This is a genomic window from Telluria sp. ZB2R32 (assembly GCF_059685715.1).
On sequence record NZ_JCASIG010000004.1, the window covers coordinates 456,639 to 570,955 of the forward strand.

The window sequence follows — 114,317 nt, forward strand, 5'->3', positions numbered from 1 at the left end:
GCCTGCGCAGCGCCGCACGCTGACGCCGGCGCACGCTGTGCCTCAGGGGGGCAGGATGTTCTGGTTGCTGCGCAGCAGATTGTCCGGATCGTACCTGGTCTTGATTTCCCTGAGGCGGCGGTGGTTGGGGCCGTAGGCGTCGGCGATGCGGTCGACTTCGTCCTCGTTAAGGAAATTGATGTACACGCCGCCGGCCGCATGCGGCGCCGCCGCCTTGAAAAATTCGCGCGCCCAGGCCAGGCAGGCGGCATCCTCGGCCGCGTTTTCCCAGCGTGTGTGCACGTTCATCGCATACAGCGCGGCGCGGTGCGGATAAGCCATCTCGCCTGGCGCACGGGCATTCGCCGCGCCGCCGAGCAGGCCAAGAAAAATCTCGCTCTGCGCCGACGGCAACCGGCCGGCGTAGTCGATCACCACGTCGATGGCAGCGTCGCTGAGTCTATTGAAATTGTGCGACTTCCAGTAATTGCGCGCCGGCGGTACCAGCAGCGGATCGAAGGCTTGCTGCCATGCCGTGTACGGCACCGCGCCGGCGTGTTCGCCAATGGGCTGGCGGAACCCGCGCACAGCGGCAAGCGCCGCGTCCACTTCGGTGACGGGCAGGGGTGAAAAGAAGGCGAGCGCGACGATGCCGGTGCCGTGCACCGAGGCGGGCAGGAAGGGCAGCGGCGGCGCACCGCGCAGGACCGCCCAGACCGACATCGACATAGTCGCGGTAATTCCTCAGCACCGAGGGCGCCTGCGCGAACGGAAACACGATCAGGCCGGCCGTGACCATCGGCCCGACCGGGTGCAAGGCGAATTCGAAGGTGGTGACGACGCCGAAATTGCCGCCGCCGCCACGCAGTGCCCAGAACAGGTCGGGATCATGGCCGGCGTCGACGTGCAGGCGCTCGCCGTTCGCCGTGACGACGTCAGCCGCGACCAGGCTGTCCACCGCAAGGCCGTGCCTGCGCGTGAGCCAGTCGAAGCCGCCGCCCAGCGTCAGGCCGCCGACGCCGGTGGTGGAATTGATGCCGAGCGGCGTCGCCAGCCCGTAGGCCTGCGTTTCGTGGTCGACGTCGCGCAGCAACGCGCCGCCGTCGACCCAGGCGCGCCTCGTATGCGGCGCCACCTGCACCGAGCGCATCATGGACAGGTCGATCACCAGCCCGTCGTCGACGAGGGCGCTGCCGTCGATGTTGTGGCCGCCGCCGCGCACCGCCAATGATAAACCCTGGTTGCGCGCGAAGTTCACGGCAACGCGCACCTCGGCGGCGCCGGCGCAACGCACGATCATGGCCGGCTTCTTGTCGATCGTCGCGTTCCTGATGGTGCGGGCTTCATCGTTGTGCGGTTTGCCCGGCAGGAGCAGGCTGCCCCTGAGACTGCCTTGCAACTGGTCGATCTCGTTGACACCGACGGTGTCCATCGCACACTTCCGCATTGGTTCGTTGTCAACCTTCAGGATAGGAAGACGGCAGCGATATACAAGCGGGGTCGGCTTCCCGGGGACTTGCTTTGCCTGCTATTGCGCCGGTGAATGCGCAAGCGCCGCGGAAGCGGTGCCGACCGCTTCCGGGTGCGCAGGATATACACTGTATTTTTTATTGCGGAACAGCGGTAGTTCGGCCGTATTCGTCAGGCGCTGTTTGGCGGTATTAACCACAATATAGTCGGCGCCAAAATCACCTGCGATTTTTCGCAGGCCAGGCAAATCATGCGAGCGGAAGCCTGATACTGCCTGGTCGAGCGAACGTACCGGCTTGCCTGCGATTGCGTTAATGCGGCTGTACCATTCAATCAGCTCGTCGGGCTTGACTGGCGTCGACTTCCAATCGACCACGACAGGCCGTCCAGCCAGCAGCCGAAAATCGCCGAATTCGACCGGCACCAGAAATACGGATGTTTTGTCGGTCCGATCGACCCATGCATTCAGGCCGTCCGAATGATCGTGCAGCAATGTTGAATTTGCGAACACGCCCGGTATGTTGAACGCAGTGAGTACCAGCGCAACCGTGATTGCCGCACATCCAGCGATAGCTGCAGCGCGCTGTCCTGAGGTCCCGCGCGATTTCCGGCGCATGAACCAGGCAACAAGATAAATTCCAATCAACACCGCGGTGATAGCAACCTGGATAGAGAAGCTGTTGACGTACACGACCCAGCGCAAGATCATGAGTACGCCAATCAGTGCCCCAATGGCAAGCAGGCGGCGATGCCGGTATTCGAATGCATCCGCCGATAGCTGGCGTATCAAGAAAATTGCCACCGTTATCTGAGAAAGGATGAGCAGAAAGGGGGCAAGACGCCACACGTAGAGTTGCGATATCTGCGGTACGAATACCACGGTGGTCAATAAGGTTGCGCCGGCCAGGGAAATACCGAAGGCCAGGAATAATGCCAGCAAGGCGCGCTGCAGGGGGAAACCGGGCAGGGCGAACAATGCGCTCAGGGCACACAGGAACCAGCCGCCCAAATAAAAGAACTCGGTGCGGTAGCTCAAAGGAACATAATGATGGGGAGAGCGGATCAGCAAAAAGATATCGCGGGCCTGGCTGGCGCCCTCACCGCTGGCCGCAGCCAGGATGAGCGGCAAAGAAAATCCCAGCATCAGCAGGCTGGGCACCAGCTGGACGAGCATGCGTTTCGCCAGGTGCTTCTCTTTCAAAAAAAGATGGGCAAGCGCAAATAGCCCGATACCCAGCACCAGGAAATTGGTATGGAAAAGGCCGCCCAGTGCGAGCAGTAATCCCGAAGCCACATATTGTTGGCGTAAAAATGCCCAGATCGCGATGAGCCAGGCCGTCGTCGCCAACGTCGACGGTTGCAGACCGTCCGAAAACAGGAAGGATGCGCCAACCGAACCGGTGCGATCGAGAACAATGCACACAGCGACCAGCGCCATGGCCCACAGCGCATCTTCGCGGGCGAGCGTGACAACGATCTGATAAATGGTAAATATACTGGCAGCGAGCAGAACGACGTTCAATATGGCGGCGCCCCAGGCTACCGATCCCAGCCCGGCCAATCCGACGATCACCCAGCGAAAACTTGCATGGTAGACGGTCGTTTCCTGCACCAGCCAATCATTGCCAAGGAATTCCGGATAGATATGGTTAAGCGCATGCGGGAAATACGTTGCTTGATTTCCCACGTTTCCGAAGGAAAACCCAAACGATAACGCGATCAGGACAGCAATCGATAATACGAGACTTTGAACCAGTCGGCCGTTCGTCATGATGATTTGAATACCCATTTCCGAAGTATGATGAAATTGGCCACTGTAATGACTGCCATGACCGCTACCCAGATGAATTCAGGCCGCGCTTTTACAAAATGCGAGGCGGTTGCGATGGATGCGGCACTGACCATCATCAATCCCAACTGTGACACGATGAAACCGGGGACGGCGCCGGTGGGCTGGCGCTTGCCACGGAAAACCCAGAAATTATTCAGTAAGTAACTGAAGACCATGCCACTGGCATACGATACGATTTGACTAAGGGCTACCATCACCGGAACGGACGGCAACACGTGTGTCATTGCGCTGAAAACAGCCAACGATACGCAAGTATTGCTTACACCCACCAAAAGAAACTTAAAAAGTTGCAACATTGGCTTTGTCGCGGTGTAAGGCTGTCGTACGATCCTGCATTTCGGGTTCTTTGTCTGTACCGAGTACGTATTGCGGACGTTGTTGCAACATAATATAAATCCGGCCAAGATACGTGCCGACAATGCCGAGCATGATAAACAGGATCCCAAACAATAAAGAGAGGAGACCGAGGGTAGATGCCCAGCCTTGTACTGTGTTGCCGCTGAAGTATTGTATGATGATGTAAATGAGATAAGAAAATGACAGTGCGCTGGTCATTAGCCCGATCATGATCCCGACTTGTAATGGTTTTGTAGAAAAAGCCAGAATACCGCCACGCGCAAAGCGCAGCATCTTGCTGAGTGAATACTTGCTTTGACCGTGCAGTCGATCTTCTGCCACGAATGGAATAGTTACCTCAGGATAATTCAGCCAACTCACCGCACCGCGCAGGAAAATATCGCTCTGGCGAATGGACAGCAACTGATCCAAGGCACTCCGATCAAGTAGTCTGAAATCGGAATGGCCTGACTTCATGGGGACTTCGGACAGGAAGGAAAAAACGCGATAATATAAAGAAGAACTGGCTTTCTTGAAAAAGCTAGTGCGTTCATTATAGGTGCGGACAGTCGATACGACGGCGGCACCCTGCTGCCAGGCCTTCAGCATCTCGGGAATCAGTTCGGGCGGGTGCTGCATGTCGCCATCCATGCTGACGATCGCCAGGCCCTTTGCCTGGTGCAAGCCTGCCAGCAAGGCGGCTTGATGACCGAAATTACGCGCCAATCGAACGCCACGAACGGTGTCAAACAACTGTTCGGCAATCTGGATTTCCCGCCAAGTCGCATCCTTACTGCCATCGTCAACCAGCAAAATTTCGTACTCGAGTGCAAGCGCATCGACGACTTTCATCACGCGCTTTACAAAATGCTTGACGTTCTCTTCCTCGTTATACATCGGCACGACGATGCTGAGCATTAAGGGCTTGGATTTTTGGCGTTCGGTCGGCATATCCATCTACTTATATAATATTGTGTGGAACAACGGGGGCAACGGAACAATAATCATTCGGGTAATCAAGCGACCGATTAAATTCATGGATTTATTTACCCGAACTTGCACTGGCGTTGCGCTGGCATCGCGCCGACATCGGCAGCAATATGCGAAACCTGGTCTAAACGCGACGCAACACGGCGCCCAATCCTTTTTTCAGCATATGGCCGATGTCGGTGAAGAAGGGCTTTGGGTCGCGCATATCGAACACATAGTAACGGCTGCTCGGGCGCAGGAAATCGATGCAGAACCCTGCCAGCGTCGGCAAGCGCCGGAAAACGAGTGTTTTGTCCGCAATGTGCCGTTGGCCAAACAGGACGCGTAACAGACGTTTTATTTCCGGCACCATGAAACGGCAGCGCATGCCACTACGATAAGGCGTGACAGTCAGCGGTTCGCCGAGGCCTAGCAATTGATAGGACAGGGTCGGGAAGTGCGCGCCGGCATGGTAAGCGAGGGGAAGACTGCCCCAGAAGCGGCCATTCACTTCCATCAGGGCAGATTCACCGCTGGCAGGGTCGTGGCGGTATTCGACCATCGCCACTCCTTCCCATGCCAACTCGCGCAACAGGGCGATCGACTTCTCCATCAAGCCGGTATGCTCAGCCTTCGATACCGATTCGCACATGCTGGAAAATCCCCCTTCCGGCGGCCACTCGTGCAGGCGTTTGTGCTGGAAGGTATAGTAGACTTCGCCATCTTTCATCAGGATGAATTGCCCGAGCCCGTAACCGGCACAGTATTCCTGGATCAGGGGATACAGACCAAGTGTCTCGAAACGCTGCATCGAGGCGAGCAGCTGCGCCGGTGTATCGCAATAAACGGTTTTTTCGAGTACCAGGCCGGCGGCGCGCAATTCGCGCCCGACCAGTACTGGATTGGCCCATTTCAGCACCACTGGAAAGCGCAATGAGCCACTCAATGCCTGTACTTCCGCGATGCTGCTGACCTGCTCGGTGCGTGGTGTGCGAATCCCGACGCGCGCTGCTGCCTCATAGGTGCGGTCCTTATTCAGAACGCTGTCCATGCGCTCTTTATCCGCAAACATAATCTTGTAACAGCCGAGCCGCGCGCGGTGGCGGTTCAACAGATTGATATCCCCTTCGGAAATGGCGAACAGGCAGGCATTGCCAAGCCGTTTCCCTAACGCGAGGAGTTGGGCAATCACGCCCTCTTCGTCCTTCGCGCGTATCAGGCTGGTCGTCAGATAACGCGAAGCCAGGCCCACCGCCTGCGTCGAGTGCGCTATTCCATGGACTTCGATACCGTGGCGACCGAGATCGCGTATGATGGTCAAGCCGATTGGCGTATCGATGCCGAATACGACGGCAGGTAGTTTGTTTTTTTTCGTGTATTGCATTTTTATTTCTTGTCTGCGCCATAGCGGCGGGCCAGCATCCAGTGACCGAAACGATCATATGTCACCTGCGTTGCCATACGGGGCAGCGTATGGTGCAATGCGCCTTTCAGCAAAACATTTGCAGGCGCAGGTGTCGGTGCGACTGCCTGGGCAGCGGCCACCAGGCCGCAGGCTTCGAAGCGGTCGCTGTTTTGCTGCAGGAATTGGCATAACCTGGCCAACCGCCCCTGTGTCAATGCATTGCGCCGGGTCTGCCGGAAGGCCAGGTCATGACTCTGCACAAATTCGAACGGATGGGTCAGCACGACCACGAGCGGGATGCCCTCGTTGCGCGCCTTTTCAATTAGATGCTTTGTTTCGGCAAAGCTCGATCCGGCGATGGTCAAGGATTTGATATTCTGTTTCGCTCCGACTTTCCAATCCGAAAATGACAATACTGGAAACTCGCGCACGCCATGGCGCTCATGCTGGCCGCTATACAGCCTGTAATTCGGGTCGCCGCTATCGTAAATGGCGATGCCGATGTTCGAACTGTAGGGAATGCCGGCTTTCGACAGTGCTAGGTACAAGTTGTCGCCGTGATGAAGATTGCCGCTTCGGAAAGCCAATGGACGGGGAAGCCCCCATTCCTGGAATGTGTCGATGCCCTGATTGATCAGTTCAACAGCTTCGTCGACAGTGCGTTTGCTGATGTCGTCGCGGCTTTTTCGGGCCTGGACCGTATTACGCCAGTCAGGATCCTGAAACAGCGCCCAACAAGGATGGGTATGGAGCTGCACCTCATGGCCGTCGGCGTGTATTTTTTGCGCGATGGCGCGCATCGGGTCATGCTTGAAATAGTGGCGCTGCTGTGTTTCCACAAAAAACGTGGCCTGCGTATCGTAGCGGCGGAAGGTGTCCAGCATGAACCCAAGTCCTTCCGAACGGTCGTCAACATTGCACCAGACGTTTGGCTCGGCAACGGGTTGTTTTGTTGTATCCGAGAAAGCACCGCCAATGCTGAATTCCGTATCGACCGTGATACAGATACGAGTACGTACTTCTGTTTTTTTCATATTGTCGTCATAACCATGCTACCTGACCGGCAACAAATGTGAGTGGATATCAAGCTGCCGCGGTCTAGTGCCGACCAATGTTTTCCCAGCAATAACGCGACGATACGTGGTAGGGAAGCGTGCGGTGATGTGGCAGGCAGTGCCGACACCCGGGATCGCGATGATCAGCCGAGGTATCGGAACCATGGAGCGATCGGGCCTAATCTGAAATATTTCTTATTTGTTCATTGTAATTCATCGCAGCTACAGAATTTGCGCTCCTTGTTGTTGTAAACATACGCTTCATCATATATATAGTTGCCTTAGTAGCTAGAACGTCAACGGGACAAGAAGCGCGTCAACATGCCTGACTTACCAACCGCGCAGCCAGTCGCACGTCCAGTCCGACACTTGATCCTGCCAGGGTCGGCGCGAAAAGGTGTGGTCGGCCTTGTCGATCTGGCGGCGCGTAAACCGCGTGGAGCCCAGCAGGCGCTGCCAGGTGGGGTTGCTGCCGGAGAGGTCGGCGAATTCCTGGGCGGTGAGGTCGGCGCCGCTCAGCACGACGAGGACGCGTCCGCCGAACGAGGCCAGTGCGCCCTGCATGCGCTGCGGCAGCGGCGCCAGACTGTCCGAAGCTGCACTCGCGGCGCCTGGTCTGGAACCAAAGGCCTTGCCGACATTGCCCCACAGCGAACGCACCGAATCTTTTACGTCGAACTGGCCGCTGCCGATCTTTTTCCAGAGGGCGGCGTCGAACAGGCGATCTTTATAGTAGTGCTTGATGGTGGCGCGCGCGGCACCTTCCTCGGTGCGCACCCACGGATTCAACAGCACCAGGCCGGCCACGCGCGCATCCTGCGCCGCGTACATGGCTGCGGCCGAGGCGCCGTCGCACAGGCCCCACAGTACGACTTCGCTCAGGCCAGGCACCTCTATCGTAAAACGGTCGATCGCCGCGCGCAGGTCGTCCTCGACGTTTTCGAAGTCCTGTATATCTCCCTCGCTGTCGCCCATGCCGCGGTAATCGAACCGCAGCGCCGGAATGCCGGCGGCAGCCAGGTCGCGCGCGAGCAGGGTGAACTGGCGGTGGCTGCCGGCGCGGTATTGCGGGCCGCCGACGACGATCACCACGCCGCGCCGGGGCGTGGCGCCGGCTGCCGGCAGGCTCAGGATGCCGTACAGCCAGGCGCCGCGACAGGCGAAGGAGATAGCGCGTTCTTCAGGCATCGAGGTTCTCCAGGCAGGCCAGGGTAGCGCCCAGCAGCGCCGGGCAATCGACGGTTTCGGGGGCGCTCCAGAATTGCGGCCCTGCGACCTGGTGCACGTCGACCCGGCTGCCCTGCAGGCGCCAGGTATCGGCCACGCGCACCGCGGCCGGCGGCAGCGCTCGCCCGTCGGCCGCCATCACTTCGAACCAGTGGATCGGACAGCGCGGCCCGAGCGCGCGCGCATCGGCCGCGTCCAGCCCGGCGGCGAGTTGCGGATTGAGCGCATAGCCGGCGATCTCGAGCGATTCGCCGGCGAGTAGCGCCTCGCGCAGGGCGTCGGTACCGCCGCTGTCGCTGCCGCCGGCGAGCAATTCTCCGGCCAGGCGCAGGCGCAGGAAGCCGTTTAGGTAGCCGGAACCGTTGGTGACCGGCTGCCACAGCAGCAGGCGCTCGGGTGCGACGGGCGCCGTTTGCGCATGGGCGACTGCCAGCAGGGCGCCTACGCGCACGCCCCACAGGCCGGCGGTGCGGCCGAGGCGCTCCTCGATCCAGGCGCGCGCGCAGGCGATGTCGCGCAGCCAGCCATCCCAGGTGGCGTCACCGAAATCGCCGCCGCTGTCGCCGCAGCCGTGCAGGTCGAGCAGCAGTACGCCATACCCTTGCGTGGCCAGCACGCGTGCGCCCAGCGCGGCCATGCGCCGCGAGCGGTTCATCTCTTCGGCAAACGGGTGCACGTACACCAGCGCGCCGCGGCAGGCGCCGCGCGGCGCGTGGTACAGGCAAAAGCGCGGTCCGTCCGGGGTGTCGAGAAAGAACGCGTCCGCGCTCGGGTGGGCGGGCGGCGTCATTTAGTCGGCGCGCGCGGCCACGAATCCGGCCAGGCTGCCCAGGGTGGCGAAAGTGCTGGCGCTGATGTCGTCGTCGTCGACCATGATGCCGAAATGCTCTTCCAGTGCGCCGATCAGGGTGACCACGGCCATCGAGTCGAGTTCGGGCAGGCTGCCCAGCAGCGGCGAATCGGCCGTGAGGTGTTCGCCGGCGGGGCCGAGATTGAGCACGTCGATCAGGAGGGTCTTGACTTCTTGAAGGTACTTCATAGGCTTGTCGTCGTAGTGTGAGCAGGCTGGGCGCGCAGCGTGGCGCGTGCTTCCAGCAAGGTGTGCAGGCGGCCGATGCCCGGCCAGCGATAATAGTTAACATGGTACATAGTGCGTACCTCTTCCGTCCAGCGCGTATGCCACTCCATCACGCGGCCGTAGAATTCGAGCCGTTCGAAACGTCCCGCATCGAACAGGCTGCGGCAGGCTTCCTCGCGCATCAGCAGCGTCGGCGACAGGTTCGACGGCACGCTTTCGTCGTAGGCCGTTTTCAGCACCACGATACTCTCGCCATCTTCCACGCACAGGTCCATGGCCACCAGCTGTTCGCCGAAATAATAGCGGTACACGCTGGCGGCGCCGCGCGCGGCCATTCCTTCCAGCATGGCGCGGTAGTAGCGGCCCTGGGCACTATCAACGCTCACGGCCGTCCCCTCGCTGCCCTTCCAGCCGGTCGTCTCCAGGCGGCCGTAGTCGGCCACCGCCTGCGCCATCTGCGCCGGCAGGCGCTCGACGGCCATGCGCGTCGCGATGCCCTCGCGTTCCAGGCGCGCGCGCTGCTTTTTCAGGTTGCCGCGCAGGTTCTTGCCGCGCGCATTCCAGTAAGCTTCGAAACCGCCGGCCAGGGTCACGCGCGCCGTGTCGATGTAGTCGAGGCTGCGGGTGCAGGCGCCCGTGGCCGGGCGCGGGTGCAGCAGCGGGTCCATCTGCGTCAGCGCCAGCATCAGCGGGAAGCGGGGCAGGGCGCGCAGCAGGCTGCGCGCCAACTCCCCGGTGTCGAGCTCCGGCGCCTGCAGCCAGAGTCCGAGTGGCGCCTGCGCCGGCTGGAAGGTGCTCCAGGCGCCGCGCCGGCTGGGGCGCACGATCGCCATCGCCCGCACGCTATCTCCCTGGCGCAGGCAGGCGAGCAGCTCGTCGCCGCGGCCAAACTGTTTCACCAGCGGCGCGACGAATTCCAGCGCCAGCAGGCTCGATGCCTGAATAGGGGGAAGCGACGCATGCAGTTGCGCCCAGTCGCCGCCATGGCGCGCAGGATCGTCCGCAAGCGCACTTGCCGGACTCAGTTGCCAGCGCATCTGCGCGCTCACGCCGTCACCGCCGCGCGCAAGGTTTGCGCCAGCCAGGCGATTTCATCTTCGCGCAACTCCTGATGGCAGGGCAGGGCCAGTACGTGGCGTGCCAGCATTGCGCTGTTGGCGCAGGTGGCAGCGTCGACGCCTTGCCATTGCGGCGTGCCGAAGCGCGTCAGCGGCACACCCAGCGCTTGTAGGCGCGCAAACAAGGACTCGGGGTCGTCGACCAGCAGCGGGAATACCCAGGGGCAGGCGCCTTCCGGCAGGCGCGGGTGCAGCGGGCGCACGCCCGGCAAACCCTGCACCGCCGCCGCCAGGCGCGCGTAGTGGCTGCGGCGCAGTTGCTGGATGCGCCCGGGCGCCGCCAGTTTCAGCATGGCGCGCGCGAACAGCGACGAACGTTTATTCACCCAGGCGGGATCGAAATTGAAACTGCTATCGGAAGAGTCGGGGGCCAGCGCCGCGGCCGGGCCGCTTCTCTTTTTCTTGAGCAGTCCCCACAAGGCCTCTTTGGCGCGCAGCGGCAGCAACAAGGCGGCGCGCACGGCCGGCAGGCGGCCGTAGGCAAAACCCCGTTCCAGCGAATTCAATGCCACCTTGGCTTCGAAGCCGGCGCCGGCCGAGCGCAAGGCGACATTGTTTAAATTGTGGCGCGCCGATACCAGCGCGCCGCCTTCGTAGATCGGCAGGAATTTCATGCTGCTGGCGATGGCGTAATCTCCCCAGGCGCCGACCGGGCGTCCGCCCTGCTCGCCAATAAAACAGTGGGCGCAATCCTCGATCAGGGCAATGCCGCGCGCGTCGCACAGGGCGCGGATCGGCGCCATGTCTTGCGGGAAGCCGAAATAATGGGTGACCATGACGGCGCGCGTCGTTGAGCCGATCTGCGCCGCCAGGTCGGCAAGATCGACCGAGGCGTCGGCGCGCACCCGGTAGAACGCGGATGCGGCGCCGCGCCACAGTACCGGCGGCACCATCGAGGCACTGTGGTAGGCGGGTACCAGCACTTCATCGCCTGGCCCCACGCCGATCTCGCGCAGCGCCAGCGCGATGGCGACGCGCCCGCTGGTGACCAGGCGGTAGTTGCCGGCATCGAGCACGGTGTGGACACGGGCGCCGGAAGCACGCCGGAACGACGACGCCGACAGGATCGGCGCCAGCGGAATCAGGGGCCGGCCAGGGAGCGGGTTCGCGAGCATCCATCCAGTATAAACCGGGTGTTGAAAAATTTACCATAGGACATGCCCGATTGCCACGCAACAGCGCGATCGGCGCGGCCAGGAAGCTGCAAGCTGTTAAGATTGCGGGCTGCGCAGGTGGCGTCGCGCCCGTCTACCACTGACCTCATTCATTCCCGCACCGATCCGACCATGGCTGACCTGATTCACGCTGACTTGATTCACGCTGACTTAATTCATGATTTCCTGTTCGATTCCGCGCGCCGCACGCCGCAGGCCGAAGCGCTCGTGTACGGCGCGAGCCGCCTCGACTACGCCGCGCTGGCCGCGGCCGTCGCGGGAGCGGCCGGGGCCCTGATCGGCGCCGGCGTGCAGCCGCGCGAGCGCGTCGCCGTGTTCCTGGAAAAGCGCATCGAGAACGTGGCGGCGATGTTCGGCGCCGCGCTGGCCGGCGCCGTGTTCGTGCCGGTCAACCCGCAACTCAAACCGGAGCAGGTGGCCCACATCCTGGCCGACTGTAACGTGCGTGTACTGGTCACCTCGAATGAACGGCTGGCGCAATTGCAGGGCGTATTGGCCGGCTGCCCGGACCTGCGCACGGTGTTCGTCACCGGTACGCCCCAGCAGAATGCGGCTGCATTCCAGGTGCAAGGCTGGGAGGCGGCGCAGATGCAAGCACCAGCGGCCGTGCTGGCGGCGCGCCGCGCAATCGACGCCGACATGGCGGCGATCCTGTACACCTCGGGTAGTACCGGCAAGCCGAAGGGCGTGGTGCTGTCGCACCGAAACATGGTGGCCGGCGCGCGCAGCGTGGCGAGTTACCTGGCGCTGACGCCGCAAGACCGCCTGCTCGCCGTGCTGCCGCTCAGCTTCGATTACGGCTTGAGCCAGCTGACCTGCGCCTTTTTAACTGGCGCCACCGCCGTGCTGATCAACCACCTGTTCGCCAAGGATATTGTAAAAGCCGTGGCCGCGGAGCGGATCACCGGCCTGGCCGCGGTGCCGCTGCTGTGGCTGCAGCTGGCGCCGCTGACGTGGCCAGCCGATTGTTCGCTGCGCTATCTGACCAATTCCGGCGGTGCGCTGCCGACGGCCACCGTCGCCGCCTTGCGCGCGGCCTTGCCGAACGCCGCGCTGTTTTTGATGTATGGCTTGACCGAAGCGTTCCGCTCGACCTATCTGCCGCCGGCCGAACTCGAGCGCCGCCCCGATTCGATGGGCCGCGCGATTCCGAATGCCCAGGTGCTGGTGGTGCGTCCCGACGGTACGCCCTGCGCGCCGAACGAACCGGGAGAGCTGGTGCACCGCGGCGCGCTGGTGTCGCTCGGCTACTGGAACGATCCCGCCAAAACCGCCGAGCGTTTCAAACCCGCCCCGGGCCAGGATCCGGCCCTGCCGCTGGTCGAGATGGCCGTCTGGTCAGGCGATACGGTGCGCATGGACGCCGAAGGGTATCTGTATTTTATTGGCCGCAGCGACGATATGATCAAGGTCTCCGGCTACCGCGTCAGCCCGCTCGAAGTCGAGGAAGTCGTGTATGCGACCGGTCACGTGATCGAAACGGTCGCCTTTGGCGTGCCGCACCCGCAGCTGGGCCAGGCCATCGTGCTGCTGGCGCTGCCGCAGGACGCCAACCTGGCCGGCGCAGCCTTGCTGAAAGAATGCCAGCGCCGCTTGCCGGCCTGGATGGTGCCGGCCCACGTCGGGCTGCGCCATGAACCGTTTCCGCGCAACCCGAACGGCAAGATCGACCGCAAGCTGCTGCAGCAATCCTTCATGACGATGTTTGAAAGTACCGAATGAACGCGAAACCCGTCCACGCTGCCCAGACCGGGTTCCCGGTCGCAGACGACTGCCTGCAAGTGGGCGGCGTGCCGCTCACGCGCCTGGCGCAGCGCGTCGGCAGTACGCCCTTCTATGCCTATGACCGCCGCCTGTTGTCGGAACGCGTGGCGCAGGTGCGCGCGCACCTGCCGCCAACGGTCGAACTGCATTTTTCGATGAAGGCCAATCCGATGCCGGCGCTGGTGCAGCACATGGCGGCGCTGGTCGACGGCATCGACGTCGCTTCCGCCGGCGAACTGAAGGTCGCACTCGACACCGGCATCGACCCGGGCCGCATCAGCTTTGCCGGCCCCGGTAAATCGGACGCCGAGCTGGCGCGCGCGGTCGCCGCGGGCGCCGTGGTGCACGCCGAATCGGAACGCGAACTGCGCGCGCTGGCGCGCATCGGGGACGAACTCGGCATCGCGCCGTTGCTGGTCTTGCGCATCAATCCCGACTACGAGCTGAAAGGCTCGGGCATGCGCATGGGTGGCGGCGCCAAGCAGTTCGGCATCGACGCCGAAGACGCGCCGCGCGTGATCGGCTTGTGCGCCGAGCTCGGCCTGACGATCCTCGGTTTTCATATTTTCAGCGGCTCGCAAAGTTTAAAAGCCGAGGCGATCATCGAGGCACAAGCGCAGACCTTCGCGCTGGCGCAGCAGCTGGCCGCGCACATGCGCGACCCGCTACGGATCCTGAACATCGGCGGCGGCTTCGGCATTCCCTATTTTCCGGGCGAAGCGGCGCTCGACCTGGCGCCGATTGGGGACGCGCTGGCGGCTGCCTTGCCGCAGGTAGCGGCGGCGCTGCCCGAGGCGCAAGTCTCGATCGAACTCGGGCGCTACCTGGTCGGCGAGGCCGGCGTCTACGTGGCGCGCGTGGTCGATCGTAAAATCTCGCGCGGCCAGGTGTTTCTCGTTACCGACGGCGGCCTGCACCACCACCTGGCCGCCTCCGGCAATTTCGGCCAGGTGATCCGTAAAAACTATCCGGTCGCGATCGGCAACCGCATGAGCGCCGCGAGTACGCGCGAAACAGCGTCGGTCGTCGGCCCCTTGTGCACGCCGCTCGACCTGCTGGCCGAGCGCATGGAACTGCCGCAAGCCGAGGTCGGCGACCTGGTGGTCGTGTTCCAGTCGGGCGCGTATGGGCGATCGGCCAGTCCGCAAGGGTTTCTCAGCCATCCGGAAGTGCCTGAAGTGCTGGTATGACGGCATGCGATGCTGCCTGTGGTGTGGACAGGAAAGCACAACTACGGTATCTTGAAAGTTGCGAACTTATCAACTAATTACAGCCGGCATCACTGTCTTCTTTATCAGGCATGACTTCAAACCCATCCATACCAGCGGCGCTGGCTGACCAGGCCCGCGCCCGCCTCGCTGCGGCACTCGTTCTTCTGCACGGACTCGGCGTGCCCGAGGCCGACTCCCGCGTAAAACGTTTCGTCGATGCGTTTGCTGCGTTGCCGGCGACTTCCCGTTACAAGGACGTGCCGGCGGATGCGCGCGCGCTGGTCAATGAGACACAAGCGCAGGCTGGGCAGCCGGGGGCGCAGGCACTCCTGCTGGCAGCGCTGTTCCATGGCGTCTGCGCCAGCCTCGCGGGTACGCGCCTGGTGCTGTTGCCGCCGCGCGTGCTTGCACATCAATTGCGCCAATTTGCCCGCATTATCGCGCACGACGATGCGTTTGCCGCCGAATGCGAACTGGCCAGCGACGTTTACATGAAGGAATTGGGTCTGGCCAGGCTGCGCTTGTATGCCGGCGCCTCGAATCTCATCGATCCGCAGGCGGGCGTGGCCCGCTCGCTGCTGTGGAAGGGGGGCCTGCTGCAAGCGGTACCACGCGCGCTGTTATTTGCGCGTATTGGCGGATTCAAGCCCTTCTTTGAAATTCACGCGCACAAGCTGTATATGGAAGAGTTCAACGCTGCAGGCCGGCGTGAGTGCTACCGCTGCTGTGCCGACCTGTATGCGTTGCATCCTGAGCTGCTGGGAATGTATGCCGGCAGCTGGTTTTACGACCCCGCCATCGCGCGCCTGAGCCCGCATCTGGCGCATTTGCGCGAGGATGCAGTCGCAGGGGGCGCGGCATGCCTCTTCGTTTCTCACAACCAGCAAGCGGTCGGCTATTCCACTTCCAGATCGGCCACGCGCCGGGCGGCGCATGCGGCGGGCACTTATCGGCCTGCGACCTATGCGCTGGTCTGGCCACGCCGCGCCCAGATTGCCTGGTCGCTGCGTCAATCTCAACGTTCTTCATAGACGATTTATCGATGTCGCTCAAGAAAGCTCTCCTCGTGGCGGCCAGATCTGCCGGACTGTTCGCATTGATGCGTACGCTGACGCGCAACCGCGCGCGTATTCTCTGTTACCACGGTGGCAACCTGGGTGATGAATGCGAATACAATCCAAAGCTGTTCTGCAGCGCGCAGCAACTGCGCCAGCGCCTTGACTGGTTGCGCCGCCATGGTTTCGTGCCGGCGACGCTCGACGAACTGTTGCAACCTGCCGTAAAGAACGGTATCCCGGTCGCGGTAACCCTCGATGATGGCTGGTATTCTTCATACCACGACCTGCTGCCGGTGCTTGCCGAGTACGGCTATCGTCCAGTGCTCTATCTGCACAGCGAGACTTATGAATTGGGCGTGCCGGTGACCGGCGTGGCGCTGCGTTACCTGATCTGGAAAGCGCCGCGCCGCGCCGCGTGCATCGGCGGACTGGCGGCCGAGCTCGATGGTAACTACGATTTGGGGCAGGAAGACGACCGCCGCACGCTGACCAAACGCGCCGAGCAGTGGCTGGGCGCGATGGCGCCGGACACGCTGACCGTGGCATTGGAACGCTTGAGCGAGGCGATTGGCGTACCGGCCGCGACGCTCGACATGGCGTCGCGCCGGTTCCACTACATGACGCGCGCCGAACTCCTGCAAGCGTCGGCAAATGGCTGTGCGATCGAGCTGCATGGGCACGTACATCGTTACGTACGCGGCGAAGTCGAGGTCAACCGCGCCAACATCGCACGCTGCCGCGAGTCGATCGTGGCAGCCGGCCTGCCGGCGCCGGTGCATTACTGCTATCCCAGCGGGCGCTTCGATCCCGGCGCGCCCGCCGTAATGCGCGCAGCCGGCGTCCGTACAGCCACGACCTGCAAAGCGGGCCTCGTCAAGCTCACCCGGCCCGACGACGTCTTTTTCCTGCCGCGCTTCCTCGATGGCGGCGATGTGGCGATGATCGAGTTCGAGGCAGAGATGAGCGGCGTACTGGCATTGGGGCGCGCATTGGCCCGTATGTTGCGCCTGTAATTAGCAGCGCCTGCACTTTGATCGCGGCGGCGGCATGTCTGCCGCCGCCGCAGCTTTACTCCGAGCCCGCCGGGATGGTTCAGGCCACCAGCCGGAGCCGGATACCGGCTTTGCCCAATACCCCCTGGATACGACGGAACACGAATTCCTCGGGCCCCTCGGGCCTTCCGGCAACAGACCACAGAACGTACATCGCCAGCACATACACGAGTGCACCGCTGACCACACATAACAGCAAACCCAGCACATAGTCGAGTGTCACCTGGCGCAGCACCAGCTGGCTCTTGATCGCTACCACAACGGCCATCATCAACAAGGACGCAAGTAATGGCCGTATCAGCTGGCGGCAGAAGCGCGTAGCCGACAGGTTCAGGCATTGCGCCACCAGATACTGGTTAACCGGGATCAGGATGATCGAGGTTCCCAGGTAGGACCAGGCGGCCCCCTTGATGCCATACAAATAAACTGCCGGAATCAACGCGGTGGTCTGCATGATGACCTGGGCCGTCAGGATCATCGTGATCCGCCGGGTCATGCCTAGCACCAGGTAGATGTACGAAATATTGGTTTGCAGCGCCTTGATGATGCCGTAGAACGCCAGGATCTGGATAATCGGGACCGCCGCAAGCCATTTCCAGCCAAGCACCGCCGGAACCAGGAGCTCGGCTACTGACACAATGCCGATACTGGCTGGAATGGCAATCAGCGCGATAGAGGCGATCACCTTCAGGAAACTGTCGCGCAGCGCATCCATGTTTTGCGCAGCCTTGGCATAGCCGGGAAAGGCGGCGCGGTTAATGGGTGACACCAGCTCGTTCGACGGAAGCAGCGAAATCTCGGCCGAGAGCGAATACACGCCGACCCATTGGGCACCGGCCAGACGCGCGATGACAAAGGAAGGTGCGCGGTTGTGGATAAACATGATGAAGTTGTTTACCAGTAGCCATTTTGACGTGTTGAACATGTCGCCCCTGGCCGCAATCGAAAAGCGCGGGCGGTAGCTGCTGACGACATACGACATCACGAGCGACAAGATCGTACCGGTCACCTGGCCCATCACCAGCGCCCAGTAATTGCGCAAATACAGTGCCAGCGGAATGGTCACCAGCAGGGTGGCCATGCGTTTACTGAGCAGGAACTTGAACTCACGGTCAAAGCGCATTTCACGGCGGAACTTGACGGTGCCGATATTTGACAGGCCCTGCAAGACGAAACCGAATGCGAGCACGTAGATAATGGTCTCGAGCCGGGGCTCGCGGTAGAAATTCGCCGCCGGCACGGCAAGCAACGCCAATACCAGGCCGCAACCGGTCGCGAACATGACGTTGAAGGTCCAGGCTGTATCGAAATGTTCGCGGGTCGCGTCGGGATTCTGAATCAGCTGAACATCGAAACCGAACGACATCAACAGCGTCATGGCCGATAACAGCACCATGCACATCGTCACCAGTCCAAAGTCTTCCGGCGCCAGCATGCGCGCCAGCACCAGCGTGCTGATCAAGCCAAGAACGTTGTCCACCATCTTGAATGCAACCATCCAGACCGCGCCCTTGGCGATCTGTTTGTTGACGCTGTTCTTACTCATTTGCTCGCCTCATCAAACAGTTGTGCCAATTGAACGGCTTTGTGCGCGCGTGATGATTTCGCCACCAGCTCTTCGCTGGCGCGGTGTGCGCTGCCGGCACGGACATTCGCAACGAAGTCGGTGACAGCCGAGGCCAGCCTGGCAATGTCGTCGATCGGAGCAATGTCGTTAAAACCGGCGCCGCGCAGCACGCCGGCCGTTTCGCCAGCGTCGTCGACCAGTCCGAGGATCGGTTTGCGCGCGCGGAAGTATTCGTAAATCTTGGCCGGGATCTGGTTATTGTAGGGGCTGCCCTGGAAGATCAGCAGACCGTCGGCGGCCAGCATTTCGTGCAGGGCATCGCGGTATGGCACTGGCGGCAGGACGTCGACGATGTCTTCGACGCCATGCCGGCGAACCTTGTCGATCGTGGCGGGAACGTCGCCGGGCGCACGCAGCACGACACGCAGACTGGTGTCGATACTGCCTGCGGCTTTCAGTTGCGCCAGCGCCGCCAGGAACTGCTCCGGATTGCGGCCGGCATCGTACAGGATGCCGCTGTGGAGCAAGGTTGTGCGGGTATTGACGACCGCTTTGGCGTCCTTGCTCGACGCTGCGAAGTCGTCCTCGTCGTAACCGTTTTCGATGACACGGAACTTGTTCGCGTCGACGTGCGGAAAACGGGCGCGGTAGGCGTTCATCGCCTTTTCCGTGGTAAAGACGGCGAAGCGGCAGCGCTGCAGGGTTTGCTGTTCCAGCCAACCATAAATCCGGCGCTGGCGGTCCGAGGCCGGGTGCGCGGGCTGCAGCATCGGGTCGCGAAAGTCGGCGATCCAGGGCAGTTTGGTGAGCCGGTGCAAGGTCAGGGCGATCAAATGCGCCGTCGCGATCGGAAACGTCGACCACAGCACGGTCGGCTTGTGACGCCGTATCAGGCGCAGACCCGCAACAACGCCGTGGGCCCACCAGCTGATCCAGCGATCCGGCAAGGCCATCAGTTCGCTATAGCGCCCGCCCAGGCCCAGGTGGCGCTTGGTGTCGAGCGCAAAGGCACGGCAGACGATCAGGTCGGCCGGCAGGCTGGTAAGCTGCGCAGGGTTGTGCGTAGCGTAAGCACGTGGATTGGCTGAGAGCACCAGGGGGTGCCAGGCATGCGCTTGCAATCGTTTCGAAAAGCTCAGGGTGCGCTGGACGCCACTGCTGCCTGTCTGTGGCGGAAAGTGGAAAGCCACCATCAGCGCGTGTTTATTTTTCATGCTTGTTTCAGTTAAGTTGAGTGTTACTCACGCCGCCAGCCAGCGCAACAGGCGCAGGCCGAACATCAGCGGTGTCTTGTCCCAGGGGCGGCTGCGCGCCAGCTGGAACCGGTCATGGCCACGGGTAATCGGGCCGGGCAGGGTGGTGAAGGCGGCGTCGAACCCCGCCTCGCGCACCATCGCCGCGTGGCGGTCATCGAAATCCATGCCGGGTTTGCCGTTCGGGTAGGCGAACAGACGTACTGGCTGGCCGATGATTTCTTCGAGGTCGGCCTTGCCGGCAACGATCTCGAGGCGCGCCGTCTCATTGTCGAGGCTGGTGAGGATCGGGTGCGTCACCGTATGGGCGCCGATGTCGATCCCGCTACGGCGCAGGTTGAGGATCATCGCCGGCGTGAGCATCAGGCCGCTCGCCAGGTCGTCGCCGACCATCGCCTCCAGGCGTTCGACCAGCGCCTGGCGCGCCGGCGGCGGCAGGTATTTCGAGCGTTCGGTGAGGTGGCCCAGGGTCAGCTTGCGTGCTTCCAGGGTATCGAGCGCATAGCTGCCGAGGCCGTGGTCGGACAGGTCGAGCGTATGGCTCTTCAGGTTTTGCACCGCTTCGATGATGCGGTCGTTCCACATATTGCCTTCGCCGATGAAGCCGCTGGTGACGAACACCGTGGCCGGCAGGCCGAATTCGCGCAGCACCGGCAGCGCCAGGTCGTGCACCGAGCGGTAGCCGTCGTCGAAGGTGATGCAGATGGCGCGCGGCGGCAGCTTGCCGGCGTCGAGCGCGGCCAGGGCGGACGACAGCGGCAGCACGTTGAAGCAGCGCGCCAGCAGGGCCATTTGCCAGCGGAAGGCCACGACGTCCGGCTCCGATTCGAGCATCGGGTCGGGGCCTGCCAGGATGCGGTGATAGTTGACCACGCACAGCCGGTTGCCGCGCCCGGACAGCGCCACGGTGTTGCCGGCAGCGCGCAGCAGGCGCTCGGTCAGGTAGGAATGTCGCTTTGGTGTCATGGGGCCGCTGCTATGCATGGCGAACGACAAGGGGCCGCTCGGCGGCGACCGCCACCGGCGCTTTGGCGAGCGCGGCGCGCTCGCGCGGCAGGATGCGCAGTTCGAGGACGATCAACAGCCCGATGATCGCGTAGAACAGTTCGAAGTACGCGAAGCTGAGGGCGGCGCCGCCGAGCGCGTACGAAAAAATACTGAGCTGGAGCATGGTCGCCAGGGTCCGCGCCCAAGGCGGGCCGCCATGCACCTTGACGCTGCGCGCGATGCGCCCGGCCGTCAGGAAAGCGCCGATCAGGAAGCTCAGGTAGATCACCAGTCCCACGAAACCGTGCTCGCCCATTACCTGGAAGTACACGCTGTGGGCGGCGCGGGCCACCTTGGTGTTCGGCAGTGCGGTGCCGGTGTAGAACCAGTCGTAACTGAAGAACTGGCGCGACAGGTCGGTCCAGACCCCGAAGGTTTCGAGCGATTTGAAACCACCGCCGAAGAAGGGATGCTCCACAGCCATGATGAAACTGAGCTTCCAGGACACGACCCGGGTCATGAAGGAAGAGTCGGTGTCGGCCGATTCGATGGTATTCATCCGCGTCGTCCATTCGTGCGACACCAGGGTCGACAGGCCGATCACCAATACCACCATCAGGATGGCAAGGGGAACCTTGCGCTCGCTCTTGAGGAACAGGTAACCGCCCAGGCCTGCAAGGGCGACGAAGCCGCCGCGCGACTGGGTGCCGATGACGGCCGTCACCAGCAGCACCATGGTGCCCAACAGGGCGAGCCAGATCAGGCGCGAGCGCTGGCCATACTGGCCCAGCAGGTAATAACAGATCGGCAGCGTCATCACGAACGCCAGCGACAGTTCATTGCGATCGCCCAGCACGTGGCCGCCTAATCCCTCGATTTTGTGGCCGCCACCGCTGGCAATGAATTTCAGGCCCTCGAGGTCGGCATAAAAGCCCACCGACAGCACGACGCACCACAACAGGAAGTCGATGTGCAGTTTTTTTTCAATGACCAGCAGGACGAACACGAACAGTGCGATCACCTTGGCAAAACGACTCCAGATATCCCAGGAGCGGTCGGGCGGCGCCATTGTAAGGATCGTCGATAGCGTCGTCCAAAAGAAAAATAACAAGACGATGGCGCCCAATGTCCCGAGCACGAACTTCGGCTTGTTTTTCATGATCACGTATGCCACAACGGCCACGGCTGTAAACAGCAGGTTGTAGCGGATGCTGCCGGCAATGCCATATACCCATGCGTTGGGGAAGAACAGTGCGGTCCAGATCCACATGCCGGTACCGATGAACGGGCGCTTGGCCATGAAATACAGCATGAACGGCAAAACGCTTAAAAGTATCAGGTCGCGCATGATCAGTTCTGTTCCAGTTTCTTTTGCTGCTTCGTGGCTTTGGTCTCGGCTTCGTCGGCGCGCAGCGCCCAGCGGCACACGAAGACGACGACCAGCAGGTCGAGGGTCCAGAGTATCGATTCCATCTTTCGCTCCAGGTTAGGGCGCCCGGCAAGCCAGGGCCGCGGACGGTTGGCGCTGGCGCCGGTTGAGCAGTTCTTCGAACACGCGCAGTTGTCCTGCGGTCGTGTCGTCCCAGCTGAAGCCTTCGGCATAGCGGCGCGTCGCGGCGCGCTCGGGATAGTGCGCGCGCAGGGCGTTGACGGCGTCGGCCACGCCCTGCGGCGTGCGCTCGGCCATCAGCACGCCGGCTTCCGGCGCGGCCACCACTTCCGGGGTGCCGTAGACGCGGCTGGCGACGACCGGGGTACCGCAGGCCATCGATTCGAGCAGCACGTTGGCCCAGCCTTCGCGCGACGAAGCCAGCACCAGGGCGTCGGCTGCGCCGTAATGGCTGCGCAGCTGGGCTTGCGGCACGGCGCCGAGGAATTGCACGCGGTCCGATACGTTCGAGGTGCGCGCCAGTTCTTCCAGCATCTGCCGGTTGGGACCGTCGCCGGCCACCACCAGGCGCACGCCCGGCAACAGCGGCAGCGCAGCGACGATCAACTCCTGCGCCTTAACCGGCACCAGGTGGCCGACGGTGAGCAGGGTAAACACGTCTTGCGTGGCGGCGCGCTCGACCGGACGGAACAGCTGCAGGTCGACGCCGTTGCGCAGCGAGGTGACGCGTTCGCCGTCGACGCCGAGCGCGATGACTTCGTCGCGCAGCGCGTTGCAGACCGTGATGACGGCGTCGGCGCGGCGCGCGGCCCAGCGGATCATGCGCCGCGGCAGCGAGTGCTGCGGAATCAGGGTGATGTCGGAGCCGCGCGCGGTGATCACCAGCGGTTTATTAAAATGGCGCGCCAGCATGGCGGCGGCCACGCCGTCCGGATAAAAGTAATGGGCGTCGATCAGGTCGAAATCGTAGCCTTCGTCGAGCAGGCGCGCGATCGTTGGCTTGACCGCCTGCGCCAGCAGCATGGGCGCGACGTTCATGCCGATCTTGGGGATGGTCGGGTAACGGGGATGCAGCACCGCGATGCCGTGGCGCTGTTCCCGGCGCGGCACGCGCGCCTGTTTCGCATAGTCGCCGAAGCGCGGGTTGGCCGACGGGAACCAGGGCACCGGCGCCACCACGCGCGCCTCGACCTGGCCGCTGGCGACCAGGTGGCGCAGGCGCGTTTCGACGAAAATCCCGTGGCCGGGCTTTTCGCTGTTCGGGAACAGGGTGCTGAAGGTCAGGATCTTCATGCGGCGCGCAGCCTCGTCAGGCGGCCATAGATCTCCTGGTAGCGCGCCACGCTGACCGGCCAGTTGCGCTCGGTTTCGACGTAATGGCGGCCGTTGGCGCGCAGCGCCGGCCATTGCTCCTGCGCCGCGAGCAGGGCGCCGACCTTGTCGGCCAGGGAGGCCGGGTCGCCGGCCTTGAACAGCACGCCGGTCTTGCCGTCGGCGATCAATTCGAGGTGGCCGCCGACGTCCGACGCCGCCAGGATGCGGCCCTGCGCCATCGCTTCCAGCGGTTTCAATGGCGTCACCAGTTCGGTCAGGCGCATCGGCAGGCGCGGGTAGACCAGCACGTCGAGCAGGTCGTAATACATGTTGACCTGGTCGTGCGGCACGCGTCCGGTGAACACCACCTTGTCGGCGATGTTCAGTTCCTGCGCCAGCTGGCGCAATTGGGCGTCTTGCGGGCCGCCGCCGACCAGCAGCACGCGCAAGTCGGGGTGGCGGGCCGTCAGGGCGGGCACGGCGCGCAGCAGCACGTCCAGGCCTTCGTAGGCGTAGAACGAGCCAATAAAACCGATCAGGCGCGCGCCGGCCAGGCCGAGGCGGGTTTTGAGGTCCTGGTCGGCCGTGCCGCCGACGGCGAACTTGTCGATGTCGACCGCGTTCGGAATGACGGTGACCTTGGCGGCCGGGATGCCGCGCGCGACGATGTCGCGGCGCAGGCCTTCGCAGATGGTGGTGACGGCGTCGGCCTGGCGCAGCGCCCAGGTTTCCAGCGCACGGGTGGCGCGGTAGCGCAGGCCGTTCTCGGCGCTGGTGCCGTGATCGACCGCGGCGTCTTCCCAGAAGGCGCGCACTTCATACACGACCGGAATACCGAAGCGCTTGCCGGCACGCAGGGCGGCGATCGCGTTCAGGCTGGGCGAATGCGCATGCAGCACGTCGGGTTTTATTACCGGGATGATTTCGGCCAGGCGCCGCGCCAGGCCGTCGATGACTTCCTTCTGGTTCAGCACGGGCAGGCGCGCCAGCGCCCCGGTCGACTTCGGGGTGCGGTAGAAATGCAGGCCATCCACGGTTTCTTCGAGCGCGTCGTCGGAGTTCTGCTTGGAACCGGTCACGTGGTAGGTTTCCCAGCCGAGCGCGCGCTGCTCGCGCAGGATCGAGCGGGTGCGGAAGGTGTAGCCGCTGTGCAGCGGGATCGAATGGTCGAGGACGTGCAGGACGCGCATCAGTTGCTCCTAGGGGCGGTGGCGTTGGTGATAGTGGCTGCGCCAGCGCCGTTCTTGCGCAGGAAGGCTTCGAACATCAGGACCGACCACAGGGCCGTGCTGTGGTCCTTGGTCGCCCCCTGGTGTTCGTCGACCATCTGCCTGAGGGTGTTCGGATTGAAAATGCCGGTGTCGAGCAGGGCTGGATTGAGCACCGCCGCCTTCATGGCCCCGGCCAGCGGGCCGCGCAGCCAGCTCGCCAGCGGAATCGAAAAGCCCATCTTCTTGCGGTACAGGATGTCGTCGCCCAGGTAGGGTTTCAAGGCTTTCTTAAAAATGTACTTGCCTTCGCCGTTGCGCAGCTTGCAGCTTGACGGCAGGCCGGACACCCATTCGACGAACTGGTGGTCCAGCAGCGGCACCCGCACCTCCAATGCGTGCGCCATCGAGGCGCGGTCGACCTTGGTCAGGATGTCGCCCGGCAGGTAGGTCTTCATGTCGATGTACTGGATCAGCGACAGCGGATCGTCGGTCGGCGCGTTATTGGCGTAGCCGCGCATGACTTCCACGGCGCGGTAACCCTGCAGTTTGCTTTTGAAACCATCCGAAAACATGCCGCCGCGCACGCGGTCGTTGTTGATCGAGACGCCGTGAAAATATCCTTCGGTGAGGTCGCGCGCCAGCGCCTCGAAAGTGGTCTTGGCGCGGAACACGCGCGGCGCCCAGTCGGCCTTCGGATAGGCCTTGCCCAACAGGCCGAACACCGGTTTGCGCAGCGCCAGCGGCAGCATCGAGCGCACCCGCTCTTCGCCCATCGCCATGCGGTGACGGCGGTAGCCGGCGAAGTTCTCGTCGCCGCCGTCGCCCGACAGCGCCACGGTGACGTTCTTGCGCGCCAGTTCGCAGACGCGGTAGGTCGGGATGGCCGAACTGTCGGCATACGGCTCGTCGTACAGGCCGGCCAGCAAGTCGAGCAGGCCGTAATCGTCCTTGTCGACGATTTCTTTCCGGTGGTTTGTCTTGTAGCGTTCGGCCACCTGCTGCGCGTAGGTCGATTCGTCGAAGTCGGCCTCGTCGAAGCCGATCGAGCAAGTGTTCACTGGCCGATCCGACAGGCCGGCCATCATCGCCACGATCGCGCTCGAATCGACGCCGCCGGAGAGGAAAGCGCCGAGCGGCACGTCCGCTTCCATGTGGCTCTCGACCGCTTCGCGCAGGCGGTGGATGGTTTCGCCTTCGATGTCGCCATCGGTCATGCCGACGTGCGGGGTAAACGGCACGTCCCAGTACTGTTTCGAGGCCGGCAGTGCGGTCATGCCGGGTTTCAGGGTCAGCGTATGCCCCGGCAGCAGCTTGTGGGCGCCCGTAAAAATCGTGCGCGGCTCGGGCACGTAGCCGTAAGCAAAATACTCCTCGACCGCGCAGGGGTCGATGTCGCGCACCAGGTTCGGCAGCGTCAGCAGCGATTTGAGTTCCGAACCGAAGGCGAACATCCCGTCCGGCAGCAGCGCATAGTGGAAGGGCTTGATGCCGAGGCGGTCGCGCGCCATGAACAGGACCTGTTGATTACGGTCCCAGATCGCGAAGCCGAACATGCCGCGCAGGCGCTGCACGCATTGTTCTCCCCATTCTTCCCAGGCGTGGACGATGACTTCGGTGTCGCAGCGGGTACGGAAGGTGTGGCCGAGTTCCTTGAGTTCGGCCATCAGGGCGCGGAAATTGTAGATCTCGCCGTTGAATACGATGACCACGCTGTGGTCTTCGTTGAACATCGGCTGCAGGCCGGCGGCCAGGTCCATGACCGAGAGGCGGCGATGGCCGAATGCCAGGCCCGCTTCCAGGTGCAGGTCGCCCTCGGACGGGCCGCGGTGGAATTGCGAGTCGTTCATCCGCTGCAGCAGGGCCGGGTCGATGGGACGGCCGCCGCGCAGGTCAAAAATGCCAGTTATTCCGCACATGGTGTGATTGCTTGGTGAAGTGTTGTCTTGCTCTTGCAGAGGCGGTCGTAGAGGCCGAGGTAGGCGCCCAGCATGGCCGCCATGCTGTACTGTTGTTCGATGCGCGCGCGCGCCGCGCGGCCGTGGGCGGCGGCGCGCTGCGGATCGCGCACGTAGGCGGCCAGCGCCTGCGCCAGCGCTTCCGGGTCGCCGGCCGCCACCAGGGTGCCGTTCACGCCATGGTCGACCACTTCCGGAATGCCGCCGACCTTGCTGGCCACGACCGGGAGTTCGCTCGCCATCGCTTCCAGCAGCGTGACCGGCGTGCCTTCGGCGATCGAGGGCAGCGCGAACAGCGAAAAGCCACCCAGCACCGCCGCCACGTTCGCGTGGGCGCCGGCGAACACGATGTCGGCGCCGGAGCCGCTGGCGGCCGCCTGCGCTTCGAGCTGCGCGCGCAGCGGGCCGTCGCCGACCAGCACCAGGCGCAGCCGTCGATCCGGCACGCGCGCGCGCAGGCGCGCAAAGGCGTCGATCAGGCCGGCGTGGTTTTTCACGTCCTGCAGGCGCCCGACCGCGCCGATGACGAAGGCACCGTCGGCGCGCCAGGCGGCAGCGGCGGGGTCAATTGCGGCGCCGACCTTAAAACGCTCGGTATCGACGCCGTTGATGATGGTCTCCACCTTGCGCGCGGGCAGGCCGACGACGGTGTCGAGCCAGCGCGCCAGGTCGTGCGAGACCGGCACGTAGCGGTCGATCACCCGCGCCAGCAGGCGCCGCAGCAGGTTGTGCTTGCGGTTCAAGCCTTGCGGATCGGAGGCGTCGCGCCCGTGCTCGGCGTGGATGCGTACCGGCACCCCGGCCAGCAGGGCGACTGCCTGGTATTCGATCGTGCCCAGGTTATAGGTATGCAGGATCGCCGGGCGCAGGCGCCGCAGCAGTTTGAACAGGCGCAGGTGCGAGGCCAGGCCCAGGCCGGGCGCCTTGTCGAGCGCGTACAGTTCGACGCCGGGGCGTTCGATGCGGCCGGCAAACTCGGTGTAGCCGGTCAGGCACACCACCGCGTGCCGGTAACGCTCGGGCGGCATGCGGTTGATGCTGTCGACCAGCAGCGTTTCCAGCCCGCCGATGTCGAGGCGGTAGATCAGGTGCACCACCAGCGGGGTGGTGCGGTCATGCGTTACCGCCATCTCAGCGTCCCCGTGCCTGCATCAGCGAGGCTTCGAGCGCGTCGCCGCCGCGCGCCAGGAAGGCACGCAGCGCGGCGCGTGCCGCTTCCGGATCGTCGTTGACCGGCGCCGCCAGCACGACCAGCGCGCCGTCGTCGCCATGGAACAGCAGTTTACCCTGCGCCTGGCGCAGCTTGCCGACGACGCCGCTGGTGGTCGTGTGGCCGTCGACCCACATCCAGTCCCACACCAGCAGCGGGCCACCGGGGCCGGTCAGGGTCGATTCGCGCACGGTCAACTGGCGCGTGCCGACTTGCTCGGTGCGGCTCTTGCTGTTGGTGGCATGCCATGCATCCCGGAAGCCGGCCAGGCGGTTGAGCGAACTGATCAGGTTCTTCGACTTGTCCTGGTTGCGGTAGTACAGCACCTGCAGTTTTACGGGACGCATGCCGCCCTCGTACACGCCGGCGATACGGGCGTCGGGCGCCATGTAGTTCGGCTCCCAGCCGGGGAAGGCGGCGCCCGGCGCCAGACCTGGCAGTTGCGGCAGTGCCAATTGCACCGGCTGCGGATTGTGGTTGGCGCGCTCGTTGTAGGCGGCGAAGGCCGGCCAGACGGCGGCCACCGCGACGATCGCCAGCGCCATTGGCAGCAGCGACGGCGCCACGGCGGCAGTGCCGGTCGCGACCGGGGCGACTGGCGCCGGCGCTTCGTCTTCTCGCCAGTAGCTGCCGATCCAGAACATCAGGAACATCACCAGGCCGAAGAACAGCCAGCCGTAGATCAGGTGGTCGACACCGGTCGCCAGTTCCATGCCGGAGAGGTGGCCGATCATGACGATCATGTAGGCGCGCAAGCCGTTGGCGATGATCGGCACGACCATCGACAGGCCGATGAACAGCGCGCGGCGTACGTTCGAGCGGTAAGTGAGGTAGGCGTACAGGCAGCCCAGGGTGATCGAGGAAATCAGGTAGCGCACGCCGCTGCAGGCTTCCACCACCGACCAGCTGCCGGTAGGGAGCTCGAAGCGGGTGCCGTTGCGCAGCACCGGGATGCCGGTGACCTGCACCGCCCATACGGTGAAGTCGGCCGTGATGTGGATCAGCGGGTCGACGAAGACTTCGCCGAACGGCACCGCGAACAGCAGGAACAGCAGGGGGAACGCGAGCGAGCCGGCCAGGCGCCGCCCCAGGAGGGCGAACGCGGCCAATGGGAACATGGCGACGAAGGCATACTGCATCACGACCTGCACACCGCCGACGCGCGCGGCCAGCCAGCCCGCGCCGGCCAGCGCCAGCAGCGCCAGTGCCGGCCAGGCAGGCGTCGCGGGGATCAGCGAGAAATTGGCGCGCCGGCGCCAGATCAGCCACAGGCTGATCGGCACGATGGCGTAGCCATGGGCGAAGGTGTCGGAGCTGTCCCAGATACTGACGATCGAGCGCGCGGTATCGAAGTAGAGCGCCAGCGGCGCGAGCAGCGCCAGCACGATCAGGATCATGTTGGCGCGGGTCAGGGGCTGGGCGCTATGCTCGACCAGGCCGGGCGGAGGTTTCAGGAACATTCGAGGCGTTCTCCGATGCAGGCCAGGTTGCTCGGCCAGCTGTATTGACGTTCGACGCGCTGACGGGCGGCGCGTCCCATCGCGCCCTGCGGCGCGTGCAGCATGGCGGCGACGGCGTCGACGAATGCGTCGGCGCCATCGGCCAGTACCAGGTCCAGCCCCGGTTCGGCATCGATGCCTTCCAGGGCCTGCGGCGACACCACCACCGGCGTCGCCATCGCCATCGCCTCCAGCACCTTGTTCTGGATGCCGCGCGCGATGCGCAGCGGCGCCACCGCCGCCTGGGCGTGGGCGATATACGGGCGCACGTCGGGCACGGTGCCGGTGACGGTCACGGCGGGCAGTTGTTCGAGGTCGCGCACGGCCTGGGTCGGACGGGCGCCGACGATGTAGAAACGCAGGTCCGCAAAGCGCGTGCGCAACTGCGGCAGCACCTCGTGGGCAAACCAGGTCACCGCATCCACGTTCGGCCAGTAATCCATGGCGCCGGTGAACACCACGGCGCGCTCGCCGGCCGGATAGGGATTGGCATAGCCGCCGTCGGGCGTGAAATAGTCGGTGTCGACGCCGTTATTAAAAAAGCCGATGCGCGCGCTGCTCTCCGGCGCCAGGTCGCGAAACAGCGCCGCTTCCGGCGCCGAGACGAACAAGGAGGCATCGTAGTCGCGCGCCACCCGGCGCTCGTAGGACAGCAGCTGGCGCGCCTCGTGCCGGTACAGCCAGCTCATCGGCCAGGATTTCTGCTCGGCGTACTGGCGCCATTTGTCGGAGTCGACGTCGCAGAAGTCGACCACGCGCCGCGCTTGCGGATATTTGTCGGCGTACTGCGCCATCGCCGACGAAAACACCAGCACGCGCTTGATGCCATGTTGGGCGACGGTGGCGTCGACCCAGCGTTCCAGGCCGGCGTCGCGGTAATAGTCGAGCGAGAGCGAGCGGTTGCGGACCAGGGCGCCGAGGCTGCGCACGCGCGCCAGGGTCGGATTGAGCGGCGCGAAATGGCTGCTCGCGCACATGGCCTCGACCTTCGGCACGTGCTGCCAGTCGTCGGCGTCGTCGACGAAGGTGGCCAGGTGCACCCGGTACTGCTGCGCCAAGTGTTTCAGCAGGTGATAAGAACGGATCTTGTCACCCTTGTTCGGCGGATAAGGGATCCGGTGGATCAGGAGCAGCAGGTCTTGCACGGATTACCCCAGGTTGCGGACGATGTAGGGCCCGACCAGGTTTGCCAGCGGAATCGGCAATTTCTTCCACATCTTGATGAAGAGCTGGTATTTCGGGTTCAGCGGGTTATTATCAGGCAACGCGTCGGCCCCGTACAGCTTGTATTCATACGGCAGCGGCTGCGCCGTGAAGCCCCAGTTCTTCTTGAAATCGTAGGCGCCGGTGCCGAGCTTGCTGCGGCCGAAGTCGAACAGGCGGCAACCGCGCGCGGCGGCGGCCTGCATCAGGTTCCAGTACATGAAATCGTTGCCGGCCACTTCACGCGCCAGGTCCATGCCGCCGCCGTAATACGGCACCACTTCGTTGCGCCAGTAAAAGCTCAGCACCGAGCCGACCAGGCGGTTGTCCTCGGTGACGATGGTGCGCACTTCGCACTCGGCGCCGAATTCCTGCTGCAGCAGCGCAAAATACTTTTTTGGGAACACCGGGGTGCCGAGGCGGTGCACGCTGTGCGAATAGGCCGTGAACAGGCGCTCGACGTTGTCGTCGACCTCGCCGCGCAGGCCCAATTTGATGCCCTTGCGGACCATGGCGCGCTGCTTGCGCGGGATCGCGTTCAGGTTTTCCTCGTCGTCGCCGGAGATCTCCTTGCGGAAGGTGACGTACAGTTCCTTGGTCAGCCAGGACGCGTCGTCCGGGTGCGCGCGTTCCATGCCGCGGTATTCGAGGTGGCCGACGCCGAGTTCGCGCGCCAGCTTGTCGGCGGCGGCGTCGAGCATGGCGCGGGCGCCGGCGTCGATCGCGGCCACGCCGCCATACACGCAGAACGGCATCGCGCCCAGCGAGTGGCCGAACAGGCGGCTCTTGATTTGCGCCAGCGGTAGCACGCCCTGGATCTGGCCGTCCTGCTCGACATAATACAACCAGGTCTTGATGCCGAAGGAACGCTCGATGACGTTCTGCCAGCCGGACAGGTGGAAGAAGGTGGCGTCCGGGCAGCTGCGCACAAAGGCGTCCCAGCGTGGGCGTTCGGCCGGCGTCAGCAGGTGCAGCGTGGGCGCACCCACGGCGCCGCCTGCGCGCCGCGCATGGGCGTTTTCAATGATCGAATTCATGGCTTGTTCAGGAAAATGCGGTCCATCCGGTCCCACGCGAAATCGCGGGCGAGGGCGGCAATGCGCCCTTCCATGCGCTCGATGTTGATGTAGTGGCGAAAGCGCGCCTTGGCGCCGAGACCGGCGGGACGCGGCTGGCCCGGGTCGACTTCCCACGGGTGGAAATAGAACAGCGCCGGTTCGTTGTCCATCTCGTTGACGCGTTTCACCATCCAGCGCGACAGCGCGTAGGGCAGCAAACGGAAATAGCCGCCGCCGCCGGCCGGCAGTTTTTTACCGCCCAGCATGGCGGTGGTGATCGGCACTTCCAGCAGGCCGTCGGGGCCGTTCGGATAAAAGGCGAAGCGCGGCGCGTCGGGCATGCCGTAATGGTCGTGCGCGATCGGGTAGATGCTCGAGCTGTAGCGGTAGCCCGCTTCGGTCAAGGCATCGAGTGCCCACAGGTTGCCTTCTCCGATCGAAAAGCTGGGGGCGCGGTAGCCGAGCACCTGCTGGCCGCCGATGTCTTCCAGCAGGGCTTTCGCTGAGCGAATATCGTTGTCGAATTCGGCGCGGCTCTGGTCCGAAGCGCGCAGGTGGCCATAACCGTGGCTGGCCAGTTCGTGGCCGGCAGCGACGATGCGGCGCACCATCTGCGGGTAGCGTTCGGCGATCCAGCCGAGCGTGAAGAACGTGCCTTTGACGTCGTGGCGTTCGAACAGGGCCAGGATGCGCTCGACGTTGGCCTCGACGCGGCATTCGCGCGCCGGCCAGCTGTCGCGGCTGATGTAGGGGGCAAAGGCCGAGACCTGGAAATAATCCTCGACGTCGCAGGTCATCGCATTGCGGATACGCTCGCCCGGCTGGCGCTGCGGCCGGGCGGCGGGAGTCTGCATCTTCATTCGGGAGTATCCACGTGTTGGGTCGTTGGCACGCCATTGGGCGGATTGGCGACGATTTTCTTCAGGATCGACAGCACCGAGACGATCGATTTTTCGAGGCGCATCATGCGCTCGTCGAGCACTTCGATGCTGTCGCGGCGGTCGGCGGCGTCAGCCAGCGATGTGCTACCGGCGGGGGCGCCGGCCGGTGCGCCCAGCACCTCGGGCAGCTGGAATTCCTCGCTGACGTCGGCGATCACGGTCTGGATGTGTTCTTCCGTGAACGCATGCAGCTCTTCCAGGTAGCCCATCAGCAGTACGCGGTCGAGCAGGGTATTGGTCTTGCGCGGGATGCCGCCGGTGTAGGCGAAGATCGCCGCGTGGGCGGCGTCATCAAAAGCGGGATCGCCCTTCCAGCCGACCGTGTGCAGGCGGTGTTCGATGTAGGCGCGCGTTTCCGGCGCGTCCATCGGACCGAGGTGGTAGCTGGCGATGACGCGCTGGCGCAACTGCTGCATGCTCGGGCTGTGCAGGGTGCCGCGGAACTCCGGCTGGCCCAGCAGGAAGGTTTGCAGCAGCGACTTGTCGTCGGTCTGGAAGTTCGACAGCATGCGCAGCTCTTCGACCGTCTTCGGGTTCAGGTTCTGCGCTTCGTCGATGACGAGCAGGGCGCGCTTGCCCTGGCGGTCGACGCTGTGCAGGAACTGCTCCAGGCGCGTGAGCAGGTCGGTCTTGGTGGCGCCTTCGTGCGCCAGGCCGAAGCCGGAGGCGACCATGCGCAGCGTGTCGTCCGGGTCGAGGTGGGTGTTGACGATGTGGGCGGCCACGATCTGCTGCGAGGGCAGCTTGTTGAACAGGTTGCGCACCAGCGTGGTCTTGCCGGCACCGACTTCACCGGTCACGACAATGAAACCCTCGCCTTGCGACAGGCCATATTCGAGATAGGCCATGGCGCGCTTGTGCCCCTTGCTGCCGAAGAAGAAGTGCGGGTCGGGGCGCAGCTGGAAAGGCTTGGCGGTCAATCCATAATATGATTCGTACATCTTGTCACTCCGCTTAAAGCTGGGCCGTTATGGTGGCCTTGATCGAATTGGCGTGATAGCCGGCGCCGTTGATGCCGCGCTCGCCGCGGGCATGGCGCAGCTCGACGTTGCCGAACAGCTTGCGGCTGAAGCGGCGCGTCATGCCCATGCTGAGCGTCTGCTGGTCGCGTTCGAAATCGGTGGTCAGCGAACGGTTACGGGTCAGCCTCAGTGCGGCCGTGGCGCTGGTCGCGGCGTCCAGGCGGTAGCTGTGGGCGAGGCTGGTACCAATCTGGCGTACGTTGTCGTTCAGCGCGAACAGCGCGCTGCCGAGCAGGTCGGAATCGGCTTGACCGGTCGACAGCGCAGTGCGCTCGCTGGCGAAGGCGGACAGCACAGTGCTGTGCCGGCGCATGTTGTAGGCGAACGAGGCGAGCGCCTGCTTCTGGCGGAAATAGCGGTTGGTCAGATAGTTCACGCTCTCTGCCGTCGTCAAGGGCAGGCCGGTGGCCAGCAGGTACTCCAGCACCGCCTGGCGCCGCGCCACCGGATCGGGGATCGTCACGGCAAACAGGGAATCGATCAGCGCCGCGGTATCGACGCCCTGCACGCCGCTGAACTGCTGACGGGTGCTGGTAACCTGGTCGGAATAGCTCAGCCGCGTGACCGTGTGGCGGCTGCGGTGTGAGGCCAGCAGGGAACCGGTATTGCCGAGGAAGTGGCGCCCGCCCGCTACCTCGAGGACCGTGCGCGAGGACGGGTTCCAGCCAAAGCCGACCGACCAGCTGGCCCCGGCCGTGCGGTTGCCCGGCATGGCTTCATAGTCGAAGCTGTCGTAGCCGCCGCTGGCGGTCAGGCGCAACGTGCGGCTCAAGCGGTAGTTAAGCGACAGCAGGGCGTTTTCGGACGCGGTATCCGGGAAGCGCTCGTTGTGGATGTCCTGGCGCGCATACTGCAGGTTCCAGCCCAGGTCTTGCCAGGAACGGCCGCTGGTGAGATTGACCGAGCCGCCGCGGGCAGTACTGCTGCCGTAGCGCGAGTAATCGGCATCGACGCTGTTGAGGGTGTAGCGCAGCGTGGCCACGGCAAAGTTGCCGAAGCGCTGGGTGATGAACGGACTGACGCTCCAGGTGCTGACGTCGGTGCTGTTCTCGTTGCTGTAACGGCTTTCGTCTTCGAGCAGGCCAAAGGCCGAGATGTTGCGTGTGGACGAACTGGCACTCGCATCGACGTACATGAATTCGTCGACCACCTTCAGGCGGCCGTCGGCGCCGTACTGGGCGCGGTTGCGGCGGTTGCCGGACGAGCGGCCGCCGCCCGTGTAGGCGAACAGGGAGGCGCTGGCGTTGGCGTTGAGTTGCACATACTCGTTCTGGCCGTTCACGGTCACGCCGGGCGTGAGTTCGCTGACCAGGGCGCTTTCGCGGCGCGTGCTTCCACGGTTGACGTTATCGGTCAGGGTTTCGGTAATCGACAGCGAGGGAGTGACACGCCACTGGGCCTGGGCCGGCAAGGCCACCAGCAGTGCCGCCGCCAGCGGCGCCAGCCGCGGCAGGCGGGCGGCGAGGCCTTTTTTAGCCGTAGTGATAGTCATACGTTTCTTCAATTCCCGGAATACCCCGCGCCTTGTTGTAGATGAGGTTAACGTTGCTGCAGCCCTCGAGCTGGCGCAGCGCTTCGGTCACCGCGTGCTGGGTCGTGGTCTGGGCCTCGACCACCATCACGATCTGGCCCATGTGGCTGGCCAGCACGCGCGATTCGCTCGTCAGCAGCAGCGGCGGCGAATCGAAAATGATGACGCGGTCGGGATAGCGGTTGGCGATCTCGTTGACCAGGTTGCTCATGGTCGAACTGGCCAGCAGTTCGGTGGCGCGCGGCGTGCTGGTGCCGGCCGGCAGGATGCTCAGCGTATCGACGTTGGTGCGCAACATCACGTCGGCGACGTCGAGGCTGTCGTCGACCAGGATGTCCATCAGGCCGCGCTGGGCCGGCAGGCCGAGCGTGCGCAGCACCGAAGGACGGGCGACGTCGGCGTCGACCAGCAGCACCGTGTGGTCGAGTTCCATGGCGATGCTCATGGCGAGATTGATGGCGCAATAGGTCTTGCCTTCGCCCGGCAACGAACTGGTGATCATGATCAGGTTGTTCGGACGCCCCTTCGTGCCTTCGCTGAAGGCTTGCTTGAGCAGCGGGCGCTTGATCACGCGGAAATCCTCGAGCAGGCTGGTGCGGCCGCTGGCGGCGGTAACCATGCCGGCGCTGCGCATGTGCGCCAGGTCGAGGTCGACCTTGCGCGCGCCCGGTTTCGGCGCGGTCTTGCGTGGGGCGTCCAGCTTGGCGACGCCCGGCGTGGCGACGCCCGGCGTAGGCGTAGCGACGCCCGGCGTCTCCATACGCGCCGCGGGCACCGTTGCAACGACTGGAACGGCCGCAACCTCGGCCAGCGGTGCGTGCTGCTCGAGCACGATGGTTTGTCCGTCGTACTCGACGACGGCAGGGGCAGGGGCCGCTGTGCGGGTATGGTCGATTCGGCTTGCCGCTTTTTCAATAATGCTCACGTTCGCTCCTAATATTGTCCGTTATGGCTTCAGGCGCTGAGGCGCACCATCATGGCGGCCATCCCTGCGGCATAGGCGCCGAACAGCACCAGCACCGCGGCGCCGACACCGATCAGGCGGCGCTTGCGCAGCACTTTCTGGCTATCGGTCCAGTGCATGTTGATCGATCCCAGCACCGGGAAGCCGCTGACTTCGCGCAGCGTCGCGTGGCTGAGGAAGGTCGGGCGAACCTGGCTCATCAGGACAGCAACGATCAGGCCGGCCACCAGGGCCAGTGCGAACACGCCCGAGAACAGCAGCGGGCGATTCGGGCCGCTAGCCTTGTTGGCGACCAGGGGCGGCTCGACCACGCGGAAGGTCAGCATGTCGGTGGCCGAGGACAGGTCGCCGGACAGTTTGGCCTGTTCGCGGCGCTCGACCAGCTTCTGGTAGTTGTCGCGGTTGATCTGGTAGTCGCGGTTCAGCTGGACCAGCTGGGCTTCGACTTCCGGCGCCGTCACGCTCTGGGTGCGCAGGGTCGTCACACGGTTCGCATACTCGTTGACGCGGGCACGCAGGGCCGCGACACGCGATTCGGCGTCCGACAGCGACACGTTCAGCTGTTGCATCATCGGGCTGGCGGCGAAGCCGGGATCGGTACGGCCCTTCTTCGACTCTTCCTGCTTGCGCTCCTGCAGCTGGGCGATCAGGCGTTTGGTGCCGATGATGTCCGGATGTTCCTCGGTGTACTGCAGGCGCAGGGAATCGAGCGTCTTCTGGGCGGCGGCGATGCGGCTTTCGAGTTCCGGATCGACGATCACGCCGCCTTCCTTGCCGCTGCCGCCGGTCATGCGGCGGCGGATCGCATTGCGCGATTGCTCCGCTTCGGCCAGTTCGAGGCGGGCCTGGCTCAGGGCGTCGTTGGCGGACGCCATGCGGCCGGTGAAATCGCCGCCTTCGCGTGGCAGCATGCCCATGTTCTTGATCTTGAATTCCTTCAGCTTGTTTTCGCCGGCGGCCAGTTTTTCTTCCGTCGCGCGGATCTGGTCGTCGATGAACTGGATCGCCTTGTCGGAATCCTGTTTCTTGCCGCCGAAACTGCCTTCCACGAAGATCGTCAGTAGCGACTGCACCACGTCCTTGGCCAGCTTCGGATCGGTCGAGGTATAGCTGATGGTGTAGATGTCGTCGCGGCCCGTACCGGCGATCTTGATGTTGGACATCAGGTCGCTGATCATCTTTTCTTTGGCCTTGCTGTCGGTAGCCTTGACGTCGAGGTCGGTGTCGCGCATGACTTTTTCGACGTTCGGGCGGCTGATCAGGGTCTGGCGCATGAACAGGACTTGCTGGTTCAGGTTGGGCAAGGTGGTCATGCCCGACAGCAGCGGTTTCAGGATGCTTTGGGTATCGACATATACCTTGGCCGAGGTCTCATAGGTACTCGGCATGCGGAGCACGAATGCCCAGCCGATCAGTGCCACCAGCCAGGCGATGGTCACCGCGTGCCAACGGTATTTACCGAGGGCTTTGAGGAAATTCAGGATTAGGGCTGTTATTTCTGCCATCTCGTAGTCTCGCCAAGAGCGCCCGGCGCGTGGCCAGGCAGGGGAACAATCACAAAAAGAACACGCATCATCGCTTGTAGTTTGTGCAATTGCAATTGCGTGTTAGAAAAATTGTGGTAATAAATACCCCGGTTAGTACCCGATACAACACAAATTCCAGAGTGCAATATCGAAAATCACTGCTGTAAGGCAACTTCGGCGTTATTATTGCCGGTCGACAAGTGAAAGCAGTGAAAAATGTTGCACTCCATCAATGATGAGGTGAGTGAGCAAACCGTTGCCAGCAGGATGGAACAGCGTCTTTGCGGTACATCAAGCTGTTGTATTGTAATGTTTTATTTGCAAAAAGGTCTGCACGATTGATTCCTATTCGAAATAATGAATGCAGCATGGCTAAGACATCGCGGCGCCGCCGCGTGCTGGCCGCGTTTGCCGCGTTGGCCGCCTCCTGCGCCGCCGCGCCGCTGCATGCCGACACCCTGGGACACACCATTGCCAGCGTTAAACCATCGATCGTCGGCGTCGGCAGTTTTCTCAAGACACGCAGTCCGTCGGTGACCTTTTCGGGCACCGGCTTTGCCGTCGGCGATGGCCTGAGCATCATCACCAACGCACATGTCGTGCCGATGACACTCGATACCGCGAAGATGGAAACGCTGGGCGTGGTGGTCGGCGCCGGCCAGGATTTCCGCTTCCGTCCGGCGCGCCTGGTCGCACTCGACCGCGCCCATGACCTGGCCCACCTGCGCCTGCTCGACGGCCCGCCACTGCCGTCCATGGCGCTGGGCGACTCGAATGGCGCCGTCGAAGGGCAGGCGCTGGCGTTCACCGGCTTTCCATTAGGGATGGTGCTGGGGTTGAATCACGTCACCCACCGCGCCATGCTGTCGGCGATCACGCCGATCGTGATGCCCTCGCTCAGTTCGCGCCGCCTCGACGCGCGCGCGATCACCCAGCTGCAGCGTGACCCGCTTAAAATTTTCCAGCTCGACGGCACGGCTTATCCCGGCAACAGCGGCAGTCCGGTCTACGACCCCGACAGCGGCACCGTGCTCGGCATTATTAATATGGTGTTCGTCAAGGGACTGAAGGAAACGGCGATCACTAGCCCGAGCGGGATCACCTACGCGATTCCGGCGCGCTACGCACAAGAACTGTTGCAGCAAAAGTGAAAAGAAAGTATTTCAATCGTGCATAGCTTTCACGGAGGCATGATTGAGATACAATATGCCGGTTTTGATGGCTAAATAACAATTTTTGATTTGCTAGAACAACAGCCTGGCCTTGCCTGTCGCTGCTGTCGTGAAGGGGAATGACGTGAGCAAGATCTCGACGAATCTGACGAAACTGGCCCTGGCAAGCGCCTGCGCCCTGGCCTTGTCCGGCTGTGCACTGTGGAACAAGCCGCCGGCACCGTCGGCAGCCGCACTGGCCGGCGCCGCGCCCGCCGATTACCTGATCGGCCCTGGCGACGCCGTCAACATCATCGTCTGGCGCAATCCGGAAGTGTCGATGTCGGTCCCGGTCCGTCCGGACGGCAAGATCACGACCCCGCTGGTCGAAGACTTGCCGGCCGCCGGCAAAACCTCGACCGAACTGGCGCGCGACATCGAGAAGGCACTGGCCAAGTTCATCCAGCAGCCGGTCGTCACCGTCGTCGTCACCGGTTTCGTCGGCAACTACGGCGAGCAGATCCGCGTGATCGGACAGGCCGCCCGCCCGCAAGCCTTGGCTTACCGCCGCGACATGTCGCTGATGGATGTCCTGATTGCCGTCGGCGGCGTGACCGAGTTCGCTTCGGGTAACCGCGCCAGCATCATCCGCACCATCGAGGGCAAGCAGCATAAACTGAACGTGCGCCTCGACGACCTGATCAAGGATGGTGACATCTCGGCCAACATGCCGATGCGCCCGGGCGACATCCTGGTGATCCCGGAAAGTTTTTTCTGACCTGACTCCGGGTTTTAGAACGACAACGGCGCCTGCGGGCGCCGTTGTCGTTTGTGGGTGCGAGTATGTGTCCAGCATCATACAACCGATCCTGCAACCCATTTTGTCATCAAGAAATGTTAAATAAATAGAAGAAACATGTCTAAAAAGCATTAAAATTCCAACAAGAATTTTTTGTGAAGTTATGCTGTCGGGATTATTTACACATGACTTAACGAAGGTCTATTGTAGAGATACAAGTCTTTGATTTAAAACAAAATATATCGCCTGGCACGGCGCTTGCTAATAGGAGGATGTGTTTGCCCAACATTCAACTAAGCGAGGAACTGAATTATGAAATTTCTGAAGAAACTGGCCTGTGCCGCTGCTGTCGCAATGTCCGTCGCCGGTGGCGCCAATGCTGCTACCGTGCTGAACGACTGGCACTTCAACCCAACTGGCGGCGGCTTTGCTGGTTCTCAGCAAATCAACGAATACCTGGACGTGAACGGCAATGCCTTCATCCAGATCACGCCAAACGGCGGCAACAGCTTCACGTTCAACGAGCACGCCGTGTTCAACATCGGCCAGGCTGACAGCAACGGTCAGTTCTTCCCGATCAACTATGCTGGCGGCAACATCACCGCAATCTTCGAAGCCACCGGTAGCGGTAACTTCAGCGGCAACTTCACCTTCAGCAGCGGCACCATCCGCATGTTCCAGAACCCAACCGGCGGCCAGTACGCAAGCACCACCGGCATCTACGGCGCCAACCTGGGCAACGAAATCGCTGTCTTCAACGTGATGGCCGGTGGCGGCGGCACGGTCGATGCAAGCGGCTCGCCAGTCAACAACGGTCAAGTCACCGTGCTGGCGCGCGCGCAGCAAGGTTCGCTGGACGCAGGCTACTTCTTCCGTGAAAACGGCGACGACCTGTCGATGGAATCGATCATGGCCTTCGCATTCACCAACGCCAACACCATCGCCGATCCAACCGCTACCCTGGTGAGCGAAGTTGCTTGCGAATTCGCTGGTTTCACCGGCAACGGTTGCAACGGCAATGCCTACGCCAACACCCCGACCAACTTCTTCGTTGGCAACAACGGTCAGTTCAAGCTGGCTGAAGTGCCAGAGCCAGGCTCGCTGGCCCTGTTCGGTATCGCCATGCTGGGCGCCGGCGTCGTCAGCCGCAAGCGCGCAAAGAAGGCTTAATTGCCCTCTGAGCCGTACCTGATGTAGGAAAAGAGCGGGCTGGCCCGCTCTTTTTCATGAAGTGGCAAATTGTTGTAAATAAATAAAGACGCGAGTTGCTGGGCAAGCGCTGGCGATCAAAAAAACAAGATTTACCAGGTTAGGGAAATGAAAGCAAAGAGCGGCGCTGACTCATCGAAGTCAGCGCCGCTTTTTTATTGCGCCGGGACGGGCGCGACGGTCAGGATTTCATCAGCTCGGCCAACGGGCGTCGTACCGAGCGCGCCGCGGGGGCCGGGCCGTAACCGAGGCGGCCCATGTAGACCGGGAACAGGCTGTCGTCGAAGATCAGCGCCTCGGTTTCGCGCTGCAGCGCGCGCGCCGCGCCTTCGAGCTTCGGCTGCGTCGTAAAGCGCGTGCCTTCGCGCGCATATTTCGAGAAAATCAGCGGCGTCATTTCCGGCTGCATGTACAGGCCGAGCGTCGTCATCGTCAGCCAGAAACGCTGAAGTGCGCGCCCGGCGGCCACGTAATCGTCGATCGATTGCGGCGCCGCATGGGCTTTCAGTACGAAGTGGGCGGCGCACGCCATCCCCGGCGCTAGGTCCATCTGCAGGCGCGGCGCCCAGGTGCCCATCAGGGTGTTGACGGTGGACATGCGGCGCCAGCTGACCATCGCCCATTTCATCAGGTGCAGAGTCATGGCGTCGACGCCGAGCGCGCCGGCCGGAACCTTGTCCGGGCTGTGGGTGCGATTCTTCCAGTCGATGATGCTGCGGTGGGTCTCGAACGCTTCCGGCATCGTCAGGCGCAGCCGGGCATTGTTGAACATCAGCCTGGCCGCCTGCCATTTCTGCGCACGGCTCTCGAGCCAGGTGAGCGAATAACCGGGCGCGACGGTGGCGGCGAGGATGCGCTTGTGTTCGGCGCTAAGCGGGGTGGTGCGCATCGGCCGGCGCTGCACGGTGCGCTTGTCGATCATGTCGATGAGCGGGCTGCGCACGACCGCAGGGTCGGCTATGAAACGCACGTCGAATACCGGGTGCGTGGCGCGGGCATCAAGACGGCGCGTGACGTCGGCGCGCAGGCCGTGGCCGCTGGCGGCAATCGCAATCGTCTCGAGCAGGGTGCCGAAGGCGATCTGGCTCGGATGGCCGTCGAGGTCGTAGACGCAATGGTCGCGCGTATCGTAGGCGTGCACGGCGAGCTGGTCCGGTGCCACGATCTCGAAGCGCCAGGTCTGCATGTTGTCGCCGCTGGGCGCCCAGCGCGCCAGTTCGAGGATCTGTTCGATCGTGTTCGTGCTCATGTTGTCGCTCCCGTCGCTCCCGCCGCGGCGAGGTCCTTGGCCAGTTGTTTCTTGCCGATTTTAATCATCAGGCGGTGCAGCGGATTCTTGTTGCCGCCCGGACGCCAGGTACGTACCAGCTTGTTGCGATAGGCATCGAACTGGATGCCCCAGGGCGCCGCCAGTACCCGCCCGCGCCCGAGCAGGATTTTAAGGGCTTCGGTACCCATCACACCGGCGCACAGCTGGCAAGCCATGATGGTCGAGGGACCGCGGCGCTCGACAAAGTTGACCGCCTCCGGCACCACCAGGTAGGGGCGGTGCAGCCCGGCCGGCGCCAGGCCGACGACGAAGTGGACGGCCTTGTCCGTGTCCGCCAAATCGCCCCACTGGAAATATTCCTCGAAGGTCATCTGGCCGGGTAAAAAATTCAGCAGCGCCGCGCCCATGCCCAGTGGCGCCACCGTGCTGGCGGGAATGCCGAGGCGGGCGCACAAGGCGAAGGTTTTTTGGCGGATATCGAAGGCGAAAAAGTCGAGCGCATCGACGTACATGTCGGCGCCTTCGAGGAAGGCGTTCAGGTTGGCGTCGTTGATGCCCTGCTCAAACACTTCGACTTCGCACTCGGGATTAATGTCGAGCAGCATGCGGCGGATGACCTCGACCTTGGGCTGGTCCAGCGTCGAGACCATGGCGCCGACCTGGCGATTAAAGTTGGGCACGTCGAAGGTGTCGAAGTCGGCAATGCGGAACTTGCTCACGCCCAGGCGCGCCAGGGTCAGCGCATGGACGCCGCCGACGCCGCCGCCGCCTGCAATGGCCACCCGTTTATTGCGCAAGCGCGCCTGCTCCTCCCGCGTTACCCAGCCAATATTTCGGGAAAAAGCCTGCTCGTAGCGGAATGGAGTGGTCATGTAGGGGAGATAAAACGGTGAACGGGTAAATGACGGGATGGCGAAAACGGGGTGCACCCTGGCGGTGCACCGGCCGGCCTGTTTCGAGAAAACAGGCCGGGACAAATCGATTAAAAAATCAGGCTGCCTGGTGTTCGTCGATGCGGCGCAGGCGGTTGATAATACCCTGCTCTTCGCGCGGCGAGAAGAAATACGGATAGAACGAGCGCTCGGTGGCCGCTTCGGTGGCCGATTCGCTGAAGGTGCCGCCGTGCTTTTGAATCTGCTCGGTGACATACGCCAGTTCGATGCGCAGCAGGTAGGCCGGCGCATTCACGCGCGGATTATCCTTCAAATCCCCTTCGCGCTTGAATCCGAGCATATGCTCGTAAAAGCGGCGGTGGCGTGGATTGACTTCGATGACGATATCGGTGCAATCGTGGATGTCGCGGGCGTAAATCACCGCCAGGTGGAACAGGTTGGCGAGCGAGGTTTTCGAGCGCACGGTTGGATCGAACGCCAGTTTGGTGAACTCACACAGCTTGGCGCCCCGTGCGCGGTGGGCGTCGAGTTCTTCCTTGAAAATCTGGTCGGCCATCATGCCGATGGGCGAATCGATACCGAGCGTCAGGGTGCCTACTACCTCGCCTTTATCGGTAGCCGTGAGAGTGATGCGATTGGGATCGTCACTGAACTGGTGCGTGCCAGCATAGCCGCGCCAAGCATACATCTTGTTGACCAGCATGCTGGCCGAATTGCGTCCTTTTGCCGTATCGGTAAGCCGGATTCCATATGAATCTTGGTTCACGATAACATCCTCTAATTCTGAGTTCGCTATATTATCGCGATCCTCTGACACATGAGCGTTCGTTAGAAATTCGACAGAGCGTTCTTCACGCTCCTTCACTTCGTCGGGATTGGTCATGGCAAGACACCTTCATTTCACGTCGCCGCCAGGACGGACGGCGTCTTTTTTTGGCCCCATACCGCGCTTTGTGCGCCACAAAAAAGCGCGGTATGGTTGGTTTATTTATTTTAGATAGTAGACGCTTATAAGGTTTTAAGCAACGAACGGGCTTCTTCCAATTGGGCGAACGGCTTGTTCTGCGCAATCAGGGTTTCCAGTTCCTTGCGTGCGCCGGTCTTGTCGCCCGATTTATGCAATGCGACCGCCAGGTGATAACGGATTTCCGGCGTCGCCAGCGGCGTGGCGGCGGCTTTTTGCAGCAGCGGCAAGCCGCGCTGGGTATTGCCCTGTTCCACCAGCATCCAGCCCAGCGTGTCCATCACGGCAGCATGCTCGCCGGCCACCTTGTATGCCTGCTCGGCCGTGGCCAGTGCACGCGGATCCTTCTGCTGCTGGTAAGCCCAGGCCAGGTTGTTCAGCGCCGGGCCACTGTTCGGTGCGCGCTTGATGATGTCTTCCAGGAGGACCGAAGCCGGCTTGTATTCGCGGGCGGCCAGGTGCGCCTCGGCCATGTACATCGCCACTTGCAGGTCTTCCGGATGGGCCTTGGCCCACTGGGCGACGCGCGCGTTCGCTTCGGCTTCCTTGCCCATCTGGCGCATCGCCTGGGCACTGCGCAGCAGGACTGCGCCCTGCTTGGTGATGGCGAACGCCTTGTCGTAGGCGGCCAGGGCCAGCGCCGGCTTGTTCTGCGCCTTCTGCATGTCGCCTTCGAGCAGGAAACCGACCGGCGAGCCGGGCGTATCCTGTTGCAGTTGGCGCGCCAGCGTCATTGCCTCGTCGAGGCGGTTGCGGCGCATCGCCAGTTCGACCTGGGCGACGCGCGTTTGCAGCATGTTCGGTGCCAGCGCGTTGGCCTTCTTGAGCGACTCGGCCGCGCCGGTCTCGTTCTTCAGCGCACCCTGCACCTGCGCCAGGCGCATTTGCGCCAGCGCCGACTTCGGCGCCATGTTGACCAGCTTGCTGTAGCTGTCGAGCGCGCCTTGCGGATCGTTGTTCGCCAGCTGGGCCTGGCCGAGCAGGTCCATCATCTCCGGGCTGGTCGGGTTGGTCGTCTGGAACTTGCGTGCCAGCGTCAGCGCCTTCTTCTCCTGCTTGGTCATCAGGTAATGGCTGCCCAGTTTCAGGACCGGCGCGATCGCATCGGGATTTTCCGCCTGCGCCTTCTCCAGCCAGGTGGTCGCTTCTTCGGGACGTTTCTCGAACATCGCCAGTTCGGCCAGCGCGCCCATGGCGCCGAAATTCTTCTTGTCCTTTTCCAGGATCGCCTCGAAGCGCTTACGGGCCGCTTCCGGCTTCTTCTCGATCATGTCGAGCTTGGCCAGGTTGGCCGCGGCCGGGAAGAAGGTGGGGTTCACTTGCAGCGCCTTTTCGAAGGCGGCGCGGGCGCCGGGCACGTCGCCCTTGGCGACCAGCACGCTGGCTTTCAGGTTGTAGGTCTGCGGCTCGTTCGGCTTGAGCGTCTCGAGCTTGTTGACGGCTGCCAGCGCCTTGTCATAGTGCTTCAGGCCCAGTTCGGCCTGCACCAGCGCCGCCAGGGCGCGTTCCGACTTCGGATCGAGTTCGGTGGCGCGTTCGAGTTCGACGATGCCCTTGGCGGTATCGCCCTGCTGCAGGCGCGACATGCCCAGCGAGGTGCGCAGCACGGCGACGTTCGGCGCCAGCTGGCTTGCTTTTTCGAGGTTGGCCGTCGCCTTGCCGAACTCGCGCGCCTGCATGTAGGACTCGCCGGCCAGCGCCAGCAATTGCGGGTCTTTCGAATCGGTAAGTGCCGGCGCCAGAACGGCGGCCGCTTCGCCCGGCTGGGCGCCTTTCAGGTAAGCCTGCGCCAGCAGCTTGCGCGCATACATGTTTTTCGGATCGGCTTCGAGGTACTTGCGCAGGTGCAACTGCGCTTGCTGGGCCGAGTCCAGGTTCAGTTCGACGGCGCCGGCCAGCAGCACGCTCGGCATGTGGTTCGGCGCGCTTTTCAGCACGCGCTGCAGCGATTCGCGCGCTTCCTTGTTCTTGCCTTCGTTGTATTCGAGCAGGGCCTGGCCATAGGTGACGAGCAGGCTGCTCGGTGCGATCTTGCGCGCCGCTTCGATCTCGGTGCGCGCTTCGGCGAACTTCTTCTGGTTGATGTAGATATAGGCTTTTTCCAGGTTCGCGTTGCGGTCTTGCGGACGCAGGGCGAGCACCTTGTCGAACGCGGCCAGGGCTTCGTCGGGCTTGTTCAAGCCGCGCAGCATGCCGGCCTGGAACATCCAGACGTCCGGATTCTTGCTGTCCTTGGCGACCGCATCGGCCAGGTAACGCTGGCCGGTTTCCTTGTCACTCTTGATCAGGGAGTGGCGCGCCAGGCCGGTCAGGGCCGCGCCGCTGTTCGGATCGAGCGCCAGCGCCGCATCGTAGGCTGCCTTGGCGCCATCGGTGTCGCCGGTGGCGAGCAGGGCGTCGCCACGCAGCGCCATCAGGGGCGCCGAGTTGGCGGCCAGTTCCGGCTTGATCTCGTCGAGCATTTCCTTGAACTTGCCCTGGTTCTGCAGCGACTTGGCCAGCAGCGGCAGGGTACGCGCCGGCGCCATGCCGAGGCTGGCGGCCTTGCGCAATTCCTTGTCGGCCGACACGGCGTCGCCGGTCTCCAGGTACAGGGTGCCGAGCTGCAGGCGTGCTTCGGCATCCTCGGGGCTCTTCGCCACCGCATTTTTCAGCTGGATCAGGGCAGCCTTTTCGTCGCCCTTTTGTTGGTATTGCTTGGCCTCGGCCAGCAGGCTTTCGGTGGACTGGTCGCGGTTGCAGGCCGTCAAGCCGCCGAGCAGCAGTGCGCCCGAAACGACGGCAGCAGTAAATTTGATCTGGTTACGGGACATGGTTTCCTCAGGGTTTGACATGCTGGATGCCGACCGGGAAAAACCCGGCGACAAGTTTCCTAGCCAACAATAATACCTTAAGGAACAGCTTGATAACCGTAGAAATCACTGCATTTTGAATTACCGTTGTAGACAAACGATTTCCTATTGGCACTAATTACGTTGCGACCATGCGCGGAGCGCAGCGCCCGCTAGCTTGCGCCGAGTCCGCCTGAATTACCACGCTTAATTTGTGACAAACAGTAAGGGAACAGCGCCAAGCTTATTCGCTCTCTCCCTTGCGCAGGCGTCCGAGCAGGGCCTCTACGTCTTCGCTGACCGGTAAGCCATGGCGCCGTAGCAACTGGACATGCAGCACCAGATTTTCGAGGACGAGCTTGGCGGACACCGCGAGCAGGGTCAGCAGGCGGTCTTCGGTACTGAAATTTTCCATCGATGCCGCCATCTCGCACAGGTGGTTCGCGACCAGCGCACGTAAATCTTCTTCGGCGAACGGCAGGTCGGCGAAATCGATCGGGTCTTCCAGTTCGACTTCACGCATCAGGGCGGCAAGGTCGTCGGGCTTGATCGGCATGGCGGGTTCCAGTGATCGGTCTCGTCCTTATTCTAGAGCAGGTAGGGCGAAGGGAGCGGCACGTGCTGCTCCCGGCTCGTCTAGAATGGCATGATGATGCCTAAAAGAAATTCTCTGGATATTGGAATCGTGGGGGCCGGCACCGCCGGCCTGGCGAGTGCGATTGCCCTGGCGCGGGCCGGCCACGCGGTGACGGTCTTCGAAAAACACGCGGCGTTGCGCCCGCTCGGCGCCGGCCTGCTGATCCAGCCGCAGGGAATTGCCGCCCTCGATGCGCTGGGCGTCGGGCCTGCCTTTCATGCGGCGAGCATACCGGTGACGCGCCTGCTCGGGACTTGCCACCGCAACTGGACCCTGGTCGACATTCCGTACGAGGCATGCGAAGCGCGCGGCGTGAGCCGGGCGGCGCTGTCGCAAGTGCTGCTCGATGCCGCGCTGGCGCTGGGCGTGCGCATCCGCTACGGTGCGGCGGTGGAGCGGATCACGGTCGAGGGCGCGCGCGCGACGCTGCATGGGCTTGACGCCGCCAGCTTCGATCTGGTTGCGATCGCCGATGGCGCGGCGTCCACCTTGCCGGCCCAGGCCGGGCTGGCGGTGGCATCGACCGTCTACAAATGGGGCGCACTGTGGGCGATGTTCGACGTCGCCGACTGGGATGGACAGGCGCTGCTCGAGCAGCGCTACCGCGGCACGCGCCAGATGTTCGGCCTGATGCCGACGGCGCGGGTGGACGGCAAGCTGCGGCTGTCGATGTTCTGGAGTCTGCCGTGCACCGGGTACGCCGCCTGGCAGGCAGGCGCCATCGATACGTGGAAGGAGGAATTACGCGCACTGTGGCCGCAAGCGGAACCTGTCATCGGCCAGATCGTCAGCCATGACCAGTTCACGCTCGCTACTTACCACCATGCGCGCGCCCGGCGCCTGGCAGGCGGCCCGGTGTGCGTGATCGGCGATGCCGCGCATGCGATGAGCCCCCAGCTCGGCCTGGGCAGCACGCTGGCGGTGCAGGATGCGCTGGCGCTGGCAAACGCGGTCGGCCAGCACGGCCCGATTGCGGGCGCCGCCGCCTATTCCGGCGAGCGCCTGTGCGCCGTGCGCAACTACCAGCTATTGAGCCGTGCATTGACCCCGTGCTTCCAGGCCGACGGCACCGGCTTGTGGCGCGACTTGCTGTTTGCGCTGGGATTAAAACTGCCAGGCATCCCGCACCTCATGTACCGCAGCATCGCGGCACCGGCGGCGTCGCTAAAACAAATCCCTCCGGACGCCGTGGGAGCGTTGCGGAGGGATTAAAGGTGGCCGCTGCGGAGACGGCCGCGCAAGCGCTTACATGTTGCGGCGGTACTGCCCGCCCACCTCGAACAGGGCGGTGGTGATCTGGCCCAGCGAGCAGACGCGCACGGCGTCCATCAATTTTTCGAACACGTTCTGGTTGTCGATCGCCGCTTGCTGCAGGGCGGCCAGCGCGGCCGGTGCTTCTGCCGCGTGCTCGGTGTGGAAGGCGTCCAGGCGCGTCAGCTGCGATTGCTTTTCGTCGTCGGTCGAGCGCGCCAGTTCGATCGTGGCCGGGGCTTCGGCACCTTTCGGATTGCGGAAGGTGTTGACGCCGATGATCGGCAGCGAGCCGTCATGCTTCTTGTGCTCGTAGAGCATCGACTCTTCCTGGATCTTGCCGCGCTGGTAGCCGGTTTCCATCGCACCGAGCACGCCGCCGCGTTCGGCGATGCGCTCGAATTCCTGCAGCACGGCTTCTTCGACGAGATCGGTCAGTTCGTCCATGATGAACGAGCCCTGATTCGGGTTTTCGTTCTTGGCCAGGCCCCATTCGCGGTTGATGATCAGCTGGATCGCCAGTGCCCGGCGCACGGATTCGTCGGTCGGCGTGGTGATGGCCTCATCGTAGGCGTTGGTGTGCAGCGAATTGCAGTTGTCGTAGATCGCGATCAGCGCCTGCAAGGTCGTGCGGATGTCGTTGAAATCGATCTCCTGCGCGTGCAGCGAGCGGCCCGAAGTCTGGACGTGGTATTTCAGCTTTTGCGAGCGGTCGTTGGCGCCGTACTTGTCGCGCATCGACACGGCCCAGATGCGGCGGGCGACGCGGCCCAGCACAGTGTATTCCGGGTCCATGCCGTTCGAGAAGAAGAAGGACAGGTTTGGCGCGAAATCGTCGATGTGCATGCCGCGCGCCAGGTAGGCTTCGACAAACGTAAAACCGTTCGACAGGGTGAATGCCAGTTGCGAGATCGGGTTCGCGCCGGCTTCGGCGATGTGGTAGCCCGAGATCGACACCGAATAAAAATTGCGCACCTGGTGGTGGACGAAATACTCCTGGATGTCGCCCATCACCTTCAACGAAAACTCGGTCGAGAAGATGCAGGTGTTTTGCCCCTGGTCTTCCTTCAGGATGTCGGCCTGCACGGTGCCGCGCACGTTCGCCAGCACCCATTCCTTGATCTTCTGCGCTTCGTCGGAGGTCGGCTGGCGGCCGTTATCAAGCACGAACTTGTCGATCTGCTGGTCAATCGCCGTGTTCATGAACATCGCCAGGATGGTCGGCGCCGGACCGTTGATGGTCATCGAGACCGAGGTGCTCGGGCTGCACAAATCAAAGCCGTCGTACAACACTTTCATGTCATCGAGGGTGGCGATCGAGACGCCCGAGTTGCCTACTTTACCGTAGATGTCAGGGCGCAGTGCCGGGTCGGCGCCGTACAGGGTGACTGAGTCGAAGGCGGTCGACAACCGTTTGGCGTCCATGCCGGTCGACACGAGTTTAAAACGTTTATTGGTGCGGAAGGCATCGCCTTCGCCGGCAAACATACGGGTCGGGTCTTCGCCTTCGCGCTTGAAGGCGAACACACCGGCGGTGAAGGGGAAGGAGCCCGGCACGTTTTCCAGCATCAGGAAGCGCAGCACTTCGCCATGGTCTTCATACTTCGGCAGCGCGACCTTGCGGATGGTGGTGCCGGACAGGGTTTTTTGTACCAATCGGGTACGGATTTCCTTGTCACGGATTTTGACCACGTAATCGTCGCCGGCATAGGCGGCCTGCATGTCGGGCCACATGGCCAGCAGTTTCTTGGCGCCGGCGTCCATCGCGTTGTCGCGCTCGGTGATCAGGTCGTCCAATACGACTTCACGGTTGGCGGCAGCCAGCATGCGTTTCGTTTCGCTCAGTTGCTGGCGCTCGCGCGCGAGTTTGACCTGTTTGGTCGTATTGCGATGGTAGCCGCGCACGGTGTCGGCGATCTCGGCCAGGTAGCGTGCGCGCGCCGGCGGCACGATCACGTTCTTGCCGCTGGAATGCTTTTGCTCCGGCACGGCCAGCTTCGATGGCGCCACTTGCAGGCCCAGTTCGGCCAGTTTCGGCAGCAGGCCGTGATACAGGGCGGTGACGCCGTCGTCGTTGAAACGCGAGGCTTGCGTGCCGAACACCGGCATCTGTTCCGGGCTGTGCGACCACAGTTCGCGGTTGCGCTGGTACTGCTTCGCGACGTCGCGCAGCGCGTCCTGCGCACCCTTGCGGTCGAACTTGTTGATGGCGATGAAATCGGCGAAATCGAGCATGTCGATTTTTTCCAGCTGCGAGGCGGCGCCGAATTCCGGGGTCATCACGTACATCGAGGCGTCGACGTGCGGCACGATGGCGGCGTCGCCCTGGCCGATGCCCGAGGTCTCGACGATCACGAGATCGAAGCCGGCGACCTTGCAGGCGGCGATCACGTCCGGCAGTGCGTGCGAAATCTCGGAGCCGGCTTCGCGCGTGGCGAGCGAGCGCATGAAGACGCGCGCTTGGCTGTTCCACGGATTGATCGCGTTCATGCGGATGCGGTCGCCGAGCAGGGCGCCGCCCGACTTGCGGCGCGACGGGTCGATCGAGATGACAGCGATGTTCAGGCGGTCGTTCTGGTCGAGGCGGATGCGGCGAATGAGTTCATCGGTGAGCGAGGATTTGCCGGCGCCGCCGGTGCCGGTGATGCCCAGCGCCGGCACTTTTAGCGTATCGGCCGCTTCGACGATCTGCCTGCGCAGGTCCGGGTCGGCTTTGCCGTTTTCGAGGGCCGTGATCAGCTGGGCCAGCGGGCGGTGGCGTTCGGCGATGTCACCGTGTTGGAGCGCGTCGATGCTGGTCGGCGCATAGGGTGACAAATCGATGTCGCAGGCTTCGATCATCGAGCGGATCATGCCTACCAGGCCCATGCGCTGGCCGTCTTCCGGGCTGAAGATGCGGGTGACGCCGTAGGCGTGCAGTTCTTCGATCTCGCTCGGCACGATCACGCCGCCGCCGCCGCCGAAGACCTTGATGTGGGCGCCGCCGCGCTGGCGCAGCAGGTCGATCATGTATTTAAAGTATTCGACGTGGCCGCCCTGGTAGCTGGAAATGGCGATGCCTTGCACGTCTTCGGCCAGCGCCGCGGTGACGACGTCGTCGACCGAACGGTTGTGGCCGAGGTGGATGACTTCGACGCCGTTCGACTGCAGGATGCGGCGCATGATGTTAATCGAGGCATCGTGGCCGTCGAACAGCGACGCGGCGGTGACGAAGCGGACCTTGTTGGCGAGCTTCGGCTCTTGCAGCTCGAGTTTGGCAGCGGTGGTGATGTCGTTCATGGGGTTCCTTCAGAAGTCGGACGGCGGACAGGTTCGTCTTGTACGGTATATGACGTTAACGTTAACGTCAAGTTCGATCAAACGAGTGAACGCGTGGAGTCCTGACTCCACGCGGTACAACGTTAATGATTACGCGGCGCGCTTGATGACGCTGCCGCTCAGCAGCTCACTCTTGCGCACCCGGAAGGCCTCAACCGCCTTTTCCTTCACGTGGCCGAAGCCGCGGATCTGTTCGGGCAGGTTCGCCAGCTCGACGGCGGTCGCATACGAAGCGCTGCTCAGGGAAGGCAGCAACGCTTCGATCATCTGGCGATACTCGACGATCAGTGCGCGTTCCATCTTGCGCTCTTGCGTGCGGCCGAAGACGTCGAAGGCACCGCCGCGCAAGCCTTTCAGCCTGGCCAGCACCTTGAAGGCCCCCAGCATCCACGGGCCGAATTCGGCTTTCACCAGGTTGCCCTGCGCATCCTTTTTCGCGAACAGCGGCGGCGCCAGGTTGAATTTGAATTTGAAATCGCCTTCGAACTGGGACTTGACCTGTTCCAGGAAGCGGCCGTCGGTGTACAGGCGCGCCACTTCGTATTCGTCCTTGTAGGCCATCAGCTTGAAGTAGTACTTCGCGACGGCCAGCGATAGTTTGTTGCCCAGGCCCGCAGCGGTTTCCGCCGCGCGCACGCGCTCGACCAGCGCTGCGTATTGGCCGGCATAGGCCGCGTCCTGGTAGGCGGTCAGCGCTTCGATGCGCTTCTTGATGACCGTATCGAGGCTTTGCGGCATCTGCACCAGCACGGCCTGGGCCGGCGTCGCGATTTTTTCGACGCGCTTGACATCGACCGCGGCGCGGCGGCCCCACATAAAACTCTTCTTGTTGGAGGCGACGGCGACGCCATTCAGCTCGATCGCGCGCATCAGGGAGGCTTCGGTAAGTGGGATGCGGCCCTTCTGCCAGGCGTACCCCATCAGGAACAGGTTGGTGGCGATCGAATCGCCCATCAGCGCGGTGGCGAGTTTGGTGGCATCGACGAAGTCGGCACCGCTGGCGTCGCCCACGGCTTCGACGATCAGGCCGCGCACATCTGCCGCTGGGAACTGCCAGTCGGCGTTCTGGGCAAAGGTACCGGTCGGCTGCTCGTGCAGGTTGACGATGGCCAGCGTGCGGCCCGGACGCATCTTGGAAATCGCGTCGGCGGCGCCGGTGGTCAGCATGTCGCAGCCGAGTACGAGATCGGCTTCGCCGGTGGCGATGCGCTGGGCGCGCAGGCGTTCCGGCGTCGCCGCGATTTTCACGTGCGAAGTGACGGAGCCGTTCTTCTGGCTCATGCCGGTCATGTCGAGCACCGAAGCGCCTTTCGCTTCCAGGTGCGCGGCCATGCCCATCAGCGCGCCGACAGTGATGACGCCGGTGCCGCCGATACCGTTGATCAGGATGTTGTACGGATGCTCGACGCTCGGCAGCATCGGCTCGGGCAGCACGCCCCAGCCATCGTCATCGCCTTTGCTGATGCCGGTCTTGCTTTTCTTGAGCGTGCCGCCTTCGACCGTGACGAAGCTCGGGCAGAAGCCTTTGGTGCACGAATAATCCTTGTTGCAGGACGACTGGTCGATGGTGCGCTTGCGGCCGAAATCGGTTTCTTTCGGCAGGATCGAGACGCAGTTCGACTGGATGCCGCAATCGCCGCAGCCTTCGCAGACGGCTTCGTTGATGACCATGCGCTTGGGCAGGTCGGGGAACTCGCCTTTTTTACGGCGGCGGCGCTTTTCGGCGGCGCAGGTCTGGTCGTAGATGATGACGGAAACGCCCGGCAGCTCGCGCAGTTCGCGCCCGATGGCGTCCATCTCCTTGCGGTCGTGCAGGGTGACCAGGGCGGGCAGGGCGGAACGGTCGGTGTAGCGCGACAGGTCTTCCGTTACGAGGGCGATGCGTTTCACGCCCTCGGCTGCCATCTGCTGGGCGATCATCGGTACCGAGGTCTGGCCGTCGACCGGCTGGCCGCCGGTCATGGCAACGGCGTCGTTGTACAGGATTTTATAGGTGATGTTGACCTTGGCCGACACCGCGGCACGCACGGCCAGGTAGCCCGAGTGGAAATAGGTGCCGTCGCCCAGGTTCTGGAACACGTGCGGCACTTTCGAGAACGCGGCCTGGCCGATCCAGGGGGCGCCTTCGCCGCCCATGTGGGTGGTCAGCTTGTTCATCTCGGGGTAGATCGAGGTCGCCATCACGTGGCAGCCGATGCCGGCCAGCGCGAAGGAACCGTCCGGCACCTTGGTCGACGTGTTGTGCGGGCAGCCGGAGCAGTAAAACGCCGGGCGGAAGGGCGTGGTGATCGCCTTTTGCAGCACGGCGTCTTTCGCATCGAGGAAGGCGAGACGTGCCTTGATCAGGTCGCGCGTGGTTTCGTCGTTGACGAGGCGCGCAATGCGGCCGGCAATCACACGCGCGACCTGCGCCACCGAGAAGTCGGCCTTCGGCGGCAGCAGCCAGTCGCCGCGCGGCGCGACCCATTCTCCCTTGTCGTCGAACTTGCCGATGATGTGCGGACGCACGTCGTCGCGCCAGTTATACAGCTGTTCTTTCAATTGGTATTCGACGACTTGCCGCTTTTCTTCGACCACCAGGATCTCGTCCAGGCCCTGGGCGAATTCGCGCACGCCTTCGGGTTCCAGTGGCCAGATCATGGCGACCTTGAACAGGCGCAAGCCGACCTTGGCCGCCATGGCTTCGTCGATGCCCAGTTCTTCCAGCGCTTCCAGCACATCGAGGTAGGATTTGCCGGAGGCAATGATGCCGAGCTTGGCGTTCGGGCTGTCGATCGTGGTGTGATTCAGTTTGTTTTCGCGCGCGTAGGCCAGGGCCGCGTAGATCTTATAGTCCTGCATCAGCGCTTCCTGATTGCGCGCCTGCTGGCCCAGCGGCACCGAGGACAATTTCGTATTCAGGCCGCCTTCGGGCATGGTGAAATCGCGCGGCAGTTTGACTTGCACGCGGTGCGGGTTGGCGTCGACCGAGGCGCTCGATTCGACGGTGTCGGCCAGCGCTTTGAAGGCGACCGCGCAGCCGGAGAAGCGCGACATGGCCCAGCCGTGCACGCCGAGGTCGAGGTATTCCTGGACGTTGCACGGGTACAGCACCGGGATCATGCAGGCCGAGAAAATGTGGTCGGACTGATGGGGCAGGGTGGAGGAATATGCGCCGTGGTCGTCGCCGGCCACCAGCAGCGCGCCGCCGTTCTTGCTGGTGCCGGCATGGTTCATGTGTTTAAAGACGTCGCCGCAGCGGTCGACGCCTGGACCCTTGCCGTACCACATGGCGAACACGCCATCGTATTTGGTCGGGCCGATCAGGTCGACCGTTTGCGTACCCCAGACGGCGGTGGCGGCCAGGTCTTCGTTCACGCCCGGCACGAACTGGACGTGGCTGGCTTCCAGGTGGCCCTTTGCTTTCCACAGGGTTTCATCTAAACCGCCCAGCGGCGAGCCGCGGTAGCCGGAGACGAAGCCGGCTGTGTTCAGGCCGGCGGCAGCGTCGCGCTCGCGCTGCATCATCGGCAGTCGCACCAGGGCCTGAATACCCGACAGGAAGATGTTGCCCGACTTCGCGGTGTATTTGTCGTCCAGGGTAACAGTGGTCAAACGGGACGGGGTTGCATCCTGCGCGGCTTGCGGCGCGACGGTATCGGGCATACGGACTCCATGGGTGATCGAGGGATTTCCGCCTTGGCCGCTGCGCCGGGTAGGCGCGCTGGAGACGGAAGTTTGTCGCGGTTGGCAACGGGCGCGTGGAGTGTAGGGGCTGCGTGCCGGCAGGGGAAATACGGATTGCGGATGGGGGTATAAGAAAAAATGATACCTGTTATTCGCACAGCCGCGCGCCGGGCCAGCCGCCATCAGCACACAGCATTTCGGTCACTTGCTGCACCAGGCGGCTGATCGCCGCTGCCGCATTCGTCAGCGGGATATTGCGCGAGGCGCACAGGGTGACGCTGCGCCGGATTGGCGGATTCTCGATCGGAATCGCGGCCAATGCGCCACTGTCGATCTCCATCCGCAGCGGGGCTAGCGGCAGCAGGGTGGCGCCCATATCGGCCAGCAGGGCGGATTTTAAGATTGCAATCGAGTTGATTTCGATCAGTTTACTCAGCGCCAGGCCTGCGCTGGCCGCCGCGCCCTCGATCAGTGGCCGTACTCCGTGCTGCTGGGCCGGCAGGATCAGGGTGGTGCCGAGCGCGGCAGCGAGCGTGATTGCCGCTCCCTGCGGTCTTGCAGCGGAATCGGCACGGCAGATGTACAACAAATCTTCTTCGACCAGGGGCGTCGCTTCGAAGCCGCCGAGCTGGCCGTCGTCGAACAGGACGGCGAGATTCAGGCGGCCCGATTTCAGCTGTTCGATCAGGTTGCCGGAAATTTCCTCGGTCAATTGCAGGGTGATTTCCGGATAGGTGGCACGCGCGGCGATGAGCAGGGGTAAGGCCAGGGCCCCGGAAATGCTGTGGGGCAGGCCGAGGGTGACGCTGCCGGAAGGGCGCGTGGTCGACTGGGTGACGGCCGCGCGCGCATCGGCAACCTGCTTCAGGATCGCCTGGGCGTGTTCGTAAAAAATTTTTCCGGCATCGGTGCTGAGTACGCCGTGTGTGGAACGGTGCAGTAATTGGGCGCCGAGTTCTACCTCGAGCTGGCGCAACTGCTGGGTCAGCGCGGGCTGCGCCACGTGCAGCACCAGGGCTGCGCGTGACAGCGAACCGTGGTCGACGATGGCGACGAAATAGCGGAGTTGGCGTAATTCCATAAAGACTATTCTGTGCCGGGCTACAACACGTCAAGACGAAAAGTTTATGTAAGGAAATGAAATTGAATATACTTGGCCTTCCGTCGCGGTGGCGGAGATTACCATATCGCCGGATCCTGGCATGCTCAAGAAAATCGATTCCTCCCAGCTGCGCGTCGGCATGGCCATTCACGACCTCGACTGCGGCTGGATGGATCACCCCTTCGTGCGTGCCCGGTTCGTCCTGGCCAGCGAAGACGAGATCGGCAAGATCACCCGCGCCGGGATTCGCCACGTCGTCATCGATTGTTCGAAAGGGCTCGATGTACGGGAAGCGCCGACGCTGGCCGAAGCGCAGGCGAAAACCGAAGCGGAAGTGACGGCGATCGCCGGCAAGCCCATGAAACCGGTGCGCAGTACCCTGGGCGAGGAGATGCAGCGTGCGGTCGGCATCCGGCGCCAGGCGGTCAACCTGGTGCGCACCGTGATGCAGGACGCGCGCCTGGGCAAGGCGGTGCAATCGGAAAACGTCGCGCCGGTGGTGCAGAACATTACCGAATCGATCTTGCGCAACAGCGGCGCCTTGCTCAGCCTGATGCGCATCAAGACCAAGGACGACTACACTTTTTTGCATTCGGTCAGCGTGTGCACCTTGCTGGTGGCATTCTGCCGTTCGCGCGGCATGGACGAGGATACGATTTACCAGGCCGGCGTCGGCGGCCTGCTGCACGATACCGGCAAGGCGCTGGTGCCCGACGCCATCCTGAACAAGCCCGGCCGCTTGACCGACGAGGAATTCGCGGTCATCAAACGGCACCCGCGCGACGGTTATGACTTCCTGCGCCAGACCCCGGAAATCGGCGCCATTCCCCTCGACATCACGCTGCACCACCACGAACGGCGCGACGGCAGCGGCTACCCGGAGATGCAGAACGCAACGGAGATGTCGGAACTTGCGCAGATGGCGGCGATCGTCGACGTCTATGATGCGATCACCTCGGACCGCTGCTATCACAAGGGCATGCCGGCCGCCGACGCGCTGCGCAAGTTGTACGAGTGGAGCAAGTTCCACTTCGATCCGGGCCTGACCCAGGAATTCATGCGCTGCGTCGGCATTTATCCGGTGGGTACGATGGTGATGCTCGAGTCGGGCCGCCTCGGCGTGGTGGTGGAGCCGCACGAGAGCAACCTGCTCACGCCGAAGGTCAACGTGTTTTTCAATACCCGCAGCCAGACGTACATCCGCCCGGAGCTGCTGGACTTGTCGCGCGCGTTCGGCTTTGGCGGCGGCGACAAGATCGTGCGTCACGAATCGCCGGAGACGTGGCGCGTCGATCCGGACAAGTTCCTGCTGGTTCCTTAAAAAAACTCGGCGGTGTCGTTCGAGGTCACCGTCTGCAGCAATCCGCGCTCGACCAGTTCGTTGTAATGGCAGACCTGGTTGCGGCCATGGGTCTTGGCGTGGTACAGCGCCTGGTCGGCGTGGCCCAGTGTGACCACGGGCGAGTCGTAGGGGCTGAGGCTGACAAAACCGACACTCACCGTCACGCGTCCCACCTGCGGAAACTGGTACGCGGCGACATTGCCGCGGAAGCGGTCGATGATGCGGCGCGCATTCTCCAGCGTCGTTGCACGCAGCAGCACGACAAATTCTTCGCCGCCGAAGCGAAACACGCGGTCCTGGGCGCGAAACGATGCCTGCAGCTGGTTGGCGATCAGAATCAGCACTTCATCCCCATACAGATGGCCGAAGGTGTCGTTCACCATCTTGAAATGGTCAACATCGACCACGGCCAGCCATCCTTGTTCCTCACCACCGCTTTTCTCTCCCCCGCTGCAGCGCCGTTCCGGCAGGCCCGCCAGCGGCGGCTCGGGCTCGGCCGGGCATTGCAGCATGCGTGCGAGCTGGTCTTCGAAGGTCTTGCGGTTGAGGAGGCCGGTGAGCGAATCGCGTTCGCTGTAGTCGAGCAAATTCTGAAAATTGCGGTAGACGCCGACGATACCGGCCACCATGTGAATGGTGGCGGCCGGGAAGGGCGCGTCGCGCACGATCTCGAGGCAGGTATCGGCCCTATCTCCGCACCAGATCGGCAGCCATAAGGTGCGGGTGCAACCGGGACCGCAGGCTTCGACGCTGGTGTCATGGCGCGCCAGACAGGCTGCCAGTTCCGGGTAGGCGTCGAGCGGCTCGCCGGGCGTACTGTTGTCGTGCAAGTCTTCGACGCGGGCACTGGCGCCGATGACGATGCTGGCGCGGACCCGCACGTAGCGGCATACGCCGGCGGTCGAGATGGACAACACGCGTGTCTGGGCAGCGGCAGCCAGTTCCTGCACTGCCGCCACCACCGAGATGTCGAGCATTGCATGGTCGCGGTGGCCGGTCATGTCCACCATGTGTCTTAGAAGGGAATGCATGTCGTTCTCAGAAATGTAATCAACCCGCCATTGCTTCCCAAGACTGTCGCCATGCACGAATTTCCCAGAAGCAAGCGAAACAGCATAATCGGTTTTTGTTATCCGAGCAATATTTGCGCCTGCATTTTTACCCTGATCGGCAGCCCATGCGGATACATACGATCTGGATCAATGTTTTTAGGAGGTAATTAATTCCACGCGGAAACCTTGCTTACAGTCAACTTACTGTACAGCATCATCTTTTATAGTGAACTCACTGCAGCGGAAACGACAAAGCGCAGTTAGCTGCGTCAAGGAAGCTGACGACCACTGCAGGTTGTTCTTATAAACCACCATTGGAGTTTATTATGAAAACGATCTTTACCTCTGTGCAAGCTTTTATCGCTGACGAAGACGGCGTTACTGCCATCGAGTACGGCCTGATCGCTGCGCTGATCGGTGTCGCAATGGCAGCGACTGCCGCGGCACTGGGTTCCGAGATCAACACGACTTTTCAAACTGTCGTCAACAAGTTGAAAGGTCAGTAATTAAGTAGTTGTGCCCTCCGGATTTCGGTCCGGAGGGCTTTTTTTTTGGGGGAGTCCGATCATGCCCATTCCACTTTGGCTCGACCTGTTCTTGACTATTCTCGTTGTTAGCGCGGCGACGACCGATCTTGCGATCCGCAAAATTCCCAATCTCTTCCTACTGCTTGCCTGGTGCGCCGTAATGGGTCTGCACCTGGCCGACACGGCGCCTGTGTTGCCCGCCATTGGCACCGCCCTAGGTGGCGCGCTCGTCGGGTTTGCGCTCTTCCTACCCTTGTATGTCGTGCGCGGCATGGCTGCCGGCGACGTCAAGCTGATGGCGACTGTCGGCTTGTTCCTTGGGCCGGCGGACACAGCGCAAGCGTGCATCCTGACCTGGTGCGTAGGGGGCGTCATGGCGTTGGTAATGATCTTGTTTACCCGCCGCTGGTCTGATGCCTATGCCAATGTGCGCAGCCTGCTTTTGCCGACGTTGCGCATCGGTCCCACCGTGCAGGCGGCAACGCAGGTGCGACCCAGTGCCGGCGCCATGCCATACGGGCTGGCAATTGCGGTGGCCGCGCTCTGGCTAGTGGGAGATCGATATTTTCATTGAAGAAATAACTTGCTTACAGTCAAGTTTCTTTAGGGAATCATATCTTATAGTGAACTCACTGCAGCGGCTATGACCGAGCGAGGATGGCAAGTAGGAAAATTTTTTAATCGCTGCAGATCGTCCTCATAAACCACCATATGGAGTTTGTCATGAAAACGATCCTTACCGCAGTGCAAGCTTTCATCGCTGACGAAGACGGTGTTACCGCCATCGAGTATGGCCTGATTGCTGCACTGATCGGCGTTGCAATGGCGGCCACCGCCAAAGCGTTGGGGAGTGAAATCAATACGACATTCACGAGTGTCGTGACGAAAATGAAAAATCCGTAATGAGATGGATTGCCCTCCAAATATGCCTGGAGGGCTTTTTGAACCACATCAAGCATGCCCATGCACTTGATGTTGGCAGAACGTTATTTCCAAGAAGGTAACCGCTTGCTGCTTCTCAATGGCCAGAAAGACCCGGTAGCTAGAATGAATTCAATATTCCGAGGGAATTTTCCTTACGAATGCTAGGAGAAAGACGATGAACGAAACGCTGTCCTTTGCAGCATCCGGTACGGTGTCTGCAACCTCTTCGGCGCCAGCCGGTGAGGCAGAGGTGACAGCGATCCTACCGCGCCAGCCACGGACCGTCAGCGACACCGGGCTCGATCTGCGACTCCTGACTACGCTCGTGCTCAAAATGCTTCATGTTACCGGCCGTGCCCCACTGCCGCTGTTGTCAGGAAAACTGCGTCTTTCCGTCAGCGTGCTGCGTGAAGTGCTGGTTGCCATGACGGCCGAGCAGCTGGTTGAGGTGGCATGGTCCGGCGATTCCGACATCGATGTGCAGTATCAATTAACCTCCATTGGCGAACCTGCCGCGCTTGCTCGTCTGGCAGAGTGCAGCTATATCGGACCTGCGCCGGTGACGCTACTTGCTTACCACGCGATGGTAGCGCGCCAATCCCTGCGCCAGCCAGTGCTGCGCCACGCCAAACCTCAAGGAGCGCAGTCGTCTTCCATCGGCCGTTTGACGCCAGCGGAATTGGCCGCCGTCATGGCCGAAGACGGTCTCGATCCATCTTTGCGTAGCTTGCTCGGCGCAGCCCTGCATGCGCAACGTCCGCTGCTCTTGCACGGTCCGTCCGGCTGCGGCAAGACAACACTGGCACGCAAGCTGGCGCGCTTGCTGCCGGGCGCGGTCGCGGTGCCGTACGCGGTCCTGATCGGAGGGCACATTGTTCCATTCCACGATCCGCTGCGCCATCCAGCGCCGTTGCCGCTGGGACGTCATCAGGAAGACCGCCGCAGTTGCGATGCACGTTGGGCAATCTGCCAACGCCCGCTGGTGCATGTCGGCGCGGAACTCGAGGCATCGATGCTCACGCTGCAAGTCGATCGCGCCAGCGGTACGCATCGTGCGCCACTGCAACTGCAGGCCAACAACGGCATCCTCGTGCTTGACGATCTCGGTTATGCGCGTACGCCTGTGGCCGAGCTGTTGGCGGCCTGGCGTGGCATGCTCGACGGCAGTCCCGCCCGCTTCGGAAGCGACGGACATGGCGAAGCCATGCCTTTCGATGCGATGCTCGTTCTCGTCACTGATCTGACGCCGGCCAGCGTGTTCGATGCTGCCTTGCTGCGCCGTATCGCTTACCGCGTCGACCTCGGGCCACTGACCGAACCGGCCTACCGCGCTTTGCTGCGCCGTACCAGTGGGCTGCTTGGCGTCGACTGCGACGAGACCGTGGCCAACCACCTGATTACACGCCTGCACCGTGCCAGCGGCATCCCGCTGCTGGCTTGTTATCCACACGAGCTGCTCGGCCGTGTGCTCGACTTCGCCGGTTTTGCCGGCACCCAACCCCGCCTGACGATCGCTGCCCTGGAGCAGGCGTGGAACAGCATCTGCACCAGCGGCAGCGCCCCGGCCCCGTGCCCCGTCGCAGGAATCGAACCATGAAAAACAAGCGCGCCCTTGTCGTGATGGCCATTGCCATCCTGTTCGGCCTGACCGCCGTGATCCTCGCTTCACGCTGGCTATTGCTGCAGCCGACCGCCAGCGCCGGACATATCGCGGTCGCCGCGACTGATATCAACTTGGGCCAGCGCCTGACACCGGAAATGGTCAAGCTCGCCGAATGGCCCGCCGACAGCGTACCCAAGGGCGCCTTTACCGATCCGGCGAAGCTGGCCGGCCGGGTGCTCAAGAGCAGCATGCTGGCGGGCGAACCGGTAAGCGAAGCGAAGCTGGCGCCGGCGGGCACGCTCGGCGGTCTGTCGGCCCTGATCACCGAAGGCAAGCGCGCGATCACGGTGCGCGTTAATGACGTCATTGGCGTAGCAGGCTTTACGCTGCCGGGAAACTACGTGGATATCATCGTCAGCACTGCAAAGGATCCGACGCCCGAAACCAACGCCCGCGAACAAAACATTTCGAAGATCGTGCTCGAACGCATTCTGGTTCTGGCAGTGGCACAGGAAGTCAACCGCGACGAAACCAAGCCGCGCGTGGTGAACGCCGTCACGCTCGAGGTCACGCCGGAACAGGCCGAGAAACTCGACCTAGCGCGCAGTGTCGGAACGCTGTCATTGGCACTGCGTAACCAGGTCGATCCGCAATCGGCCCAGACCGAGGGCGCCACCAAACTGACCTTGCTGCCGGTTGCAGCGCCAGTCGTCAAACCGGCTGCGCCAAAGCCAGCCGCCACGGCCCGCCGTCCTGTGAAGCCCATCGTGCACCGGGTCGCCACGCCACCCGTACGCCGCAATTGCGTCACCGTCATCAATGGCCTGCATTCCTCGCAAGAGTGCCTCTGATCCCTTTACCGTGTCAGGTGAAATCATGAACACCAGTTCAAAACCGTCCGGCTACTCCATTCATCCGCGCGCCGGCCTGGGTTCCCTGTTGCGCCAATGCGCGCTGGGCGGCATGGCTTTGACGCTGGCCGGCGCCGCGCATGCGGCCCGCGTGAATCCCCAGGCCGAGGCCGCGCCGGTTGCCGGCGAGCGTACCGGCGCCGGACCACGCTGCAGCGGCGAAGCGGCTCGTCCTGCCCAGGTTGCGTTGCAGATGGGTAAATCGACCTTGATGCGCCTGCCGGAAGTTGTCCAAAACCGCAGTGTCGGCAATCCGGAAGTCGTGCAGGCGATGCTGGTGTCGCCTGACACGTTGTACATCGCCGGCGTCGACGTTGGTACCACCAACATGATCGTCCAGGGCCGCAGCGGTTTGTGCAGCGTACTCGATATCACAGTGTCGATGGACCCTAGCGCGCTGCAGGCGACGCTGGCCGCCGTCATGCCCGAGGAGAAGGACATTCGCGTACTGGCCGCCGCCGATTCGCTGGTATTGACCGGGACCGTATCGGACGCATCGGCAGTGGCCCGCGCCGCCGAACTGGCCACCGCTTACGTCCGCCGTCCGCTGCGTCCGCTAGGCGCTGTACCGAAGGACCTGGCGCCGAACGGCGCGGATGCTGCGGCCGCTGTGGCCGGTCCACGCCTGGTGAACCTGCTCGCGGTGGCGGCGCCGCAGCAGGTACAACTTGAAGTGAAAGTGGCCGAGGTGTCCAAAAGCCTGCTCGAAAAGCTCGAAAGCGGCACCAACTGGAGCTTTTTTGGTGCCAGCAGTTGGGCAACCACGCTGGCGACGAACTTCCTGAGCGGCACCCTGAAAAGCGAATTGGGTTCAAAGCGCCCGAACGGCAACGGTTATGGCGTCGCCGCCCAGACCCAGGACAGCCTGGTGCGGGTGCTGGCCGAGCCGAATGTCATGGCCATCAGCGGCCAGGAAGGCAGCTTCCTCGCAGGCGGCAAGTTTTACATACCGGTGGCACAGGACAACAACCGGATCACGCTGGAAGAAAAGGAATTTGGGGTCGGGCTGCGCTTTACCCCGACAGTGCTGGGCGGTGGCCGGATCAACTTGCGTGTCGCCCCCGAAGTATCCGAGCTGTCGCGCGAAGGCATCGGCATCAATGCCACGGGCCTTAACGCCAGTGCAATCCTGCCGGTCGTTACCACGCGCCGTGCCAGTACCACGGTGCAGCTGTATGACGGCCAAAGTTTCGCCATCGGTGGCCTGATCAAGAACAACCTGGTGACCGGGCTGAAGGGACTTCCGGTGCTGGGCGAGGTTCCTGTGCTGGGCGCGCTGTTTCGCAGTACCGACTTCCAGCAGGACCGCACCGAACTCGTCTTCGTGATCACGGCGCGCCTGGTCAAGCCATTGACGGCCACGGGCTATGCACTGCCGACCGATGGCGTCGAAGCCCCGTCGCGCGCCGCGCTCATGCTTGGCGGCCGGCTTGAGGGTACGGCAAAGCCACCGGCGCCAAGCGCGCGCACCGGCCAGAGCGTCGACGGATTCGAACTCAAATAGGAGACGGCAATGTTCACCAGGACAATCGCAGGAATCGTGGCGCTGCTGCTGCTGCAAGGCTGCTCGACCGCGCCGCGCTTCGAAAAAAACTTTGGCATGGCGGTACGTGCCAACCTCACGGCGCAAACGGTCGATCCACGCGCGGCGGCCAATACCAATCCTGCCAACGGCATCGACGGGCCGGCGGCACGCGCCGCGCATGAGCGCTACCAGCGTTCCTTCATCCAGCCTGACGCCGCGGCCAGCGTGCCGCTGCTCAATACACTCGGCGGCGGAAAATAAGCTGAGCGGCGCGCGGCTGCAATTCCTCCGTCATTTTCAACCCAAGTGCGTCCACGAGGATTGTCATGAAAGCCCTTCTGATCAGCCGCGACAGCCTGCTGTTTGCCGAACTCGCCTCCCAGGGCGCGGCACGCGTGCCGCCGCTGAATGTCGCCAACAGCCGTGTTTCGATGCGCGAGGCGCTCGACCGGCCGTTGGGGGAGGCGCCAAGCGTGGTGATTGTCGATGCCGGAGACGGAACACCTGACGATGCCAACCTGCTTGAACGCATGGCACGCCAGTTCCCGGAAGCGCAATTCATCCTGCTCACTAGCGAGCATCAGCCTGAATTCCTGATTCGTGCGATGCGCGCGGGGGTGCGCGAAGTACTGCAGCTGCCGCTGGTGCACCGGGCCTTTCACGAAGCGATGGACCGCATCGCCACTGCTGCCGGTGTCGCCCAACTACGCGACGGCAAGGTACTCGCTTTTATCGCCTGCAAGGGCGGCAGCGGCGCCACCTTCATTTCGACCAATTTTGGCTATGCGCTGGCCACGCTGGCCGAAAAGAAGGTCCTCCTGATCGACCTGCACGGCCAGTTCGGCGACGCCGCGCTGTATGTCTCGGACCAGAAGCCGGCGATGACGCTGTCCGACGTATGCGAACAGATCGCACGTATCGACGGCCCATTTCTCGACTCCTGCCTGGTGCACGTCACACGCGGCTTCGGCGTGCTGGCCGCAGCCGACGACCCGTCACAGGCGAAGGAAGCCAAGCCGGAACACATCGACGCGATTTTGCGCGTGGCACGCCAGCACTATGACTACATCGTGCTCGATGTCGGCCGCCAGATCGACGCCGTCTCGCTGCGCGCGCTCGACAGCACCGATACCATCTACCCGGTGCTGCAGCTGGCGCTGCCCGACATCCGTGATGCACGCCGGCTGCTCGACATTTTCCGCTCCCTCGGTTATCCCCTCGAGACGATCCGCCTGATCGTCAACCGCTACGAAAAAGGCGGCCGCCTGCGCCTGCCCGACCTGCACGCGTCGCTCGGCTGCGAAGTCGTGCATACCGTGCCGAACGACTACGTCGCTGTCACCGATTCGGTCAACCAGGGCGTCCCGGTTCTCGAACTGTCACGCACCAGCGCCGCGGCGCGCAGCCTGGCCGACCTGGTGGAACTGGTCACCGCGCGGCGCGCCCCTGAAACCCGTGGCTTGTTCGAGCGCCTGTTCGGGCGCGGGGAAGCCGAGTATTGATTTCGCGAGGAGAACTCCATGTCGTTGCGTGAACGCCTTTCCATTTCGGACGATGACCGCAAGGCCGGCGTGCTGCCGGCTGAAGCCGGCAACGGCGCTTATCAGGAATTGAAAAAGATGATGCACCAGATGATCCTCGACCGGATCGATCTGGAACGCCTCAAGCGCCTGACCGCCGAGCAGTTCAAGCACGAGCTGGCACTACTCATCCAGCGCATCATCGAGGAAGAGCGGATTGTCCTCAACCAGCATGAGCGTCACAATCTCGTGCTCGACATTCAGCACGAAATGCTCGGCTTCGGTCCGCTCGAACCGCTGCTGAACGATCCGACTGTTTCGGATATCCTCGTCAATACGGCCAGCCGCGTCTACGTCGAGCGTCGCGGCAAACTGGAACTGACCGACATCATCTTCCACGACAACGCCCACCTGATGAAGATCATCGAGAAGATCGTTTCGCGCGTGGGACGCCGCGTCGACGAATCGAGTCCGATGGTCGATGCGCGCCTGCCCGACGGCTCGCGCGTGAATGCGATCATCCCGCCACTGGCAGTCGACGGACCGATCCTGTCGATCCGGCGCTTCGGCGCCTCGCCGTTGACGGTGCAGAACCTGCTCGACTACAGGAGCGTGACGCCGCCGATGATGAAGGTGCTGCAAGGACTGGGAATCGCCAAGATCAACATCCTGATATCGGGTGGCACCGGCAGCGGCAAGACCACGATGCTCAACCTGCTGTCCGGTTTCATCCCCGCCAACGAGCGCATCGTCACCATCGAAGACGCAGCCGAGCTGCAACTGCGCCAGCCGCACGTGGTGCGTCTTGAGACGCGGCCGGCCAACATCGAAGGCAAGGGCGAGGTCACGCAGCGCGCACTGGTCAAGAATGCGCTGCGCATGCGTCCCGACCGCATCATCCTCGGCGAAGTGCGCGGCCCCGAGGCGCTCGACATGCTGCAGGCGATGAATACCGGTCACGAAGGCTCGCTCGCGACGATCCACTCGAATACCCCGCGCGACGCCTTGTCGCGCCTGGAAAACATGGTGGGTATGGCTGGTGTCAGTCTGACGCCGCGTGCGATTCGCCAGCAGATCTGCTCGGCGGTGACGGTGGTGGTGCAGGCTGCACGCCTGATCGACGGCGGCCGCAAACTGGTCAGCATCCAGGAAATCACCGGCATGGAAGGGGAGATCATCTCGATGCAGGAAATCTTCCGTTTCGAGCAGACCGGCGTCGATCGCGACGGCAAGGTGCTTGGCCATTTTTCCGCTACCGGGGTGCGTCCACGCTTCGCCGACCGCCTCAAGATGTACGGCGTCGCACTCCCCGAGGACACCTTCGATCCCGACCGCATTTTCCAATGAACCCGCAGGCTGTGCCTGCAGTGGAGCCGCGCCATGGACCTGCTTTTCTACAGCTTCACCGTGTTTCTGTTCGCCGCCGTGATCCTGCTGATCGAGGGCGTTTATCTGTGGTGGTCGAGCACCCACGGCAAAGCCGCCCAGCGTATCGCGCGCCGCCTGCAGGTCATGTCCGGCGGGATGGGGCGCTCGGGAGAACGCATCTCGATCCTGAAGCAGCGCCGCTTCAGTGCCCATGACGGCTTCGATCGCCTGCTGCACCAGATCCCACCCTTGCAGCGGATCGACGCCTTGCTGGTCCAGGCCGGCAGCGTGCTGACCGTCGAACGCTTCCTCGGCTGTTCGCTGCTGGCATTCCTGCTGGTTTTGCTTGCCAGCACGCGCTGGCCGCTGCCGCTGGGGATACGCCTCGTGCTGATGTTGCCGGCACTTGCCATTCCCTACTTCCTGGTACGGCGTGCACGCACGCGGCGCCTGGGCCGTATCGAGTACCAGTTACCCGACGCCGCTGATTTCATCGCACGCGCACTGCGTGCCGGACACTCGTTTACGAATGTGCTGCAAATCGTCGGCAACGAGCTGCCGGAACCGCTGAGCAGCGAGTTTCGCCTGGCGCGCGAGGAAATCAACTATGGCGTCCCGCTGGCCGAAGCGCTGCATAACATGGCGGCGCGCATTCCCCTCACCGACCTGCGCTACCTGATCATCGCGGTGTTGATCCAGCGCGAGTCCGGCGGCAACTTGGCCGAGATCCTCGGCAACATCAGTACCATTATCCGCAGCCGATTGAAGCTGGTGGCCCAGGTCCGCGTGCTGTCGGCCGAGGGGCGCATGTCGGCCTGGATCCTCGGCCTCCTGCCGTTTGGCGTGATGCTGGTGCTGGCATTGGTCAATCCGGATTACGTCAGCCTGCTGTGGACCGACCCGAGCGGGGTACGCCTGCTGTGGTACGCGGCCGGCATGATCCTATTCGGCGTCGTCTGGCTGCGCAAGGTCATCCGCATTCGCATTTAAGGAGCTGCAATGAATGCCGCACAATTATCGTTCCTGCTGATCGTCTTCGGTATCGTCTGCGCACTCGCCTGGCTGGCGATGATGCTGTTCGCGCCAGAAGCGCTGCGTACCCGGCTGCGCCGTTTCATCGGGAAGTCCGATACCACCCAGCTCGAGTCCGATGGCTGGGTCGAGCGGGTCGCCAAGATCACCCAGCCGCTGACCAAGCTGTCGATCCCGGAAGAGGGCTGGGAAAAGTCGCAGCTGCGCACCCGCTTCATGAATGCGGGCTGGCGCAACCCGGTTGCGCCAGCCCTGTTCTTCGCCGCGAAGACAGCCCTGGCATTGCTCGGACCGGCCCTCGTCGGCGTGCTGGTCGCGACCGCCGTGATTGCACTGTCCGGCCTCCAGCTCCTGTTCCTGCTGCTGTTGACGGCGGCGGTTGGCTATTACATGCCGAACGTTAGCCTGAGCCGCATCGCACGCCGCCGCCAGCGCGAGATTTTCGAGACCTTGCCCGATGCCCTCGACCTGCTCACCGTCTGCGTCGAGGCTGGGCTGAGCCTGGAGCGGGCGTTCGTGAAAGTGGCGGGCGAGATCCATATCAAAAGCGTGACACTGGCCCAGGAGTTGCAACTGGTCCTGATGGAAATGCGTGCCGGCTTCAGCAAGGAACGTGCCTTGCGCAACTTCGCCCTGCGCAGCGGCGTCGACGACGTCGATACACTGGTCGCCATGCTGATCCAGTCCGAGCGCTTCGGTACCAGTGTCGGCGATTCGCTGCGCGTGTATTCGGACAACCTGCGTAACAAGCGGCGCCTGCTGGCGGAAGAATGCGCCGCCAAAATTGGTTTGAAACTGCTGTTCCCCCTCATCTTTTGTATTTTCCCAACGCTGCTGATGGTCCTGCTGGGGCCGGCCGGAATCCAGTTGAGCCGTACGCTCGGCGCCGTCAACGGCGCTCCCTGAACCGAGGAGAATGTCCATGCAAACCCGACGCATCGCCAAGAAAATCTCGGTATTGTGCGCCGCTGCACTGCTGCTCGCCTGCGCCGACGTCTCGCGTCAGCCCGATGCCGCGCCGGCTGCGGATGCCGAGCGCGCATACGACCAGGGGCGCCAGCATCATGTGGCCGGCCGCTACGATGAAGCAATTACCGCCTACCGCGCGGTACTCGCCTCTGCACCACGGCATATCCGCGCGCGCAATGCATTGGCTGCGGCGTTTGCACGGCAGGGCGACTTCGCCCAAGCCATCCCCATCTGGCGTGCGTTGATCGATGAATTGACGCCTGGCACCGGGCCGGACGGCGCCTATCTGTTCGCCAACCTCGGCTATGCCTATCTGCTGGGCGGCGATTTTCAAAACGCGGTGACAGCATTGGAAAAGGCCTGCGTCCTCGATCCACTCGACCATCGGGCCTGGAACAACCTGGGCGAGAGCCTGCGCCGCCTTGGCCACGACCAACGCGCCGCATTGATGTTCCGCCAGGCCGCTACGCTGCGTGACCACGATTTCCGGGGCGATTACGCGACGGTCGGCGGTACGGCGGTGGCCGCCATTGAAGCCGCGGTCGCGCGTCCGGCGCGGCCCGATACCGGCTGGACGGCAACCGAGGTGCGTACCGCCGCCGACGGCACGCTTGAGCTGTTACGTGTGCCGGCGCAGGGCGCGTTGGCGCAACGGGCACCGGCCCCCGCGCCGATCCCGACGGCTCCCCGGTCGCGCCTTGACTTCGTGTTGCTGGAAATACGCAACGGGAACGGAGTGACCGGCATGGCACGCGCGCTGTCGCGCAAGATGGTTGGCGATGGATTGCAAGTAACCCGGCTAAGCAACGAAAAAGGTTTTCAGGTACGGCGTACCCGCATCGAGCATCATGCGGACTACCGCGCTGCTGCCGAACGGCTGGCCCAGCGTCTGGGCGACCGCCAGACGGACCGCTTCGACCCGGTCCAGATCGTGCAGATCGACAATTGCAAGCCCACCGATCTGCGCCTGGTCCTCGGCGAAGATCTGGCACGCGGCCAACTCGTGCTGCGTCCAGCCTTGCAACCTGCTCACACCCTGGCGGTGACGGAGTCGGCAACCAAAGCGCCGTGAGCGCGGCAGCCTGCCACCTTTGTTCTTCGTCAAACGCTGTCGATGCGTCCACCCGAAAATGGAATGATCTTTCATCTCACGGGAGCGTTGCCATGAACATTGCACAGCGTTTCACCTCAGTATTGGCCGCCTTGACGGTGTTCCTGCTGGTTGGTTGCGCGCCGACCAGCACGCGCGAAGGGGCGGGTGAATACATCGACGATACCGTCCTCACCAGCAAGATCAAGGCCGCCTTTGCCGCCGACCCCACTGTGAAGGCCACCGAAGTCAATGTGGAGACATTCAAAGGCACGGTACAGCTGAGCGGCTTTGTCGAGTCGCGCGAGAGCGCCCAAAAAGCGGTACAAATCGCGCGCGGGGTCAAGGGTGTGAAGGAAGTGCGTAACAACACCGTCCTGAAATAAAGGTTGCTTACGCGTGAGAGGGCAAGTGCGGCTCAACGGCGCAGCGCGCGCCTGATCAGCCAACCCGCGCCCAGCAGCGACAGCACCACCACACCAAGCGCAACCTGGCCCTCGTAGATGTGGATCAGGTGCGGCATGTTTGCCTCATGGGCTTGGACCGGGCATGCGATAGAAGCGGCAGCAAAAGTCGCCGCAACGAAGCGATGGTGGCGCAGGGAAGGAGACATCGGCAGTCCTTGTCGAGATGGGAGAGACATCGAACGCAGTTCGATGCCGATACCGACACATCAGCAAGAACCATGCCCTTGTCCAGAACCCCGTTTCTCGTCAGAACACGCGCTAGACGCGCATGGAAAGTGCGCCAACAGAAGCGCAAGATGACGCGCCGCGCCCTGCCGCGGTGCACCAGCTTGTGCACATGATGCGCCCGGGACGAGCATCATCCCAGCGCATCGAGTCCGAAAAGCAAAAAGCCCAACCATGAAGGCTGGGCTTTTGCTCGACTGAATTGGTGCCGGCTGCCGGTTTCGAACTGGCCACCTGATGATTACAAATCAACTGCTCTACCAAATGAGCTAAGCCGGCGTAATCTGTACGGCAGGAATTATAGCGCTATTTGATGCGTGTCAGCGTCGGACGGCCGCCTTTTTTCGGGGGCTCGTTATCGTCGTCGGGCGAATGCGACACCTCTGCCGCAGGCGCCGGGCTGGTGAAATCAGGCACCGCCGACAGCGTTGGCGCGCCAGTGGCAGGTTCGTCTGCCGGTGGCGCCATCTCGGCGGCGGTGGTGCTGACGTCGAAAGCCATGCCTTGACCGTTTTCGTTAGCGTAGATGGCGAGCACGTTTTGCACCGGCACATAGATTTCGCGCGAGACACCTGCGAAACGGGCGCGGAAGTGAATGGCGTCGTTGTCCATTTTCAGCCCGGACGTAGCGCCATAGGCGATATTCAGGATGATTTCGCCCTTCTTGACGTATTCCATCGGAACTGTCGTGGCCGCGTCGACCTTGACTGCGAGATAGGGCGTGAAACCGCTGTCGGTGCACCATTCATATAGCGCGCGCAGCAAATAAGGCTTGGTGGAAATGTCAGGCATGTGCAGATGAAATAAACAATGATCCGTCAATGGGTCGGCGAACGGATGCGCCACCGCAGCCACACACGCTTGCCGCCTGAGTCAATGCCGGCGAACGCGTGTGGAACGTACAAATGCAAGGTGCCAGCTTAGTGCGGAATGTCAAACGACGTCGCAACACTGGCGCCGGAAAAGTGTACCCATGGTGCTTCCGCCAAGCAGCGCGCCATGGGTAGCGCGCTTTAACGGCGCATCACCTTTTCCGATGGCGTCAGCGCTTCGATGTAGGCCGGACGCGAGAAGATGCGCTCGGCGTACTTCATCAGCGGCGCGGCGGTCTTCGACAGTTCGATGCCGTAGTGGTCCAGGCGCCACAGCAGCGGGGCGATCGCCACGTCGAGCATCGAGAATTCGTCGCCCAGCATGTACTTGTTCTTCAGGAACAGCGGCGCCAGCGTCGTCAGGCGGTCGCGGATTTCGGCGCGCGCCTTGTCGTGGGCCTTTTCGTTCGTCTTGTTGCGGTCGCTTTCCAGGACGTGCACGTGGACGAACAGTTCCTTCTCGAAGTTGAACAGCATCAGGCGGGCACGGGCACGCATCAGCGGGTCGGCCGGCATCAGCTGCGGGTGCGGGAAGCGCTCGTCGATGTACTCGTTGATGATGTTCGATTCGTACAGGATCAGTTCGCGTTCGACCAGGATCGGAACCTGGCCGTATGGATTCATCGTCGAGATGTCTTCCGGTTTGTTGAACAGGTCGACGTCGCGCACTTCGAAATCCATGCCTTTTTCGAACAGGACAAGGCGGCAACGTTGCGAGAACGGGCACGTGGTGCCGGAGTAGAGAACCATCATGATTGGCGTTCCTTAAGAAACAAAGGGGCGAGCGCCGAGCGACTCACCCCGAATAATAATTGCCCGTATTATAGCCAAGCGGGCAATGAAAACGAATTACTTCAGATCTTTCCAGTAGGACGCGTTCAATCGCCAAGCCAGGAAAGCAAATACTGACAGGAAAATCAGCACGATAGCACCAAGTTTCTTGCGGGTTCCTTGCGCTGGCTCAGCCATCCAGCTGAGATAGGCAACCAGGTCAGCCGTCGCGGTGTCGAAGTCAGTCGCCGACATGGTTCCCGGCGCCACTTGCTCCCAGCCGGCAAACTTGTGGATCTTTTTGGCAGCGTCGTGCGGATCGGTCTCTTCGACCATTTTGACGGTGCGTACGCCCTGTAATTGCCACATCGCGTGCGGCATGGCCACGTTCGGCACGACCATGTTATTCCAGCCGGTCGGGCGCGCGTCGTCCTTGTAAAAAGTACGCAGATAGGTGTACAGATAGTCGGCGCCGCTGCCGGCCGGCGACGATTTTGCGCGCGCGATCACCGACAGATCCGGCGGCACCGCACCGAACCAGGCCTTGGCATCGTCCGGGCGCATCGCCGTCTTCATCAGCTCTCCCACTTTGTCGGCGGAGAACAACAGATTGGTCTTGATCTGCTCGTCGGACAGGCCGAGATCGCGCAGGCGGTTGTAGCGCATCGACGAGGCCGAGTGGCAATTCAGGCAATAGTTGACGAACAGCTTGGCGCCGTTTTGCAGCGACGCCATGTCGCTGCGCTCGGGCGCGCGGTCCAGTGGAAAGCCGCCCTCGGCTGCGAATACCAGTCCCGGCACCAGCGCCAGGACCGCAATCAGTTTCTTGGTGAAGTTCATGGTTGTCCTTAAGCTTGAGCCTGCGATCAATGCGGATGGAAAGTCACGCGCGTCGGCACCGGTTTGAACCGGCCGGCGGCGCTCCACCACGGCATCAGGAGGAAGAAGCTGAAGTACAACAGCGTGCACACCTGGGAAATCAAGGTATAGGCCGGCGTCGGCAACTGGGTGCCGAGATAGCCGAGCGCCACGAACGACAGGCCGAACAGCGCATACACCCACTTGTGCCAGTCCGGGCGGTAGCGGATCGAGCGCACCGGAGAATGATCGAGCCATGGCAGCAAGGCGATGATCACGACCGACGAACCGAACAGCACCACGCCCCAGAATTTCGCTTCCAGTACCTGCGGCAGCATGCCGATGATCAAAACCAGGGCAATTGCCGCAATCGCGACCTTGGCTTTGAAAGACAGGCGCGACTTCATCCAGATAAAGACGACGTACAGCGCGATCGCCGCCATCAGCACATACATGAAGTCGGCGGTGGTCGCACGCAGCACCGAATAGAAAGGCGTGAAATACCAGGTCGGCGCGATGTGCGGCGGCGTCTTCATCGAGTCGGCCGGAATGAAATTGTTGTACTCGAGGAAGTAGCCACCCATTTCCGGAGCGAAGAACACGACCGCCGAGAAGATCAGCAAGAACATCGAGACGCCGAACAAATCCTTGGTCGTGTAGTACGGGTGCGACGGAATCGCGTCGAGCGGATGGCCGTCAGGACCGATGTGATCCTTGACTTCGATGCCGTCCGGGTTGCTCGAACCGACTTCGTGCAGCGCGATCAGGTGCGCCGCAACCAGGCCCAGCAACACCAGCGGAAGGGCGATGACGTGGAAGGCAAAGAAGCGGTTCAGGGTCGCATCGGAAACGACATAATCGCCGCGGATCCACAGCGACAGGTCGGGGCCAATGACGGGAATCGCGCCGAACAGGTTGACGATCACCTGGGCGCCCCAGTACGACATCTGCCCCCATGGCAGCAGGTAGCCGAAGAAAGCTTCGGCCATCAGGCACAGGAAGATGGCAAAGCCGAAGATCCAGATCAATTCGCGCGGCTTGCGATAGGAACCGTAGAGCAGGCCGCGGGTCATATGCAGGTAGACGACAATGAAGAACGCCGAGGCGCCGGTCGAGTGCATGTAGCGCACCAGCCAGCCCCAGGGTACTTCACGCATGATGTATTCGACCGAACCGAAGGCCAGGTTGGCATCTGGTTTGTAGTGCATCGTCAGGAAGATGCCAGTCACGATTTGCAGCACCAGGATCAGCATCGCGAGCGAGCCGAACAAGTACCAGATATTGAAATTTTTCGGGGCGTAGTACTTGCCCCATTGGTCGTTCCAGAGTTTCGACAGCGGGAAGCGGTCGTCCACCCAGGCCAGTGCCTTGTGGCCGGCCGGCGCGTTGGCCGGCAGTTTCGTTTCCTTGAATGCGGCGCCCATGTTATGCCTCGCCTTTCTCGTCTTTGCCGATCACGATCTTGTTATCGGCGAGATACATGTACGGAGGAATGTCCATGTTCGTCGGCGCAGGCTTGTTTTTAAAGACGCGGCCGGCAAGGTCGAAAGTGGAGCCGTGGCATGGGCACAGGAAGCCGCCGTGCCAGTCGTCAGGCAGGTTCGGCTGCGGCCCTTCGCTCAGACGCGAGGAGGGCGAGCAGCCCAGGTGTGAGCAAATACCGACGGTAACGAGCACCTCTTTATGTTCGGGACGGGCGCGGAATTCGTTCTTCGCATACTCGGGCATATCGAGCTGGAAGATCTTTTCGGACTTGGGATCGGCAACGAGTGCGTCGTTCTTCGGCAGGCTGGCGAGCATTTCGGGCGTGCGGCGCAAGATCCACACTGGTTTGCCGCGCCATTCGACGACCTTCATTTCTCCCGGTTTGACGTCCGAGATATCCACTTCGACCGGAGCGCCGGCAGCTTTCGCGCGCTCGGACGGTTGGAAGGTACTGACCAGGGCACCTGCCGTGGCCACACCGACGACGCCGCCCGCTGCGCATGTCGCAACGAGCAAACCGCGTCGGCCTGAATCGACCTGCTTATCATTACTCATACCAACCCCACTCCGTGAAATTACGAATCTTGGAAATCAATGAAGAGCTTGCAGCAACACAAAATTATATGTGAATGGCAATCTTTATTGGAGAAAAAATATTGGGTGTGCAAAGGCGGTGAAACAGGACTGCCCTCGGGTTAGCGATCCGGTGCCGCGGCAGGTGCGTGATCGGCTTGCCGACGGGGCAGTCGGACAATGAGCGGCCTCGTCGCGCGGGCAGCCAAGGGCGTGGTGCGCAACGCATAAAAAGCGCTTGCGGTATCATCGACCTGGATAATCCCATCCATCCAAAGGAGAAAACAATGTCGATGATGAATGAGTTCAGGCAATTCGCGATGCGCGGCAATGTCGTCGACCTGGCGGTCGGCGTGATCATCGGCGGCGCATTCGGACGCATTGTCGATTCCCTGGTGCAGGACGTCATCATGCCGCCGATCGGGAAGATTTTCGGCGGGCTCGATTTCGCGAATTACTATATACCCTTGAATAACCAGGCAACAGGCCTGGCATTGGCCGAAGCGAAAAAAGCCGGCGCCGTACTCGCCTACGGCAATTTCCTGACGATCTTGCTGAATTTTATTATTCTGGCTTTCATCATTTTCCAGATGGTGCGCCTGATGAACCGCATGCGCGAACGCCTGGCGCCAGCCGAGGCGGCCAAGGCGCCGGCCACGCCGGAAGACATCCTGCTGCTGCGCGAAATCCGCGACTCGCTGCGTAAAACACCCCCACAGTGAAAAACGACGTCATCACCATCCGCCCGGCCTCGCCGTTGCGCCGGCTGTGGCTGCTGTTCGCCCAGGTGGTGACGGTCGCACTCGCGCTGTATTTTGTTGTCGCGACCATGCGCCCGGACTGGCTCGGGCGCTCTCCGGTCCAGGTGCCGGTCGGCCCCGGCGCGCGCACGGTGCCGGTGCTGCAGGCCCAGTCTGGCGCCGTGGCCGAGAGTTATCGCGCAGCCGCCGGCAAGGCGATGCCGGCGGTGGTGAACATCCTTACGAGCAAGGCGTCGCGCGAAGCCCATCCGATCTTGAAAGACCCGTTCTTCCGCCGTTTTTTCGGCGACCGCGCACCACCCCAGGAGCAGATGTCGAGCCTGGGCTCGGGCGTGATCGTCAGCGCAGAAGGCTACATCATCACCAACTTCCACGTGGTCGAAGGCGCCGACCAGATCGAGGTCGGCCTGGCCGACGGCCGCAAGGCGGCCGCGCGCATGGTCGGCACCGATCCGGAAACGGACCTTGCCGTGATCCGCATCAACGAACGCAATTTGCCGGTCATGGTGCTGGGCCAGCCGGACGACGCCCGTGTCGGCGACGTGGTGCTGGCAATCGGCAATCCGTTCGGCGTCGGCCAGACCGTCACCATGGGCATCATTTCGGCCCTGGGACGGAACAACCTGCACATCAACCATTTCGAGAATTTCATCCAGACCGATGCCGCGATCAACTTCGGTAATTCGGGCGGGGCGCTGGTCGATACCAACGGCAACCTGCTGGGCATTAATTCGGCGATTTATTCGCAGACCGGCGGCTCGATCGGCATCGGTTTCGCCATTCCCGTCTCGACTGCGCGCAACGTGCTCGAATCGATCATCAAGCATGGGCAGGTGGTGCGCGGCTGGATTGGCATCGAATCGCAGGACATCACCCCGGAACTGGCCACCAGTTTCGGCCTTGGCCGCCAGAGCGGCGCCATCATCGCCGGCGTCGTGCGCAATGGTCCAGCCGACCGCGCCGGCGTGCGCCCGGGCGACATCCTGCTCGCCGTCGAAGGGCAGAACGTCAGCAATACCGGCGAGATGCTGAACCTGATCGCCCAGCTGGCGCCCGGCGCCAAGGCGCGTCTGAAACTGATGCGCCAGAACCGCGAAGCGACGGTCGATGTCACCGTCGGCAAGCGCCCCCGTCCCTCTCCCTGATTTTTTACTACTTTTCGGATTTTCCATGCATCTGCGTGACTTGACGCAATTTCTAAGCGAGCTCAGCGAAAACAACACCCGTCCCTGGTTCATCATGAACAAGCCGCGCTATGACATCCTGCGCGAAGAGTTTCTGGAAGTGGTCACGGAATTGATCCGTGAGCTCTCCAAGTTCGACCGCCAGGTCGCCGCCGTCGACCCGAAAAAGGCAATGTTCCGCATCAACCGCGACATCCGCTTTTCGAACGACAAGAGCCCCTATAAAACCCGCTTTTCGGCCGGCATCACGCCGAACAATCGACGTCGTCCGAGCGAAGGCGGCGGCTCGACCTATTATTTCCAGATCGACGGCAACGGCACCCTCGGCATTGGCGCCGGCGAATACCTGCCGCCCGCCGCGCGGCTAAAGGCGATCCGGGAACACGTGGTCAACGATGCGACAGGTTTCGCGAAAATATTAAAGAATAAACACCTGCGCGCGACCTATGGCGACCTGCTGGATGAAGACAAACTGCAGCGTCCGCCAAAAGGGTTTGACCCAGCGCACCCGCATATCAAGCACATCAAGCTGAAAAGCTTTTTCGTGTGGACGGAACTGCCACTCAAGGTGAACGATCCGGACGAGCTGGTGCCGCGGCTGGCGCGCGGATTCAAGGATGCGTTCGCGCTGGTGACCTGGCTGCGCGAAGTGCCCCATACAACCGAGGATAGTGAACAATAGGAGGCGACATGGCCTTGCAACACGCAGCATCGGGCGAACGGATCGCCTTGCAACGCGGCGAAGACGACATTGCCAATTTCACGTCGATCGCGCTGGCGAAGACCGAGCACATGGAACTGATCCGGCTGATCGTCCCGAAGGACAAGCCGATGCCGGAACACCGGGTCGAGGGAGAAGTGACCTTGCTGTGCCTGGAAGGCGAGATCATCGTCGACGCCCACGGCAACAGTGTCGTGCTGCGCCCGAACGAGATGCTGTACCTGATTGGCGGCGAGCCGCACGGCATCCGCGCCAACGAGGATGCGGTGGTCTTGATGACGATTTTATTGGGGCCGGTGCGCACCGGCGGGCCGACCCATACCGGCGCCGGGGCAGGGCAGGACAAGTAATCGGATGGTGGGCACGCCGTGCCCACCTGCACTACCTACGCCAATTCGTTACGCGGATCGCGCGCCAGCAACTGCTTCGCCATCTCGGCCGCGTCATAGCCATCAAACAGCACTGCCGCCACGGCATTCGTGATCGGCATGTCCACGCCCAGCGTCGCCGCCAGGTCGCGTACCGCTTTCGAGCAGGGCACGCCCTCGGCCACGTGACCAAGTTCGGCCACGATCGTCTCCAAAGGTTTACCCTGCGCCAGCGCCAGGCCGACGCGGCGGTTGCGCGACAGGTCTCCGGTGCAGGTCAGGATCAAATCGCCCATCCCGGTCAGGCCCATGAAAGTGCTGGCCTGGCCACCGAGCGCGGTGCCGAGGCGGGTGATCTCGGCCAGGCCGCGCGTGATCAGGGCGGCGCGCGCATTCAGGCCGAGGCCGAGGCCGTCTGCAGTACCTGTAGCAATCGCCAGCACGTTTTTGACTGCCCCCCCGACTTCCACGCCGACCACGTCGTCGCAGGCATACACGCGCAGGTTGCCGCCGTGGACGGTGGCGACGACGTTGTCGCGCAAGGCGCGCGAACTCGACGCCACGGTCAGGGCGCAGGGCAGGCCGCGCGCGACTTCCTGCGCGAACGACGGGCCCGACAGGGCTGCGCCCGGCACCGCGTTGCCCAATACCTCGCGCACGACTTGGTGCGGCAGCAAGCCGGTGCCGTATTCAAACCCTTTGCAGAGCCAGACGACATTCGGGATTGCACGCCCTTTCAATTGTTCGAGCAGGGGCCGCAGGCCGGCCACCGGACAGGCGGCGATCAGCAGCGGTGCCTCGGCGGGACCGGCATCGAGCACGTGCGCCAGCGCAGCCTCGAAGTCGGCCGTCACGCGCAGGCTGTCCGGCAGCGGCTGGCCGGGCAAATAGGTCGTGTTCTCGCGCGCGGCCGCGGTGGTCGCCATTTGTTCGGCGTTGCGGCCCCACAGCAGCACGTCGTGGCGTGCGGCCACCGCGATGGCGACGGCTGTACCCCAGGCGCCGGCGCCGAGAACAGTAATCTTGGTCATGGTTTGAGTTCTTGCATAGTTGGATTCAGAGACCCCAGACTTCGGCCGCGCGCACGAAACCGGCGATACCGTCCTCGTGCCGTACGCGCGCCCAGGCGCTCGCCTGCGGGTCGCTCAGTTCGAGCAGCACGCCCTTGTCGGCGGTCATGAGGATGGCGGCATTGTCATCGGGAGCGGCGTGCACCCTGGCCGATGCCGCTTTTACCACGACATTGCGGCGCGCCGACAGTCCGTTCGATTCGGTCCAGGCCAGTTCGCCATCGGCATCGCGTATCTTGACCCAGGCGCCGTAGCGCGCCACGATCTCGACCGGCATGCCGCGCGGCGCGACGTAGCGTTTCATTCCTTTTATGGAGGGCGCATCGTACAGCACCACCGAGGGCGCACCGATGGAACGAAAGTCGGCGGCGCAGACGTGCGCGCAGGCCAGCACCGGCAACATGGCGAACAATAATCGGGAAATGGTCATGGCAAGGCCCGGGCTCGCTCGTACAACCAGACGCCAAGATGGCAGGAAGGGCATCCGCACCGCGCTTTTGTTGCCAAAGGCGCGGCAAGAATGCCCATCACAACAATCCAGCCGGACCGGCTGAACTGGCTACTACTTAGTTTGCCGGTGCGGCTGCAGCGGCTTCAGCCATCGCCTGGCGGCGCTGCTGGTAGAACACTTCGAAGTTGATCTCGGCCAGGTGCACTGGCGGGAAGCCGGCACGGGTGATCACGTCGGCGATGTTCGCGCGCAGGTATGGATACACGATGTTCGGGCAGCCGATGCCCAGCAGTGGGTCCATCTGGTCGGCAGGGATGTTGCGTGCCTCGAAGATGCCGCCTTGCTTGCCTTCGACCAGGAAAGCGACCTTGTCCTTGACCTTGGCGGTCACGGTGATGGTCACGGTCGACTCGTAGATGCCATCGGCGATGGCTTCAGCACCAACGTCCAGCGAGACCTCGATGGTCGGGGCTTCCTGTTCGAGGAAGATGGCTGGGGAGTTTGGTTGCTCCAGCGACATGTCTTTCAGATAGACGCGTTGGATTTGGAAGACTGGTTGCAGGTTTTCGTCGGACATGGAACGCTTTCGTTATGAAGTAAGAGGGACGGCAAAGCGCCGCCCCCGTGCGGCTTGGAGTCAACGCAGCGGCAATTGTATCAAAATCAATTTGGATGCAATACTCCCGCGGGGCGCCTTTTTGAGCCCCGCCCCGCCTTACTCGCCCTTGAGCAAGGGATCGAGGCGACCGGCCTGGTCCAGCGCATACAGGTCGTCGAAGCCGCCGACGTGCGTTTCGCCGACATAAATCTGCGGCACCGTGCGGCGACCGGTCTTTTGCATCATGATCTGGCGCTGTTCCGGGTCGAGGTCGACACGGATGCGTTCGATTTCCGTCACGCCCTTCGCTTCGAGCAGGCGCTCGGCGCGGACGCAATACGGGCAGCTGGCAGTGTGATACAGGACAACGTGAGCACTCATGGTATTTCCTTCCTGTCTGATGTCTTTTACTTGGTTACCGGCAAACCAGCAGCCGTCCAGGCGGTCAAGCCGCCTTCCAGGCTGAGGGCATCTTCGAAACCGGCCGCCTTCAACTGGCGCACGGCCTTGTCCGAACGGGCACCGCTCTGGCAAATGACGACGACGGTACGGCCTTTCGACTTTTCCAGTTCGCCGATGCGATTGCCCAAGTCTGCCAGCGGAATGTTTTTCGCGTCGCGCACATGACCAGCGGCAAATTCGTCGGCGCTACGGACGTCGAGAATCGTGGTCTTGCCGCGGTTGATCAGCTGGGTAACCTGCAGCGCGGTGGCGCGGCGGCCCTTCGGCGCCAGGGCGGGCCACAGCAGCGCGCCACCGGAAACGACGGCAATGGCGACGATGAAGATATTATCGAGGATGAATTTCACAAGGCTTCCAATGGTTGAACACAATCCGCGCATTATAAAATAGAAGCCGGACAGGAATCTTTTGGCGACCTCGGGAATCTTCAGCGCCCAACGGCACAGCCGCCCGGCACGGCTACCTGAGTCCCTTTCGCAGGTTTTTAATTAAAGTAAAGAAGAGCTTATGTACAAAATCGTATTCATGCGCCATGGCGAATCCACCTGGAACCTGGCCAACCGGTTTACCGGCTGGGTCGACGTCGACCTGACCGAGAAGGGCATCAATGAAGCGAAGAATGCCGGGCGCGCCCTGCGCGACGCCGGCTTCGCGTTCGACATGGCCTACACCTCGGTCTTGAAACGCGCGATCCGCACGCTGTGGCTGGCGCTCGATGAGATGGATCAGATGTACCTGCCGATCAAGAACGACTGGCGCCTGAACGAACGCCATTACGGCGGTTTGCAGGGCCTCGACAAGGCCGAGACCGCCGCCAAGTATGGCGACGAGCAGGTGCTGGTCTGGCGCCGCAGCTATGACACGCCACCGCCGGCGCTGGAAGAAAACGACCCGCGCGCATCGTTCAACGATCCGCGCTACGCCGGCTTGCCGAAAGAGCAGATTCCGCTGACCGAATGTTTGAAAGACACCGTGGCGCGCGTGATGCCGGTGTGGGAAGAAGAGATCGCCCCGGCCATCCGTTCCGGCAAGCAGATCCTGATTTCAGCCCACGGCAACAGCCTGCGCGCGCTGATCAAGATGCTGGATAACATCAGCGATGCCGACATCGTCGGCCTGAACATTCCGAACGGCCAGCCGCTGGTCTACGAACTCGACGAAAGCCTGAAGCCGATCCGCCACTACTACCTGGGCGACCAGGATGCGATCGCCGCAGCGGTCGCCGCCGTGGCGAACCAAGGGAAGGCAAAGTAAAGTCTTGCGCTTTCCTATCAAGAAGGTAGCCGCCAGCGCACTGCTGAGCGGCTTGCTGGCCTTGAGCGCGGCGGGCGCTCTCGCGGCCGCCAAGCCTACCGAACGCAGCCGCCAGAAGGCGGCGGCGGAGGCCCAGCGCGCCGGTATCCAGCAAAAGCTGACGGCGCTGAAAAAAGAGATCAACCGCACCGAGAGCGAAAAAGAAGACGTCGCCGACAACCTGGCCGAGTCGGAAGAAGCGATCTCGAACGCCAACCGCGCGCTGCGCGACCTGGGACAGGAAACGCTGGAAACCAACGTGCGCCTGCAAGACCTGGCCACCGAGCAGGAACGGCTGGCACAAACAATTGTTCATCAAAAGAAACAATTGTCTGCCCTGTTGCGTGAGCACTATGTAGCCGGCAATGAAGACCGCATCAAACTGCTGCTGTCGGGCGACAACCCGAACCGGATCAACCGCGATTTGCAGATGATGGCGTACGTGTCGCAGGCGCAGGCAAAATTGCTGGCCGCGCTGAACACGAACCTGGCGCAGGTCGAGCAAAACCGCGAGAAGGTCGAGAACGCCAAGACCGAACTCGAGGAAATCGCCGAGGAACAGCGCGACCAGAAAGCCGTGCTGGAAAAGGAAAAGGCGCGACGGGCCGCCTTGCTGGGCGAGCTGTCGAGCAAACTGGTGGCGCAGAGAAAACAGGCCGACAGCCTGCAGCGCGACGAACAGCGCATGAGCGGCCTGGTCGACAAGCTGACGCGCCTGATCGCGGAGCAGGCCGAAGCCGAGCGCAAGCGCCAGGAAGCGCTGGCCGCCGCGCGCGCCAAAGCCAGGGCCGAGGCCGCCGCCGCCGCGAAAGCGCGGGCGCTGGCGCGCGCCGCCGCTAAAGCCGAGCGCGACCGCCTGGCGCGCGAAGCGGCGAAAGCCGGCAAGCCGGCGCCGAAACCCTTGCCGCCGGAGCCGGAAGAACCGAAAGTGGCCGAGCAGCCGAAGCAGGAAGAGCGCACGCCCGACATTTCGCTGGCGCCCGCCGCGCCGGCCGGCGCCTTTGCCGCCATGCGCGGGCGCCTGAACGCCCCGGTCAGCGGCACGATTGCGGCGCGCTTCGGCGCCAAGCGCGGCGGCGACGGCCCGAGCTGGAAAGGCATGTTCATCAAGGCGCCGGAAGGTACCGAAGTGCGCGCGGTGGCGGTCGGGCGCGTGGTGCATTCGGGCTGGATGCGCGGCTTCGGCAACCTGATCATCGTCGACCACGGCGGCAGCTATTTATCGATCTACGCCAACAACCAGACCTTGCTGAAACGGGCGGGCGACGCGGTGCGCGCGGGCGAGCCGATCGCGAGCGCGGGCAACACCGGCGGTAACGAGGAATCGGGACTATACTTTGAGCTCAGGCATCTCGGTAAAGCCTTCGATCCCGCAAGCTGGGTCAAATTCTAGGGGCAGCGATGGGTAACAAAGTAAAAAGCATGGGGCTGGTCGGCCTCGGTGTGGTGGCCGGCGTGGCGCTGACGGTGCAGGTATCGGCCTGGGCGCAGAAGGGAGAGGCGAGCCCGCTGCCGCTGGACGAACTGCGCCAGCTGGCCGATGTCTTTGGTCTCATCAAAAGCGATTACGTGGTGCCGGTCGAGGACAAGAAACTGCTGTCGGACGCCATCGGCGGCATGGTCGCCGCGCTCGACCCGCATTCGGTCTACCTCGACCAGAAGGCCTACCGCGAGATGCGCGAAAGCGTGCAGGGCAAATTCGTCGGCGTCGGCATCGAAGTCGCGGCCGAAGACGGCTACGTGAAAATCGTCTCGCCGATCGAGGATTCGCCCGCCTACCGCGCCGGCATCAAGGCCGGCGACCTGATCACGCGCATCGACAATGTTCCAGTCAAAGGCTTGTCGATCGACGACGCCGTCAAGAAAATGCGCGGCAAGCCCGGCAGCAAGGTGACGCTGACGATCGCGCGCCGTGGCGAGGACCGCCCTTGGGTGGTGCCGGTCACGCGCGAGGAAATCCGCGTGCTGAGCGTGAAAGCCAAGATGGTCGAGCCCGATTACGCCTGGGTGCGCATCAGTCAGTTCCAGGAAGCCACGCTCGAGGAACTGGCCAGTAAAACGCAGGCGCTGTATGCCGCCAATCCGAACATCAAGGGGTTAGTCCTTGACCTGCGCAACGACCCAGGCGGGCTGCTGCCGGGTGCGATCGGCGTGTCGACGGCTTTCCTGCCGAAGGAACAGCTGATCGTCTCGACCAAGGGGCAGTTACAGGATTCGAACCAGAATTACTATGGCCGGCGCGAATTCTATGCGCCGCGCGGCGCCGATCCCTTGGCGAAATTGCCGGCAGCCCTGAAAACGGTGCCGATGGTGGTGCTGGTCAATGGCGGCTCGGCATCAGCTTCGGAAATCGTCGCCGGCGCCCTGCAGGACTACAAGCGCGCGATCGTGATGGGCAGCCAGACCTTCGGCAAAGGCTCGGTGCAGACGCTGCGCCCGTTATCGGCCGACACCGCCATCAAGCTGACCACGGCGCGCTACTACACGCCCAAGGGCCGGCCGATCCAGGCCAGCGGCATCGTGCCCGATCTGAAAGTCGAGGAAACGGCCGAGGGCGATGGCCTGAACGCATTGCGCGTGCGCGAAGTCGATCTGCAGCGCCATTTGACGGGCGAGAACGAAAAACCGGGCGCGGCGGCTGCGAAAGAAGCGCGCGACGGCGCCGAGCAGAAGCAGCGCGCGCTGGCCCTGATGAAGAACCGTCAGCCGCTTGAACTGGGCGGCAAGGACGATTTTCAACTGGCGCAAGCACTGAACCATTTCAAAGGGTTGCCCGTAAAAGTCGCCCAGCCGGAAGCGGTGGAAGTCACGCCACCGGCGCCGAAGGAATTGCCGGGTAGCGAGACAAAGCCGCCGGAGCTGAAGGGTTCGAAAAAATAAGGCGCAGGTGGGTAATCATCTTTCCATGAACGACCAGCAGCTCCTGCGTTACTCGCGTCACATCCTGCTCGACGAGATCGGCATCGAAGGCCAGGCCCGCCTGCTGGCCGCGCACGTGCTCGTCATTGGCGCCGGCGGCCTCGGTTCGCCGGCGGCGCTGTACCTGGCCGCCAGCGGCGTCGGCCGGATCATCCTGGTCGACGACGACGAGGTCGATCTGACCAATTTGCAGCGCCAGGTGATGCACACGACCGGCCGCATCGGCACGCCAAAAGTCGAGTCCGGCCGCTTGGCTTTGCGCGAAATCAATCCTGAGGTCACTGTCACTGCCCTGTGCGAACGCGCCACTGGCGAACGCCTGCGCGAACTGGTACAACAGGCATCGGTCGTGCTCGACTGCAGCGACAATTTCGCTACCCGCCATGCCGTCAATCGCGCCTGCGTGGCGGCCGGCGTGCCGCTGGTGGCAGGCGCGGCGATCCGTTTCGACGGGCAATTGTCGGTATTCGACATGCGGCGCGCCGATTGTCCCTGTTATGCCTGCGTCTTTCCCGAAGATAGTGGTTTTGTAGACGTTGCCTGCAGTACGATGGGGGTGTTCGCGCCGCTGGTCGGCATCGTCGGCGCGGTGCAGGCGGCCGAGGCCTTGAAATTGATCGTCGGGATCGGCATCCCGCTGGCAGGACGTTTATTGATGCTCGATGCGCGCGCCATGGAGTGGAGCGAAATCCGGGCGGCACGCAATCCGGCTTGCCCTGTCTGTGCCGAAAGACCTGCACACGCCTGATATCGCCTGCGGCTTTGCTCTGCAATACAATGGGGCACGACGGTGGGTGGCCGCTGGCGCCATTCGGCCTTATACTAGTTCGATTGTTTCCGATCCACCTTTTCAAGATTTGACTATGCAGATCGTTTCACACCGCGCAGTTGGCCGTCGTCTCGCACGCGGCTTCACCCTCGTTGAAATCATGGTTGTCGTGGTCATCATCGGTATTCTCGGTGCCCTGGTCGTGCCGAAACTGCTGGGCCGTACCGGCGAATCGCGCGTGGTCGCGGCCAAGACGGACATCGCCACCCTGATGCAAGCCTTGAAATTGTACAAGCTGGACAACCAGCGCTATCCGACCACCGAGCAGGGCTTGCAAGCGCTGGTCGCCAAGCCGACTTCGGGCCCGTCCGCGAACGGCTGGAAGGAAGGCGGTTATGTCGAGAAGCTGCCGAAGGACCCATGGGGTAATTCGTACCAGTACCTGTCGCCCGGCCTGCACGGCGAAGTCGACATCTTCTCGTTCGGCGCCGATGGCCAGGCCAGCGGCGAGGGCGAAGACGCCGACGTCGGCTCCTGGCAGCAATAAGGCCTGTCATGGCTGGCGTCGCGCCGCCGCGCCAAGCTCGCAGGGCCGCCGGTTTTACACTGGTGGAAATCCTGGTCGTGATGGTCATCATCGGCATCACGCTCGGGATGGCCTCGCTCAATGCGATTCCGAGCCCGCGCCAGGACCTCGAGAACGAAGCGAAGCGCCTGACCTTGCTGTTGCAGCTGGCGCGCGACGAAGCCATCGTGCGCAACCGCCAAGTCGCCTTCGAAGCCACCCCTGAACGCTATCGTTTCCTGGTACGCAACGACACCGGCTGGACCGCGATGAACGAAGACGATTTATTGCGCGAGCGCCCCTTCAAGAATGCGCCGGTGCGCCTGCTGCTCGACCCGCCCGCGGCCGGCGTCGGCGGCGAGACCATGCGCGTCACCTTCGGGCGCGAACCGGTCGACAAGCCATTCATTTTGACCCTGGCCAGCGGCAACAACAGCGTCGGCATCCGCGCCGACGGCGTTGGCCATTTCACGGTTGTCGAGCCGGGAGAGCCCCAGTGACCCTTTCGATGAGCCGCTTCAAGTCCCATGCCGGTTTTACACTACTCGAAGTGCTGGTGGCGCTCGTCATCGTCGGCACCGCGCTCGCCGCCGGCTTGCGCGCCGTCGGCAGCCTGGCCGCGAACGGCGCCGGCCTGCGCGCCTCGATGATGGCGACCTGGTCGGCCGAGAACCGCCTGGTGCAGATCCGCCTGAGCCGCGAATTTCCCGAAGTGGGCAAGCGCAGCTATGCCTGCGGCCAGGGGGATTTAAAACTGATGTGTACCGACGAAGTGCTGGCCAGCCCGAATCCGCAATTGCGCCGGGTCGAGGTATCGGTGTTCGACATGGACAATCCGGACCGGCGCATCCTGAAACTGGTGCAACTCGTGCTGAGGCCGACTTCATGAAGACGGCGCGCGGGTTCACCCTGGTCGAATTATTGGTGGCGATCGGCATCCTCGCCATGGTCGCCGTGCTCGGCTGGCGCGGCCTGGACGGCATCGTGCGCGCGCGCGTTGCCCTCACCGACCAGATGGAAATGACGCGTGGCATGCAACTCGCGTTTGCCCAGATGCAAAGCGATTGCGAGCACGCGGCCGACGCCACCATGCTCGGGCGCCGGCCCTTCCTGCTGCAGGCCGACAACCGGATTACCCTGGTGCGCACCGTGTTCAACGAAAACGAGCCGGCGCGCCTGCAAGTCATCGCTTACCGCCTGGTGAATGGCCAGTTGATGCGGCGCGAATCGAACAGCACGCGCGACCTGGTCGAGCTCGACGCACTCTGGCAAGCCTCGGTCAGCGATACCGACCCCACGCCGCCGGTAACGCTGCAGGGCGGCGTAGCGTCGATGGCAGTGCAGGTGTGGCAAAACAATCTCTGGAAAAAACAGCCGGACATGACGCCGGGCGGCCTGCCTACGGCCCCGATCACCGGCGTGCAGGTGGAACTGGCTGCGCGCGGCTATCCGCAGCCGCTGACCAAGTCCTTTTTGCTGGGCAGCATCTGATGCGCCGCGCCTACCGACCTCTCCGGCGCCAGCGCGGCGTGGCCGTGATCACTGCCTTGCTGCTGACTACGCTCGCGATATCCATCGTCGCCAGCCTGTTCTGGCAACAGCAGGTGCAGGTGCGCTCGATGGAAAACCAGCGATTGCACCTGCAGACGCGCTGGATCCTGCGCGGCGCACTCGACTGGTCGACGCTGGTGCTGCGCCAGGATGCCTACGACAATCCGAACTACACCGCACTGACCCACGTCTGGGCGACCCCACTGGCAGAAACCCGGCTCGACCAGTACATTGAGCGGGAACGCATCGAAGGCGAAAACTTCGATGCTAGTCTTTCCGGCAACATCGTGGATGCCACCTCGCGTTACAATCTGCGCAACCTGGCCCGTACCACGGCCAGGGGCGGGGCGATCGATGCGGACAACCTGGCGATTTTCCAGCGCCTGTTCACGAACTTGCAGATCAATCCGGCGCTGGCGAAAACCGCGGCCAACCTGATTGCCGGCAGCCAGCCGGCGATCGTCGCGACCGGGACCGTGGATCCGATCACGGGCCAGGAAGTGGGCGGCCAGGAACGCGATCCGAGCGAGGGCGGCAATCCGGATGCGGGCGCCGTGCCGGGCGTGGGCGGCGTTCCCAGGGTTGGCACGGGGGCGGGAGCGGACGCCGCCGGCGGTGCCGATGGCACGGACGGTGTCGATGCCGAGCTGGCCGGCACGCTGCCGGTGGCGCGCACGGGCCTGGGCACGCCGATCAAATTTCTCGAAGTCGAGGATTTATTGGCGGTGCGCGGCATTACGCCGGAGATGCTGGAAAAGCTGCGCCCGTATGTCATCGTGCTGCCGGAACGCACGCCGATTAACGTCAACACGGCGTCGGCCGAAGTGCTGGCAGCGGTGATCCCGAATTTTTCGCTGTCGGAGGCGCAATCCCTGCTGGCGCGGCGCCGCAACGTGCCGTGGAACGACCTCGCCAAGTTTCAGACCGAGATCGGCGGGCGCGCGACGGTGGACGATTCGCTCAGCGTGAAAAGCAATTGGTTCCTCGTGAACAGCCGCATCCGCCTCGACCGCGCCACCCTGAATGCGCAATCGCTGATCCAGCGTAGCGCCAATCCGGTCGGCGGCGGCGTCAAGGTGGTGTGGGTTCGTCAAGACTAACAAGAAAGCGAGACGGTTTGACTACACTTTATATCCGGCATCCGGCGCGCGCAGAAGGAGAAGGTGCGCCATGCCGCTTCGCCGTCGTCGGCGAGGGCGGCACCATCGAACAGCAGGGAGAGGGCGCGCTGCGCACGCTCACCGACGTCGTCGCCAACCGCCGCGTGGTGCTGCTGCTGGCCGGCACCGACGTCAACCTGCTGTCGCTGCGCATGCCGCCGCTGACCGGTGCGCGCCTGCGCGCCGCCTTGCCGGGCCTGGTCGAAGAACATATCCTTGGCGACCCGGCCGACTGCGTCCTGGTCGCCGGTCCGCCCACGGGCGAAGGTGTGCGGCCGGTGGCGGTGGTGGCGCGCGACTGGCTCGAACCGCTGGTGCGGACCCTGCTGGCGCAAGGCGCGCGTGCGGTGACGGCCGTGCCGGCACAGCTGTGCCTGCCCTTGCAGCCGGGCGGCGTCAGCGCCGCCCTGAACGGCGGCGAGTTGCTGCTGCGCCAGGAACAATTCGCCGGCCTCGGCCTGGCGCTGGACGCCAATCCGGCCAGCGCCCTGCAGACGGCGCGCGCGCTGGCAGGCGAAGCGCCGCTGACCTTGTTCCTGCCGCGCGAGCAGCTGGGAGAGTATGGCGTGCTGCTGGCCGAGGCCGGCCCCGGCACGGTACTCGAAGCCGACGACTGGGCGCACTGGGTCGCCGGCGCGAAGGGCATCAACTTCGACCTGGTGCCGGGCCTGGGCAGCGCCGGCGCGCGCCAGACCGACTGGCGCCGCTGGCGCGTACCGATCGCGCTCGCCTTTCTTGCTGTCGTCGTCAACCTGGCCGGCATCAATATCGAATGGCTGCGCCTGCGCGGCGAGGCGACGGCCGTGCGCCAGCAAATGGCGCAAACCTTCCAGTCGGTGTATCCGAACCAGCCGATGGTCGATCCGGTGGCGCAAATGCGCCAGGGCATCGCGCGGGCCCAGGCCGGCAGCGGCCAGATCGGCGCCGACGAATTCATCTACCTGGCCGGCGCCCTCGGCGACGCAAGCCGCGAATTGATGCGCCCGCCCGGAATTACCTCAATCGAATACAAGGAACGGACGCTGCGGGTGCGGGTCAAACCGGAAACGGTCGACCCCGCCGCGCTGCGCCAGCTGCAGGCGGCATTGTCCGCGCGCAGTTTGTCATTGGAAGCAGTCGCACCCGATAACTGGCTGGTGCGCAGTACGGGAGCCAAGCCATGAGTCTGGTCAGCAGCTACGGCCGGGTGCGCGAACGCGCCACCGGGTATTGGATCGCACGCACCGAACAGGAACGCCGTTACCTGGGGGCGGGCTTTGTCGTCGTCCTGCTGGCGCTGGTGTACATGGGTCTGGTCGAGCCGGCGGTCGAGGGCCGCGCGCGGCTGCAGCGCTCGCTCCCCGAACTGCGCCAGCAGGCCGCCCAACTCGCCAGCATGGCCGACCAGGCGCGTGCGCTGGCGGGGCAGGCGCCGGTACCGGTGTCGCCGATGACGCGCGAAAGCCTGATGGCGAGCCTGGCCGCGCGCAGCATCACCCCCGGTTCACTCACGCTGACCGGAGAATTCGCGCGCTTGCAGGTCACCGGCGTGTCGTTCGCCAACCTGGTGTCCTGGCTCGACGCCCAGCGCCGCGAAAACCGCATCGCCGTACAGGAAGGCAGTTTTACAGCGCAAGATCCGGTGGGGCAAGTCGATGCCAACCTGACGCTGCGCCAGGATAACGGGACCGGCGCCCGATGAGGCGCGGTCTCGGTTGGCTGGTCGTGGTCGCCCTGGCGATCGCGCTGACGGTGTGCGCCTTCCTGCCCGCAAGCTGGCTCGGCACGATGGTCGAACGCCAGACCGGCGGTCGTTTGACTCTCGGGGATGCGCAGGGTACGCTCTGGAGCGGCTCAGCCTTCGTGGGCGGGGCGCCCGGCCTGGGCGGGTCGGTGACGCCCCTGTTGCCAGGACGTTTTAGCTGGCGCTTGTCGCCCTTGGTGCTGGTCGGGCGCGTCGATATGGTGCTCGAAAATCCGCAGGCGCTGGCAGGGCCGGTGCAGGTCACCGGCAGCTGGTCGCAGTGGCAGGTGAGCGAAGGACAATTGCTGTTGCCGGCCGAGGGACTGGCCGGACTGGGCGCACCCCTGAATACGCTAGTGCCGTCGGGCGTGATCCGGCTTTCCTGGAACCGCCTCGACCTGGCGCGCCTGCCCAACAGCGTGGCGGTAACGGGACGCACGACCCTGACGATGAACGATATGGGTTCGCGTATGGCGCCCGTCAAGCCGCTGGGCAGCTACGAGATGATGATGGACTGGCGCGGCCAGCAAGCCGACCTGGTGCTGCGCACGGTGCGCGGCGCCTTGCTGTTGTCGGGAAATGGAACGTTGCAAAATGGGCGCCTGCGCTTTTCAGGGCAAGCGTCGGCCGCCGATGGCTATGAGGACACTTTGGGCAACATGCTTAATCTCCTCGGCCAACGCCGCATGGTGAACGGTAAAAACATAATCGCATTAGAGTTCAGATAATGAAAACATCCTTCCGTAACACCTCCGAATTCCCCGCAGTTCGCCCGAATTTGCGTCCGGCTTTGCGTCCGAATCTACGTCACCTTGCAGCCGGCGTCATGCTGTGCTGTGCAGTGGCGACCACAATGCCGCCTGCCATCGCCCAGGAAAATTCCGCCGCCCTCAGTTTCGTGAACGCCGACATCGAGTCGGTGATCAAGGCCGTCGGCCATTACACCGGCATGACCTTCATCATCGACCCCCGCGTAAAGGGCACGCTGACCCTGGTGTCGGAAAAATCGCTGACCAAGAGCCAGGCTTTTGGTTTGCTGACCTCGGCGCTGCGCCTGCAGGGCTTTGCCGTGGTCACCACCGGCGAGGGCTATGCCAAGGTGGTGCCGGAAGCCGAAGCGAAACTGCAATCCTCGCCGACCCAGGTGGGCAAACGCGGCACCCGCGTGCAGGGCGACCAGATCGCCACGCAAATCTTCCACCTGTCGTACGAATCGGCCGCCAACCTGACCGCCGTGCTGCGCCCGCTGATTTCTCCGAACAATTCGATCATGGCCAATCCGGGCAACAATAGCCTGGTCATTACCGATTACGCCGACAACCTGCGCCGCCTGGCGCGCATCATCGCCGCGCTCGACGCGCCGGTGGCGGCCGACCTCGACGTGGTGCCGATCCGTAACGGCATCGCCAGCGATATCGCTACCCTGGTCTCGCGCCTGATGGAACCGGCCGCCGGCGGCGATTCCGGCCGCGTCACCATCCTGGCCGACTCGCGCACCAATTCCGTAGTCGTGCGTGCACCCTCGCAGGCCCGTGCCAACCTGGCCAAGTCACTGATCGCCAAGCTCGACCAGGCGACCACCGAGAAGGGCAATATCCACGTTGTCTACCTCAAGAATGCCGACGCCAGCAAGGTGGCGCAAACCCTGCGTGCCGTCGTCTCGCAGGATGCCTCGGCGGTGCCGGTGCAGCAGCAGGGCACGGCAGGCGGCTCGATCCAGGCCGGCGCCCAGGGCGGTGCCGGCGGCGGCAGCGGCGGCCTCGGCAGCCAACAGGGCCAGCAAGGCGGGATCGGGGCCGGCGGCAGCAGCAGTAACTACAGCCAGCAAGGCCAGGCCACCGCGGGCGGCGCCGGCGGCGGCGCGGGGTCCGGTTTCATCCAGGCCGACGCCTCGACCAACAGCCTGATCATCACCGCGCCGGACGCGATCTACCGCAACCTGCGTGGCGTCATCGACCAGCTCGACGTGCGCCGCGCCCAGGTGTATATCGAGGCGATGGTGGTCGAGATGAACGCGAACAAGGCGGCCGAATTCGGCGTGCAATGGCTCGGCTTGTCAGGCAGCGACACCAGCAAATACCGCATCGGCGGCATCCAGTCGTTCAACTCGGGCACCAGCAACAACATCGTCAACCTGGCCGCCGCCGCGCGTGGCGGCCTTACGGGTGAAAGCGGCGTGCCGTCGCTGCCGGGCCTGACGCTGGGCATTTTTAAACAGATCAATGGCGAGCTTGGCCTGGGCGCGGTCGCCAGCGCCCTTGAAAACGAGGGTGCCGCCAACATCTTGTCGACACCGAACATGATCACCCTCGACAACGAGTTGGCGACCATCAAAGTGGGCCGGAATATCCCGATCCTCACCGGTTCGTTCACGACGGGAACGAATGGTTCGAATAACCCGTTCCAGACGGTCGACCGCAAGGACATCGGCCTGCTGATGAAAGTGCGTCCGCAGATTTCCGAGGGTGGCGTCATCAAACTGTCGATCTACCATGAGAATTCCGACATCGACAACACGCTGGTGCGGCCGGAGGGCATCGTGACCACCCTGCGCGCGATCGAAAGCAATATTTTGGCCGACGATGGCCAGATCATCGTGCTGGGTGGCTTGATTTCCGATAACGAAAACCACCAGCAGGAAAAGGTGCGCGGCCTGGGTGACATCCCGCTCGTCGGCAACCTCTTCAAATACCGTACCCGCACGCGCGAAAAGACCAATTTGATGGTCTTCCTGCGTCCGGTCGTGGTGCGCAGCAAGGAGCAGAACAACAGCATTTCGCTCGACCGCTACGAATACATGCGCGCTCTCGGTGCGACCACCCGTCCGCAAGACGACACCGTCCTGCTGCGCAACCTGGGCGCGCCCGAATTGCCGCCACTCACCAATGGCCAGCCACCGGCCGGCGGCACCTTTGCGACGACGCCACCACCGGCCCCGCCGCCGGTGCGTCCGGGCGCCGCCACCGGCCCCGGCGTCAGCCAGCCGGCCGCGCCGCAATCGACCCAACAGAATCAGGCGCCCGTGCCGGAATTCCGTCCGGTACAGCCGTCGAACCAGAAGTGATCCGATCATGACTAATTTGTTGCCTTACGCCTTCGCCCGCGATCATGGGGTGTTGGCGCGTACTGGCGACGCTGCTGGCCAAAGCACGGGGCAGAGTGTCGAAGTCATGGTGTCGAGTGCGACCCCGCCCGCCGCCATCGCCGAAGTGTCGCGCCGGTTTGGACGCATTGCCCTGCGCCGTATGGAACGTGGCGAACTCGACGCTGCGATCGCGGCGGCCTATGCCTCGGCCGGCGGCGACGCCAACCAGGTATCCGAGGAATTCGACGCCGACCTCGACCTGACGCGCCTGCTGCAGGACGTGCCGGCGATCGAAGACTTGCTCGAATCGTCCGACGACGCCCCGGTGATCCGCATGATCAACGCGCTGCTGACGCAATCGCTGCGCGAAGGGGCATCCGACATCCACATCGAACCTTTCGAGCAAACCTCGGTCGTACGTTTTCGCATCGATGGCGCCCTGCGCGACATCGTGCGGCCCCGTAAAGGCATCCATGCGTCCCTGATTTCGCGTATTAAAATCATGTCGCAGCTCGACATCGCCGAAAAACGCCTGCCGCAAGATGGCCGCATCACGCTGCGCGTGGGCGGCAAACCGGTCGACGTGCGCGTGTCCACCTTGCCGACCGGGCATGGCGAACGCGCCGTGCTGCGTCTGCTCGACAAGGAAGCCGGCCGCCTCGATTTATCGCATCTGGGCATGAGCCCGGACCTGCTGCCGCAGTTCGACAAATTGATCAACCAGCCGCACGGCATCGTGCTCGTCACTGGCCCGACCGGTTCCGGCAAGACCACGACCCTGTACGCGGCGCTGTCGCGCTTGAATGCGTCGACCACCAACATCATGACGGTGGAAGACCCGGTCGAGTACGACCTGGCCGGCGTCGGCCAGACCCAGGTCAACGCGCGCATCGACATGACCTTTGCCAAGGCCCTGCGCGCAATCCTGCGCCAGGACCCGGACGTGATCATGATCGGCGAGATCCGCGACCTGGAAACGGCGCAGATCGCCGTGCAGGCGTCGCTGACCGGCCACCTGGTGCTGGCGACCCTGCACACCAACGATGCCGCCGCCGCCGTCACCCGCCTGCTCGACATGGGCATCGAACCCTTCCTGCTGTCGTCGTCGCTGCTGGGTGTGATGGCCCAGCGCCTGGTGCGCAAGCTGTGTCCGCAGTGTAAAAAGAGCGACGGCACGCACTGGCATGCGGTCGGCTGCGAGCGCTGCGGCCATACCGGCTACCAGGGCCGCGTCGGCGTCTACGAATTGCTGGAAACCGACGAAGGCATTCGCGCCCAGATCCACAACCAGGCCTCCGAAGCCGAGATCCGCAAGGCTGCCCAGCAAAGCGGCATGCGCACCATGCGCGAAGACGGCGAACGCTGGCTGCGCGACGGCACCACCACGCAAGCCGAGTTGCTGCGCGTGACGAAGGATTGAAGATGAGGATGAACGCAGTGGAGAGTAACTAAGTGCCGGCATTTCGTTACGAAGCCGTCGACGCCGGCGGCGCCACCCGCAAAGGCGTGGTCAATGCCGACAGCCCGCGCGCCGCGCGCGCCGACCTGCGCATGCAGGGATTGACGCCGCTGAACGTCGAGGCGATCGCCGCCCAGGTCGACGCCAGCGGCGCCACCCGCTCGCGCGGTTTCGGCGAACGCCTGTCGTCGGTCGAGCTGGCGCTGTTTACGCGCCAGATGGCCAGCCTGCTGGAAGCCGGCTTGCCGCTGGAACAGGCATTCACGGCCTTGCTGGAGCAAGCCGAAAAGCCGTACCTGCGCGACTTGATCGCCTCGATCCGCGCCGAAGTCATGGGCGGTATTTCGTTCTCGGACGCGCTGTCGCACCACCCGCGCGACTTCGACCAGATTTATCGCGGCCTGGTCTCGTCCGGCGAGCAGATCGGCCAGCTGGCGCGCGTGCTGTCGCGCCTGGCTGACTATATCGAGCGCCGCAATTCGCTGGTGCAGAAGGTGCGCCTGGCGTTTACGTATCCGGCCATCGTCACCGTGGTCGCGTTCGCCATCGTGATCTTCCTGCTCACCTACGTGGTGCCGCAGATCGTATCCGTGTTTGCCAACACCAAGCAAAAGCTGCCGCTGCTGACGGTCATGATGCTGGCCGTCTCCGATTTCATGCGCGCCTGGGGCATCCTGCTCGGGGTGGCGCTGGTGGCCGCCTGGTTCGCCTGGAGGAGGGCGCTGTTGAACCCGGCCTTGAAACTGCGCTGGCATACCTGGCTGCTGACGGCGCCCGTGTACGGCAAGTTCGAGCGCAGCCTGAACACGGCGCGCTTTGCCAGCACGCTGGCCATCACCACCGGTTCCGGGGTGCCGATCCTGCGCGCGCTCGACACCAGCCGCGACACCCTGTCGAACGTCGCCATGCGCGACCTGGTCGAACAGGCGACCGCCAGCGTGCGTGAAGGCATCAGCCTGGCACGGGCGCTATCCGTGCAAAAACACTTTCCGCCGATGCTGGTGCACATGATCCGTGCCGGCGAAATCACCGGAGAGTTGCCGGCGATGCTCGAGCGCGCTGCCAATTCGCAGCAGGCCGACCTCGAACGGCGCACGCTGACCATTGCCGGCCTGCTCGAGCCAGTGCTGATCCTGGCCATGGGCCTGGTGGTGCTGCTGATCGTGCTGGCGGTCCTGATGCCGATCATTGAAATCAACCAGCTGGTGCGCTAACAAGGAAACCGATGAAGCGTCTGCCTCTCTTATTTACCCTGCTTGCCCTGGTCTTCCTGGCCGTTTCGGCCACCTACTGGGGCATGCAGCTGTATAAACCGCAGCAGCGGCCGATTGCCGCCGCCGCGGTTGCCAGCCTGCCCGAGCCATCGCCCGATGCCGCCGCCACGCTCTTTGGCGGCCAGCCGGTGGCCAACGTCGCCACCAACTACCAGCTGACCGGTATCGTCGCCGCCGGACGCGACAGTGTTGCGATCATCGTCGCCGACGGCCAGCCGCCGAAAGCGCTGAAGGTCGGACGCGAACTCGCGCCCGGGGTGAGCATCAGCGAAGTGCATGCGCGCTACGTAATGCTGTCCGAAGGCGGCGTCATGAAACGCGTCGACCTCGCGGCCGACACCAAGCCGGCGATTCCGCTGTCGGGCGGCGCCGCGGCGCCGATGGCGATGCCGGCGCAGCCGACGGTTGCCCCGGCCGGCGCCATGCCGACCGGCGAACCGCAGACGGCGCCTGGCGCCGTCCAGGCGCAGCCGCCGCCGGGCGAAGTCAATCCGGTAGTGCCGCAAGACCAGGAGCCGCCCCAGGAAGGCCCGCCGCCCGACATCGCCCCGCCGCCGAACCAGCCGCAAATGCCGCCGCCGACGCGCGCCATGGGCACCCCGGTCAGCGGCGACCAGCCGGTCGCGCGCTGATTAGCCGCAACTTTGGCAGCAACTTTGGCAGCAACTTAGCGCCGCAACTTCGTAAACGCCGCAAATTCCCACGACCTGAATCCCACCAGCAAGGTCATCCCTTCACGCTCTTCCGCCGGCAGGCGGCGGTCGTTGCGGTGCAGGCGCGTCAATTCTCCCGCCAATTGGTGGATCTTTTGCGCCAGCTCGGCCGCGCTGGCGGCCGATAGCCGCGCAGGCAGGCACATCAGCGTTTCGCCGGCGCCATCGAAGCGCCCGGCAAAATAATCCGGCACGATCTGCTCGCGAAAATAATGCTGCACCGGTCCATCCGGCAGCCAGTGGAACGCGTTCGAGACGCGCAGCGTGTAGCGGTTCAGGGGGCGCAGTTCGATGATGCCGAGCCGGTCGAGTTCTGCCAGGCAGCCGATGCATTCGGCGTCGGTCAGGCGATAGGTCTCGACGATCTGCTCCATGTTCCAGTAGCCGAGGCAGCAAATCGCTACCAGCAGCAGGCGCGGCTTGGCGACCAGCGCCGTTTCCTGGGGCAGGGTCAATGCGTCCCGCTGGGGCCGCGCATCGGTCGCGCCGCGCAACACGTCCTCGAAAGCGATGCCGGCGGCCTGGCAGATCTGCGCCAGGCGCGACAGCGGCATGTCCTTCTGGCCGAACATGCGCTTGACGCTCGACTCGCTCATGTCGATGCGTTCGGCCAGCGTTTTATAGGTCAGATTGGCCGCACGCAGCTCGGCGCGCAACACCTCGACGATCAGCTCGGGTGAGCTCATGGAATTCCTGTACTCGACAATGGGCGGCGACCAATGTACAGGCGAATGGTCACAGCGGCAAGATGGTGCGCGTCCGCTGCTGTGGCAAACCGGTAGTTGACGATCGGAATGCGCCTCAGGCAACGGAATTTCCCCAACATCTGCAGATTGAAGGTGCTGAGAAAATTCAACATCCAGCCGATTTACCCATCCACCACCGTTTGATGTAAACGAGCTCAGCCATAAAAAACTTGAATTAGGCTCTCAGAGGTCGGGTTCTGGCGAGCTGATCAGTCCGTGCTTTCTTCAGGAACGATCGCTGCAGCGACTGGCGCTTCACGGACACCATTGCTTAACGGCGTGCACAAGGAGAGGTCATGTCAAACAATCAGCTGCAAACACCTGAAAATATTTCCTCGGCCATTCCGGCCGCCTTTGCGGAAGCGCGGCATGAGGCCCAGCAAACCGCGGTACAGCCGCTGTATGGTGCGGCCTCGCCCCAGCCCGAACTCAGCGGGACAGGTTTTACTTATCGCCATGACTGGGGTGTGCGCCGTGGCCAGTGGACGCTGCGGCTGAACTGGGGCGACGTCAATCCGCGTTCGCGCGTGTTCGTGTCGATCGCCGAGGGCGCCGCCGGCGGCCCGGATGCCGGCAAGTTCATCGGCTCGGCGCGGTATACCCTCCACAACGTGGCGCCGCGCGCCGGCGGCGTCGATATCTGGGTCAACATCGAATGGGACGCCGATATTTCCTTGTACGTCGATTACCTGGTGATCAATCCCGCCGATGCGCCACCGCCGCCACCGCCGATCCGGACCGTGCAAGTCACCGTGCAACGCCACAGTACTGTCGCCTTGAGCGATGCCGAGGCCGACCGCATCCTGGCCGACATGGGCACCATCCTCCAGAGCGACGATTCTCCAGCCGACGTGGCAACGCCGGTGCGCTTCGTACGCAATGGCGCGGTCCAGTTGTTGCCGGCGAACGTACCGGCGGCGATCCAGACCGAGGCGGACTTGCTGGCGCTGCTCGATGCCGGCGTGGGCATCAAGATCGTCCAGGCCATTCGCTGGTGCGGTGGTCCGGGCGGCTCGATCATCGGTTGCGCCCCGCTTGGCAGCCCGACGGTCAACCTGGCGGCCGTGCGTTTTACTGCCGACCAGGAAGGGCTGATCTGGGTGCACGAGTATGGCCACAACGCCGGGTTGCCGCACCGCACGGACGACCTCAGGGCGGTCATGTATCCGAGCGTCGGCGCCGACCATAACGTGGTCAACGCCGCCGAGTCGGCCAGCTTCCTGGCCGGCCCGCTGGCCGTCAGCGCCGGCGCACCGATGGCGTCGAGCTGCGCGCTGGCCATGGCGGTCCAGCCACCGAAGGACGTGCGCGAATTCGTGTCCCAGCACTGGATCGCCGGCATCCCCTACGAGGCGGCGGCGCAATACACCGAAGCGGACGCCAGGCTGCTGCTCGAATGGCTCATGAACGAGCCCGAAAAGCACGACGAATTCCTGCCCGAGATCGTCACCACGCTCGGCTTCATCGGCAGCGACATTGCCGTCCAGCCGCTGATCGACTTCGTGCACAGCCCGCGCGCGAATCGTGCGGTGTTCAATGCCAAGAATGCCGCGCTGATCCACCTTGGCGACCTGATCAACAAGTCGGGCAGCCAGGCCGCCCTCGACTTGTTGACCAAAGTCGCCAGCGACCAGGAAATGGCGAAAACCCTGGCGGTGCCGCGCTCGGCCATCGCGGCGGCCGAGGCGGCGCTGGCCGGCGTCGACGCGCCCAGGCTCGAGACCCTGGCGGCCGAACTGGCCGTGTCGGCAACCTTTGGCCTGGCGCTGGCCGGCAAAGCCGAGGCGGAACAAACCCTGATGGGCTTGATGAAGAATGCGACTGCCTTTGCCCCAGTCAAGGTGGCGGCAATGGAAGCGGCCGCGCTGTCGCAGAAGGTGCGCAGCCAAGGGCAAGCAGCGTATTACAGCAGCAAGTGTGAAGGAGGCCAGCAACCGTAACCGGCCGGGCAGCGGACAAAGCGGGGCAGGCGCCACAAGGGCGCCCGCCCCGTTTTCAATCGTCCTCGGGAACCAGCGGCACTTTTTTCAGCAAGCGTTTAGTTGCCTGCCGTTCGTTCGAGAGCGGCTTGGCATGCGCACCCGCCGAGCGCGCCTTGGCCAGGGCCGCGATCGGGTTGCGCGGCTTGCCGATTTGCTGGGCCGGCATGGCGCGCAGCATCATTTTCTGGCGCGTAGCGAGTGCCTTGTTTGCCATGGTGCTCTCCTTGCCAATTACAACACCGAATTACAATACATACCGCGACAGGTCTTCGTTGGCCGACAGCACGTCGAGCCGCTCGTTGACATACGCCGCGTCGATCGTGATCGCCTTGTCCTGTGTGTCGCTGGCGTGGAACGAGATTTCCTCGAGCAGCTTTTCCATCACCGTATATAAACGGCGCGCGCCGATGTTCTCGGTGCGTTCGTTGACGGCATACGCGATCTCGGCCAGGCGGTGGATGCCGTCCTCGGAGAAGGTCAGTTGCACGCCCTCGGTGCCGAGCAGCGCTTCGTACTGCGTCGTCAGGCAGGCGTCGGTGCTGGTCAGAATGCGTTTAAAATCGTCGATCGACAGCGATTCGAGCTCGACCCGGATCGGGAAGCGCCCCTGCAGTTCGGGAATCAGGTCCGACGGTTTAGCCAGGTGAAACGCACCAGAAGCAATGAACAGGATGTGGTCAGTCTTGATCATGCCGTATTTCGTGTTCACCGTGGTGCCCTCGACCAGCGGCAGCAGATCGCGCTGCACGCCCGCGCGCGAGACGTCGGCGCCACCATGTTCGGAGCGCGTGGCGATCTTGTCGATCTCGTCGAGGAACACGATGCCGTTGTTCTCGACGTTATGGATCGCCTTCTGCTTCATCTCGTCTTCGTTGATCAGGCGCGCCGCTTCTTCCTCGGCCAGCACCTTCATCGCTTCCTTGATCTTCATCTTGCGCGCCTTCTTGCGCGTGTTGCCGACGCCGGCGAACATCGACTTGATCTGCTCGGTCATTTCTTCCATGCCGGGCGGAGCCATGATTTCCATCTGCGGGGAGGCATCGGCCACTTCGATTTCGACCTCGCGCTCGTCGAGCGAGCCCTCGCGCAGGCGTTTACGGAACGTCTGGCGCGTGCTGTCACCTTCCTTGGCTTCGGCAGCGGCGCTCACATTAAAACCGAAGTCGCGCGCCGGCGGCACCAGGATGTCGATGATGCGGTCTTCGGCCGCGTCCTCGGCGCGTTGCTTCACCTTTTTCATTTCGCTGGCGCGGGTCTGCTTCACGCCGATGTCGATCAGGTCGCGAATGATGGTGTCGACGTCGCGCCCGACATAGCCGACCTCGGTGAATTTGGTCGCTTCGATTTTAATAAAGGGGGCATCCGCCAGCTTGGCCAGGCGGCGCGCGATTTCGGTCTTGCCGACGCCGGTCGGGCCGATCATGAGGATGTTTTTCGGGGTGATCTCGTGGCGCAGGGGTTCGTCGACCTGCTGGCGGCGCCAGCGGTTGCGCAGGGCGATGGCGACGGCGCGCTTGGCCTTGCCCTGGCCGACGACGTGCTTGTCCAGTTCCGAGACGATTTCGAGGGGAGTCATGTTCATGGTATGCGCGCCGGTCAGTCCAGCGTTTCGATGATGTGGGACAGATTGGTGTAGATGCACAGTTCGCCGGCGATGGTCAGTGCTTTTTTCACGACCTCGCTTGGTGGCAGCTCCGTGTTTTCCTGCAGCGCCTTGGCCGCGGACTGGGCGTAGATGCCGCCGGAGCCGATGGCGCCGATGCCATCTTCGGGTTCGAGCACGTCGCCATTGCCGGTGATAATCAAGGTCACTTCCTTGTCGGCTACCAGCAGCATTGCCTCGAGCTTGCTCAGCATGCGGTCGGTGCGCCAATCCTTGGCCAGTTCGACCGAGGAGCGCAGCAGGTTGCCTTGATGCTTTTCCAGTTTCGCTTCGAAGCGGTCGAGCAGGGTAAATGCGTCGGCGGTGGCGCCGGCGAAGCCGCACAGGACTTTACCTTGATAGAGTTTGCGCACCTTGCGGGCCGAGCCCTTCATGACGACGTTGCCCAGGGTGACCTGGCCGTCGCCGCCGAGGGCGACCTTTTCGCCGCGGCGCACGCTCACAATGGTGGTGCCGTGAAATTGTTCCATATCTGCCTCATGATTAACTAGCCCTCCGCAAGTGGGGGTGCTGCACAAAATTGCAAGACAGTGAGGCGCTAACGCGGCAGTAAGGTAGTTAGATACTCAATATTTGTGCGCATACAGGCGCGCGCAATCGTTGTAATTCAGCAAACGCAGCAGCGCTGCCACCAGATGGTTCAGTTCGCGCAATTCGATGCGGCGTTCCTCGCCAGCCAGCCGGTGCAGGGTGGCATGCAGCTGGCTGGCCGCGCCGAAACCGATGCGCACCAGCCGCGTGCAGTCGAGCACGACTGGCGCGGCGGGATCGGCGGCTGCGTACGCCGCGATCGCCGCCAGCAAGTCGCCGCTATCGCCATCGACGATCGCAGGCAGCAGGAAGCGCTGGTCGCTGGGCATGGGAATATTGCTCGCCGCTGGCGTGCCGCCGGCCGCGGGCAGGGTTTCGAACGAGGGCGGCGATACTTCGAAGGTGACGCAATAATCCATTGCCGTTTCTTCGAAATCCTTTTCGCGCCCTGCCAGTTGCAGCAGTTCGAGCAGCAGCAGCCAGGGCGCTTCCCCGCTGCTGCGCTCGCCGATGGCCAGCATCGGCCGCAGCAGCGCCAGCAACGCGTCGGCGCCGACCAGCACAATGTCGCGCCTGGCCGCGCGCAAGTTTTGCAATGAAGCCAGCACGGCGGCGCATCCTTCGCCCGTAATGCCGCTGACGGCGGCGACATCGATGCGCAGCGGCGCGCCACCGCTGGCGCCCAGGGCGTGCAGGCGCAGCGCAGCGTCGGCTCCGAGGGTGCCCGTCAAACGCGCTGTCGGCGCCACGCCAGCGTAGGCACCCGGCGAGGCACCCTGCGCAGCAGCGGGCGGCGAGCGGTCGACGTAGGCCGGCGGCGAGGTTTCGAAGTGGCTTGCATAGTCAATCGCGATGCTGTCGAAATCTTGCTCACGCCCCGCGGCCTGGTACAGGTCGAACAGCATCCACCAGGGCTGGCGTTCGGTGCGGCCCAGCTCGCGCAGGCACTCCAGCAACATCTGCTCGGCAAGCGCTCCCTGGCCATTCGCGTACAGGATCGCGCTTTCCTCGACCACCGGAGCGCTGGCCGGCGCCGCGGCGGCATCGGGCTGGTCGGCCAAAGTAACAAGTTCGGTTTCGCCGGGTTCATCCGGCACTGCTGAAGCGGCGGCGGGAGCGCGCCGGGTCTGGCCCCAGCGCGCTTCGGCATCCTCGAAGAAGTCGGTGGTCATCGCCAGTTCGATGGCGTCGATCTTGGCGGCGGTCGCGCGCGCGATGTCGCGCTGGCGCGCCCGCTCGGCCTCGCGCTCGGCCTCGGACGGCGGGCGTGCTTCCCCGCCGGCGCGCAGGGATGCCGCCGGGTCGGGTTTTTTCTTGAGGAAGGAAAATATGCCCACGTCATCCTGTCAATCATGTGGCGCAACGACTGCTGCAGCGCTCATCCATGACGGTAGCATGGACCCGTGCGTGGCGTCCTGCGCACACGTGCGCCCGCGCAAAGCCTGTGCGGACACCTGCCAGTGTATCCCATGGGAAAGTTTTTAACCGCACGATCGCGGCAAAGGCGGTACAAAACAAAAAAGCATGCGCGCGCGCATGCTTTTTTTGTAGGGGGACTAAAAAGTCGATCAGTCGCCGTAGAGCTTTTGCTTCAGTTCGCGGCGCTGCTGGGCTTCCAGCGACAGCGTGGCGGTCGGGCGTGCGATCAGGCGCGGGATGCCGATCGGTTCGCCGGTTTCTTCGCACCAGCCATAGTCGCCGCCGTCGATGGCGGCCAGCGATTGCTGCACTTTTTTCAGCAGCTTGCGTTCGCGGTCGCGGGTGCGCAGCTCGAGGGCGTGTTCTTCCTCGATAGTGGCGCGGTCGGCCGGATCGGGAACCAGCACGGTTTCGCGCAGGTGCTCGGTAGTCTCGCCGGCATTTTTCAGCAGTTCCTTCTCGAGCTGCTGCAGGCGGTCCTTGAAGAACGCGAGCTGGGCCGGGTTCATGTAGTCCTCTTCGCCCATCGCCCGAATTTCTTCTTCCGTCAAGAGTCGGTCTTCGGCCTGAGCGGCATTCGGTTTCGTTGTTTTAGTCATGACTTCACTTACCTTCGATACGACAGAGGTTTTCATTTTATCAGCTAGCTCAGCCGTAGCACCCCGAACTCAAGGGTGCGCGCCCTTGCTGCTGCCATGACGGCCCATACGATCCGCCGTCCTCGCTGTCCGGGAGGACAGCGGTCAATCATCAATACCCGCCGTGTCTTGCCAGGAGCGCGACCGGTACTGTTAAACCGGGATAGTTTATACCAAACACTGTTCCAAACCGCGGATAAATACGTCTTTTGGTAAATTTTTACCAATAAAAACCATTTTGCTGCCACGGGGTTCGTCAAGCTCCCACTTTGCCCCCAGGTCGCTGCCCATGATTTGATGCACGCCCTGGAAGACGACCTTGCGTTCGGCGCCCGCCATCGACAGTACGCCCTTGTAGCGCAACATGCTCGGTCCAAAGACTTGCACCATGCTGCCGAGGAACTGGTCGAGCCGTTCCGGATCGAAGGCGCGCTCTGATTTGAAGACGAAGGCAGCGATGTCGTCGCTGTGGTGCCCGTGATGGTGATCATGGCCGTGATCGTGTTTGCAGGCGTCGGTGTGCACGTGATCGGGATGGTCATGATCATGTTCCTCGGCGCGCAGAAAGTCCGGATCGAGTTCGAGCTTGTCGTTCAAATTGAAACCGCGCAGGTCGAGCACGTCGGCGATCGGTGCACGGCCGAAGTCGGAGGTCGAGATCGGCGCACGCGGGTTGATACGTTTGATGCGCATCTTGAGTGCTTCGAGCGCGTTCGGATCGACCAGATCCAATTTGGACAGCAAAATCTTGTCGGCAAAACCGACTTGTCTCTGGGCTTCTTCGTGGCGGTCGAGCTGGTCCATCGCATGGCGCGCGTCGACCACGGTGACGACGGCGTCGAGCATGTAATAGCTGCCGACTTCCTCGTCGACAAAGAAGGTCTGGGCTACCGGACCCGGGTTGGCCAGGCCGGTCGTTTCGATGACGACGTGGTCGAACTGGAGTTCGCCCGCTTCGCGCTTTTGCGCCAGCTTATTCAGGGCCACGACCAGGTCGCCGCGGATGGTGCAGCAGATGCAGCCATTGTTCATTTCGACGATCTGTTCGCCGCTGTCCTGCACCAGGATTTCGTTGTCGATGTTTTCTTCGCCGAATTCGTTCTCGATGACGGCAATGCGCAGGCCGTGTTCCTCGCGCAGGATGCGGTTGAGGAGGGTGGTCTTGCCGGCGCCAAGGAAGCCGGTGAGGATGGTGGTCGGGATCGGTGACATGGTTGTGCGCAGTACGGGCGGCTGCAAGAAGCGTGAAGAAGCCGAAGATTATGCCGTAATTTGCAATCTGCCACCATCAACCGCACCAGCCTTTGCGCCAGCGCAGGCGAACCCTTGTCTACTTCGCTTTCGCGCGTGGGTGCGCTCGGTCATACACGGCGGCAAGATGCTGGAAGTCGAGCGCGGTATACACCTGGGTCGAGGTGATACTGGCGTGGCCTAACAGTTCCTGCACGGCGCGCAGGTCGCCCGAGGATTGCAGCAAGTGCGAAGCGAACGAGTGGCGCAGTACGTGCGGGTGCACGTGCACCGGGGAGCCAGCCTGCAGCGCATGGGTCTTCAGTCGTTGCTGCACCACGCGCGGACTGATGCGGGTGCCACGGTTCGACAGGAACAAGGCGGCACTGCCGTCGGCGGCGGGCGGGCGCACCGCCAGCCAGGCGGCCAGCGCCGCGCGCGCGGGGCCGCCGACCGGCACCCGGCGCATTTTATTGCCCTTGCCGGTGACCACCACTTCTTCGGCGGCAGCATCGAACCAGCCAAGCGAGGGAGTGCCATCCGTATACGTATATGCCAGGTCGAGCCCGGCCAGTTCCGAGACCCGCAGCCCGCTCGAATACAGCAACTCGAACATGGCGCGGTTACACAGCTCGGCCGGTTCCGGATGGCCGTGCTGCTTCGCTTCCAGTAATTGGACGGCGGCATCGACGGCCAGTGCCTTGGGCAGGGTTTTGGGACGGCGCGGGGCGCGCACGCCCTCGACCGGATTGGCGGGCAGTGCGATCTGGCGTGACAGCCATGCATAAAAGCCGCGCCAGCCCGACAGTTTGCGGGCGATCGTGCGCGGTTCCTGGCCACCGGCGTGGAGGCGCGCGGCAAAGCGGCGCATGTCGGCATGGGTCAGCAGCGGCCAGTCGCCGTGCCCGGCCAGTTGCCGCAGTTCGGCCAGGTCGCGCCGGTAAGCGGCAATCGTGTGCGCGGACAGCTGGCGCTGGGTGGCCAGTTCTCCCAGGTAGCGTTCGGCCCAGTCGGTGCCGGCGTCCATCTTATGCGCGCAGCGGCGCCAGCGCGGCGCTGGCCGACTGGCCCAATTGAACCAGGAAGTCGGTTGCCATCAGGGCGCTGAAACGCTCGGCGTCGGGCGAGCCCAGCACCAGCAGACCGAAAGTAGCGCCATTCGCCGTCAGCGGCAACAGCGCGGTCGAGCGCACCGCGTCGGCGCCGTCGAGCCAGCGCACGGCTTCGAAATCCTTGTTCGGACCGCAATAGGGCACGCGCAGGCTGGAGGCGAACAGGCGCGCATCGCCGGCATCGGCGGCAAACCAGGCATCGGCGTACTCGGCTTTGACATTCCACAGGCGCAGCGTCGCTTGCGGCACGGCGACATGTTCTTTCAGGCCGTCGACCAGGTCGCGCGCCATGGCCGCGCCGCCGGCCGATTTCAAGAGCGCTACGTGCCAGGCATGAAAACGGTTGAGGATGACGGTGTTGTCGGTGGCGGTGCGCAGCAGGTCGGCCATGCGCAATTCGAGCGCCTTGTACTTGGCGCGCATGACTTCCATCTGGCGCTCTTGCAGGGAAACGGTTTTTCCGGTCAGCGTACTCGACAGTTTGACTTCGCCCAGCAGGTCGGCGTGTTCTTCGAAAAAGCGCGGGTGCTCGGCCAGGTAATGGGCAACGGCGGCGGAGTCCAGGGAAACGGTCATCGGTAATCTTGCAAAAAATAGGGTGTGCGCAAAGGGTGTGCATCATTCTACCGTGCAGCGGGGCAGGTCGGTAGAGACAAAAAGGGCGCCCGCAGGCGCCCTCGTGGCTAGCCGATCGGAGCGATCAGAAGCGGTGACGCACGCCGATCTGCAGGGCGCGGCCGTCTTCGCCCGGGGCACGGGTGAAACCGCCCGGCGAGCCCGAAATGCCTGGCGCGTATTGCGCCTCGTTGTCGTTCTTGATCACGGAAGCGGCGATATAGACGTCGGTACGCTTCGACAGGAAGTGGTCGTAGCCGAGCGCGAACATGTCGGCATCGCTGTTCGATACCGTGCGATCGTTCTGGTGCGCATACGACGCCATGATGCGGCCGTTGCCGAGCTTGTAATGGGCGCCGACCTGGTAGCTGTTCGCATCCTGCAGCGTGTTGTTGCGCATGATGCCCTCGAAGGTATCGCGCGCGGCGGTGCGCACTGCCAGCGGCGCCGCGGCCAGTGCCGGAGCGATACGCTGGTCCCAGGCGCCCAGGTAATCGGCGATCAGGGCCGAGTTCTGGTTGCGCTGGCTGTGGAAGCCAGCGAAGAATTTGAAGGCATCCATGGTGTACGAACCGCCAACCGTGGTCGTGCGCAGGCTCGGACGGTCTTGCTGGTCGTAACCGTGGTTGTAGCCGATGCCGATGTCGAAGCCGTTCGCCTTGTAGGTAATGGCGGCGGCGCGGAATTTTTCGTAACGGCCGAGGTAACCCGAGCCGCGCGGACCGTACATGATCGAGCCGCCCAGGCCCGACGGATGGGCGATACGGTACTGGATCGCTTCCTGCGAGCGGATGTCCGCGCCCAGCGCAGTGAAACCGGCGGTGCCGCCGGTGACATGGCCCCAGGTACCGACCATGCCCGATTCGAAGGCATCGGCGGCGGCGAACACTTCATAGCCCGGGGTGTACATGCGGCCCAGCATCACGGCGCCGACCGGGGTGATCAGGCCGACCATCGCGGTACGGTCGAACAGCGCGCGCTCCTGGTTGACGGCAGGCGCGCCCGGTTGGTATAGCGCTGCGCGCAGGCCCGGCGCGATCGCCGGGCTGAAGCGGTCGAGTGCATTCAGGCCGCGTTCCAGATACAGGCCGCGGTTGTCGTTGATCAGGGTCGGCTGCTGGGTGCCGGTGTCGAGTTCGACACGTGCTTCCAGATTGAAGATGGCCTTGAAGCCATTGCCCAGCTCTTCAGTACCTTTGAAACCGATACGCGAGCCGTCGGCGCCACCGCTGACGATCTTGGTCGGGCCGCCCTTCTGGAACAGGACGCCGGCATCGGCAATACCGTAGATCTGGACGCTGGTCTGGGCCATGGCCGGGATTGCAAAGCATGCGCCGATCAAGCCAGCGATCAAACATTTGTTCATTAAATCTCCACTATTGTTTATTTTCGGAAGCTAAATAGTTCCGCAACGCAAATATGCCATCCGCCCTGCGCGCTGTATACACAACTGCCCAAGCGTGACGGGGGTGAGTGGCAGAAATACAACGCTGAGTGATTGGAATGTCCGGATAAACGCTGTAGACGTAAAAAAGGCAGGAACCGTTGCCGGATCCTGCCCTATGCGCGTCAAGCGAAGCGGACCTGCGTCCGCGTCAGCTTAGAACGAGTGGTTCACGCCGATCGTGTAGAAATTGACGGTTTCGTCCGGAGCAGCGGCACCGGTGAAGGTGTTGAACGAACGCTGTGGGCCGTCCTTGCGCGATGCATCGACGTACACGTAGGTACGCTTCGACAGGCTGTACTCGTAACCCAGCGACATTTGCTTGGTCTTGATGTAGTTGTCTGGATCTTTCTGGCCATAGCCAGCCAGGAACTTGCCTGCGCCCATGGTGTAGTTGGCGCCCAGGATCCAGGCGTTGGTACGGGTGTTGAAGAAGCGGGTGTTGTCCTGCTCCTGGCGCGATGCCAGTGCCATCAGTTTCAGTTCAGGCGTGACGTTCAGCGAAACGCCGACCGACATGACCTTGCTTTCGATCGCATTGCGCTCGTAGCCGACCATCAGGGCTGCCGGACCGTTGTTATAGGTACCGGTGACCGAGAATGGGTTGGCGCTGGCTTCGGCGCCGGCAGCGTATTGCGGTGCAGCGACGGTGCCACGGCCAACGATGGCTGGTGCGCCATTGTTTTCCTTGGTAGCGATCGCGGTGTTCAGCTGGAAGCCGCTGACGACCGGGCTGTTGTACCAGAAGGCGTTCGACCAACGGTTGTTCGAGTTGATCGCTGGGTCCAGCGGAGTCGAGGTGTAACCGGCGACGGCCAGGTCGGTGTAGAAACCAGCCTGGTGCGGCAGCGCGTGGAACGGCTCGAAGGCGCCGACGGTTTCCTGGTACGGGGTCAGGCCGCGACCGATGCGGACCATACCGAAATCACCCTGCAGGCCGACGCGGCTCTGGCCCTGGAACAACGGACGGCCGTTGTTTTCGGTGGTGCCGGTGTCCGGCTCGTAGCGCATTTCCAGTTGGAACAGCGCTTTCAGGCCGTTGCCCAGATCTTCCGTGCCCTTGAAGCCCAGCGTGTTCGATGCACGCTTGCCGATGCTCAGGGTCTGGCCCGAACGCTTTTGTACGCCGGCATCGATGGTGCCGTAGATTTGTACGGAGGTCTGTGCATGGGCAACGCCGGCGAACGCGCCGACGAGAGCAACTGCCATCAGAGATTTTTTCATTTATTCGTATCCTTAGAAGTGAATCGGAATCCAAAGAGCGTTGAGACTTTCATTGCTGAACACTCGGACGAGTGAACCTTAAATGCTTAACGCGTCAAGATTGCCGGATTGGTTAATTATGGCGGTTCGAGTTGGTGGAAAGCCAATTTAACCAATCGTGCTGTTGTATTTTCGAAACGCCCGAGCCCGTCTGGCGCCCTGTTTGGTACTTGATGCACTACCAAGCGGCAGAGTTCCGCATCGTTTTGGGGCGCTTGTGCGATATCAATCATCGGGCGGTTCGGGACGTTTGACACCCCCTGCTGGCTTAGACTTTCCTTAAACCGATGGGGTGTGGGCGCAATGCGGGAACTTCTTGTATATTGGCAACTTTGCCTGCGACAGCCTGCTCGTCGTGGTCTCGCGCCAATCCCGCCCCGCCAGTTGCACGCCTCCAATCCACGCCCCTAATCAATTGACGAAGACGACCGATGGCTAATCGTGAAGAACTGGCGATCATCCGTGGCGCCCGCAGTGGCCGCGCCGACGCGCAACTCGAACTGGGCAAGCGCTACCTGTTTGGCAGCGCCGGCCTGCCGCGCAGCCTGCCGACGGCGCTGCACTGGCTCGACCGGGCGGCGCGTCAGGACTGTGCCGAGTCGTGTGAACTGATCGGCAGCCATATCCCGCTCGACCTGGCGCGGATCCACGCGACGCCGCTGGCGCCGTGGTACGAGCGCGCCTATGACGGCGGCAACGTACGCGCCGGGTTGGTGCTGGCCCAGCTGCTGCTCGAAGATGGCCGCGCCGCGCCCGATGCGCTGCGCACCAAGGCCTTGCGCGCACTCGAGGAAGCCGCGCGCGCCGGTTTCGCGGAAGCGCAATGGCTGCTGGCGCGGCGGCCCGACATTGCCGCCAGCGTCAGCGCGGCCTGCGCCGCCGGCGCCGCCGTGCAGGGGGCCACTGGCGCGCTGCGGCAAGGCGCCGCGCCCGTACGCGAGCGGGCAGGCCATGCCGAGCGGCGCGCAGTCGCGCGCGCGGATGCGCCGGCGCCGGCAGCCCAGGCCGCCCCGGACCAGCCGTGGCTGCGCCGCGCCGCCGACAACGGCCTGGCCGAAGCGCAATTCGCGCTGCTCGAGCAAAGCTGGGCGGCCGAGGCCTGGCAGGAGTACCTGGCGCTGGCACTGCCGCTGGCGCGCGCGCTGGTGGAAAGCGGTGGCGGCAAGCATATCCGGCGCCTGGCGCCGGGCGAGGTCACGCTGCTGTCGCGCACGGCGCGCTTGCTGGCCGACGGCAAGGGCGGCGCCGATGCTGGTGACGAAGAAGTGCACGCTTTTTGGGAACTGGCCGCCGCCGAGCACGACCGCCACGCCCAGCTGGCGATCGGCCTGTGGTATGCGCGCATGCAGGTCGACGGCGCCCGGGTGCAGGGCGGCAGCGGGGCGGCCAATTTCAAAAAGGCGATCCGCTGGCTGTTGCTGGCGGGGGAGCAGGGCCTGGCCGAGGCCTGGTACGCCTTGTCGCGCATCTATCTGAAACCCGAGTTCTCGCAGCGCAACGTCGCGGATGCCCAGCGCTACCTGGAGAAGGCAGCCGAAATGGGCTACCAGGTCGCGCAGCTGGAGTGCGGCAACAATGCCTGGCGGGCGCGCCGCGAAAACGAAAGCAACGATGTGCGCGCCGTGTTCTGGCTGCAGCAGGCGGCCACGCAAGGCAATGCCGAGGCAGCGGCAGCCATCCGCAAGATCGCACCGCGCCCCGACGATGCCGCCCACACCGAAACCGGGGCGCTGCTCGGTTGTGTCGGCGACCTGGCGGCGCACCCGCTGCTGGCGGCGCGGCTGGAACTGGCCGCGCTGTTTGGCCTGACGCGTGCCGAAACCCTGCTGCTCGACGTCACGGCGGCGGACCAGGGGCATTGCCTGGTGGTCGATATCCGCGCCAGCTATGGCCGCAGCAAGCGCCGGCTGGTCATGATCGACACGACGCAGGAGCGGCAAACGCTCGACCGCATCGTACGGCTGTTCGAGAATGTCGATTGTGGCCCGGGCGGGCCGGAAGGAAATTACCGCCAGCGCCTGTACCGGTTGCGCACCTTGATGGCCGATGCGGCGATGTCGGGACGGCTGCTGAACGGCGCCGATGGCAGGCTGGCCCCGGCCGGCAAGTCCGAGCGCGGGAGTGCCGCGTATGGCATGGCTGCCTGAGCGCGCCCGAACAAGATGGCATCGTGCGGCGCTTGCGCACGCCGGGCCCAGGCGGGCCGGATGCCACCATCGTGAACACGTTATTCATTAAAGCGTGATTTCGCCTTCGAACACCGTCACAGCGGGGCCGCTCAAATAAACCGGTTCGCCTTCGCCAGCCCAGGCAATCGATAATTCCCCGCCGCGCGCCGAGACCCGTACCGGCGAATCGACCAGGCCGCGCCGGATCCCCGCCACGACGGCAGCGCAGGCGCCGGTGCCGCACGCCAGGGTTTCGCCAGCGCCGCGCTCGAAGACGCGCAATTTGACGTGGTGACGGTCGACGACCTGCATGAAGCCGGCGTTGACGCGCTTTGGAAAACGCGGATGGTGTTCGATTTGCGGACCCAGTTCCGCCACCGGGGCGGACTCGGTGTCGTCAACCGTCTGCACCGCATGCGGGTTGCCCATCGAAACCACCGAGACCGGAATGCTGACCGACGCGCCCCCAAGCTGCAGGTTCAGCGGCCACAGCGTGTCGCGGCCCTGCGGTACGCCGCCCAGCGCCGCGTTGTCGAATGGGACCGCAGCCGGTTCCAGCACCGGGGCGCCCATGTCGACCGTCACGCTGCCATCGCTTTCCAGGCGCGGCGCGATGATGCCGGACATGGTCTGAACCCGGATGCTGCGTTCGCTGGTCAATCCCTGGTCGGCAACGAAACGGGCAAACGCACGGGCGCCGTTGCCGCATTGCTCGACTTCGCCGCCATCGTTATTAAAAATGCGATAGCGGAAATCGGCGCCGGCGACGGTCGGGCGTTCCACGATCAGGATCTGGTCGGCGCCGATGCCGAAACGGCGGTCGGCCAGGCATCGCCACTGTTCGGTACTGAAATCGATCTGCTGCGAAATGGCGTCGATGACAACGAAATCGTTGCCTGCACCCTGCATCTTGGTGAACTTGAGTTTCATAAAATCAACTGTGAGGCGTCAATCGTAGAGCGAGGGTTCGCCCGGGGGACGGGTTTTAAAGCGCTTATGGGTCCAGAAATATTCGGCCGGCGCTTCGCGCACCCGCTCTTCGATGAACGCATTCATGCGCCGGGTGGCTTCGAGCATGTCGGTGCCGGGATAGTTTTCCCAGGCAGGATAGAAGCGTACGCGCCAGCCCTGGTAGTTCGGCAGGTAAGTCGCCACCACCGGAATCACCTTGGCGCCGGTGGCGCCGGCGATCCGGCCCAGCGCCGTCAGCGTGGCCGCCGGTACGCCAAAGAAAGGCACGAACTCGGCATCCTTTTCACCGAAATCCATGTCCGGCAGCATGAAGTAGGGCAGGCCGTCGCGCAACGCACGCAGGATCGGCTTGATGCCTTCTTTCCTCGTCACCAGCCGTACCGGGCCGTAGCGTTCGCGGCCATGGCGCAGCAGTTTGTCGAAGGCAGCATTTTTTTGCGGCACATACATGCTACAGACGGGAATCACGCGTGAAGCGACGCCGGCCACGTCGAGGCAGACGAAATGCGGGCACAGCAGGATCGTCGGCCCGGCTTCCATCGCCGCCTGCGGCACCGCGCCATCGACGTGGATCAGTTTGCGGACCCGTGCTTCCGGCGCCCACCACAGGATCGAGCGCTCGAAAATGCTGCGTGCGTAGGCGCGGAAGTGTTCGCGGGCCAGGTCGCGCCGCGCCGCCTCCGACAATTCCGGCATGCACAAGCGCAGGTTGGTCAGGGTGATGTGGCGGCGTTTGCCGAGTGCCAAGAACAGCAGGCTGCCGACGGCTTCGCCGAAGCGCCCGAGCACGGACAAGGGCAGCCAATGCAGCAGCCAGAGGAAG

The 114,317-nt window shown here is 63.2% G+C and carries 104 protein-coding genes, 1 tRNA gene and 1 pseudogene (2 of these 106 cut by a window edge); 45 read left to right on the top strand and 61 right to left on the bottom strand.

What is annotated here, in order from left to right; all coding sequences use genetic code 11:
* Positions 1-23 carry the end of a NosD domain-containing protein gene (locus tag AC56LG_RS14495; protein ID WP_497166773.1) on the top strand. 1,396 nt of this gene lie to the left of the window's left edge, so 23 of the gene's 1,419 nt are visible here — the last part of the coding sequence; the start codon falls outside the window, past its left edge; the stop codon is at positions 21-23.
* A 19-nt stretch (positions 24-42) separates the two neighbouring features.
* On the opposite strand, the pseudogene AC56LG_RS14500 reads toward AC56LG_RS14495, so the two are convergent.
* The 11 genes and pseudogenes from AC56LG_RS14500 to AC56LG_RS14550 all read right to left on the bottom strand — a co-directional run bounded on the left by AC56LG_RS14500 (position 43) and on the right by AC56LG_RS14550 (position 11,604).
* A pseudogene (locus AC56LG_RS14500) lies at positions 43-1,411 on the bottom strand (FAD-binding oxidoreductase).
* A 96-nt stretch (positions 1,412-1,507) separates the two neighbouring features.
* A complete protein-coding gene (locus AC56LG_RS14505; RefSeq protein ID WP_497166774.1) occupies positions 1,508-3,238 on the bottom strand; it encodes a DUF6798 domain-containing protein in 1,731 nt (576 codons plus the stop codon).
* Complete coding sequence (locus AC56LG_RS14510) at positions 3,217-3,597, bottom strand: GtrA family protein (RefSeq protein ID WP_497166775.1); 381 nt, start codon at positions 3,595-3,597, stop codon at positions 3,217-3,219. Before AC56LG_RS14510 ends, AC56LG_RS14505 begins: the two co-directional genes overlap by 22 nt.
* A complete protein-coding gene (locus tag AC56LG_RS14515; protein ID WP_497166776.1) occupies positions 3,581-4,588 on the bottom strand; it encodes a glycosyltransferase family 2 protein in 1,008 nt (335 codons plus the stop codon). Before AC56LG_RS14515 ends, AC56LG_RS14510 begins: the two co-directional genes overlap by 17 nt.
* 163 nt (positions 4,589-4,751) lie before the next feature.
* Complete coding sequence (locus AC56LG_RS14520; RefSeq protein ID WP_497166777.1) at positions 4,752-5,990, bottom strand: carboxylate--amine ligase; 1,239 nt, start codon at positions 5,988-5,990, stop codon at positions 4,752-4,754.
* A gap of 2 nt (positions 5,991-5,992) precedes the next feature.
* The gene (locus AC56LG_RS14525) at positions 5,993-7,045 is read right to left on the bottom strand and encodes a polysaccharide deacetylase family protein (RefSeq protein WP_497166778.1); all 1,053 of its coding nucleotides are present in this window, start codon (positions 7,043-7,045) and stop codon (positions 5,993-5,995) included.
* 351 nt (positions 7,046-7,396) lie between these two features.
* Positions 7,397-8,254, bottom strand: coding sequence for a hydrolase 1, exosortase A system-associated (locus tag AC56LG_RS14530; RefSeq protein WP_497166779.1), 858 nt, complete (start codon positions 8,252-8,254; stop codon positions 7,397-7,399).
* The gene (locus tag AC56LG_RS14535; protein WP_497166780.1) at positions 8,247-9,083 is read right to left on the bottom strand and encodes a hydrolase 2, exosortase A system-associated; all 837 of its coding nucleotides are present in this window, start codon (positions 9,081-9,083) and stop codon (positions 8,247-8,249) included. The genes AC56LG_RS14530 and AC56LG_RS14535 overlap by 8 nt, the downstream gene beginning before the upstream one ends.
* Positions 9,084-9,332, bottom strand: a complete 249-nt coding sequence (locus tag AC56LG_RS14540) for an acyl carrier protein (protein WP_497166781.1) — start codon at positions 9,330-9,332, stop codon at positions 9,084-9,086.
* Positions 9,329-10,420 carry a GNAT family N-acetyltransferase gene (locus AC56LG_RS14545; RefSeq protein WP_497166782.1) on the bottom strand — a complete coding sequence of 364 codons (1,092 nt, stop codon included), beginning with the start codon at positions 10,418-10,420 and terminating at the stop codon, positions 9,329-9,331. Before AC56LG_RS14545 ends, AC56LG_RS14540 begins: the two co-directional genes overlap by 4 nt.
* Entirely contained in the window at positions 10,417-11,604 is a 1,188-nt protein-coding gene (locus tag AC56LG_RS14550) for a DegT/DnrJ/EryC1/StrS family aminotransferase (RefSeq protein WP_497166783.1), read from the bottom strand. Before AC56LG_RS14550 ends, AC56LG_RS14545 begins: the two co-directional genes overlap by 4 nt.
* Positions 11,605-11,775: 171 nt before the next feature.
* Between AC56LG_RS14550 and AC56LG_RS14555 the strand changes: the two genes are divergently transcribed.
* The 4 genes from AC56LG_RS14555 (at position 11,776) to AC56LG_RS14570 (ending at position 16,710) form a co-directional block, all read left to right on the top strand.
* Positions 11,776-13,386: an acyl-CoA ligase (AMP-forming), exosortase A system-associated gene (locus tag AC56LG_RS14555; RefSeq protein ID WP_497166784.1), complete on the top strand. Its 1,611-nt coding sequence runs from the start codon at positions 11,776-11,778 to the stop codon at positions 13,384-13,386.
* A complete protein-coding gene (locus AC56LG_RS14560; protein WP_497166785.1) occupies positions 13,383-14,618 on the top strand; it encodes a pyridoxal-dependent decarboxylase, exosortase A system-associated in 1,236 nt (411 codons plus the stop codon). Before AC56LG_RS14555 ends, AC56LG_RS14560 begins: the two co-directional genes overlap by 4 nt.
* Before the next feature lie 200 nt (positions 14,619-14,818).
* Positions 14,819-15,670, top strand: coding sequence for a hypothetical protein (locus tag AC56LG_RS14565; protein WP_497166786.1), 852 nt, complete (start codon positions 14,819-14,821; stop codon positions 15,668-15,670).
* Positions 15,671-15,681: 11 nt separating this feature from the next.
* A complete protein-coding gene (locus tag AC56LG_RS14570) occupies positions 15,682-16,710 on the top strand; it encodes a polysaccharide deacetylase family protein (RefSeq protein ID WP_497166787.1) in 1,029 nt (342 codons plus the stop codon).
* 79 nt (positions 16,711-16,789) lie between these two features.
* On the opposite strand, the gene AC56LG_RS14575 is transcribed toward AC56LG_RS14570, so the two are convergent.
* From AC56LG_RS14575 to AC56LG_RS14655, 17 genes are read right to left on the bottom strand one after another with little or no spacing between them, the layout of a single operon-like run.
* Positions 16,790-18,295, bottom strand: a complete 1,506-nt coding sequence (locus AC56LG_RS14575; protein WP_497166788.1) for a lipopolysaccharide biosynthesis protein — start codon at positions 18,293-18,295, stop codon at positions 16,790-16,792.
* The gene (locus AC56LG_RS14580) at positions 18,292-19,530 is read right to left on the bottom strand and encodes a glycosyltransferase (protein ID WP_497166789.1); all 1,239 of its coding nucleotides are present in this window, start codon (positions 19,528-19,530) and stop codon (positions 18,292-18,294) included. The genes AC56LG_RS14575 and AC56LG_RS14580 overlap by 4 nt, the downstream gene beginning before the upstream one ends.
* A gap of 27 nt (positions 19,531-19,557) precedes the next feature.
* The gene (locus tag AC56LG_RS14585; protein WP_497166790.1) at positions 19,558-20,535 is read right to left on the bottom strand and encodes a polysaccharide deacetylase family protein; all 978 of its coding nucleotides are present in this window, start codon (positions 20,533-20,535) and stop codon (positions 19,558-19,560) included.
* A gap of 10 nt (positions 20,536-20,545) precedes the next feature.
* The gene (locus AC56LG_RS14590; RefSeq protein ID WP_497166791.1) at positions 20,546-21,904 is read right to left on the bottom strand and encodes a putative O-glycosylation ligase, exosortase A system-associated; all 1,359 of its coding nucleotides are present in this window, start codon (positions 21,902-21,904) and stop codon (positions 20,546-20,548) included.
* A gap of 2 nt (positions 21,905-21,906) precedes the next feature.
* Positions 21,907-22,029 carry a hypothetical protein gene (locus tag AC56LG_RS14595; protein ID WP_497166792.1) on the bottom strand — a complete coding sequence of 41 codons (123 nt, stop codon included), beginning with the start codon at positions 22,027-22,029 and terminating at the stop codon, positions 21,907-21,909.
* Positions 22,030-22,042: 13 nt separating this feature from the next.
* Entirely contained in the window at positions 22,043-23,239 is a 1,197-nt protein-coding gene (locus AC56LG_RS14600; protein ID WP_497166793.1) for a glycosyltransferase family 4 protein, read from the bottom strand.
* On the bottom strand, positions 23,236-24,450 hold the full coding sequence (locus AC56LG_RS14605; RefSeq protein WP_497166794.1) for a TIGR04063 family PEP-CTERM/XrtA system glycosyltransferase: 1,215 nt from the start codon (positions 24,448-24,450) through the stop codon (positions 23,236-23,238). The genes AC56LG_RS14600 and AC56LG_RS14605 overlap by 4 nt, the downstream gene beginning before the upstream one ends.
* Complete coding sequence (locus AC56LG_RS14610; RefSeq protein ID WP_497166795.1) at positions 24,450-26,387, bottom strand: XrtA/PEP-CTERM system amidotransferase; 1,938 nt, start codon at positions 26,385-26,387, stop codon at positions 24,450-24,452. Before AC56LG_RS14610 ends, AC56LG_RS14605 begins: the two co-directional genes overlap by 1 nt.
* Entirely contained in the window at positions 26,375-27,556 is a 1,182-nt protein-coding gene (locus tag AC56LG_RS14615; RefSeq protein WP_497166796.1) for a TIGR03088 family PEP-CTERM/XrtA system glycosyltransferase, read from the bottom strand. Before AC56LG_RS14615 ends, AC56LG_RS14610 begins: the two co-directional genes overlap by 13 nt.
* Position 27,557: 1 nt before the next feature.
* Complete coding sequence (gene xrtA, locus AC56LG_RS14620; RefSeq protein WP_497166797.1) at positions 27,558-29,096, bottom strand: exosortase A; 1,539 nt, start codon at positions 29,094-29,096, stop codon at positions 27,558-27,560.
* Positions 29,087-30,280 carry a TIGR03087 family PEP-CTERM/XrtA system glycosyltransferase gene (locus AC56LG_RS14625; protein WP_497166798.1) on the bottom strand — a complete coding sequence of 398 codons (1,194 nt, stop codon included), beginning with the start codon at positions 30,278-30,280 and terminating at the stop codon, positions 29,087-29,089. Before AC56LG_RS14625 ends, xrtA begins: the two co-directional genes overlap by 10 nt.
* A 3-nt stretch (positions 30,281-30,283) precedes the next feature.
* On the bottom strand, positions 30,284-31,375 hold the full coding sequence (locus AC56LG_RS14630) for a FemAB family XrtA/PEP-CTERM system-associated protein (protein WP_497166799.1): 1,092 nt from the start codon (positions 31,373-31,375) through the stop codon (positions 30,284-30,286).
* Positions 31,372-32,256: an XrtA system polysaccharide deacetylase gene (locus AC56LG_RS14635; RefSeq protein ID WP_497166800.1), complete on the bottom strand. Its 885-nt coding sequence runs from the start codon at positions 32,254-32,256 to the stop codon at positions 31,372-31,374. The genes AC56LG_RS14630 and AC56LG_RS14635 overlap by 4 nt, the downstream gene beginning before the upstream one ends.
* Positions 32,253-33,278, bottom strand: coding sequence for an XrtA/PEP-CTERM system-associated ATPase (locus tag AC56LG_RS14640; RefSeq protein WP_497166801.1), 1,026 nt, complete (start codon positions 33,276-33,278; stop codon positions 32,253-32,255). The genes AC56LG_RS14635 and AC56LG_RS14640 overlap by 4 nt, the downstream gene beginning before the upstream one ends.
* A 13-nt stretch (positions 33,279-33,291) precedes the next feature.
* The gene (locus AC56LG_RS14645) at positions 33,292-34,851 is read right to left on the bottom strand and encodes a TIGR03016 family PEP-CTERM system-associated outer membrane protein (protein WP_497166802.1); all 1,560 of its coding nucleotides are present in this window, start codon (positions 34,849-34,851) and stop codon (positions 33,292-33,294) included.
* Entirely contained in the window at positions 34,832-35,815 is a 984-nt protein-coding gene (locus AC56LG_RS14650; RefSeq protein ID WP_497166803.1) for an XrtA-associated tyrosine autokinase, read from the bottom strand. Before AC56LG_RS14650 ends, AC56LG_RS14645 begins: the two co-directional genes overlap by 20 nt.
* Positions 35,816-35,844: 29 nt before the next feature.
* A complete protein-coding gene (locus AC56LG_RS14655; RefSeq protein WP_497166804.1) occupies positions 35,845-37,359 on the bottom strand; it encodes an XrtA system polysaccharide chain length determinant in 1,515 nt (504 codons plus the stop codon).
* 389 nt (positions 37,360-37,748) lie between these two features.
* Between AC56LG_RS14655 and AC56LG_RS14660 the strand changes: the two genes are divergently transcribed.
* The 3 genes from AC56LG_RS14660 to pepA all read left to right on the top strand — a co-directional run bounded on the left by AC56LG_RS14660 (position 37,749) and on the right by pepA (position 40,500).
* On the top strand, positions 37,749-38,531 hold the full coding sequence (locus AC56LG_RS14660; protein ID WP_497166805.1) for a S1 family peptidase: 783 nt from the start codon (positions 37,749-37,751) through the stop codon (positions 38,529-38,531).
* A 145-nt stretch (positions 38,532-38,676) separates the two neighbouring features.
* Positions 38,677-39,309, top strand: coding sequence for an XrtA/PEP-CTERM system exopolysaccharide export protein (locus AC56LG_RS14665; protein ID WP_497166806.1), 633 nt, complete (start codon positions 38,677-38,679; stop codon positions 39,307-39,309).
* 333 nt (positions 39,310-39,642) lie between these two features.
* Entirely contained in the window at positions 39,643-40,500 is an 858-nt protein-coding gene (gene pepA, locus AC56LG_RS14670) for a flocculation-associated PEP-CTERM protein PepA (RefSeq protein WP_497166807.1), read from the top strand.
* A 220-nt stretch (positions 40,501-40,720) separates the two neighbouring features.
* On the opposite strand, the gene AC56LG_RS14675 is transcribed toward pepA, so the two are convergent.
* From AC56LG_RS14675 to AC56LG_RS14695, 5 genes are all read right to left on the bottom strand, one after another.
* Complete coding sequence (locus tag AC56LG_RS14675) at positions 40,721-41,788, bottom strand: nitroreductase family protein (protein ID WP_497166808.1); 1,068 nt, start codon at positions 41,786-41,788, stop codon at positions 40,721-40,723.
* Entirely contained in the window at positions 41,785-42,681 is an 897-nt protein-coding gene (locus tag AC56LG_RS14680) for a ThiF family adenylyltransferase (RefSeq protein ID WP_497166809.1), read from the bottom strand. Before AC56LG_RS14680 ends, AC56LG_RS14675 begins: the two co-directional genes overlap by 4 nt.
* A 118-nt stretch (positions 42,682-42,799) precedes the next feature.
* Positions 42,800-43,585 (bottom strand): N-acyl amino acid synthase FeeM domain-containing protein, encoded by a 786-nt coding sequence (locus AC56LG_RS14685; RefSeq protein WP_497166810.1) that lies wholly within the window; start codon positions 43,583-43,585, stop codon positions 42,800-42,802.
* Positions 43,586-43,710: 125 nt separating this feature from the next.
* Positions 43,711-46,479: an XrtA/PEP-CTERM system TPR-repeat protein PrsT gene (prsT, locus tag AC56LG_RS14690; RefSeq protein WP_497166811.1), complete on the bottom strand. Its 2,769-nt coding sequence runs from the start codon at positions 46,477-46,479 to the stop codon at positions 43,711-43,713.
* A 262-nt stretch (positions 46,480-46,741) separates the two neighbouring features.
* Complete coding sequence (locus AC56LG_RS14695; RefSeq protein WP_497166812.1) at positions 46,742-47,053, bottom strand: hypothetical protein; 312 nt, start codon at positions 47,051-47,053, stop codon at positions 46,742-46,744.
* A 129-nt stretch (positions 47,054-47,182) separates the two neighbouring features.
* Between AC56LG_RS14695 and AC56LG_RS14700 the strand changes: the two genes are divergently transcribed.
* Positions 47,183-48,346 carry an FAD-dependent oxidoreductase gene (locus AC56LG_RS14700; RefSeq protein WP_497166813.1) on the top strand — a complete coding sequence of 388 codons (1,164 nt, stop codon included), beginning with the start codon at positions 47,183-47,185 and terminating at the stop codon, positions 48,344-48,346.
* 33 nt (positions 48,347-48,379) lie between these two features.
* Here the strand turns inward: AC56LG_RS14700 and icmF are convergent, their stop codons facing one another.
* The 3 genes from icmF to AC56LG_RS14715 all read right to left on the bottom strand — a co-directional run bounded on the left by icmF (position 48,380) and on the right by AC56LG_RS14715 (position 56,450).
* Positions 48,380-51,664, bottom strand: a complete 3,285-nt coding sequence (gene icmF / locus AC56LG_RS14705; RefSeq protein ID WP_497166814.1) for a fused isobutyryl-CoA mutase/GTPase IcmF — start codon at positions 51,662-51,664, stop codon at positions 48,380-48,382.
* Positions 51,665-51,793: 129 nt separating this feature from the next.
* Positions 51,794-55,348 (bottom strand): indolepyruvate ferredoxin oxidoreductase family protein, encoded by a 3,555-nt coding sequence (locus tag AC56LG_RS14710; RefSeq protein WP_497166815.1) that lies wholly within the window; start codon positions 55,346-55,348, stop codon positions 51,794-51,796.
* 169 nt (positions 55,349-55,517) lie between these two features.
* Positions 55,518-56,450, bottom strand: coding sequence for a LysR substrate-binding domain-containing protein (locus AC56LG_RS14715; protein WP_497166816.1), 933 nt, complete (start codon positions 56,448-56,450; stop codon positions 55,518-55,520).
* A gap of 121 nt (positions 56,451-56,571) precedes the next feature.
* Between AC56LG_RS14715 and AC56LG_RS14720 the strand changes: the two genes are divergently transcribed.
* The gene (locus AC56LG_RS14720) at positions 56,572-57,792 is read left to right on the top strand and encodes a cyclic di-GMP phosphodiesterase (RefSeq protein ID WP_497166817.1); all 1,221 of its coding nucleotides are present in this window, start codon (positions 56,572-56,574) and stop codon (positions 57,790-57,792) included.
* Here AC56LG_RS14720 and AC56LG_RS14725 read toward each other — a convergent pair.
* Positions 57,789-58,844 (bottom strand): GGDEF domain-containing protein, encoded by a 1,056-nt coding sequence (locus tag AC56LG_RS14725; protein WP_497166818.1) that lies wholly within the window; start codon positions 58,842-58,844, stop codon positions 57,789-57,791. The genes AC56LG_RS14720 and AC56LG_RS14725 overlap by 4 nt on opposite strands.
* Positions 58,845-59,191: 347 nt before the next feature.
* Between AC56LG_RS14725 and AC56LG_RS14730 the strand changes: the two genes are divergently transcribed.
* From AC56LG_RS14730 to AC56LG_RS14790, 13 genes are all read left to right on the top strand, one after another.
* Positions 59,192-59,371, top strand: coding sequence for a Flp family type IVb pilin (locus AC56LG_RS14730; RefSeq protein ID WP_497166819.1), 180 nt, complete (start codon positions 59,192-59,194; stop codon positions 59,369-59,371).
* Between the two features lie 61 nt (positions 59,372-59,432).
* A complete protein-coding gene (locus AC56LG_RS14735) occupies positions 59,433-59,966 on the top strand; it encodes an A24 family peptidase (RefSeq protein ID WP_497166820.1) in 534 nt (177 codons plus the stop codon).
* Between the two features lie 149 nt (positions 59,967-60,115).
* Entirely contained in the window at positions 60,116-60,295 is a 180-nt protein-coding gene (locus AC56LG_RS14740; protein WP_497166821.1) for a Flp family type IVb pilin, read from the top strand.
* A gap of 196 nt (positions 60,296-60,491) precedes the next feature.
* Entirely contained in the window at positions 60,492-61,913 is a 1,422-nt protein-coding gene (locus tag AC56LG_RS14745; protein ID WP_497166822.1) for a DUF8689 domain-containing protein, read from the top strand.
* Positions 61,910-62,770: a Flp pilus assembly protein CpaB gene (gene cpaB / locus AC56LG_RS14750; protein WP_497166823.1), complete on the top strand. Its 861-nt coding sequence runs from the start codon at positions 61,910-61,912 to the stop codon at positions 62,768-62,770. The genes AC56LG_RS14745 and cpaB overlap by 4 nt, the downstream gene beginning before the upstream one ends.
* A gap of 25 nt (positions 62,771-62,795) precedes the next feature.
* The gene (locus AC56LG_RS14755) at positions 62,796-64,334 is read left to right on the top strand and encodes a type II and III secretion system protein family protein (protein ID WP_497166824.1); all 1,539 of its coding nucleotides are present in this window, start codon (positions 62,796-62,798) and stop codon (positions 64,332-64,334) included.
* A gap of 9 nt (positions 64,335-64,343) precedes the next feature.
* Positions 64,344-64,616, top strand: a complete 273-nt coding sequence (locus tag AC56LG_RS14760) for a hypothetical protein (protein ID WP_497166825.1) — start codon at positions 64,344-64,346, stop codon at positions 64,614-64,616.
* A gap of 65 nt (positions 64,617-64,681) precedes the next feature.
* Positions 64,682-65,857, top strand: coding sequence for a CpaE/TadZ family protein (locus AC56LG_RS14765; RefSeq protein ID WP_497166826.1), 1,176 nt, complete (start codon positions 64,682-64,684; stop codon positions 65,855-65,857).
* 18 nt (positions 65,858-65,875) lie between these two features.
* Positions 65,876-67,222 carry a TadA family conjugal transfer-associated ATPase gene (locus tag AC56LG_RS14770; protein ID WP_497166827.1) on the top strand — a complete coding sequence of 449 codons (1,347 nt, stop codon included), beginning with the start codon at positions 65,876-65,878 and terminating at the stop codon, positions 67,220-67,222.
* Between the two features lie 33 nt (positions 67,223-67,255).
* The gene (locus tag AC56LG_RS14775; protein WP_497166828.1) at positions 67,256-68,233 is read left to right on the top strand and encodes a type II secretion system F family protein; all 978 of its coding nucleotides are present in this window, start codon (positions 67,256-67,258) and stop codon (positions 68,231-68,233) included.
* 9 nt (positions 68,234-68,242) lie between these two features.
* Positions 68,243-69,181 (top strand): type II secretion system F family protein, encoded by a 939-nt coding sequence (locus tag AC56LG_RS14780; RefSeq protein WP_497166829.1) that lies wholly within the window; start codon positions 68,243-68,245, stop codon positions 69,179-69,181.
* 16 nt (positions 69,182-69,197) lie between these two features.
* Complete coding sequence (locus tag AC56LG_RS14785) at positions 69,198-70,316, top strand: LytR C-terminal domain-containing protein (RefSeq protein ID WP_497166830.1); 1,119 nt, start codon at positions 69,198-69,200, stop codon at positions 70,314-70,316.
* A 92-nt stretch (positions 70,317-70,408) separates the two neighbouring features.
* Positions 70,409-70,720 (top strand): BON domain-containing protein, encoded by a 312-nt coding sequence (locus AC56LG_RS14790; RefSeq protein ID WP_497166831.1) that lies wholly within the window; start codon positions 70,409-70,411, stop codon positions 70,718-70,720.
* 509 nt (positions 70,721-71,229) lie between these two features.
* On the opposite strand, the gene AC56LG_RS14795 is transcribed toward AC56LG_RS14790, so the two are convergent.
* The 6 genes from AC56LG_RS14795 to petA form a co-directional block, all read right to left on the bottom strand.
* Positions 71,230-71,305: transfer RNA gene (locus AC56LG_RS14795), tRNA-Thr, on the bottom strand.
* Positions 71,306-71,332: 27 nt separating this feature from the next.
* Positions 71,333-71,818 carry a ClpXP protease specificity-enhancing factor gene (locus tag AC56LG_RS14800; protein ID WP_497166902.1) on the bottom strand — a complete coding sequence of 162 codons (486 nt, stop codon included), beginning with the start codon at positions 71,816-71,818 and terminating at the stop codon, positions 71,333-71,335.
* 221 nt (positions 71,819-72,039) lie between these two features.
* Complete coding sequence (locus tag AC56LG_RS14805; RefSeq protein WP_056342583.1) at positions 72,040-72,651, bottom strand: glutathione S-transferase N-terminal domain-containing protein; 612 nt, start codon at positions 72,649-72,651, stop codon at positions 72,040-72,042.
* A 96-nt stretch (positions 72,652-72,747) separates the two neighbouring features.
* Positions 72,748-73,509 (bottom strand): cytochrome c1, encoded by a 762-nt coding sequence (locus tag AC56LG_RS14810; protein ID WP_192055257.1) that lies wholly within the window; start codon positions 73,507-73,509, stop codon positions 72,748-72,750.
* A gap of 26 nt (positions 73,510-73,535) precedes the next feature.
* Positions 73,536-74,951, bottom strand: coding sequence for a cytochrome b (locus tag AC56LG_RS14815; protein ID WP_497166832.1), 1,416 nt, complete (start codon positions 74,949-74,951; stop codon positions 73,536-73,538).
* Between the two features lies 1 nt (position 74,952).
* Positions 74,953-75,567 (bottom strand): ubiquinol-cytochrome c reductase iron-sulfur subunit, encoded by a 615-nt coding sequence (gene petA, locus AC56LG_RS14820; protein WP_192055251.1) that lies wholly within the window; start codon positions 75,565-75,567, stop codon positions 74,953-74,955.
* 305 nt (positions 75,568-75,872) lie between these two features.
* Here petA and mscL point away from each other — a divergent pair, with 305 nt between their 5' ends.
* Genes mscL through AC56LG_RS14840 form a run of 4 tightly spaced genes read left to right on the top strand, consistent with a single transcriptional unit; the run spans position 75,873 to position 78,601 of the window.
* Positions 75,873-76,307, top strand: a complete 435-nt coding sequence (gene mscL / locus AC56LG_RS14825; protein WP_497166903.1) for a large conductance mechanosensitive channel protein MscL — start codon at positions 75,873-75,875, stop codon at positions 76,305-76,307.
* Between the two features lie 35 nt (positions 76,308-76,342).
* Positions 76,343-77,491, top strand: coding sequence for a Do family serine endopeptidase (locus tag AC56LG_RS14830; RefSeq protein WP_497166904.1), 1,149 nt, complete (start codon positions 76,343-76,345; stop codon positions 77,489-77,491).
* A 25-nt stretch (positions 77,492-77,516) separates the two neighbouring features.
* Positions 77,517-78,212 carry a DUF2461 domain-containing protein gene (locus tag AC56LG_RS14835; protein WP_497166833.1) on the top strand — a complete coding sequence of 232 codons (696 nt, stop codon included), beginning with the start codon at positions 77,517-77,519 and terminating at the stop codon, positions 78,210-78,212.
* 8 nt (positions 78,213-78,220) lie between these two features.
* Positions 78,221-78,601, top strand: a complete 381-nt coding sequence (locus AC56LG_RS14840; RefSeq protein ID WP_497166834.1) for a cupin domain-containing protein — start codon at positions 78,221-78,223, stop codon at positions 78,599-78,601.
* Positions 78,602-78,636: 35 nt separating this feature from the next.
* Here the strand turns inward: AC56LG_RS14840 and AC56LG_RS14845 are convergent, their stop codons facing one another.
* The 5 genes from AC56LG_RS14845 to AC56LG_RS14865 all read right to left on the bottom strand — a co-directional run bounded on the left by AC56LG_RS14845 (position 78,637) and on the right by AC56LG_RS14865 (position 81,547).
* Positions 78,637-79,650, bottom strand: a complete 1,014-nt coding sequence (locus AC56LG_RS14845) for an NAD(P)H-dependent glycerol-3-phosphate dehydrogenase (protein ID WP_497166835.1) — start codon at positions 79,648-79,650, stop codon at positions 78,637-78,639.
* A gap of 25 nt (positions 79,651-79,675) precedes the next feature.
* Positions 79,676-80,119: an SH3 domain-containing protein gene (locus tag AC56LG_RS14850; RefSeq protein ID WP_497166836.1), complete on the bottom strand. Its 444-nt coding sequence runs from the start codon at positions 80,117-80,119 to the stop codon at positions 79,676-79,678.
* A gap of 136 nt (positions 80,120-80,255) precedes the next feature.
* Positions 80,256-80,717 carry a protein-export chaperone SecB gene (gene secB, locus AC56LG_RS14855; RefSeq protein WP_056342613.1) on the bottom strand — a complete coding sequence of 154 codons (462 nt, stop codon included), beginning with the start codon at positions 80,715-80,717 and terminating at the stop codon, positions 80,256-80,258.
* Between the two features lie 138 nt (positions 80,718-80,855).
* On the bottom strand, positions 80,856-81,119 hold the full coding sequence (grxC, locus tag AC56LG_RS14860) for a glutaredoxin 3 (RefSeq protein WP_056342617.1): 264 nt from the start codon (positions 81,117-81,119) through the stop codon (positions 80,856-80,858).
* A 26-nt stretch (positions 81,120-81,145) separates the two neighbouring features.
* Positions 81,146-81,547 (bottom strand): rhodanese-like domain-containing protein, encoded by a 402-nt coding sequence (locus AC56LG_RS14865; RefSeq protein WP_497166837.1) that lies wholly within the window; start codon positions 81,545-81,547, stop codon positions 81,146-81,148.
* A gap of 160 nt (positions 81,548-81,707) precedes the next feature.
* Here AC56LG_RS14865 and gpmA point away from each other — a divergent pair, with 160 nt between their 5' ends.
* The 16 genes from gpmA to AC56LG_RS14945 all read left to right on the top strand — a co-directional run bounded on the left by gpmA (position 81,708) and on the right by AC56LG_RS14945 (position 97,630).
* The gene (gpmA, locus tag AC56LG_RS14870) at positions 81,708-82,454 is read left to right on the top strand and encodes a 2,3-diphosphoglycerate-dependent phosphoglycerate mutase (protein WP_497166838.1); all 747 of its coding nucleotides are present in this window, start codon (positions 81,708-81,710) and stop codon (positions 82,452-82,454) included.
* 4 nt (positions 82,455-82,458) lie between these two features.
* Positions 82,459-83,886, top strand: a complete 1,428-nt coding sequence (locus AC56LG_RS14875) for a murein hydrolase activator EnvC family protein (RefSeq protein WP_497166839.1) — start codon at positions 82,459-82,461, stop codon at positions 83,884-83,886.
* A gap of 8 nt (positions 83,887-83,894) precedes the next feature.
* On the top strand, positions 83,895-85,373 hold the full coding sequence (locus tag AC56LG_RS14880) for a S41 family peptidase (RefSeq protein WP_497166840.1): 1,479 nt from the start codon (positions 83,895-83,897) through the stop codon (positions 85,371-85,373).
* 25 nt (positions 85,374-85,398) lie between these two features.
* Complete coding sequence (locus tag AC56LG_RS14885; protein WP_497166841.1) at positions 85,399-86,160, top strand: HesA/MoeB/ThiF family protein; 762 nt, start codon at positions 85,399-85,401, stop codon at positions 86,158-86,160.
* Positions 86,161-86,275: 115 nt separating this feature from the next.
* Positions 86,276-86,728, top strand: a complete 453-nt coding sequence (gene gspG, locus AC56LG_RS14890) for a type II secretion system major pseudopilin GspG (protein WP_497166842.1) — start codon at positions 86,276-86,278, stop codon at positions 86,726-86,728.
* Between the two features lie 8 nt (positions 86,729-86,736).
* Positions 86,737-87,246, top strand: a complete 510-nt coding sequence (locus AC56LG_RS14895; protein ID WP_497166843.1) for a GspH/FimT family pseudopilin — start codon at positions 86,737-86,739, stop codon at positions 87,244-87,246.
* An 8-nt stretch (positions 87,247-87,254) separates the two neighbouring features.
* Positions 87,255-87,635 (top strand): type II secretion system minor pseudopilin GspI, encoded by a 381-nt coding sequence (gene gspI, locus AC56LG_RS14900; RefSeq protein WP_497166905.1) that lies wholly within the window; start codon positions 87,255-87,257, stop codon positions 87,633-87,635.
* Complete coding sequence (locus AC56LG_RS14905; protein WP_497166844.1) at positions 87,632-88,237, top strand: PulJ/GspJ family protein; 606 nt, start codon at positions 87,632-87,634, stop codon at positions 88,235-88,237. The genes gspI and AC56LG_RS14905 overlap by 4 nt, the downstream gene beginning before the upstream one ends.
* Positions 88,237-89,397: a type II secretion system minor pseudopilin GspK gene (gspK, locus tag AC56LG_RS14910; RefSeq protein WP_497166845.1), complete on the top strand. Its 1,161-nt coding sequence runs from the start codon at positions 88,237-88,239 to the stop codon at positions 89,395-89,397. Before AC56LG_RS14905 ends, gspK begins: the two co-directional genes overlap by 1 nt.
* Before the next feature lie 17 nt (positions 89,398-89,414).
* Positions 89,415-90,620 carry a type II secretion system protein GspL gene (gspL, locus tag AC56LG_RS14915; RefSeq protein WP_497166846.1) on the top strand — a complete coding sequence of 402 codons (1,206 nt, stop codon included), beginning with the start codon at positions 89,415-89,417 and terminating at the stop codon, positions 90,618-90,620.
* Complete coding sequence (locus tag AC56LG_RS14920) at positions 90,617-91,138, top strand: type II secretion system protein M (protein ID WP_497166847.1); 522 nt, start codon at positions 90,617-90,619, stop codon at positions 91,136-91,138. Before gspL ends, AC56LG_RS14920 begins: the two co-directional genes overlap by 4 nt.
* Entirely contained in the window at positions 91,135-91,908 is a 774-nt protein-coding gene (gene gspN, locus AC56LG_RS14925) for a type II secretion system protein N (RefSeq protein WP_497166848.1), read from the top strand. Before AC56LG_RS14920 ends, gspN begins: the two co-directional genes overlap by 4 nt.
* Positions 91,909-92,033: 125 nt before the next feature.
* Positions 92,034-94,244, top strand: a complete 2,211-nt coding sequence (gene gspD / locus AC56LG_RS14930; RefSeq protein ID WP_497166849.1) for a type II secretion system secretin GspD — start codon at positions 92,034-92,036, stop codon at positions 94,242-94,244.
* Positions 94,245-94,251: 7 nt separating this feature from the next.
* Complete coding sequence (gspE, locus tag AC56LG_RS14935; protein ID WP_497166850.1) at positions 94,252-95,685, top strand: type II secretion system ATPase GspE; 1,434 nt, start codon at positions 94,252-94,254, stop codon at positions 95,683-95,685.
* 32 nt (positions 95,686-95,717) lie between these two features.
* Positions 95,718-96,938, top strand: a complete 1,221-nt coding sequence (gene gspF / locus AC56LG_RS14940) for a type II secretion system inner membrane protein GspF (RefSeq protein WP_497166851.1) — start codon at positions 95,718-95,720, stop codon at positions 96,936-96,938.
* 11 nt (positions 96,939-96,949) lie between these two features.
* Complete coding sequence (locus AC56LG_RS14945) at positions 96,950-97,630, top strand: type II secretion system protein N (RefSeq protein WP_497166852.1); 681 nt, start codon at positions 96,950-96,952, stop codon at positions 97,628-97,630.
* A gap of 35 nt (positions 97,631-97,665) precedes the next feature.
* Here the strand turns inward: AC56LG_RS14945 and AC56LG_RS14950 are convergent, their stop codons facing one another.
* The gene (locus AC56LG_RS14950; RefSeq protein ID WP_497166853.1) at positions 97,666-98,397 is read right to left on the bottom strand and encodes a helix-turn-helix domain-containing protein; all 732 of its coding nucleotides are present in this window, start codon (positions 98,395-98,397) and stop codon (positions 97,666-97,668) included.
* A gap of 356 nt (positions 98,398-98,753) precedes the next feature.
* Here AC56LG_RS14950 and AC56LG_RS14955 point away from each other — a divergent pair, with 356 nt between their 5' ends.
* The gene (locus AC56LG_RS14955) at positions 98,754-100,397 is read left to right on the top strand and encodes a hypothetical protein (protein ID WP_497166854.1); all 1,644 of its coding nucleotides are present in this window, start codon (positions 98,754-98,756) and stop codon (positions 100,395-100,397) included.
* Between the two features lie 55 nt (positions 100,398-100,452).
* Here AC56LG_RS14955 and AC56LG_RS14960 read toward each other — a convergent pair whose 3' ends face one another.
* The 10 genes from AC56LG_RS14960 to AC56LG_RS15005 form a co-directional block, all read right to left on the bottom strand.
* Positions 100,453-100,653, bottom strand: a complete 201-nt coding sequence (locus AC56LG_RS14960; RefSeq protein ID WP_497166855.1) for a hypothetical protein — start codon at positions 100,651-100,653, stop codon at positions 100,453-100,455.
* A 30-nt stretch (positions 100,654-100,683) separates the two neighbouring features.
* Positions 100,684-102,021 (bottom strand): ATP-dependent protease ATPase subunit HslU, encoded by a 1,338-nt coding sequence (hslU, locus tag AC56LG_RS14965; RefSeq protein ID WP_497166856.1) that lies wholly within the window; start codon positions 102,019-102,021, stop codon positions 100,684-100,686.
* Between the two features lie 14 nt (positions 102,022-102,035).
* Positions 102,036-102,572, bottom strand: coding sequence for an ATP-dependent protease subunit HslV (gene hslV, locus AC56LG_RS14970; RefSeq protein WP_192055194.1), 537 nt, complete (start codon positions 102,570-102,572; stop codon positions 102,036-102,038).
* A 96-nt stretch (positions 102,573-102,668) separates the two neighbouring features.
* Positions 102,669-103,970: an STAS domain-containing protein gene (locus AC56LG_RS14975; protein ID WP_497166857.1), complete on the bottom strand. Its 1,302-nt coding sequence runs from the start codon at positions 103,968-103,970 to the stop codon at positions 102,669-102,671.
* Positions 103,971-104,201: 231 nt separating this feature from the next.
* Positions 104,202-104,651 carry an RNA polymerase-binding protein DksA gene (gene dksA / locus AC56LG_RS14980; protein ID WP_056342667.1) on the bottom strand — a complete coding sequence of 150 codons (450 nt, stop codon included), beginning with the start codon at positions 104,649-104,651 and terminating at the stop codon, positions 104,202-104,204.
* Between the two features lie 207 nt (positions 104,652-104,858).
* On the bottom strand, positions 104,859-105,902 hold the full coding sequence (locus AC56LG_RS14985; RefSeq protein WP_497166858.1) for a CobW family GTP-binding protein: 1,044 nt from the start codon (positions 105,900-105,902) through the stop codon (positions 104,859-104,861).
* A 118-nt stretch (positions 105,903-106,020) separates the two neighbouring features.
* Positions 106,021-106,947 (bottom strand): tyrosine recombinase XerC, encoded by a 927-nt coding sequence (locus AC56LG_RS14990; RefSeq protein WP_497166859.1) that lies wholly within the window; start codon positions 106,945-106,947, stop codon positions 106,021-106,023.
* A 1-nt stretch (position 106,948) separates the two neighbouring features.
* The gene (locus AC56LG_RS14995; protein WP_497166860.1) at positions 106,949-107,608 is read right to left on the bottom strand and encodes a DUF484 family protein; all 660 of its coding nucleotides are present in this window, start codon (positions 107,606-107,608) and stop codon (positions 106,949-106,951) included.
* Between the two features lie 124 nt (positions 107,609-107,732).
* Entirely contained in the window at positions 107,733-109,013 is a 1,281-nt protein-coding gene (locus AC56LG_RS15000) for a porin (RefSeq protein ID WP_497166861.1), read from the bottom strand.
* A gap of 234 nt (positions 109,014-109,247) precedes the next feature.
* Positions 109,248-110,315 carry a porin gene (locus AC56LG_RS15005; RefSeq protein ID WP_497166862.1) on the bottom strand — a complete coding sequence of 356 codons (1,068 nt, stop codon included), beginning with the start codon at positions 110,313-110,315 and terminating at the stop codon, positions 109,248-109,250.
* Between the two features lie 470 nt (positions 110,316-110,785).
* Between AC56LG_RS15005 and AC56LG_RS15010 the strand changes: the two genes are divergently transcribed.
* On the top strand, positions 110,786-112,501 hold the full coding sequence (locus AC56LG_RS15010; RefSeq protein WP_497166863.1) for a tetratricopeptide repeat protein: 1,716 nt from the start codon (positions 110,786-110,788) through the stop codon (positions 112,499-112,501).
* Between the two features lie 87 nt (positions 112,502-112,588).
* Here AC56LG_RS15010 and dapF read toward each other — a convergent pair whose 3' ends face one another.
* Together dapF and AC56LG_RS15020 are read right to left on the bottom strand one after the other, a co-directional pair.
* Positions 112,589-113,452, bottom strand: a complete 864-nt coding sequence (gene dapF, locus AC56LG_RS15015; RefSeq protein WP_497166864.1) for a diaminopimelate epimerase — start codon at positions 113,450-113,452, stop codon at positions 112,589-112,591.
* An 18-nt stretch (positions 113,453-113,470) separates the two neighbouring features.
* A protein-coding gene (locus tag AC56LG_RS15020) for an LpxL/LpxP family acyltransferase (protein WP_497166865.1) crosses the window boundary here: on the bottom strand, positions 113,471-114,317 show its 3' portion. The gene runs 17 nt beyond the window's last position; 847 of the gene's 864 nt are visible here — the last part of the coding sequence; the start codon falls outside the window, past its right edge; it ends in the stop codon at positions 113,471-113,473.

Coding starts and splice junctions, on each gene's coding strand:
- AC56LG_RS14775 (WP_497166828.1), top strand. CDS start 67,256: ATGGACCTGCTTTTCTACAGCTTCACCGTGTTTCTGTTCGCCGCCGTG.
- AC56LG_RS14680 (WP_497166809.1), bottom strand. CDS start 42,681: ATGACCACTCCATTCCGCTACGAGCAGGCTTTTTCCCGAAATATTGGC.
- AC56LG_RS14580 (WP_497166789.1), bottom strand. CDS start 19,530: ATGAAAAATAAACACGCGCTGATGGTGGCTTTCCACTTTCCGCCACAG.
- AC56LG_RS14515 (WP_497166776.1), bottom strand. CDS start 4,588: ATGCCGACCGAACGCCAAAAATCCAAGCCCTTAATGCTCAGCATCGTC.
- AC56LG_RS15005 (WP_497166862.1), bottom strand. CDS start 110,315: ATGAAAAAATCTCTGATGGCAGTTGCTCTCGTCGGCGCGTTCGCCGGC.
- gspE (WP_497166850.1), top strand. CDS start 94,252: ATGACTAATTTGTTGCCTTACGCCTTCGCCCGCGATCATGGGGTGTTG.
- gspD (WP_497166849.1), top strand. CDS start 92,034: ATGCCGCCTGCCATCGCCCAGGAAAATTCCGCCGCCCTCAGTTTCGTG.
- AC56LG_RS14955 (WP_497166854.1), top strand. CDS start 98,754: ATGTCAAACAATCAGCTGCAAACACCTGAAAATATTTCCTCGGCCATT.
- AC56LG_RS14610 (WP_497166795.1), bottom strand. CDS start 26,387: ATGTGCGGAATAACTGGCATTTTTGACCTGCGCGGCGGCCGTCCCATC.
- dksA (WP_056342667.1), bottom strand. CDS start 104,651: ATGACTAAAACAACGAAACCGAATGCCGCTCAGGCCGAAGACCGACTC.
- AC56LG_RS14995 (WP_497166860.1), bottom strand. CDS start 107,608: ATGACCGTTTCCCTGGACTCCGCCGCCGTTGCCCATTACCTGGCCGAG.
- AC56LG_RS14575 (WP_497166788.1), bottom strand. CDS start 18,295: ATGAGTAAGAACAGCGTCAACAAACAGATCGCCAAGGGCGCGGTCTGG.
- xrtA (WP_497166797.1), bottom strand. CDS start 29,096: ATGTTCCTGAAACCTCCGCCCGGCCTGGTCGAGCATAGCGCCCAGCCC.
- AC56LG_RS14695 (WP_497166812.1), bottom strand. CDS start 47,053: ATGCCGATCAAGCCCGACGACCTTGCCGCCCTGATGCGTGAAGTCGAA.
- AC56LG_RS14720 (WP_497166817.1), top strand. CDS start 56,572: ATGCTCAAGAAAATCGATTCCTCCCAGCTGCGCGTCGGCATGGCCATT.
- AC56LG_RS14800 (WP_497166902.1), bottom strand. CDS start 71,818: ATGCCTGACATTTCCACCAAGCCTTATTTGCTGCGCGCGCTATATGAA.
- AC56LG_RS14755 (WP_497166824.1), top strand. CDS start 62,796: ATGAACACCAGTTCAAAACCGTCCGGCTACTCCATTCATCCGCGCGCC.
- AC56LG_RS14675 (WP_497166808.1), bottom strand. CDS start 41,788: ATGAGCACGAACACGATCGAACAGATCCTCGAACTGGCGCGCTGGGCG.
- prsT (WP_497166811.1), bottom strand. CDS start 46,479: ATGTCCCGTAACCAGATCAAATTTACTGCTGCCGTCGTTTCGGGCGCA.
- AC56LG_RS14585 (WP_497166790.1), bottom strand. CDS start 20,535: ATGACACCAAAGCGACATTCCTACCTGACCGAGCGCCTGCTGCGCGCT.
- AC56LG_RS14525 (WP_497166778.1), bottom strand. CDS start 7,045: ATGAAAAAAACAGAAGTACGTACTCGTATCTGTATCACGGTCGATACG.
- dapF (WP_497166864.1), bottom strand. CDS start 113,452: ATGAAACTCAAGTTCACCAAGATGCAGGGTGCAGGCAACGATTTCGTT.
- AC56LG_RS14770 (WP_497166827.1), top strand. CDS start 65,876: ATGTCGTTGCGTGAACGCCTTTCCATTTCGGACGATGACCGCAAGGCC.
- AC56LG_RS14885 (WP_497166841.1), top strand. CDS start 85,399: ATGAACGACCAGCAGCTCCTGCGTTACTCGCGTCACATCCTGCTCGAC.
- AC56LG_RS14715 (WP_497166816.1), bottom strand. CDS start 56,450: ATGGAATTACGCCAACTCCGCTATTTCGTCGCCATCGTCGACCACGGT.
- icmF (WP_497166814.1), bottom strand. CDS start 51,664: ATGAACGACATCACCACCGCTGCCAAACTCGAGCTGCAAGAGCCGAAG.
- AC56LG_RS14850 (WP_497166836.1), bottom strand. CDS start 80,119: ATGACCATTTCCCGATTATTGTTCGCCATGTTGCCGGTGCTGGCCTGC.
- pepA (WP_497166807.1), top strand. CDS start 39,643: ATGAAATTTCTGAAGAAACTGGCCTGTGCCGCTGCTGTCGCAATGTCC.
- AC56LG_RS14640 (WP_497166801.1), bottom strand. CDS start 33,278: ATGTACGAATCATATTATGGATTGACCGCCAAGCCTTTCCAGCTGCGC.
- AC56LG_RS14505 (WP_497166774.1), bottom strand. CDS start 3,238: ATGGGTATTCAAATCATCATGACGAACGGCCGACTGGTTCAAAGTCTC.
- AC56LG_RS14920 (WP_497166847.1), top strand. CDS start 90,617: ATGAGTCTGGTCAGCAGCTACGGCCGGGTGCGCGAACGCGCCACCGGG.
- AC56LG_RS14555 (WP_497166784.1), top strand. CDS start 11,776: ATGGCTGACCTGATTCACGCTGACTTGATTCACGCTGACTTAATTCAT.
- secB (WP_056342613.1), bottom strand. CDS start 80,717: ATGTCCGACGAAAACCTGCAACCAGTCTTCCAAATCCAACGCGTCTAT.
- AC56LG_RS15010 (WP_497166863.1), top strand. CDS start 110,786: ATGGCTAATCGTGAAGAACTGGCGATCATCCGTGGCGCCCGCAGTGGC.
- AC56LG_RS14840 (WP_497166834.1), top strand. CDS start 78,221: ATGGCCTTGCAACACGCAGCATCGGGCGAACGGATCGCCTTGCAACGC.
- AC56LG_RS14725 (WP_497166818.1), bottom strand. CDS start 58,844: ATGCATTCCCTTCTAAGACACATGGTGGACATGACCGGCCACCGCGAC.
- gpmA (WP_497166838.1), top strand. CDS start 81,708: ATGTACAAAATCGTATTCATGCGCCATGGCGAATCCACCTGGAACCTG.
- AC56LG_RS14600 (WP_497166793.1), bottom strand. CDS start 23,239: ATGAAGATCCTGACCTTCAGCACCCTGTTCCCGAACAGCGAAAAGCCC.
- AC56LG_RS14905 (WP_497166844.1), top strand. CDS start 87,632: ATGAAGACGGCGCGCGGGTTCACCCTGGTCGAATTATTGGTGGCGATC.
- AC56LG_RS14685 (WP_497166810.1), bottom strand. CDS start 43,585: ATGACCAATCCCGACGAAGTGAAGGAGCGTGAAGAACGCTCTGTCGAA.
- AC56LG_RS14740 (WP_497166821.1), top strand. CDS start 60,116: ATGAAAACGATCCTTACCGCAGTGCAAGCTTTCATCGCTGACGAAGAC.
- AC56LG_RS14745 (WP_497166822.1), top strand. CDS start 60,492: ATGAACGAAACGCTGTCCTTTGCAGCATCCGGTACGGTGTCTGCAACC.
- AC56LG_RS14550 (WP_497166783.1), bottom strand. CDS start 11,604: ATGCTCGCGAACCCGCTCCCTGGCCGGCCCCTGATTCCGCTGGCGCCG.
- AC56LG_RS14590 (WP_497166791.1), bottom strand. CDS start 21,904: ATGCGCGACCTGATACTTTTAAGCGTTTTGCCGTTCATGCTGTATTTC.
- cpaB (WP_497166823.1), top strand. CDS start 61,910: ATGAAAAACAAGCGCGCCCTTGTCGTGATGGCCATTGCCATCCTGTTC.
- AC56LG_RS14880 (WP_497166840.1), top strand. CDS start 83,895: ATGGGTAACAAAGTAAAAAGCATGGGGCTGGTCGGCCTCGGTGTGGTG.
- AC56LG_RS14660 (WP_497166805.1), top strand. CDS start 37,749: ATGGCTAAGACATCGCGGCGCCGCCGCGTGCTGGCCGCGTTTGCCGCG.
- AC56LG_RS14895 (WP_497166843.1), top strand. CDS start 86,737: ATGGCTGGCGTCGCGCCGCCGCGCCAAGCTCGCAGGGCCGCCGGTTTT.
- AC56LG_RS14960 (WP_497166855.1), bottom strand. CDS start 100,653: ATGGCAAACAAGGCACTCGCTACGCGCCAGAAAATGATGCTGCGCGCC.
- AC56LG_RS14530 (WP_497166779.1), bottom strand. CDS start 8,254: ATGCCTGAAGAACGCGCTATCTCCTTCGCCTGTCGCGGCGCCTGGCTG.
- AC56LG_RS14605 (WP_497166794.1), bottom strand. CDS start 24,450: ATGCGCGTCCTGCACGTCCTCGACCATTCGATCCCGCTGCACAGCGGC.
- AC56LG_RS14990 (WP_497166859.1), bottom strand. CDS start 106,947: ATGGACGCCGGCACCGACTGGGCCGAACGCTACCTGGGAGAACTGGCC.
- petA (WP_192055251.1), bottom strand. CDS start 75,567: ATGAGTAATGATAAGCAGGTCGATTCAGGCCGACGCGGTTTGCTCGTT.
- AC56LG_RS14805 (WP_056342583.1), bottom strand. CDS start 72,651: ATGATGGTTCTCTACTCCGGCACCACGTGCCCGTTCTCGCAACGTTGC.
- grxC (WP_056342617.1), bottom strand. CDS start 81,119: ATGAGTGCTCACGTTGTCCTGTATCACACTGCCAGCTGCCCGTATTGC.
- gspI (WP_497166905.1), top strand. CDS start 87,255: ATGAGCCGCTTCAAGTCCCATGCCGGTTTTACACTACTCGAAGTGCTG.
- AC56LG_RS14735 (WP_497166820.1), top strand. CDS start 59,433: ATGCCCATTCCACTTTGGCTCGACCTGTTCTTGACTATTCTCGTTGTT.
- AC56LG_RS14815 (WP_497166832.1), bottom strand. CDS start 74,951: ATGGGCGCCGCATTCAAGGAAACGAAACTGCCGGCCAACGCGCCGGCC.
- AC56LG_RS14790 (WP_497166831.1), top strand. CDS start 70,409: ATGAACATTGCACAGCGTTTCACCTCAGTATTGGCCGCCTTGACGGTG.
- AC56LG_RS14595 (WP_497166792.1), bottom strand. CDS start 22,029: ATGGAATCGATACTCTGGACCCTCGACCTGCTGGTCGTCGTCTTCGTG.
- AC56LG_RS14655 (WP_497166804.1), bottom strand. CDS start 37,359: ATGGCAGAAATAACAGCCCTAATCCTGAATTTCCTCAAAGCCCTCGGT.
- AC56LG_RS14945 (WP_497166852.1), top strand. CDS start 96,950: ATGAAGCGTCTGCCTCTCTTATTTACCCTGCTTGCCCTGGTCTTCCTG.
- gspG (WP_497166842.1), top strand. CDS start 86,276: ATGCAGATCGTTTCACACCGCGCAGTTGGCCGTCGTCTCGCACGCGGC.
- gspK (WP_497166845.1), top strand. CDS start 88,237: ATGCGCCGCGCCTACCGACCTCTCCGGCGCCAGCGCGGCGTGGCCGTG.
- AC56LG_RS14780 (WP_497166829.1), top strand. CDS start 68,243: ATGAATGCCGCACAATTATCGTTCCTGCTGATCGTCTTCGGTATCGTC.
- hslU (WP_497166856.1), bottom strand. CDS start 102,021: ATGAACATGACTCCCCTCGAAATCGTCTCGGAACTGGACAAGCACGTC.
- AC56LG_RS14950 (WP_497166853.1), bottom strand. CDS start 98,397: ATGAGCTCACCCGAGCTGATCGTCGAGGTGTTGCGCGCCGAGCTGCGT.
- AC56LG_RS14985 (WP_497166858.1), bottom strand. CDS start 105,902: ATGTCACCGATCCCGACCACCATCCTCACCGGCTTCCTTGGCGCCGGC.
- AC56LG_RS14520 (WP_497166777.1), bottom strand. CDS start 5,990: ATGCAATACACGAAAAAAAACAAACTACCTGCCGTCGTATTCGGCATC.
- AC56LG_RS14765 (WP_497166826.1), top strand. CDS start 64,682: ATGAAAGCCCTTCTGATCAGCCGCGACAGCCTGCTGTTTGCCGAACTC.
- AC56LG_RS14835 (WP_497166833.1), top strand. CDS start 77,517: ATGCATCTGCGTGACTTGACGCAATTTCTAAGCGAGCTCAGCGAAAAC.
- AC56LG_RS15000 (WP_497166861.1), bottom strand. CDS start 109,013: ATGAACAAATGTTTGATCGCTGGCTTGATCGGCGCATGCTTTGCAATC.
- AC56LG_RS14710 (WP_497166815.1), bottom strand. CDS start 55,348: ATGCCCGATACCGTCGCGCCGCAAGCCGCGCAGGATGCAACCCCGTCC.
- AC56LG_RS14635 (WP_497166800.1), bottom strand. CDS start 32,256: ATGAAGATGCAGACTCCCGCCGCCCGGCCGCAGCGCCAGCCGGGCGAG.
- AC56LG_RS14760 (WP_497166825.1), top strand. CDS start 64,344: ATGTTCACCAGGACAATCGCAGGAATCGTGGCGCTGCTGCTGCTGCAA.
- AC56LG_RS14845 (WP_497166835.1), bottom strand. CDS start 79,650: ATGACCAAGATTACTGTTCTCGGCGCCGGCGCCTGGGGTACAGCCGTC.
- mscL (WP_497166903.1), top strand. CDS start 75,873: ATGTCGATGATGAATGAGTTCAGGCAATTCGCGATGCGCGGCAATGTC.
- AC56LG_RS14510 (WP_497166775.1), bottom strand. CDS start 3,597: ATGTTGCAACTTTTTAAGTTTCTTTTGGTGGGTGTAAGCAATACTTGC.
- gspN (WP_497166848.1), top strand. CDS start 91,135: ATGAGGCGCGGTCTCGGTTGGCTGGTCGTGGTCGCCCTGGCGATCGCG.
- AC56LG_RS14645 (WP_497166802.1), bottom strand. CDS start 34,851: ATGACTATCACTACGGCTAAAAAAGGCCTCGCCGCCCGCCTGCCGCGG.
- AC56LG_RS14615 (WP_497166796.1), bottom strand. CDS start 27,556: ATGGCGGTAACGCATGACCGCACCACCCCGCTGGTGGTGCACCTGATC.
- AC56LG_RS14540 (WP_497166781.1), bottom strand. CDS start 9,332: ATGAAGTACCTTCAAGAAGTCAAGACCCTCCTGATCGACGTGCTCAAT.
- AC56LG_RS14630 (WP_497166799.1), bottom strand. CDS start 31,375: ATGAATTCGATCATTGAAAACGCCCATGCGCGGCGCGCAGGCGGCGCC.
- AC56LG_RS14570 (WP_497166787.1), top strand. CDS start 15,682: ATGTCGCTCAAGAAAGCTCTCCTCGTGGCGGCCAGATCTGCCGGACTG.
- AC56LG_RS14785 (WP_497166830.1), top strand. CDS start 69,198: ATGCAAACCCGACGCATCGCCAAGAAAATCTCGGTATTGTGCGCCGCT.
- AC56LG_RS14810 (WP_192055257.1), bottom strand. CDS start 73,509: ATGAACTTCACCAAGAAACTGATTGCGGTCCTGGCGCTGGTGCCGGGA.
- AC56LG_RS14730 (WP_497166819.1), top strand. CDS start 59,192: ATGAAAACGATCTTTACCTCTGTGCAAGCTTTTATCGCTGACGAAGAC.
- AC56LG_RS14535 (WP_497166780.1), bottom strand. CDS start 9,083: ATGACGCCGCCCGCCCACCCGAGCGCGGACGCGTTCTTTCTCGACACC.
- AC56LG_RS14560 (WP_497166785.1), top strand. CDS start 13,383: ATGAACGCGAAACCCGTCCACGCTGCCCAGACCGGGTTCCCGGTCGCA.
- hslV (WP_192055194.1), bottom strand. CDS start 102,572: ATGGAACAATTTCACGGCACCACCATTGTGAGCGTGCGCCGCGGCGAA.